Here is a 113,745-nt window from a genome sequence, read left to right on the forward strand (position 1 = left end):
GCCGTTCTCGTCGTACGACCCGCAGGCCATCACCAGCGGCGGCTACGGGCCCGGCGAGCTGAACGGCGGCGACTTCTCCATCACGCCGGAGGACGGCGGCTGGGCCTCGCACGCCACCCCGTCCCACCAGGCGGCACGTCCGGGCACGATCCGGTACTGAACGGCCTTTCCCCGGAAGGGAGTCGCGCGAGCGCGTGCACGTGACGCGCGAGCGTGAAAAGGGGCCCGGCCGGGCGCGCACGACGTCGCGCCCGGCCGGGCCCCGCTCACGCCCACCTCACGCGGCGACCGCGGCCGCCTCCTCTTCCTGCTCTTCCTGCCCTTGAGGCGCCCGCTGCCGGGGGACCAGCGCGACGCCGCGCCGGTCGACCCGTACCCGCATGTCGCCCGCGCGCATCAGGATCGCGGCGATCGCCAGGCCCGACAGCGCGGAGACCAGGCCGCCGAGCGAGAAGCCGACGCGCGGCCCGTAGCGGTCGGTGATCCAGCCGACCAGCGGACCGCCCAGCGGGGTGCCGCCCACGAACACCATCATGAACAAGCTCATCACCCGCCCGCGCATCGCGGGATCGGTGGCCAGCTGCACCGAGGAGTTGGCGGTGGTGTTGATGGTGATGCCGAACACCCCGACGACCACCAGCAGTCCGGCGAACAGCCACACCGACGGCGACCAGGCCGCCGCCATCTCCAGCGCGCCGAACACCACCGCGGCGGCCAGCAGCATCCGCATCCGGGTGGTCGCCCTGCGGGCCGCCAGCAGCGCGCCGCCCAGCGAGCCGAGCGCCATCGCGGTGTTGAACATGCCGTACGTGCTGGCCCCGGCGTGGAACGTGGTGTGCGCGAACGCCGACAGCCAGATGGGGAAGTTGAAGCCGAAGGTGCCGATGAAGCCGACCAGCACGATCGGCCAGATCAGGTCCGGCCGCCCGGCGACGTAGCGCAGGCCCTCGCGCAACTGGCCCTTGCCGCGCGGCGGGCGCTGCACCTCGTGCAGCTCGCTCTCGCGCATCAGCATCAGCCCGATCAGCGGCCCGGCGAACGACAGCCCGTTGATCAGGAACGCCCAGCCGCTGCCGACCGCGGAGATCAGCACACCGGCGACGGCCGGGCCGACCAGACGGGCGGTCTGGAAGTTGGCGGAGTTGAGGCTGACCGCGTTGCGCACGTCCTTCGGGCCGACCATCTCGACCACGAACGACTGCCGGGTGGGGTTGTCGACGACCGTGACCACGCCCAGCAGGAAGGCGATCAGGTAGACGTGCCACACCTGGACGTGACCGCTCAGCGTGAGCACCGCGAGGGCCAGGCCCAGCAGGGCCATGGTGGCCTGAGTGAGCATCAGCAGCTGACGCTTGGGGTAGCGGTCGGCGATGACGCCGCCGTACAGCCCGAACAGCAGCATCGGCAGGAACTGCAGGGCGGTGGTGATGCCGACCGCCGTCGAGGACCCGGTCAGGCTGAGCACCAGCCAGTCCTGGGCGATGCGCGACATCCAGGTGCCGGTGTTGGACACCACGGCACCGGTGGCGAAGAGCCGGTAGTTGCGGACCTTGAGCGAGCTGAACGTCTGGCGCCTGGACGGCTCGGCCGCCTCGGCGGCGGCGTCCCGCACCGGGGGCTGCTCCACCGCGGCCCGCGGGGTCTCCGCGGCGGCCGGGGGGTGCGGTGCGTTCGTGGGGGTGGTCGGGTTCGATCCGGGTGCGGCGTCTGCTCCGGGGGCCGAACTCAAGGGTGTCTCTCCTCACCTGGGCGATCCGGATGCTCCGGACTCTCTCGGACGATCGTGCGTGCTCGCGCTGTCCCCCGCCGCCCGCCGCCTGCCGTCCGGCCGCCTGACGGCGGCTCACGGCGGCTCAGAGGTGGGCCAGTTTCTCCAGCACCGGCGCCGCCTCACGCAGCAGCGCCCATTCCTCGTCGGTCAGGCCTTCGGCGAGCTCCGCCAGCCAGACGTTCCGCTTGCGGCGGCTCTCGGCGAGCATCGCGTCGGCCTGCTCGGTCCTGCTGACGACGACCTGGCGCCGGTCCTCGGGATGGGGGTCCCGGCGGACCAGGCCCTTCGCCTCCAGCATGGCGACGATGCGGGTCATCGACGGCGGCTGCACGTGCTCCTTGCGCGCGAGCTCCCCAGGGGTGGCGGAGCCGCAGCGGGCCAGGGTGCCCAGGACGGACATCTCGGTCGGGCTGAGGGTCTCGTCCACCCGCTGATGGCGAAGGCGCCGGGACAGCCGCATGACGGCCGACCTCAGCGAACTCACCGCGGCGAGATCGGCCTCGGACAGTGTGGTCACGACTGTTAGATTATCTCATTACTTACGCTAAAGAAAAGTCCGCAGCCGCACTCAAACGCCCGTGTGCGCGAGATCACCCTTACGAGTGATGCGGGTCCGAGAACGGCGGCATCACCCGGGCCCTCCGTGGACCGTATGACTATGGGACCGGACGGATCGCCAGCGCACGGATCGAAGGTGCTCAGCCTGCGGATCGACGCGGACCTGCTCGACCGCGTCGCCGGGCACGCCGCCAGACACGGCATGAGCGTGCAGGACTACGTCGTCCGGATGCTGGTCCGCGACGACTTCGACGAGCGGTTCAAGAGCGCGGTGGACGCGACGGAACGCTTCTACGCGGGCTGACCGGGCTGCTCGGGCTGTCCGAGCCGGGCCGACTGGTCGGGCCGTGCCGCCTGACCGGAGGCCAGGCAGTGGTCGAGCAGCCGCCCGACCGCCTCCCGCTGCGCCGAGTACGGCACCTCGGCGGCCACCAGCCGTCGCGCGTGCTGCCGTACGAGGTCGTGCAGGCCGTACCGCGGCGTCCCGTCCTCACCGCGCGCCGTGAACAGCAGGTGGTCGGCGCGCAGCCGCTGGAGCGTCCACGCGGCCTCCGGCACCGGACAGGCGGCGACGGCGGCCGCCGCGGCCGGGGTGATCGCACCTCCCGGATGCAGCCCCAGCAGCCGGAACATCCGGCGCGCCGGATCGTCCAGCCGCCGGTACGAGACGTCCAGCGCGGCGCGCAGCGGCAGGCTGCCCGGGGCGCTCTCCAGCCGGTGGACGTGGTCGGCGAGCGACCAGCCGGACCGCCGGAAGATCTGCGACGCGGCCGTGGTCAGTTCCAGCGGCAGCCCCCCGCACAGTGCCGCGAGCCGTTCGGCGGCCCGGGGTTCGGCGCGCAGCCGCTCCTCGCCGACCACGCCCGCCAGCACCGCCAGTGCGTCGTGCGTGGCCAGCGGGCGCAGCGTCAGCACCCCGGCGTCGAGGCCGGGCAGGGCGCGCCGCGAGGTGATCAGCGTGCGGCCGGAAGCCGGCAGCAGGTCGCGCACCTGGCCGGGCCCTGCCGCGTCGTCCAGTACGACCAGCGGCGCCCGGCGCGCCGTCAGCCGCCGGTAGAGCGCGACCCTCTCGTCCCGGCCCAGCCGCCGCACCTGCTCCCTGGGCACCTCCAGCCCGCGCAGCAGCGCGCCGAGCACCGCGTACGGATCGGCCGGGGGCCCCGCGGGGTCGAACCCGCGCAGGTCGACGTGGAGGTGCCCGCCGCAGCCCCCGCGATCGAGCACCCGGCGGGCCGCGCACAGCGCCAGCCGGGTCTTGCCGACCCCGGGCATCCCGGCGACGACGGTCACGCCGCGGGTCAGGCACGCCAGCCGGTCCAGCTCCCGGTCCCGCCCCCGGCAGTCCACCTCCGCGGCGTCCGGAACGCCCTTGACCGGCACGGCCGGTGACGCGGTCGCGGGCGCGCCGTCCAGCGTGCAGCGCAGTGCGGCGCGCCAGGGCGCGGGGTCGGCACCGAGGGCGCGGACGACGTCCGCCAGGAGTTCGGCGTCCATCCTGCGGCGGCCGGTGCGGAAGCAGTCGTAGACGGTGATGCGGCCGGGGACGCGTTCGGCGCCGGGCAGGCCGCGCCGGGCCCTGATGTCGGCGATCCGCCGGACGATCTCCGAGTACGAGGGGTCGCCCGCGTCGGAGCGCAGCAGCCGCAGCCGTTCGACCAGTTCGTCCAGCGTGCGTGCCGGTCCGGGTGCGCGCGCCGGTCCGGCCGCCGGTGTCCCGAGCCCGGTCACCGGCTCCCCGAGTGATGTCGCCAAGGCCGTCCTCCCCCTCAGCCGCCCCGCCCCGCGCCGGCTGGTCCCGCCGACGGGCCGACGGCTCAGCCAGGATCGCCCGTGGGCCCTACCGGGTCAACTGATGTGAATGCCAAGGGGAGTTACTAGGCTGAAATGTATCGCTGGACGGCGGCCGGGACAGGGCGCGGGGCTCGTGCGCGCGGGGGCGCGAGGACGGCGTCCGACGGTGGACGCGGGCGGTGTTCGGGCTCGTTCGGCGCCGCATTCGGGTTCGTTCGGAAGCCGCGACACCTGTCCGCGGCGCGGCCACCGTGGTGGCCGGAACGCGACCCCGCGTTCCGCGACCCGCATCCGGATCCACCACGGAAGGACCCTCCATGGCTCTGCGCACCCGCGTCGCCGCAGGCGTCGCCACGCTCGCGCTGTCCCTGACCGGCCTGGCCGCCGTCGCCGCCCCGGCCGACGCCGCCACCCCGCAGGCCGCCGCGGGCCACGCCCACGCCGTCACGCCGGACGTGTTCCGGATGAACTACTTCTACGGCACCGGGCCGACGATCCCGCTGGCGACGCAGACGGCACTGCTGGAGGCGCAGATGGCCGGCTTCAGGCCGTACCAGTGCAGCACCGTGCAGACCACCGGCCAGCAGGGCGGCTACTACGTGACGATCCTGTGCGAGTCGATGAGCTGACCCGCCGAGGCGGTCGGCGTCACCGGCCCGGATCCCCCCGAGGGGCCGGGCCCGGCCCGTCTCACGTCAGCCGCAGCGCCGGCATCAGGTAGTAGAAGGCGAACACGGCCGAGACCACGTAGAGCGGCACCGGCACCTCGCGCCAGCGGCCGGTGACGATCCGCAGCACGCAGAAGGTCAGGAAGCCGATGCCGATGCCGTTGGTGATCGAGTAGGTGAACGGCATCATCAGCATCGTCAGGAACGCCGGGACGGCGATGGTGAAGTCGCTCCAGTCGATGTCCCGGACGCTGTTGGACAGGATCAGGAAGCCCACCGCGACCAGTGCCGGGGTGGCGGCCTGCGCCGGGACCATGGTGGCCAGCGGCGTCAGGAAGAGCGAGATCACGAAGAGCAGGCCGGTCACCACGGCCGACAGCCCGGTGCGGGCGCCCTCGCCGACGCCCGCGGTGGACTCCACGAAGCAGGTGTTGGCGCTGCTGGAGGTGGCGCCGCCGAGCGCGGTCGCGACACCGTCGACGAACAGCACGCGGTTCATGCCCGGCAGGTCGCCCTTGGGGTCGAGCAGGTGCGCCTCGTCGCAGACGCCGAGGATGGTGCCCATCGCGTCGAAGAAGCCGGACAGCAGCACGGTGAAGACGAACAGGACGCCGGTCACGATGCCGACCTGGTGGAAGCCGCCGAACAGGCTCACCTTGCCCACCAGCCCGAAGTCGGGTGTGGCGAACGGGTCGCCGGGCCACTTGGGCACCGTCAGGCCCCAGGAGGCGGCCGGGACCTTGGCGACCGCGTCGATGATCAGCGCCAGCACGGTCATGGCGACGATGCTGATGAGGATCGCGCCGGGCACCTTGCGCACGATCAGCGCCAGCGTCAGCAGCGCGCCCACGATGAAGACCAGCACCGGCCAGCCCAGCAGGTGCCCGTTGCCGCCCAGCTGGAGCGGGACGGTGGTCTGCTCGGAGTCCGGGACGCGGGAGACGAAGCCGGAGTCGACCAGGCCGATCAGGAAGATGAACAGGCCGATGCCGATGGCGATCGCCTTGCGCAGGCTCAGCGGCACCGCGGCCATCACCCGCTCGCGCAGGCCGGTGGCGACCAGCACCATGATCGCCAGACCGGCGAGCACCACCATGCCCATCGCGTCCGGCCAGCTCATCCTGGGCGCGAGCTGGAGGGCGACGACGCTGTTGATGCCCAGGCCCGCGGCGAGCGCGATGGGCACGTTGCCGATGACGCCCATCAGCAGCGTGGTCAGGGCGGCGGTCAGCACGGTGGCGGTGACCAGCTGGCCGTGGTCGAGGTGGTGGCCGTACTTGTCGACGCCGCTGCCGAGGATGATCGGGTTCAGCACGATGATGTACGCCATCGCGAAGAAGGTCGCCAGGCCACCGCGGATCTCCCGGTAGACGCTGGAGCCGCGCTCGGAGATGCGGAAGTAGCGGTCGAAGGCGTTGCCGGGCAGCGGGGCCTGCGGCGAAGCGGAGCCGACCGGGGAGGTGGCCGAGCTGGGCATGGGGGTCCTCGGAATCCTCGCGATGACGGGACAGGGGAGTGCACTGGCCTGGTCCAAGTCTGATCACTTTCAGACGTTCTTACGAAACAAACCGGCCAGTCAGAGGTCGTTTCAGTATGAACAGATACCCCCTCCGACTTCCATCTCCGCGCGTAGACATCAGGTACGGGCCACCTCCCGGAGCGGCGGCGGCCCCGCCGGAGGTGCCCCGTAGGCTGTGCGGCATGAAGTCGAAGTGGACGCCGCTGCACGAGACGCCGGAACCGCTGGAGGCGAACGACGTCGCGATCGTCACCGGCGGCACGATCGTCTGGCTGGTCCTCTTCCTCGGTCAGCTCCCCTTCTACGGCTGGTACGCGGACCACGGCCACGCCTGGTGGATCTGGTGCTGCGCGGCCGGCGCGGCGCTGGGCTGCGTCGGCATCCTCTACGTCCGCAGGCGCAGGGACGCGATCCGCCGGGCGGCGGCGTCCCGCGAAGCGCACGACGGCGTGGCCTGAGGGCAGGCCCCCCGCGAGCCGGGGGGCAAAGGCGGGCAGACCGGTACGAATGCCACGTACTCTCGATCCATGACGGACCGTGTCGCCACCTCGCCCGCCCGCGCCCAGGGCCTGACCTCCGCCGAGGTCGCCGACCGCACCGCACGCGGCGAGGTCAACGACATCCCCGTGCGCAGCTCCCGTTCGGCCGCCGACATCGTCCGGGGCAACGTCTTCACCCGCTTCAACGCCATCCTCGGCGTCCTCTTCCTGATCATCGTGGCCGTCGGCCCGATCCAGGACGGACTGTTCGGCTTCGTGATCGTCGCCAACACCGCGATCGGCATCGTCCAGGAGCTGCGCGCCAAGAAGACGCTGGACAGCCTCGCGGTGGTCGGCGAGGCGAGGCCGACCGTGCGCCGCGACGGACGGGCGACCGAGGTGGTGACCTCCGCGATCGTGCTGGGCGACCTGATCGAGCTGGGCCCGGGCGACAAGGTCGTGGTGGACGGCGAGGTCGCCGAGGCCGACGGCCTGGAGATCGACGAGTCGCTGCTGACCGGTGAGGCCGACCCGGTGCTCAAGAAGCCGGGCGACGAGGTGATGTCGGGCAGCTTCGTCGTCGCGGGCGGCGGCGCCTTCACCGCGACCAAGGTCGGGCGCGGCGCCTACGCGGCCCAACTGGCGGAGGAGGCCAGCCGCTTCACCCTGGTCCACTCCGAACTGCGCGGCGGCGTCAGCCAGATCCTCAAGTACGTGACGTGGATGATGATCCCGGTCGCGGTCGGCCTGATCGCCAGCCAGCTGTACGTGGAGGGCAACGACTGGCGCGAGGCGGTGCGCCGGATGGTCGGCGGGATCGTGCCCATGGTGCCCGAGGGCCTGGTGCTGCTGATGTCGGTGGCGTTCGCGATCGGGGTGGTGCGGCTGGGCCGCAAGCAGTGCCTGGTGCAGGAACTGCCCGCGATCGAGGGGCTGGCCCGGGTGGACACCGTCTGCCTGGACAAGACCGGCACGCTGACCGAGGGCGGCATGGACGTCACCGAACTGCGGGTGCTGGACGGCGCGGACGAGACCCACGTGCGCGGAGTACTGGCCGCCCTCGGCGCCGCCGACCCGCGTCCCAACGCCAGCCTCCAGGCCGTCATCGACGCCTACCCGGCGGAAGCGGCGGACGACGGCGCGGCGGGCCCGCGGTGCGTCGACGTGCTGCCGTTCTCCTCAGCCCGCAAGTACAGCGGGGCCGCGCTCTCGTACGACGGCGACGGACGCGGCGAGCACTGGCTGCTGGGCGCGCCCGACGTGCTGCTGCCGCCGGGCCACCCGGAGCTGGCCGAGGTGGACGAACGCGGGGCGCGGGGCCTGCGCGTGCTGCTGCTGGCCCGTACCGAACGGGCGCTGGACGACCCGGAGGTGGCCGCGTCCGTGGAGCCCGCGGCGCTGGTCGTGCTGGAGCAGCGGCTGCGCGAGGACGCCGGGGAGACGCTGCGCTACTTCGCCCAGCAGGACGTCGCCGCCAAGGTGATCTCCGGTGACAACGCGGTCTCGGTCGGCGCGGTCGCCGCCAAGCTGTCGCTGCCCGGGTCCGAACGGCCGGTGGACGCGCGGGAGTTGCCGCGCGAGCCGGAGCGGATGGGGCAGATGCTGGAGGACGGCAGCGTCTTCGGCCGGGTCACGCCGCAGCAGAAGCGGGACATGGTCGGCGCGTTGCAGTCGCGCGGCCACAACGTGGCGATGACCGGCGACGGCGTCAACGACGTGCTGGCTCTCAAGGACGCCGACATCGGGGTGTCGATGGGATCCGGCAGCGAGGCCACCCGCGCGGTCGCGCAGATCGTGCTGCTGGACAACAGCTTCGCCACGCTGCCCTCGGTGGTCGCCGAGGGCCGCCGGGTGATCGGCAACATCACCCGGGTCTCCACCCTCTTCCTCACCAAGACCGTCTACTCGGTGCTGCTCGCGCTGCTGGTGGTGATCTGGCGGGTGCCGTACCCGTTCCTGCCCCGGCACCTGACACTGCTGTCGACGCTGACCATCGGCGTGCCGTCGTTCTTCCTCGCGCTGGCACCCAACACCGAACGCGCGCAGCCGCACTTCGTGCGCCGGGTGATGCGGTTCGCGGTGCCGATGGGGATCATCGCGGGCGCGGCCACGTTCGTCACGTACATCGTGGCCCGCCACCACTACGGCGGCGCGGGGGCCCGCGAGGCGGAGACCAGCGCGGCGACGCTGACGCTGTTCCTGATCTCGATGTGGGTGCTGGCCGTCGTCGCCCGCCCCTACACCTGGTGGCGGATCGCGCTGGTGCTGGCGATGGGGGCGGCGTTCCTCGTGGTGCTGGTGACGCCGTCGCTCCAGTCGTTCTTCGCGCTGCGGCTGGTGGGCACCGAGGGGCCGTGGACGGCGGTCGGCATCGCGGTGATCGGCTCGCTGGTGGTCGAGGGCGCCTGGCAGGTCATCAAGCGCAGGCCGGTGTGAGCCGGGCCGGGGGCGGTCCTTTACGTCCTTTACGGGGAACTGATCGGGGCTTTAGTATCCCGGCTCATGTCCCTCGACCTCGTCGCCCGGTCCCACAGCGGCTCGCACCACTCGATCGTCCACCACACGGTGACCCACCACTACGTCACCCACCACACGTACACCACGACCACCTACGGCCACGGGTACGGGCACGGCACGGGCAGCGGGTGGGCGCTGCTGTGGGTGCTGGTCGGCGTCGTGGCGATCTTCGCCGTGGTCTACGGGGTGCGGCGGGCGCTCAGCAACAACTGACCCGCCGCGCCCCGCCGTTCACCGGAGCCCTGGCGTCGACCGGGGCCCGCCTCACTCGAACCAGCGCGCCGTCGCCAACTCACCGGTGCGCGACGGGTCCTCCAGCAGCGCGGCGACCTCGAAGCGGCGCCGCCACTCCCCCGCCGCCCAGGCCAGCCCGGCCGCCACGCCCTCCAGCGTCGCGGCGTGCAGCACGCCGTCCGCCCAGCGCCAGTCGAGCGCCCTGCCACCATCGGCCGCCTCGACCAGCAGCTCCTCGTGCTCCACGTACGAGGCGGGGGCGCCGGGCAGCAGATCGCGCACCGCGTCGGCCACCTCGTGCGGCTCGCCGTGACTGACCACCGGGGCCGCGAACTCCTCGCTCAGGCGGCGCACCTGGAACAGCTCGGCGAGCGCCTCGGCGTGCCGCGGACCGGCCGGCAGCAGCGCCCGGCCGGAGGCCAGTGGCAGCAGGTCGGGCGCGTCGGCGACCAGCGCGTCGGCCGCGTCCACCACCGCCGTGCGGCCGTCCACCACCGCGCACACCTCGTCCGGCAACGTCACCTCGTGCGCGTCCAGCATCGCCAACTCCGCGTAGAGCGCCTTGAGCTGGCTGCTCGTCACCTCTGACTCCGGGTCGGCCAGGCGGGACAGCAGCTCCGCCGCGCCGCCGGGCTCGTCCAGCAGCGCCGACGCCGAGGTGCGCACCCCCAGCGCCCGCAACACCTGGTCGTCGACCGCCGCCGTGTCCGCCTCGTCGTAGAGCCCGGCCAGCAGCGGATCGCCACCGGAGGCGCGCAGCCCCACCGGGCGGCGGCCGTCGAGCACCGGGTGGTCGCGCAGCCACCACGCGGTGTACGGGCGCACGCCGCGCGTCGTGCCGTCCGGCAGCAGGACCCGCACCGGCGCGGTGATCGCGTCCCGCAGCGGCGGCAGGGACAGCAGCCGCAGCGCCCGCTGCCAGGCGTTGTCGTCCACCAGGTCGAGGTCGCGCACGCCCACGAGTTCGGTGGCGACCGGGGGCACGTCGGTCTCCGGCAACTGGTCGAGCACGTCCTCGCACCACACGTCGACCGCATCCAGCAGGCCGGCGTCGTCCGGCTCGGCCCAGTCGGCGTCGCGCGGCTCCAGGTCGTCCGGGTCGAGCACCACGTCGGCGGCGCGCACCAGGGCGAAGGTGGCGAGCACCCCGACCGCGGTCAGGGGCTGCTCGCCCCAGCGGTCGGCCAGTTCGTGGTCGCACGCCGCGAGTTCGCCGGGACGGATGACCTGCTCGAACTCGCTTCCCGGGTAGACCAGTTCACCGGCAGGGGCCAACTCGCCCTCGTCGTCGGGCAGGGCGAGGGCGCCGAGCCACGGTTCGTCGCCGGGCGCCAGCCCCGCGTCCCGCACCAACGCCAGGACCAGGTCGGCCAGTTCCTCCGCGTCGAGCCCCGGCGCGTCCTCGTCCCAGATCTCCTCGGCGTCCAGCGAGCCCGCGACCGCCGCCCGCACCTGAGGCGTCGTCAGCACCGCGCGCGAGGTGGCCGGGGTCGCGCCCAGCTTCTCCAGCAGCGGGTGGGCCGCCTCGGGGTCGGCCACCTTCAGCCCGAGCCGCACCAGCCCTTCCGGCAGCGGCGCCTCGGGCGACGGCAGAAGGACCTGACGCGGTCCCACGACCGTACGGCCGTCGGTCAGCGGCACCGGCAGTCCGCTGAGGCGGTCCGGGTCGGTCCCGGCGAGCGCGTCGTACAGCCTGCGCCACCAGGTCGCGGGGCGCTCGGTCCCGGCGAGCCGGTCGATGGCGTCGCCGAGCGGCAACCGGGCGACGCCCAGCGCGCGCAGCTCGGCCCGGCGCTCCAGACCCGCGGGCAGCAAAGCGGGGAAGACCTCGCAGAGCACCGCGACGGCCTGCGCGGTGCCGCCCTCCAGCAGTTCGGCGCGGTCCGGGCGCAGCGCGTGGTCGCCCTCCTCCCGCGAGGCCGCAGCGGCGGGCAGGAACGCGGTGGCGGGCAGCGCGGCCAGCACCTTCCCCCGCAGGGCGCCGTCGAGTTCACCGTGGCCGAGCGGTCCGGGCACCAGGTCGATCACCCCGGCGCCCACCGGCCGCCATCCGGCGAGCAGCCGCACGTAGGCGTCGGCGGCGCGCTCCAGCAGGTGGTCGGTCAGCGGGCCGGGCGCGACGTGCCGCCGGGTGGGGTCGAGCGGGAAGGAGGCGATGAGCAGCGCGGGCAGGCCCAGGGGCTCGTCGGTGGGGGTGGGCGCGTGCACCACGGAGGCGGTGCGCGGCCGGGCGGGCGCCCCGGCGTCGTCCACCGGCACCGCCCATGTCACCGACCAGGCGGGGCGCAGGCGTTCCTCGACGGGCCGGTCGGCGAGCAGGGCGGCGTCCAGCTCACCGGCGTCCGAGGCGACCCGCCACCGCGTCGCCCCCGAACGGGAGTCGTCCACGACGACTTCACCGTCGACATCCTGACGCTGTGTCAGGAGGCGTCGTTCGTCCGGGGTTTCGATCACGACCTCGGTCAGGGCGGGCAGTGCGAGCAGCAACGCGTCGTCCACGCCGTCCAGCAGCCGGGCCGCGAGGTCCTCGGCGGCGCCGTCCCGCAGCGGCAGCACCACGACCGTGTCGTAGCCCTCGGGCGCGCTGCCCTCGGCGGGCAGCGGCAGCCGCAGCAGCGGTACGTGGCCGTCCCTGCGGCGCAGTTCGTCGGCGAGACCGGGGCTGCGCCCGGCCGCCTCCCGCGCCAGTTCCCGTGCCTCCGCCAGCGACCAGCGCACGCCGCCGCCGTGCGAGACGACCGCGGGCTCGTCGCTGACCGCGAGCACGGCGGAGAAGCCGACACCGAAGCGTCCGACGCCCTCCTGCCCGCGCTTGGCGGAGGCGCGCAGCGTGGACAGCGACTCGGCGCCCGCCTCGTCCAGCGGCGCGCCGGTGTTGGCGGCGGCCAGGACGCCGTCGCGCAGGGTCAGCAGGAGGCGGCCGGGAACGCCCGCGCGCACGGCGGCGTCCGCGGCGTTCTGCGCGAGTTCGACGACGAGCCGGTCGCGGTAGCCGCCGAGGGCGAGGTCCTCCTCGGCGTTGGCGTCCTCCCGGAAGCGCGCGGGCGAGGCGGCCCAGGCGTCCAGCACGGCCTGCCGCAGGCGCGCCACCGAGAAGGTGTCGGCTCCACCGGCGGGCACCGGATTCACCACTGCGCTCACGGGAGTCTCCTTCGGGGCTGGGGACGGCGGGACGGATCGGCCTGCGGCCGGTCGGCCCGACGGATCGGCCGGGCCGGTCGCGCCGGGCCGATCATGCCGGGTAGGGGGACGTTACCGGTTCCGCGCGACCGCCCGCCGTGGCGCCTGCGCGCACCGGGCCCTGCCGGGGGAAGCCTTCAGTACGGGGCCCTGCCGGGGAAGGCCTTCAGCTCCGGGCCCTGCCGGGGAAAGCCTTCAGCTCCGGACCCTGCCAGAGAAAGCCCTCAGCTCCGGACCCGTCACAGAAAGCCCTCAGGAGTGCCCCAGTTCCTCCGAGTCCGGGGTCGTGGCGTCCACCGAGCCGCCGGTGCGCTCCGGGTGCAGCGGCATCGGCTCGGTGCGCAGCTCGTCCAGGACCGGGGGCGCCGGGCGCGGGGTCTTCGGCATGACGGCGGCCTCCGAGTGGCCGCCGCAGCCGTACGCCAGCGACACCACGCGGCCGTCGGCGGGCGAGAACTCGTTGGCGCAGATGCCGAAGGCCTGCCGCAGCGAACCGCTGAGCGGCACCAGGAACCCGCAGCTCACGCAGTGCGCGGGCGCCGCCTGCGCCATCGGCGTCTTGGGGCCGAACGTCTCGTCCCAGCGGTCGGCGGCGGTGTGCAGCCCGTAGCGGGACAGGACGCGGTCGCGGCGCAGCCCGAGTTCCTCCGCGAGGGAGACCGGTCCCGCGCGGTCCACCGGAGGCGCCGCCTCGACGTCCTCGGACTCCACGATCTCGGCCAGCCCGTCCGGCGCGGGCTCGACCGGCTCAGGGCCCTCCAGCCAGCCGGGTTCGAGGCGCAGGTCCTCCGCCTCGGTGGGCAGCAGGTCGCCGGGGCCCATGTCGCCGGGACGCAGCCGGTCGCTCCACGGCACCCACTCGGGCGCGAGCACGGCGTCGGCGTCCGGCAGCAGGACCGTCTCGTCGACGGTGACCAGCTTCGCGCGGGAGGCGCGGGCCACGGTGACCGCCCAGCGCCAGCCGCGGTAGGCGGGGTCCTTGCAGACGAAGGAGTGCGTGACGACGCGGTCCCCGTCCCAGGTGGCGCCGAGGTGCTCACCGACCACGTCCGCGCCGGCGGTCTCCTCGGCCGCCGTCCGGGCGAGGTCGACCGCCTCGGCGCACAGGCGGTCCGGTGTCCGGCTTCGCATCGCAGCACTCACAAGAATCGATTCTCTCCTACGCCGTCTCACGAGCGCGCCAACCGAGGGCGGGGACGGTACGGAGCGGACCTGGGGACCGCGTCGACGTATCGCCCGGCAGCTCTCGGGCGCACCTGGTCTCGTCCCATTCTGAGGGATCCACCGGGAGCGCGCGGCGAGGAACGTGCCGTCGACGGCGCGTGACGCACGCTACCCGTCCACGCCCCCGGCGGGAAGTCGGGGGTCCACGCGCCCGCCCCGACCGCGTGTCGGACGGGTCCTCCCGAGACCTCCCGTGCCCTTACGGGCGTCCGGCCGGACACCCGTACGAGCGCCTGCGGGGCCGGTGTCCGGACGGGACGCCCGGGTGGGTGAATCGCGGTACTCGCGCGAAGCGCTGCCGAAAACCGCCATGCGCGACCGCGATTGGGGGAGGATGCACCTCGTGGGAACCGTCCGGATGTCCGGAGCCGGCCCGATGCGTCGGGCCGGGCGGTCCGTCGCGCACTCCGCCGCGCGGGCCGGGCGCGGCGCGGGATCGCTCGTCAGACGGATGACCCACGCGCAGGGCGCGGGCGAGACCGGGCTCGCCAAACTGCTGGAACTCCAGGCGGTCAGCTCGGCCGGCGACATGATGATCACCATCGCGCTGGCCAGCACGGTGTTCTTCTCGGTCCCCACCGGCCAGGCCCGCGACCGGGTGGCGCTCTACCTGCTGGTGACGATGGCGCCGTTCACCCTGCTCGCGCCGGTGATCGGCCCGCTGCTGGACCGGGTGCCGCACGGCCGCAGGGCGGCGATGGCCGCGTCGATGATGGCCCGCGCGGTACTGGCCTGGTCGATGGCGTCCTCGGTGGGCGGCGGCCTCGCGCTCTACCCGGAGGCGCTGGGCGTGCTGGTCGCCTCCAAGGCCAACGGCGTGGTGCGCAGCGCGGTCGTGCCCCGGCTGCTCCCGCAGCGGATCTCGCTGGTCAAGGCGAACTCCCGGATGACGCTGGCGGGCCTGCTGTCGACGGCCGCCGCCGCGCCGATCGGCGGGCTGCTGCACGTGATCGGCCCGGGCTGGCCGCTGTACGGCGCGTTCGTGATCTACGCGCTCGGCTCGCTGCTGTGCTTCTCGCTGCCGCACACCGTGGACTCGGCGAAGGGCGAGCGCCGCGCGGTGCTGCACGCGGACGACGAGTCGGCCCCGCCGGTGGAGAAGACGATCCGGCGGCCGGGCCTGCGCACGGTCGGCGCCTCCGTGCTCTACGCGCTCCAGGCGAACTGCGCGCTGCGCGGGCTGTCGGGGCTGCTCACCTTCTTCCTCGCCTTCACCCTGCGCGAGCACCCGGTCGGCGGGCTGACCCCGGCCCTCTCCCTCGGCCTGGTCGCGGTCGCCGCGGGCGGCGGCAACGCGCTGGGCAACGTGCTCGGCTCCTGGCTGCGCAGCCGCGCCCCCGAAGTGATCATCACCACGGTGCAGCTGATCGCCCTCGGCTCGCTGATCTTCGGCGCGGTCGTCTACGGCGTGGTCGGCGTCGTGCTGGCCGCCGGGCTGACCGGGCTCACCCAGGCGATGGGCAAGTTGTCGCTGGACGCCCTGATCCAGCGCGACGTGCCGGAGGCGGTGCGCACCTCCGCGTTCGCCCGCTCCGAGACCGTGCTGCAACTGGCCTGGGTGATCGGCGGCGGCCTGGGCATCGTGCTGCCGCTCAACGGGCTGGTCGGCCTCGGGGCCGGCGCCGCCATCGTGGCGGCCGGCGCCGCGCTGACCGGGCGGGGACTGCTGGCCGCCGCCCGGCACGGCACGCCGCACCCGCGTGCGGCGTGAGGGGGACCGCCCGGTAGCCTCAGCGTCATGACCATTCGCCGCAGTGCCGCCGCCGTGGGTGCGGTCGCCCTCGGGCTGTTCGCCCTGTCCGCCTGCACCAAGCCGACCCCGCTGGCAACCGTGACGGTCGGCAAGACCTCCGTGCACACGGAGGCGGCGTGCTACAACAACGGCCAGCCGCTGAAGCAGGCCGACTTCACCAAGTGCCTCAACAGCACGCCGTCCGAGACCGTCAATGTCTCCTCCGGCGACACGGTGCACGTCGGCGTGGACCCGGCGATCGCCGACAAGGGCTGGGTCGTGGTGGTGGACCAGCAGGGCGCCTCCGGCAGGCTGACCAGCACGTACCACACCTTCAGCCCGGACCTGGTGAACCAGTTCTTCACCGACTCCAGCACCGGCCAGCAGAAGACGAAGGTCACGCTGACCATCGTCGAGAACTCCAGCGCCCAGTCCTACCAGGGCGTGTGGCACTTCGCGCTCCAGCTGAAGGGCTGACCCGCACCCCCATGCTGCTCGTGGTGACCGCGGTGGCGGCGGAGCGCGACTCCGCCGCCCGCGGGCTGACCGCGCCCGGCGGCGGTGACGGGGACACAGGCGCGGGCGTCCAGCACCCGCTGCCCGGCGACCGCACCGCGCTGCGGCTGACCGGCGGCCCGCTGGGCACCGTCGACCTGCTCGCCGCGGGCGTCGGCCCGGCGGCGGTGGCGGCGGGCACCGCGGCGGCGCTGGCCGCCGCCGAGGCGGCCGGGACCCCGTACGACCTGGTGATCAGCGCGGGCATCGGCGGCGGGTTCGCGCCCGCGGCGCCGGTGGGTTCCGTGGTGGTCGCCGACGCGATCGTCGCCGCCGACCTGGGCGCCGAGACTCCCGAGGGGTTCGTTCCCGTCACCGAGCTGGGCTTCGGCACGACCCGCCACCTGCCCCCGCCCGGGCTGTCCCGGGCCGCCGCGCGAGCCGCCGGGGCCGGCCACGGCACCGTGCTGACCGTCTCCACGGTCACCGGCGGCGCCGACCGCGCCCGCGAACTGGCCGACCGTCACCCGACGGCGCTGGCCGAGGCGATGGAGGGCTTCGGCGTCGCCGAGGCCGCCGCCGCGCACCGGGTGCCGGTCCTGGAGGTCCGCGCGGTCTCCAACCCCGTAGGCCCCAGGGACCGGGCCGCCTGGCGGATCGGCGACGCGCTGGCCGCGCTCGGCGACGCCTTCCGCGCCATGGTCCCGGTACTCCAGGAAGCGAAGGACCATGGCTGAGCCCCTGCGGATCGCGTACTCGCCCTGCCCCAACGACACCTTCGTCTTCCACGCCTGGGCGCACGGCCTGGTGCCCGGCGCGCCCGCGCTGGACGTCACGTTCGCCGACATCGACGTCACCAACGGCATGGCCGAGCGCGGCGAACTGGACGTGCTGAAGGTGTCGTACGCGGTGCTGCCGTGGGTGCTCCGGGACTACGCGCTGCTGCCCTGCGGAGGCGCGCTGGGGCACGGCTGCGGGCCGCTGGTGCTCACCCGTGAACCGGGCGCCGACCTGTCGGGGCGCACGGTCGCGGTGCCGAGCGAACGGTCCACCGCCTACCTGCTGTTCCGGCTGTGGGCGGCCACCGAGGTGCCCGGCGGCGTCGGCCGCGTCGAGGTGCTGCCGTTCCACGAGATCATGCCCGCGGTGCGCGACGGCCGGGTCGACGCCGGACTCGTCATCCACGAGGCCCGCTTCACCTACGCCGACTACGGACTGCACAAGCTGGCCGACATGGGCGAGCACTGGGAGCGCACCACCGGCCTGCCCATCCCGCTCGGCGCGATCGTCGCCCGGCGCTCGCTGGGCGAGGAGCGGCTGCGGGAGCTGGCCGACGCCGCCCGCGCCTCGGTCCGCGCCGCCTGGGACGACCCGGCCGCCTCCCGCGACTACGTGCTGGCGCACGCGCAGGAGATGGACGCGCGGGTGGCCGACCAGCACATCGGGCTGTACGTCAACGAGTTCACCGAGGACCTCGGCGAGAAGGGCTACGCGGCGGTGCGCGGGCTGCTCACCCGGGCCGCGGCCGAGGGCCTGGTACCGCCGCTGGCACCGGACGCGCTGCGTTTCCCCTGACCGGGGGCCTGATCGGAGGGCCTGATCGGGGGGCCTGATCGGGGGTTTTCGCCGCCTGGCCGGGGGCGGCTCCGCGCGCGGACTGTCGGGCCGCGCGCGGTTCCACGGGCGTACGGGGATCGGGCGTCCGGTCGGACGCCCGGCGGCGCTCAGACGTCCAGTTCTCTCAGACGTCCAGCTGGTCGGCGACCGCGCGCAGCACGCCCGCGATCTTGCGGCCGTGGGTCTTCTCCGGGTAGCGGCCGCGCTGGAGCGAGCGGGCAACGTCCTCCAGCAGGCTGGTGAGGTCCTGGACGATCGGCAGCAGTTCGTCGGGCTTGCGGCGTTGCGCGGCGGCGACGGAGGGCGCCGGGTCGAGCACGGTCACCGACAGCGCCTGGTCGCCGCGTTGCCCCGCGACCACGCCGAACTCCACGCGCTGGCCGGGCTTGAGCGACTCCACTCCGGCGGGGAGCACGGACGAGTGCACGAAGACGTCGCCGCCGTCGTCGCGGGAGAGGAAGCCGAAGCCCTTCTCGCTGTTGAACCACTTGACCTTGCCGGTTGGCACGTCCGACCTCGTCCTCGTCACTCGGGAAACACCTGACACCGCACGGACCGGGAGTCCGGTTCTTTTTCCCGGGCCGGACCCCGGCCGGGGCCGGACAGCAGTGGAGCGGGCCCCGTGGCCCGCCTCCCACCAGGCTAGTGGTCCCGGCGCGGGTGACAAGACGCTCCCGGGCCCCGTCCCCCGGCGCTCTGGACGCGACCTACCCTATTGAGGTGACCAACGAAACCCACAGGCCCGGTGACGCGCTCGTACGGATCGGCGCGATCGTGTTCATCATTGGCGCGGTAGCGACCCTCGCGACCATGACCCCGCTGTTCATCGGCGCGAAGCCGCTGCCCACCCCGGCGTACTTCGTGTGCATGCTGATGGGCGTCGGCTTCGCCCTCGCCCTCGGCGGTCTGCTGCGGGCCGCGCGCGCCCAGCGGCGCCAGATCCGCGAGGCGTCGGCGGCGTAGGCGGGGCCTCCCGGGTCCCGGTCCTAGGCGGCATCCTCGACAGCGTCTTCGGGCTCGGAAGCGGCGGCGCCCTCGGTGAGCCAGCCCTCCAGCCAGCGCGGGAAGCGCGTGAGGTCGTCCAGCACGACGTCGGCGCCTTCCGCGCGCAGTTGTGCGCCGTCGCACGGACCGGTGGCGACCGCCACCGAGAACGCTCCGGCGGTACGCGCCCCGCGTACGTCGCCGACGTGGTCGCCCACGTACACCGACGCGCCGTGCTCGCGCAGCGCCTCGGCTTTCGCCTCCGCCCACAGCCGGCCGATGAGCGCGTCGGGGCGGATGCCCAGGTGGTCCAGGTGCAGCTGGGCGCTGGGCTGGTGCTTGGCGGTCACCACGATGGCCCGGCCGCCTGCCGCCCGTACCGCCGCGATCGCCTCGACGGCGCCGGGCATGGCAGGGGTGGGCACGATGGCGTGGTCCACGTACATCTCGCGGTAACGGTGGACGGCGGCGGGGATGTCGGCCGCCGGGAACCAGTACGCCAGTTCCTGTTCCAGCGGCGGCCCGAGGCGGGTGATGGCGAGCTCGGAGTCGATGTACGTCCCGGTCTCTTCGGACAGCCGGTCGTAGACGGCCTTGATGCCGGGCCGGGAGTCGATCAGCGTCATGTCGAGATCGAACCCGACCGTCAGAGGATGCGTGGCCATGCCACCCATTCTTACGCGAGCGGGATGTCGCGAGGGTGACGGGCGGGGAATCGGTGGCGTAAGGCGGCGGGGCGACGGGGGACGACGCGGCGATGGCGTAAGGCGGCGGGCGGCGCGAGGCGGAATGGTGACGTGGGGCGGGCAGGCGGCGTGAGGCGGGAACGGTGACGTGAGGCGGGCGGGCCTGCTTTCGTGCTCTACGCGCTCTACGCGCCCGCGCCCGCCCGCTACTGCCTGCGCGTCGCCGAGGCGCGCCACAGCAGAGCCAGCGCCGAGGCGACCGCGGCGACCCGCAGCAGCGTCGGGAAGTCGGACGAGATGACCGCGCCCAGCTGCCCGTTGGCGATCGGCGCACCCCAGCGTCCCTCGGTGCGCCCCCACAGCCACAGCACCGCGCCCAGCGCGACCAGCCCGGGCGCCCCCAGCGCGGCGAACTTCGCGTCGCGGCGGCTCATGCCCCGGCTGGTGTACGCCAGCACCCAGCCCGCCCCGAGCGCTATCCCGTTGCCCAGCACGGCCCCGGCCAGCAGCGCGAGCGCGCCCAGCAGTTCCAGCGGCCCCACCGGCAGCCCGCGGCGTCCCGCCACCTCCTGCGCGACCGGGTCGGGCACGGCGGCCGTCCCCCTGCGGCGCAGCCGCAGCCGGGGGAACGGGCGGCGCGTCCCGGCACCCGCCACCGCTTCCACGGCCTCGTCGTCCTCGTCCTCGACGACTTCGTCCCGCTCCTCGTCGGGGTCGTCGAACTCCGACAGGAAGATCCCGCCGGTCCAGCCGCCGCCCAGGATGTCGTTGGTCCGCGTGGCGCTGCGCGGCGCCGGGACCCGCCACCACTCGGGCCCGTCCCCGGCCGGCACCTCGGGCCCGGACTCCGTACCGCCCGCTCCGGAAGCCGGGCGCCCGCCGTCCTCGCCGCGCTTGCCGAACGACACCGGGCCCGGCGCCTCGGCACGCGGCGCGGACGCGGGCGCCTGCGGCCCCGGTGCCTCGGGTCGCGGGGGGCGCTTGGACGGCTTGGGGCGCGGCGCGGGGGCCTGCGGCGGCTGCGGCGCCTCGGCCTCACGGGGCGTGGTCGCCGCCGCGGCCACCACGTCGTCGGGCGTACCGAACCTGCCCAGGATCCGCCGCACCGCCGCCGGGCTGTCGGCGGCGCTGCCGTCACGGGCGCGGTCGATGTCGTTGCGCAGCTGCGCGACGAGCCGCATGCGCTCGGCCGCGGGCAGCGTGATCTGCGCCAGGTCCCCGACCCGGCTCAGGTAGTCGAAGACCAGCTTGTCGCTCTCGATGCCCATCGGTTCACCGCCCCGTGCCCGTGGCCCCGGCCAATGCCCTTACCGCGGCGCCCCGTTGACCGTACCGCCGCCGCCCCTCGCGTCACAGCAGCGAACCGCGAAGCGTCGCCCCCCGTCGCCTTGTCGGCGTCAGGCCCTAATGTTGAACGGATGGCCGCACCTGAAGTGGGGAGGGGGCACGTGATCGCCGACACGGGTTCCGAGAACGCCGCCGCGCGACCCGGGCCGCGCACTCTCGCCGAGGATCTGCGCGCCCGGGGCGACGAGGCGGTGGCCGCGCTGCTGCGCGCCCGCCCCGACCTCGTCAGCCCGGTACCCAACGACCTGACGCAGCTCGCCACCCGCGCCGGCACCCGGGCGTCGGTGCTGCGCGCGCTGGAGCGCCTCGACCGCTTCGTGCTCCAGGCCGCCGAGGCGCTGGCGGTCGCGCCCGGCCCGTGCCCGTACGAGACGCTGCTCGCGCTGATGACGGGCGACGAGGAACCCGAGGCGGGCGACCCCCGTGGTCCCCGGGCAGGCGGTCCGGGACCCGGTTCCGTAGCCGCCGCGCTGCCCGGTGCGGTGGACGTGCTGCGGGACAACGCGCTCGTGTGGGGCGCCGACGACCGCCTCACGCTGGTGCGCACCGCCCGCGACCTGCTGGCGCCCTCCGCCGCCGCGCCCTCGCCGACCGGCCTCGGGCCCACGGTCGCGGAGGCCACCGCGGGCATGTCGCCGGGCAGGCTCCAGGAGATCCTGGCCGACGCCGGGCTGCCCGCCACCCACGACCCGGTCAGCGCCGTCGCCGCGCTCGCGGGGCTGCTGGGCGAGCGGGCGGGCGTGCGGGAGCTGCTGGACCTCGCCCCGGACGGCGCGACGGCGGTGCTGGACAAGCTGGTGTGGGGGCCGCCGTACGGCGAGGTGACGGGCGCCTCCGAGCCGGTGCGCGCCGCGACCGCCACGACCCCGGTGCAGTGGCTGCTGGCGCGCGGCGTGCTGCTTCCGGCCGGCCCGCGCAACGTCGTGCTGCCCCGCGAGGCCGCCCTGAGCCTGCGCGGCGGTCGGGCGCACCGCGAGCCGCTGCCCGTGCCGCCCCCGCTGGAGGTGGCCGCCGCGCACGGCCCGGCGATGGCCGACGCGACGGCGGCCGGGCAGGCGTTCGGCGCCGCGCGGACCGTCGAGGAACTGCTGAAGTCGTGGCAGACCGGCGGGCCCGCGGTGCTGCGCGCGGGTGGCCTGAGCGTGCGCGACCTGAAGCGGACGGCCGTCGAGCTGGAGGTGCCCGAGCCGGTCGCCGCGTTCTGGCTGGAACTGGCGTACGGCGCCGGGCTGCTCGCCTCCGACGGCGAGGTCGACGAGGTCTACGCGCCCACCCCCGCGTACGACGAGTGGCTGCTCCTGGCCCCGCAGGAGCGCTGGGCGCGGCTGGTCGCGGGCTGGCTCCCGGCCACCCGCACGCCCGGCGCGGTCGGCGCCCGCGACGCGAAGGGGCGCGCGCTGGCGGCGCTCGGCCCGGGCCTGGACCGCTCGCTCGCGCCGGAGGTGCGCCGGCGCGTCCTCGCACTGCTGGCGTCGCTGCCGGAGGGCGCGGCGGCCACGGCGGACAGCGTGCTGGCGCGGCTGCGGTGGGAGTGGCCGCGGCGCGGCGCGGGGCCGGACGACACGTTGTCCCGGCTGACCCGCTGGACGCTGGAGGAGAGCGAGCTGCTGGGCGTGACCGGGCGCGGCGCGCTGGCCTCGTTCGGCCGCGACGTGCTGGACGGCTCCGCCGAGCGCGCCGCCGCACGGCTGCGTCCGCTGCTGCCCGAACCGCTGGACCACGTGCTGCTCCAGGCCGACCTGACGGCGGTCGCGCCGGGGCCGCTGATGGCACCGCTGGCGGAGTTCATGGACACCGCCGCCGACGTGGAGTCCAAGGGCGGCGCGACCGTCTACCGCTTCACCCCCGGCTCGGTGCGGCGGGCCCTGGACGCCGGGCGCACCGCCGACGACCTGCACGCCTTCCTGTCCGCGCACTCCCGCACGCCGGTGCCGCAGCCGCTGACGTATCTCATCGACGACGTGGCCCGCCGGCACGGCAGGCTCCGGGTGGGCGCCGCCTCGGCCTATCTGCGGTGCGACGACGACGCGCTGCTCGCCGAGATCCTCGCCGACCGGCGCGCCGCCGGGCTGGGACTGCGCCGCCTGGCGCCCACCGTGCTGGCCTCGCGCACCGAGCCCACGGCGCTGCTGGAACGGCTGCGCGGCATGGGCTTCGCACCGGCCGCCGAGTCCGCCGAGGGCGACGTGCTGATCACCCGCGCCGACGCCCACCGCACCCCGCCGCGCGCCGCGCCGGTGCCGGTGCCGGACGGCCCGGCGGTCCCGGACGAGCGGCTGCTGTCGGCGGCGGTGAAGGCGATCCGCGCGGGCGACCGCGCCGCCACCGCCGTACGCGGCCCGTCCGGGGAGCGCCGCGCCGTCCCGCGCACGTCGTCCGCCGAGACGCTGGCCACGGTCCAGGCCGCGGTGCTGACCGGTGACCCGCTGTGGATCGGCTACGTCAACGCCGAGGGCGCCGCCAGCCAGCGCGTCATCGAACCGGTCAAGGTCGAGGGCGGTTACGTCACGGCCTACGACCACACCACTGAAGAGGTCCGCACCTTCTCCCTGCACCGCATCACGGGGACGGCGGAACTGACGAACGGGACGCCCTGAGACCGGCGCGCTCGCGCATCCTGGCGACGCGGTAGCTCTGCCACCAGTGCCGCCGCCGGGGGTGCAGCGCCCGGCCGATGAGGCGGCCGACCAGCAGGTAACCCAGCAGCGCGCCCGTGGTGTTGAGGATGACGTCGTCGATGTCGAAGGCCCGGCCCTCGACGAGCGTGCCCTGCGCGGTCTCCACGCACAGCATGACGAACGCGGTCACCACGACGACCCGCACCAGGCCCCGGGTACGAGGGAAGAGCACCGGCAGCAGCATGCCGAACGGCACGCCCAGCACCACGTTCCCGCCGATCTGCTTGACGGAGTCACGCCAGTCGGGCTGGTCGAGGTAGGCGCGGATCGACGCCAGGGGGTGGAAGTTGGCGTGCACCAGCGACCGCGACGCGGGCGACGGCACGAGCGTCACCCTGGCCAGCAGCACCGCGAAGGCCACCATGCACACGAACGCGACCAGCATCACGCCCGCCCGCACCAGCCGCCCGGCCCGGGGCCTGCGCCGCTCGGCCCAGTCCCGCTCCCAGGCGACCTCCCGCTTGCGTTCCTCCCGCCCGGCCGCGACCCGCTCCTCCCGCCGCCGCTCGCGCCCCTCGGCGACCCGCGTCCGCCACCGCTCGCGCTCCGCGGCGGCTCGCGCCCACCACGGCCCGGTCACCACCCGCTTCCGCCGCGCCGCGGTGCGTCCGTGCCACCGCTTCCGCCCGGCCACGACCCGCTCACGCCATCGTGCGACACCGTCCACGAAGACCCCTCCCGGCCCCACGCCCGCGTCCAGTCGGCCACTGGCGAAGCGCCTACCCAGGCACCGGCCCACCACTCGGCCGCGTCGTTGAACTCGCTCCAGTGGTAGTCGGGTTGGTGTCCGTGCAGACACACCGAGCGCACTCGCAAGGTGGGTACGCGCATGGCCTCGCCAGGATGTCCAAGGGCTCGGCCGAGCACACAACCCGCGTCGGCCCCCAAGTGCGTCCGCTGTCACGGCTGATCCGAAGGGTCATACGAGGCTGCTCGCCGGTGTCCATGCCGGGAGCATCGCGCCCGTCGTCAGGACGTGGGAACCTCCCGCAAAGCCCACTTGGGGACGTCCCGACAGAGGTAGAACGTCCCTACCAACGTCCCGCCAGGTGGGTGGAGACTGAATGTCCAACGAGAGATTACGAGTAGCCATGGCAGCGGGTGGATGGACCAACGCCGGTCTGGCCGCGAAGGCCGAAGTGGACCCCAAGTCCGTTGAGCGGTGGGTGAACCTCGGTCGCACTCCACGCCGCGAGGCCGCCGTTCGTGCCGCCGAGGCTTTAGGGGAGGACGTGTTCGCATTGTGGCCGGGGCTTCGGCAGGCGCGAGCGGCGCGTGCCGTGAGTCCCGAACTGGTCGCGCTCTACGAGCAACGCGCCGACCTTCCCGTGTCGACCTTCGTCGAACTCATGACCCAGGCCCGGGAACGCATCGACGTACTCGTCTACGCGGCGATCTTCCTCCACGAGGCTTACCCTCGTCTCAATGATCTCCTGCGGGAACGCGCAGCCGAAGGCTGCACTGTCCGCATCGCGCTCGGCGACGCGGACAGCCCGAACGTTCAACAGCGCGGCAAGGAAGAGAAGTTCGGGCACGGGATCGAGACCCGGTGTCGCCTCGCTCTCATGCACTACCGTCCGCTCGCCGGAGTGCCGGGCATCGAACTGCGTACGCATGGGGGCACACCCTCTACAACAGCTTGTACCGCGCCGACGACCAGATACTGGTGAACGCGCACGTGTGGGGCGTCAACGCCTACGGCGCGCCCGTCTGGCATCTTCGGCGCCACCGTGAAGGCGGCGTCTTCGACACCTACGCGGGCAGCTTCGACGCTGTCTGGGCATCGGCCGTGCCCGTGACGGAGGGCTGAGCGATGGCACGGACCGAGTACTACGACGACCCCGCCGCCCCGGAGCCGAACAGCATGGTGGTCGCCGCTTCGGCCGTCGTCACCGACGAGGCCGGACGCATCCTGTTGCAACGTCGCCAGGACAGCGGTCTGTGGGCGCTCCCCGGCGGCGGCATGGAGATGGGCGACTCCCTTCCGGGTGCTGCCGTGCGCGAGGTGAAGGAGGAGACAGGTCTCGACGTCGAGATCACGGGTCTCGTCGGCACGTACACCGACCCCCGCCACGTGATCGCCTACAGCGACGGCGAGGTCCGCAGGCAGTTCAATATCTGCTTCACCGCACGCGTCATCGGTGGTGCGCTCGCCATCTCGGACGAGTCCACGGAACTGCGGTTCATCGCGCCGGACGCGCTGGCGACGCTGCCCATGCACCACACACAGCGGCTACGGCTGCGGCACTACCAGGAAGCCCGCGACCAGCCGTACCTCGGCTGAAAACCGGTGCCGGGCCGCGTTTCATCCCCGCTTACGCAAAGCTGTCGACCCGGCACGTTCCGGGACGCCACCCACACGTCCGCCCGCACCTCAGGCGGGACGGGGCCGCCCCGCGACGCCATGAGGCACACTGGAGGATTAGCCCAACGCGATCGGAGAGGCGGAGAGCGCGTGAACGGACCCCTCATCGTCCAGAGCGACAAGACGCTGCTGCTGGAGGTGGACCACCCGCAGGCGGACGACTGCCGACGGGCCATCGCGCCGTTCGCCGAGCTGGAGCGGGCTCCCGAGCACATCCACACCTACCGGGTCACCCCGCTCGGGCTGTGGAACGCGCGGGCCGCGGGGCACGACGCCGAGCAGGTCGTGGACGCGCTCGTGCAGTACTCGCGCTACCCGGTGCCGCACGCGCTGCTGATCGACGTCGCCGAGACGATGGCCCGCTACGGGCGGCTGCGGCTGCTCAAGCACCCGACGCACGGGCTCGTGCTGGAGACCACCGACCGCCCGGTGCTGCACGAGGTGCTGCGGTCGAAGAAGGTCCAGCCGCTGGTGGGCAAGCGGATCGACGAGGACAGCGTCATCGTCCACCCCTCCGAACGCGGGCAGATCAAGCAGGTGCTGCTCAAGCTGGGCTGGCCCGCCGAGGACCTGGCCGGCTACGTGGACGGCGAGGCGCACCCGATCGAGCTGGAGCAGGACGGCTGGGAGCTGCGCCCGTACCAGCAGCACGCCGTCGACGGCTTCTGGCACGGCGGCTCCGGCGTGGTCGTGCTGCCGTGCGGCGCGGGCAAGACGCTGGTGGGCGCGGGCGCCATGGCGCGGGCCAAGGCGACCACGCTGATCCTGGTGACCAACACCGTCTCCGCCCGGCAGTGGAAGCACGAACTGGTGCGCCGCACCTCGCTGACCGAGGACGAGATCGGCGAGTACAGCGGCACCCGCAAGGAGATCCGGCCGGTCACCATCGCCACGTACCAGGTGCTGACGACCAAGCGGAAGGGCGTCTACCCGCACCTGGAGCTGTTCGACTCCCGCGACTGGGGTCTGATCGTCTACGACGAGGTGCACCTGCTGCCCGCGCCGGTCTTCAAGTTCACCGCCGACCTCCAGGCGCGCCGCAGGCTCGGGCTGACCGCGACCCTGGTGCGTGAGGACGGCCGTGAGTCGGACGTCTTCTCGCTGATCGGCCCCAAGCGCTTCGACGCTCCGTGGAAGGAGATCGAGGCGCAGGGTTACATCGCGCCGGCCGACTGCGTCGAGGTGCGGGTCAACCTCACCGACGCCGAACGCCTCGCGTACGCGACCGCCGAGACCGAGGAGAAGTACCGCTACTGCGCCACGACCGCGACCAAGCGGCGGGTGACCGAAGCCCTGGTGGCCCGGCACCAGGGGCAGCAGACGCTGGTCATCGGCCAGTACATCGACCAGCTGGACGAGCTGGGCGAGCACCTGGACGCCCCGGTGATCAAGGGCGAGACCACCAACGCGCAGCGCGAGAAGCTCTTCGACGCCTTCCGGCGCGGGGAGATCAGCGTGCTCGTGGTCTCCAAGGTCGCCAACTTCTCCGTAGACCTGCCCGAGGCGACCGTCGCCATCCAGGTCTCCGGCACCTTCGGCTCACGCCAGGAGGAGGCGCAGCGGCTCGGCCGGGTGCTGCGGCCCAAGGCGGACGGCCACGAGGCCCGTTTCTACTCGGTCGTCGCGCGGGACACCGTCGACCAGGACTTCGCCGCGCACCGGCAGCGCTTCCTCGCCGAGCAGGGCTACGCGTACCGCATCGTCGACTCGGACGACGTGCTGGCGGGCGTCGACCTCGCCACGGACGGCCCCGCCGGGGACGAACTGACCGGCGACGACCTGACCGGCGACGGGGTGTAGCGGCGTATTCGCCAGACGGCGAAGGCCAGGAAAGCCAGGCCCAGCACCGGGTACGGCGACGCCAGCGGCTGCTGCCACCACGGCAGCCGCAGGACGTAGGAGCCGGGGCGGTGCACCAGCCACATGGTGCGCGCGGTGAACGCGATCAGCACCAGGCCGAGCGCCGTCCAGCGCCAGGGGACCCGGCGTGCCTCGGCGGCCAGCACGATCAGCAGCGGCACGCACCACACCCAGTGGTGCGTCCAGCTGATCGGCGAGACCAGCAGCGCGGTGACCGCCGCGCACAGCACCCCCCACGTCTCCAGCCCGCGCCGCGCCGCCCACGCCGCGACGGCGAGCCCGGCCACCGCGACCAGCGCGGCGGGCACCTGCCACCACAGGCCCGGCGCGGTGGTGTGCAGCAGCCGGGCGATCAGCCCTTGGAGCGACTGGTCGTCCACCGTCCAGACCTTGCCGACGCGCGAGGTGTCGAACATCTCGCGCGTCCAGTAGTCCACGCTGGCGGCGGGCAGCACCAGCCACCCCAGCAGCGCCGTGCCCGCGAACGCGGCGGCCGAGGTGGCGGCCGCCCTGCGCCGCCCGGACAGCAGCAGGTAGACGATGAACAGCGCGGGCGTCAGCTTGATCCCGGCGGCCACCCCGGTGGCGACGCCCTTGCCGCGCGCGCCGTCGGGCCGGGAGAGGTCCCACAGGACCAGGCAGTCCAGCGCCAGGTTCACCTGACCGCACACCAGTGTCTGGAAGACCGGCTCGATCCACACCCCCAGCGCGACGACGACCAGCAGCGCCACCGGCCGCAGCCCCACCCGGCGCGGCCACCCGGCGAACCGCATCGACAGGTGGGCGAGGACGGCGAGCAGCACGACGTTGGCCTCGGTGACCACCAGGCGCAGCACGTGCAGCGGGAGCCAGGAGGTCGGGACGAACAGGATCGCGGCGAACGGCGGGTACGTCGCGGGCAGCTGCCAGCGGGTCACCCTCAGGTCGTACAGCCCGTGGCCGGTGGCGGCGGCGAGGCCCTCGGCGCGGTAGACGACGACGTCGGCCATCTCGAAGCGCATCGCCACGCACAGGCCCCCGTAGGCGAGCAGCGACACGGCGAGCAGGGCGGTGGCGAACAGCAGGGGGCGCCGTGGGGCCGCGGCGAGCGCGGATCTGAGAGTGGCGGTGCCGGGAACGACCGAGGGGGCGGGTGCCCCCGACGGATTCCGTTCAGCGTCGCCTCGGTCGCCTCGTATCGCCGTCGTGGTCGCACTCACCTGGGCTGGCCTTCCGGTCACCGTGGTCGGTCGGCACCGGCGGTGAGCCGACACCCCCGGCGACCCTACCCATCGACCGGCGGGCCACGCCGGGCATCGGGTCAGGCGAGGCCGCTTCGCGCGCCTTGGCGGGGTATGCGCGACAGGTCGGGCTGCTTGGTGCCGTCGGTGCCGAGTACGACGACGCGGAAGGCGGTGTCGACGAAGACACCGACGGCGCGCAGGGCGCTGCCGAGGACGTGGCGCGGATGGTCACCGCGGTCGGCGGACGGGGTGGCGGGGGCGGACGGGCCGCCTTCGGCGCGGGCGGCGGCGGACAGGGCCGAGATGGCGGTGCTGCCGCGGATCGGGTTCAGCGTGTTGGTAGCCATGTCTCCACGGTAGGTTTTCACCCGATTGGCGCGCATCGGCCCGCGGGATGATCGTCCCGGCGCGTCCGCTACGACTCCAGGCTGACCCGTCACTCAGGGGAGTGAGGGTGGCCCCCGGGCCTGGAACTCGGGCGCCGACCCGGGCGCCGACCCGGGCGCCGGGCACGTACGCCGGGCCCCGCCGCCGTGCGGGCTCCGGAGCCCGAGGCCGGACCGCCCGCCCCGGCTTCCCACTCGCCCCGGCTCCCCGCCCGCGCCAGCGGCACGCACGCTCCCAGCGGCACGCCCGCTCGCAGCGGCGCGCCCACGCCCCGCCACCCCGCCCCGAAATCCATTCGCGTCACCGCCCGCCGCGGCGTAACATCTCGCGTCTTGCTGTCTCCGCGCACCGGCTCGTACGCCGGGTCGGGAGCGCCGACCGGACGGAAACCGGTCGGCAGCCGAGTCGTACTACCACTCGCGTACACACAGCGGCCGCGCGTCGGCCGGGCCCTTCGTGGTGCCCGCCCGCCCGGCGGCTGTGGCGCGCCCGCGTACTTCCGGAGGCATCGCACCGTGTCCGCGCCCCTGCCCGCGCCCGAACCCGCCGGCCCACCCACCGCACCGGCCGACCCCGCCGACCCGACCGCCGCACCCGCGGAATCCGCCGCGGACCCCACCGCCGATCCGACCGATCCCGCCGACCCGACCGATCCCCTCGTGACGGCCGAGACCGCCGCGCCCCCCGACCACGACGACCCCCTCGCGCGGGAACGTGCCCACCTCGCCGCCTCCCGCAGCGCGCTGCGGGACATGCGGGCGGAGGCCGAGGCGCTCGACATCCGGGACGTGACCGCGAACTGGGTCAACGCCGAGGTGCTGCAACGTCAGATCGACGACCGCATCGCCGCGCTCGCCGACCTCGCGCACACCCCGTTGTTCTTCGGCCGCCTCGACTACCTGCACGCACCCGCCGCGGACCAGGCGGAAGGCACCGAGGGCGAACAGTTCTACATCGGGCGGCGGCACGTGCACGACGCCGAGGGCGAGCCGATGGTGATCGACTGGCGCGCGCCCGTCTCGCAGCCGTTCTACCGGGCCTCCCGCAAGGAGCCGATGGACGTCGGGCTGCGCCGCCGCTTCGGCTACACCGGCGGTGGCCTGACCGCGTACGAGGACGAGCACCTCACGGACCCGGCCGAGGCCGAGACCAGCAGCAAGCTGCTCCAGAGCGAGATCGAGCGGCCGCGCGTCGGCCCGATGCGCGACATCGTGGCCACCATCCAGCCGGAGCAGGACGAGATCGTGCGGTCCGGCATCGGCGGCACGGTCTGCGTGCAGGGCGCGCCCGGCACCGGGAAGACGGCGGTCGGCCTGCACCGGGTCGCCTTCCTGCTGTACGCGCACCGCGAACGGCTGGCGCGCACCGGCACGTTGGTGGTCGGGCCGAACCGTTCCTTCCTGCAGTACATCGAGCAAGTGCTGCCCGCGCTGGGCGAGTTGCACGTGAAACAGGCCACCGTGGACGACCTGGTGGCGCACGTCGAGGTGCGCGGCACCGACTCACCGCTCGCCGCCCGGATCAAGGGCGACGCGCGGATGGCCGAGGTCGTGCGCCGCGCGGTGCGTTCCGGGATCACGATGCCGTCCGAAGGCGTCGTCGTGGTACGCGGTTCGCGGCGCTGGCGCGTTCCGTCGTACGAACTCCAGGAGATCGCACAGGAGTTGGCGGAACGCGACATCCGTTACGGCGCCGCCGCCGAGGCGTTGCCGCAGCGGATCGCGCACGCGGTGCTGGTACGGATGGAGGCGGCGGGCGAGGCGCCCGACGACCGGGTGCAGGACGCGGTGGCCCGCTCGCAGCCGGTGAAGGCGGCGGCGAAGGCGATCTGGCCGCCGGCCGACCCGGCGAAGACCGTGCTGCGGCTGCTGTCCGACGCGGACTTCCTCGCGGAGTGCGCCGAGGGGCTGCTGACGCCCGAGGAGCAGGCCGCGATCCGATGGGAGAAGCCCGCACGGGGCGTGAAGTCGGCGCGCTGGTCGGCGGCGGACGCCGTGCTGGTGGACGAGGCGGCGGACCAGGTGCACCGCACGCCCTCGCTCGGTCACGTGGTGCTGGACGAGGCGCAGGACCTCTCCCCCATGCAGTACCGCGCGGTCGGGCGGCGGTGCACGACCGGTTCCGCGACCGTGCTGGGCGACATCGCGCAGGGCACCACGCCCTGGGCGACCGGCAGTTGGCAGGAGGCGCTGGCGCACCTGGGCAAACCCGACGGGCGGATCGAGGAGTTGACGCGCGGGTTCCGCGTGCCGCGCGAGGTCATCGCGTACGCCTCGCGGCTGCTGCCGAGGATCGCGCCCCGGCTGGCCCCGGCGACGTCGGTGCGTGAGTCGGCGGGCGATCTGGTCGTACGGGCGGTCGGCGAGGGCGAGTTGACGGACGCGGTGCTGGCGGCGTGCCGTGCGTCGCTGCGGCGCGAGGGGTCGATCGGGCTGATCGCGGCGGACGCGCGGATCCCCGGACTGCGGCAGGCGCTGGAGGCGGCCGGGCTGGCGTGCCTCGAACCGGGCGAGGAGACGTCGGAGGAGTCCCGGCTGACGCTGGTGCCCGCGTCGCTGGCGAAGGGCCTGGAGTACGACTACGTGGTGGTCGACGAACCGGCCGCGGTGGTGGCGGGCGAACCGGACGCCCGCACCGGCCTGCGCAGGCTCTACGTCGCGCTGACCCGGGCGGTCTCCGGCCTCACGGTCGTCCACGCGTCCCCGCTGCCGGAGGAACTGGCGGGGTAGGCCGGAGGGCGGAGGCGGGCCCACCGGGCGCGAACGATGACGTGGGTGCCCGGCGAAACATGGGCTCCCGCCTCCGGCCCCGCGCACGTGGGTGCCCGCGAAAACCGGGCCCCACCTCCACCCCCGCGTACGCGGGCGCCCGGCGAAAGCCCGGCCCCCGCCTCCGCCCCCGCACCCCGTCCCCGGCCCCCCGCCTCCGCCGCGCCTCAGCCCACCGGCTGGCTCAGTGGCTGGTCCAGCGTCTCGCGCCAGGAGCGCACCGTCGCCGTCTCCACGGGCGACGCCCAGCCGCCCGTGCCGCGCACCGCGCCGCCGACGTGGAAGGCGTCCGCGCCCGCCGCCCGCAGCACCGGGAGGTGCTCGGCGCGCAGGCCGCCGCCGATCAGCAGGCGCGGGGCGTGCTCCGGGTCGCCCGAGCCGTTGCGGGCAGCCTCGGCCAGCAGCGTCGGCAGGCCGTCGTCCACCCCGGCCGCGCTGCCCGCGGTCAGGTACGTGTCGAGCCCGGGCATGCCGGACAGCGCGCGGCGCACCGCGTCCCGGTCGGCCGCGTGGTCGATGGCGCGGTGGAAGGTCCAGCGGCAGCCCGCGATCGTGGCGGCGAGCGCCCGTACCGCGGCGAGGTCGACCGCCCCGGCCTCGTCGAGGAAGCCGAGTACGAACTCGTCGGCGCCCTCGGCCCGCAGGTCCCGCGCGAGACGGCACAGCGCGTCCACGTCGCCCGCCCGGAAACCGGCGCCGGTGCGCAGCATCACGCGGATCGGGATGCCGACCGCTGCCCTGACGGCGGCGAACGTCTCTCGGGTCGGGGTGAGGCCGTCCGCCGCCATGTCGCTGACCAGTTCGAGGCGGTCCGCCCCTCCGGCCTGCGCGGCGACGGCGTCGGCGGCGTCCAGGGCGATCACTTCGAATATTGGTCTAGACATGTACGACAGAGTGCCACATCGCCCGCGGCGACTGCCAGACGGCCCCGCCCGGCTCCCTCACAATGGGCGTATGTCAGCCAACGGGCACCTGCCTCCGGCATCCGCCGCGCCGGGCCGCCGCCACGCCGCGCACGACGACCTGCTCGACCGCTGGACGCGGACGCTGCGCCGCGCCGGCGCCACCGCCGACCCGGTCCCGTACGGCGAGAACCTGCTCGCCCGTTGGGGTGAACCGCACCGCAGGTACCACACCACCGACCACCTGCTGGCCGTGCTGGACCGCGTGGACGAACTGGCCGGACACGCCACGAACCCGGACACCGTGCGGCTGGCCGCGTGGTTCCACGACGCCGTCTACCGTCCGGATCGCAGCGAGAACGAGGAGCGCAGCGCCCACCTCGCGGAACGCGCGCTGCCGGAGGCGGGCGTCGGCGACGCGGTCACCGCCGAGGTGGCCCGGCTGGTGCGGGTGACGGCCGTCCACGACCCCGCGGACGACGACGCGGACGGCCAGGTGCTGTGCGACGCGGACCTGGCCGTGCTGGCCGGCTCCCCCGGCGCGTACGCCGCCTACGCGGCCGCGGTGCGCGAGGAGTACGGCTTCGTGCCCGACGCGGACTTCCGCTCGGGCCGGGCCGAGGTGCTGCGTCAACTCCTCGGCCTGCCACGGCTGTTCCGCACGCCGTACGGCGTCGAGCACTGGGAGCGCGCGGCCCGGCACAACGTGGGCACCGAGCTGGAACTGCTGACGGCGGGGTGAGGCCCCGGGCCGTCGGCACCGGGCATCAGCTCCAAGCGCGCAGCCCCAGGCGTGCGGCCCCATGCCGTCAGCCGTCCGCGCCGCTCCGCTTGCGGCGGCGCAGGCCCGCTTGCGTCAGGAGGGCGACCAGTTCGCGGCTGCGCGCCTCGACCGCGCCCAGCCGGACGGCGTCGGCGTACCGGGCGGCGGGCACGTCGTAGTGGTCGCGTTCGAAGGCCCGCTCCGGCACCCCCAACCTCCGGGCGAACGCGTGCAGTTCGTCGTACGAATCGTCGCTGACCAGGTGCGACCACATCCGCCCGTGGCCGGGCCAGGTGGGCGGGTCGATGTAGACGGTCACGGGCGCAGGCTTCCGACGGCGGCCACCACCGTGCCAGAGCGGCCGCAGACCCAGTGCGGGTCGGGGCCGAGCTCCGGTTCGACGTCCAGCGCGTGCGGATCGGCGCACGTCGGGCACAGCGGCCAGCGGCCCCGCCGCTCCAGCAGCGCGTCCTGGACGTCCTGGGCGACCAGGCCGGCGACGAAACCGGCGCCTTCCGGCCACTGCTCGCACCACCACCTGCGGTGCGTCACCGCGTCCTCCACCAGGGACACGACGTCGGCGTCGGCCACCCCGGCGGCCTGGAGATCGGCGAGCACGAGGGCCCGGGCGGCATGCAGCGCGGCTTCGAGGTCCATGCACCGATTGTCCCGTACGGGGGCTTGACCCGGTCCACCACTGAAAATACCTTTCAGGAATGAGGCCGATGACGAAGGAAACTTTCGGCGGTGCGGCGGATCGGGACCGCGACGCCCCCGTGGGACCGGCCGCCGTCCCCGGACCAGCCACCGCCCCCGGCGCGGGCGGCACCGCGCTCGCCGCCAAGGTCCGCACCCTCGCGCCCTCGATGACCCGTTCCATGCAGCGGGTCGCCGAGACCGTCGCGGGTGACCCGGCCGCCTGCTCCCGGCTCACCGTCACCGCGCTCGCCCAGCGCACCGGTACCAGCGAGGCCACCGTGGTGCGCACCGCCCGGCTGCTGGGCTACCCCGGCTACCGCGACCTGCGGCTGGCGCTGGCCGGATTCGCCGCGCAGCTGGAGGCGGGCGCCCCGGCCTCGGTCACCGCCGACATCGCGGTCGACGACCCGCTGGCGGACGTGGTCGCCAAGCTCGCGCACGACGAACGCCAGACGCTGGCCGACACCGCCGCCGCCCTCGACCTGTCCCAACTGGAGCTCGCCGTGGGCGCGTTGGCCACCGCCCGCCGCGTCGACGTCTACGGTGTCGGCGCCTCCGCCCTCGTCGGCCAGGACCTCACCCAGAAGCTGCTGCGCATCGGCCTGGTCGCGCACGCCCACAGCGACCCGCACCTGGCGGTCACCAACGCGGTGCAGCTGCGCCAGGGCGACGTGGCGCTCGCCATCACCCACTCCGGCAACACGGTCGACGTCATAGAACCGCTGCGGGTCGCCTTCGACGCGGGCGCCACCACCATCGCGGTCACCGGCCGTCCGGACGGCGCGGTCGCGCAGTACGCCGACCACGTGCTGACCACGTCCACCGCCCGCGAGAGCGAGCTGCGCCCGGCCGCGATGTCCAGCAGAACCGGTCAACTGCTCGTCGTGGACTGCCTGTTCGTCGGCGTCGCGCAGCGCACCTACGAGCGGGCCGCCCCGGCGCTGTCCGCGTCCTACGAAGCACTGGCCCACCGGCACACCGCCCGCACCACCCGGCTCTAGGGGTCCGGCGCCGGGCGCGGGACCGCCCGGCGCCGGACACCGAGCGGCGGACACGTGAGGAACGAAGAGTCGCCCATGCCCCACCACGAAGCACCCCGCCACGAAACACCCCGCCACGAAACACCCCGCGATGAAACGCCCCGCGACGAAGCGCGGCACGATGAAGCGCGGCACCCCGAACCGCCCGCCCACGAGGGCACACGCGGCGGAACCCCCCGCGGCCTGCGGCGCGAGCTGGACACCCTGACCACCGAGGCCTACCGGCCCGAACTGGCCGGGATCGACCAGTTGTCGACGCCCGACCTCGCCCGGCTGATGAACGACGAGGACGCGGGCGTTCCCACCGCCGTCGCCGCCCAACTGCCCAGCATCTGCGCCGCCATCGACGCCACCGCCGACCGGATGGCCAAGGGCGGCCGCCTGGTCTACGCGGGCGCGGGCACCGCGGGCCGCCTCGGCGTGCTGGACGCCAGCGAGTGCCCGCCGACCTTCAACACCGCCGCGGGCCAGGTCGTCGGCCTGATCGCGGGCGGTCCCGCGGCGATGACCGAGGCGGTCGAGGGCGCCGAGGACCGCGGCGAACTGGCCGTCGCCGACCTCGACGCGCTGGCGGTCGGCCCGGCCGACACCGTGGTGGGCGTCTCCGCCTCCGGCCGCACCCCGTACGCCGTCACCGCCGTCGAACACGCCCGCGCGCAGGGCGCGTTGACCGTCGGACTGTCCTGCAACGCGGACTCGCCGCTGGCCGCCGCCGCGGAACACGGCATCGAGGTGGTGGTCGGCCCCGAGCTGCTCACCGGATCGACCCGGCTCAAGGCGGGCACCGCGCAGAAGCTGGTGCTCAACATGATCTCGACCCTCACGATGATCCGGCTCGGCAAGACCTACGGGAACCTGATGGTCGACGTGCGCGCCTCCAACGACAAGCTGCGCGCCCGTTCGCACCGCATCGTCGCGCTGGCCACCGGCGCCGCGGACGAGGAGATCGCGGCGGCGCTGACCGCGACCGGCGGCGAGACCAAGAACGCGATCCTGGTGCTGCTGGGCGGGGTGGACGCGGCCACGGCGGCGGCGCTGCTGGAGTCGACGGGCGGCCGCCTGCGCCCGGCCCTGACCCGCAAGGCCGCCGGGGGCTGAACGCGGCGGCGGGCACGGGCCCGTGAATGCCGACAGGCCGCACGCCGAACGCCCCCGACAACGCCCGAGGGCGGCACCCCTCGCGGGGTGCCGCCCTCGGTTCGGTTCGCAGCCGTGCGTGGCCGGATTCCGATCCTCGCGAGTGCGAAGGATCAGAAGTCCATGCCGCCGCCCATGCCACCGGTCGGGTCGCCCGCGGGGGCGGCCTTCTCCGGCTTGTCGGCGATGACGGCCTCGGTGGTGAGGAAGAGCGCCGCGATGGAGGCGGCGTTCTGCAGCGCGGACCGGGTGACCTTGGCCGGGTCGATGATGCCGGAGGCGACCAGGTCGACGTACTCGCCGGTCGCGGCGTTCAGGCCGTGGCCGGTGGGGAGGTTGCGCACCTTCTCCACCACGACGCCGCCCTCGAGGCCGCCGTTGACGGCGATCTGCTTGAGCGGGGCCTCCAGGGCCAGCTTGACGATCGCGGCACCGGTGGCCTCGTCGCCGGTCAGGTCCGCCTCGAGCTTCTCGAAGACCGAGGAGGCCTGGATGAGGGCCACGCCACCGCCGGCGACGATGCCCTCCTCGACGGCCGCCTTCGCGTTGCGAACGGCGTCCTCGATGCGGTGCTTGCGCTCCTTGAGCTCCACCTCGGTGGCCGCGCCGGCCTTGATGACGGCCACGCCGCCGGCCAGCTTGGCGAGGCGCTCCTGGAGCTTCTCGCGGTCGTAGTCCGAGTCGGAGTTCTCGATCTCGGCGCGGATCTGGTTCACGCGACCCGCGACCTGCTCGCTGTCACCGGCACCGTCGACGATGGTGGTCTCGTCCTTGGTGATGACGACCTTGCGGGCACGGCCCAGCAGGTCGAGACCGGCGTTCTCCAGCTTGAGGCCGACCTCCTCGGAGATGACCTGGCCGCCGGTGAGGATGGCGATGTCGCCCAGCATGGCCTTGCGGCGGTCGCCGAAGCCCGGGGCCTTGACGGCGACGGACTTGAAGGTGCCGCGGATCTTGTTGACCACCAGGGTCGACAGGGCCTCGCCCTCGACGTCCTCGGCGATGATCAGCAGCGGCTTGCCGGACTGCATGACCTTCTCCAGCAGCGGGAGCAGGTCCTTCACCGCGGAGATCTTGGAGTTGACGATGAGGATGTAGGGGTCGTCGAGCGACGCCTCCATCCGCTCCATGTCGGTCGCGAAGTACGCGGAGATGTAGCCCTTGTCGAAGCGCATGCCCTCGGTGAGCTCGAGCTCGAGCCCGAAGGTCTGCGACTCCTCGACGGTGATGACGCCTTCCTTGCCGACCTTGTCCATGGCCTCGGCGATGAGCTCGCCGATCTGGGTGTCGGCGGCGGAGATGGAGGCGGTGGAAGCGATCTGCTCCTTGGTCTCCACGTCCTTGGCCTGCTCGAGCAGCTGGCCGGAGACGGCCTCGACGGCCTTCTCGATGCCGCGCTTGAGGGCCATCGGGTTGGCACCCGCGGCGACGTTGCGCAGGCCCTCGCGGACCAGCGCCTGGGCCAGGACGGTCGCGGTCGTCGTGCCGTCACCGGCGACGTCGTCCGTCTTCTTCGCGACCTCCTTGACCAGCTCGGCGCCGATCTTCTCGTACGGGTCTTCGAGCTCGATCTCCTTGGCGATGGACACACCATCGTTGGTGATCGTGGGGGCGCCCCACTTCTTCTCGAGGACGACGTTGCGGCCCTTGGGGCCGAGGGTCACCTTGACGGCGTCGGCGAGCTGGTTCATCCCGCGCTCGAGGCCGCGCCGCGCCTCCTCGTCGAACGCGATGATCTTGGCCATGTGAAGTGGTCCTCCCGGACGGGGTGGGCTCCGGACCGCGTGGCGCCCGCGACGGACGGCCACCCCGGCAGCGGTTCCTTCCCGCTGCCCGAGACGACCTCACCGACTCGGTCCTTCTGTCACTCTCAACGTCAGAGTGCTAAGCCCAATGATTAGCACTCTGACTGCGCGAGTGCAAGAAGGAGGCGCGAAGCGCCCCCTGTCCCCCCACCCCCTCCGGGCATGCACAAGGCCCGCACCTGTGCGGGGTGCGGGCCTTGCGTGCGCGCGTGCGCGCGCGAGCTTCGTGGTCGTACGCGGTCGGGTCAGCCGGCGGCGGCGAGCCGGACCATGTCCGCCTGCGGCCCCTTCTGGCCCTGCGAGATCTCGAACTCGACCCGCTGACCTTCTTCGAGGGTGCGGTAGCCGTCCATCTGGATCGCGCTGTAGTGCACGAAGACGTCCGCACCACCGTCGACCGCGATGAAGCCGTAGCCCTTCTCCGCGTTGAACCACTTGACGGTGCCCTGAGCCATCCCTAACTCCCCTATTACTGGCCCTTGCACGGACCCGCACTCCGCGGACCCGGGTCAGACCTCACCCCCGTGCAACTTGGTCAGGGGGCGTGCGCCGGAACGCGTCGACCGCGGCTGAATGTATCTGCACGACCGCCCTCTGCAACAGGTCAATCGGACGAGAATTCTGGGCACGGCCGATCGGTAATTTGCCGTTAAAGGACGGGAATTCAGGGCAACTCGGGCCGGGCACAGCGGGACCAACGCGACAATTCACGCCCCGATTTCGCGCACAACTTGTCGCGTTCCTCGCGCGCCCACGGCACACGCGCCACAGCCGGACGTGTGGCCGGACCTTGCCCTGGACGGGAGTTGCGTCGAGCGTAGTGCGACGGGACGGAAAAACCGGCCGATTGGCCGGAATGAAGAGTTCGGGCAGTACAGCGCCATGGTTTCGAAACGCCGACCACCACCGTCCCGCTTACTGTACCGCGCCGGGAGACGTGCGCATGCCCCGTTCACCGCAATGGCAAACGGGGCATGCACGGGAAATTGGAACGCGTTACGAGCCGTTCCGCGGCGGGCGCGGGTCAGCCGCCCGCGACCGCGGGAATGATCGAGACGCCGGCGCCTTCCGGGGTCGCCGTGCCCAGGCCGTCCGCGAAACGCACGTCGTCGTCGTTGACGTAGACGTTGACGAAGCGGCGCAGCTTGCCCTGGTCGTCCAGGACGCGCGCGGCGATGCCCGGGTGGTTCTTCTCCAGCGACTCGATGACCTCCGACAGCGTGCCGCCCTCGGCGGCCACCTCGGCCTGGCCGCCGGTGTAGGTGCGAAGGATCGTGGGGATGCGGACGTTGACGCTCATGCTTGTCTCCTCGCTCGGCTCGCTCACGCGAGTCCGGCCTCGCGGAACGCGTCCAGGGACGGACGGATGACGGCGGTCGGGCCGGTGGTGGGGGCGACGGCGTCCAGGGTCTTGAGGCCGTCGCCGGTGTTGATGGCCACGGTCTCCTCGGACGGGTCGAGCAGGCCGGTCTCGATCAGCTTCTTCAGCACGCCGATGGTGACCCCGCCCGCGGTCTCGGCGAAGATCCCCTCGGTGCGGGCCAGCAGCTTGATGCCCGCCACGACCTGCTCGTCGTTCACGTCCTCCACCGCGCCGCCGGTGCGCCGGGCGATGTCCAGCACGTAGGGGCCGTCCGCCGGGTTGCCGATCGCCAGCGACTTGGCGATGGTGTCCGGCTTGACCGGTCGCACCACGTCGTGGCCGGCCTTGAACGCGGCGGAGACCGGCGAGCAGCCCTCGGCCTGCGCGCCGTAGATCCTGTAGGGCTTCTCCTCGACCAGGCCGAGCTTGATCAGCTCCTGGAGCCCCTTGTCGATCTTGGTGAGCTGGGAGCCGGAGGCGATCGGGACGATGATGTTGTCGGGCAGCCGCCAGCCGAGTTGTTCGCAGATCTCGTACGCGAGCGTCTTGGAGCCCTCGCCGTAGTACGGGCGCAGGTTGACGTTGGTGAAGCCCCAGCCCTCGCCGATCGGGTCGCCGATCAGCTCGCTGCAGAAGCGGTTGACGTCGTCGTAGGTGCCCTCGATGCCGACCAGGTCGCCGCCGTAGACCGCGGCCATGACGACCTTGCCGGCCTCCAGGTCGTGCGGGATGAAGACGCAGGAGCGGAAGCCCGCGCGGACCGCGGCGGCGCCGACCGCGCCCGCGAGGTTGCCGGTGGAGGAGCACGACAGCGTGGTCAGGCCGAAGTTGCGGGCGGCCTCGACGGCGATGGCGACCACGCGGTCCTTGAAGGAGTGCGTGGGGTTGCCGGAGTCGTCCTTGACGAACAGCCCTCCGGTGACGCCGAGTTCGGCGGCGAGGCGGTCGGCCTTGACCAGCTTGGTGAAGCCCGGGTTGAGGTTGGGCTTGTCGGTGACGTCGATGGGTACGGGCAGCAGCGGCGCGTACCGCCAGATGTTGTCCGGGCCCGCCTCGATCCGCTTGCGCAGGCCCTCCGGGTCACCGGTGGGGAACTCGTAGGCGACCTCCAGCGGGCCGAAACACGAGGCGCAGGCGAAGACCGGGCCGAGCGGGGTGCGCTCACCGCACTCGCGGCACGAGAGCGCGACGGCGGGCCCGAAGTCCGGGGCGGCGGTGGATGCGGGGGTGGCGGTGTCGGCGGTCTGCACAGCCATGATGGCGAGGCCCTTTCTCCTCATCTTCCTCGCGGCGTACTTCGTCGCGAGACGGAATTGGCACCTTCCCCACCGTGACCTCGCGGTCGGCGGGAGGGTTGCCGGGGCTTCAACGGGCCGTTCCCTCTGCCCCTCTGGATGAGCGGTATGGCGCCGGGCGGGGCCCGGGCGTTTGTGGTCACGCGCGGACCCGGCATGCGGGCGTCATACGCGTTGTTCAAGACTGTAACCGAAGCATCGGACACTTGAGAGAGTCGTCCGCACCGCGAGACGCATCACGGACACCCAGGGTTTCACCCGGTCACAGCGAGGAGACGCGTACGTGCTGGAAGAGGTGGAGCGCTGGCTGCGGACGCGGTCGTGGTCCGCGGCGGACCGGCCGCTCGACCGGCTGCTGGACGCCAAGCGGGCGGCCGGGCCGGACGGCACGGTGAGCGTGGTGCTTCCGGCGCTCGACGAGGAGGCCACGGTCGGCGCGATCGTCGGCGAGATCCGCCGGGAGCTGATGGACGGGCCGGTGCCGCTGGTGGACGAGCTGGTGGTGATGGACTCCGGCTCCACCGACCGCACCGCGGAGGTGGCCGAGCGGGCCGGGGCGCGGGTGGTGCACCGCGACGAGGTGCTGCCCCGCATCCCGGCGGTGCCGGGCAAGGGCGAGGTGCTGTGGCGGTCGCTGCTGGCGACCTCCGGCGAGATCGTCTGCTTCGTCGACGCCGACCTGCGGGACTTCGACGCCTCCTTCGTGCACGGCATCGTCGGCCCGCTGCTGACCGATCCGGGGGTGCGGCTGGTCAAGGCGATGTACGACCGGCCGCTGGAGACCGGCGGCGCGGTGGTGCCCGCGGGCGGCGGCCGGGTCACCGAGCTGGTCGCCCGCCCGCTGCTGAACCTGCACTGGCCGAAACTGGCCGGCTTCGTGCAGCCGCTGGGCGGCGAGTACGCGGCCCGTCGCTCGCTGCTGGAGCGGCTGCCGTTCCCGGTCGGCTACGGGGTGGAGCTGGGCATGCTGGTGGACGCGCTGGCCGAGGTCGGGCTGGACGCGCTGGCACAGGTGGACGTGGGCGTGCGGCACCACCGCCACCAGGACGGCCAGGCGCTGGGCCGGATGGCGGCGACCATCTACCGCACGGCGCAGGCGCGGCTGGCGCGGGCGCAGTTGACGCGGCCGGTGCTCACCCAGTTCGACCGCGCCCCGGACGGCGGTTTCCGGCCGCGGGTGCACGACGTCGCGGCGGAGGAACGCCCGCCGATGATCACGGTCCCGGAGTACGCGCGCTCGCGGGCGGCGTGAGCGCGGCCCGGCCCGGCCCGGCGGCGTGGTCGGGCAGCGTGATCCGGACACCGGACGGCGGCGACGCGGCGGGCACGGCCGGGACCCGTTTGCGGCGCGAGGCGCGCGGCTAGGCTTGGACACATGGTCGAACCGCGCACCGCTGGTCACACCGCCCGCATCCTGGTCGCGTCCAACCGCGGACCGGTCTCCTACTCCCGCGCCGACGACGGCACGCTGACCGCGAAACGCGGCGGCGGCGGCCTGGTGTCGGGGCTCAGCGCGATCGGCCCGGACGCCGGTGCCGTGTGGGTCTGCTCGGCGCTGTCCGACGACGACCGCGCGGCGGCCAGGGCGGCGGACGGCAGGCTCGACCCGGCCGACACCGGTGATCAGCGCGTGCGCATGCTGGACATCGACGCGGCGACGTTCACCGACGCGTACAACGGCATCGCCAACTCCGTGCTGTGGTTCATCCACCACCTCCTCTACCAGACCCCGCTGGAGCCGGCCTTCGGCCCCGACTTCCGCACCCAGTGGGCGAGTTACGTCCGCTACAACACCGCCTTCGCGGACGCGCTGGCCAGGGACGCCGAGCAGGGTGCGGCCGTCCTGGTACAGGACTACCACCTGACACTGACACCGGGGCTGCTGCGCGAGCGCCGCCCCGACCTGCGCATCGGCCATTTCTCGCACACCCCCTGGGCGCCGCCGGACTACTTCCGCCTGCTGCCCGACGACGTCGCCGCGGACGTGCTGCGCGGCATCCTCGGCGGTGACCGCGCCGCGTTCCTGACACACCGCTGGGCGCGGGCCTTCGCGGACTGCGCGGCGGACGTGCTGGGCGCCGAGGTCACCGACGTCGCAGGGACGAACGGCGAACTGGCGGTCACCCACGAGGGCCGCACCACCCGCGTCGGGGTGCACGGGCTCGGCGCCGACCCGGACTTCCTGCGCGAGCGCGCCCACCGCGCGGACGTCGACGCGTGGCTGCCCAGGCTGCGCGAGCAGATCGGCGAGGGGCGCAAGGCCATCGTCCGGGTGGACCGCACCGAGCTGTCGAAGAACATCGTGCGCGGGCTCCAGGCATACGACCGGCTGCTGACGGAGCACCCCGAGTGGCGCGGGCGCGTGGTGCACGTCGCGTTCGCCTACCCCTCCCGCTACGACCTGGCCGTCTACCGCGACTACACCGCGAAGGTCGAGCAGGTCGCCGAGGAGATCAACTCCCGCTGGGGGACGGACGACTGGCAGCCGGTGCTGCTGCGGGTCGACGACGACTTCGCGCGCTCGCTGGCGGCCTACCGGCTGGCGGACGTCGCGCTGGTCAACCCGATCCGCGACGGGATGAACCTGGTCGCCAAGGAGGTCCCGGTCGTCTCGGACGCCGGGTGCGCGCTGGTGCTCTCCCGTGAGGCGGGCGCGTACGCGGAGCTGGGGCAGGACGCGTTCGTGGTCAACCCCTACGACGTCGAGGCGACCGCGGCGGCGCTGCACGAGGCGCTGAACCTGCCGGCGGCGGAGCGGGCCGACCGCTCCAAGCGGCTGGCCGCCGCGGCCACGGCCCTGCCGCCGCAGCGGTGGTTCCTCGACCAGCTCGACGCGCTCGGCGGCTGACCGCTCCCCGGCCGGAGCCGGACCCCGACCGGAGCACGGGCACCGCTACAGCGCGTCCGCCAGCGCCGTCAGCAGGGCCACCACGCCCTCGGGCCCGTCCACCTCGACGTCCGAGCGGGCGGCCAGCGCCTCGACCTCCGCGCTGCCGCTGCACACCTTCAGGCCCGGCACGCCCTCGCCGCGCAGCCGCTCCACCGCGTCGAAGGCGGCCAGGTCGCCGAGGTCGTCGCCCGCGTAGAGGACCGACCCGGCGCCGACCTCCCGCGCGTAGGCCTGGAGGGCGGCGCCCTTGTCGACGCCCGGCGGGCGCAGTTCCAGCACCATGCGGCCGGGCTCGACGATCAGGTCGTGCCGCTCGGCCAGGTCGGTGAGCGGGCCGCGCAGCGCGTCCAGCGCGGCCTGCGGGTCGCTGGTGCGGCGGGTGTGGACGGCGACCGCGCGGCCGCCCTTGTCCTCGATCCACGTACCGCTCCAGGACCCGTTGCGGTCCAGGAAGCCGGGGAGTTCGGCGCGCACGGCGGTCACGCCGGGGTGTTCGCCGGGGCTGCGCACCTCGCCGGTGACCGCGTCCCAGCGCTCCGCGCCGTAGTGGCCGAGGACGACGAGGCGGTCCAGGCCCGCGACGCCCGCGAAGCCGCCGTGGCGCACCGCGACGCCCGCGGGCCGGCCGGTGACCACGGCCACCGAGCCCAGCAGCGGCGCCAGGCGGGCCAGCGCGGGGACCGCGCCGGGGTGGGCGCGGGCCTGGTCGGGGTCGGCGACGATCGGGGCCAGCGTGCCGTCGAAGTCCAGCGCGACGACCGCCCGCTTCGGTTCGGCCAGCAACGCGTCGAGACCCGCGCGGCCTTCCGGGGTGCCCGGTTCGGGGAGGGGTTGGCTGCCCATACGACGACCCTACCGGGGAGCGCCCCGCCGCCGGAGGGCGCACGGACGTACTCGCCGCCGTACGCCTCCCGCGCGGGATCCGGCGCGGCCCGCGCTACCCCTGCCGTTCGCGGCGCGCCTGCCGGGTCCGGCGCAGGCGGTTGACCAGCGCGGGGGCGTGGCGCTGGGCGCGGGGGTCGTCCAGGAGAGCGTTGAGCAGCTGGTAGTAGCGCGTCGAGGAGAGCCCCAGGCGCTCGCGGATCGCGCGCTCCTTGGCCCCCTGGCCGCGCCACTGACGGCCTTCGAGGTCCAGCAGCGCCACGTCCCGCGCCGACAGGCCCGCGTCGTCGGCCCCTGCTTCGACCTCGGCGGCCGCTGCGTCGCCCTCGACGGCCTCGGCACCCGCCGCTTCGGGCTCGGCGTCGGTCCCGGCGGCCGCCGCTTCGAGCCCGGCGGCTTGCGGGTCGTCCTCGGTGGGCGGGGGGCCGGACTCAGCGTTCTCCACGCCTCGACGCTACTTCGCCGTGGTGCTGGTGCTGTCGTCGGCCTCGGCGGTGCGCTGGAGGCTGGTCAGGACGCCGGACGGGTCCTGGGTGACGGCCTTGCCGATGACCTGCTTGAGCGCCGCGTTGACCGGGCCCCAGGAGGTCTTGTCGTCCGGGTAGAACTGCGCGTTGGGCAGCTCGTCGAGGAACGGCCAGATCTTCTTCTGCGAGGGGTCGGTCCGCATCGCGCTGGACGCGGAGACGGTGACCGGCTGGAGTTCGTACTCCTTGAGGAAGGTCAGCGTGTTCTGCGCGCTGTACATGAACTCCAGGAACTTGCCCGCGGCGGAGGCGTTCCCGTTCTGCTTGAAGGCCATCACCCAGTCGGCGACACCGAGGGTGGAGGTGAGCAGGCCGTTCTTGCCGGGGATCTTGGCTATGCCGTAGTCGATGTGCCCCTTGTCGGCCTCCTGGATCAGGGTGGGGTGGCCGTTGAGGAAGCCGCACTGGCCGCGGCTGAACGCGTCGAAGACGTCCTGGCGGTTGGTCTTCGCCGGGTCGGTGCCGGTCAGTTGGGTATCGACCAGGTTGGCCTTGATCCACTGGAAGGTCTCGATGTTCTGCGGCGAGTCGATGGTGTAGCTGCCGACGTCGTCGGTGTAGCCGCCGCCGTTGCCCAGCATCCAGATCATCGTCTCGGCGGCCGGTTCCTCGGGCCCGAAGGGCAGCCCGAACGGCACCTTGACGCCCGCCGCCTTCAGCTTCGTCGCGGCGGACTTCAGCTCGTCCCAGGTCTTCGGCGGCGCGGCCTGGCCCTGGGCGTCGACGATCCCGGCCTGCTTGAAGAGGGTCTTGTTGTAGAAGAGCATGCGCGCGCTGGAGACGAACGGCATGCCGTACTGGGTGTGGTTGACGCTGCCCGCGTCGGCCATCGAGCTGATGAAGTCCGCCTCGACGGAGACCGACAGCAACTGGTCGGCGCTGTAGAGGGCGTTGCGCGCCGCGTAGTCGGCGTACGCGCCGCACTGCGCGATGTCGGGCGCCTTGCCCGCGGCGACGAGCTGGGCGACCTTCTTGTCGACCTCGGTCCAGTCGTAGACCTGGATGTCGATGCTGATGCCGCTGTACTTCTTCTGGAAGGCACTGGCGACGTTGTTCCAGTAGGCCTGCGAGTCGTTGGCGGACGTGTCGCCGTAGTTCGCCGCGATCATGGTGAGCTTGGTGCCACCCACCCCGTCACCGCTGCACGCCGTGAGCGACATGGCCGCCGGGACCGACACCGCCGCCAGTCCCAGAAAACGCCGCCGATCCACTTGTCCTACCGCCTTCTCGCCGACCCGTTGAGCCCTTCGGAACGGCACAGTCTGCTAGCGGCCGCCCCCTAAGGTCTACACCACTCTCCGTATCGACTCGGCAACGGGTTCCCCTTCCGTTCACCTGCGCGACGGACAGCTCGCCCATTCCGCGACATACGCGGCGCCCTCCGGGTGACCGCCGGTGTCCGGTGCCGTGACGGTGACGGTCGGTGACGTGCCACCGGCGAGTGGTCGTCCGCACGACGCCGCGCCCACCTCCTGGCCGACCGGTGGACTAGACCTCTTGGCCGGTGCCGGGTCAGACTGGACCCCGTGAGACACGTCATCGCCCTCGATGTGGGCGGCACCGGCATGAAAGGCGCGCTCATCGCGCCCAGCGGCGACCGGCTCTACGAGACGCGTCGCCCGACCGAGCGGGCGCGCGGACCGGAGGCGGTCGTCGCGTCCGTGCTGGACTTCGCCGACGAGCTGCGCGAGCACGGCATCGCCGCGTTCGGGGAGCCCGCCGCGGCGGCCGGGGTCGCGGTGCCCGGCGTGGTGGACGACGCGGCCGGGATCGCCGTCTACTCGTCGAACATCGGCTGGCGTGACGTGCCGATGCGGGCCCTGCTCACCGACCGGCTGCACGGCGTGCCGGTCGCCCTCGGCCACGACCTGCGCTGCGGCGGCCTCGCCGAGGGCAGGCTGGGCGCCGGTCGGGGCCGCGAGCGCTTCCTCTTCCTGGCCCTCGGCACCGGTATCGCCGCCGCCATCGGCATCGACGGCCGCATCGAGGCCGGGGCCCACGGCTACGCGGGCGAGATCGGCCACATCGTGGTGCGCCCCGGCGGACGGCTGTGCCCCTGCGGGCAGACCGGCTGCCTGGAGACCGAGGCGTCGGCGTCCTCGGTGGCCCGCGCCTGGGCCGAGGCGGGCGGCGGCGAGGACGCCACGGCGGCGGAGTGCGCCACCGCCGTGGAGAAGGGCGACCCGCGGGCCCTGGCGGTGTGGCGGGACGCGGTCGCCGCGCTGGCGGACGGCCTGGTCACCGGGCTCACCCTGCTCGACCCGGGCACGCTGATCGTCGGCGGCGGACTGGCCGAGGCCGGCGAGACCCTCTTCGCTCCGCTGCGCGCCGCCGTGGAGCGGCGCATCACCTTCCAGAAGCTCCCCCTGATCGTTCCGGCGGCGCTCGGCGACGCCGCGGGCTGCCTGGGCGCGGGACTGCTCGCCTGGGACCGACTCTCCGTGGAGGTATCCGCCTGATGGCCGCACACACCAACTCCCGCCGCGCCGTGCTGACCGGGGCGCGCGTGGTCCTTCCGTCGGGCGTCGTGCGGGACGACCTGACGATCGAGGGCGACCGGATCGCCGCCGCCCGCGCCGAGGGGCGGGCCGGGGCCGAGGTGGTCGACCTGGCCGGCCACTGGGTGGTCCCGGGCTTCGTCGACATGCACGTGCACGGCGGCGGTGGCGCCTCGTTCTCCGCGGGGACGGTGGAGGAGGCGATGACGGCCATCACCACGCACCGCGCGCACGGCACCACCACGATGCTCGCCTCGACCGTCACCGGTGACCTGGACGAGCTGGCCCGGCAGGCCGCCGTGCTCTCGGAGCTGGCCGAGCAGGGCGACCTGGCGGGCGTGCACTTCGAGGGCCCGTTCATCTCGCCGCACCGCTGCGGCGCCCACCAGCCGTCGCTGCTGCGCGACCCGGACCCGGCGGACGTGCGCAAGCTGGTGGACGCCGCCCGCGGCACCGCGCGGATGATGACGCTGGCGCCCGAACTGCCGGGCGGTCTCGATTCGGTGCGGCTGCTGGCCGAGCAGGGCGTGATCGCGGCGGTGGGCCACACCGACGGCGACTACACGGCCACCCTCGCCGCGCTCGACGCGGGCGCCACGGTCGCCACCCACCTGTTCAACGCGATGCCGCCGCTGGGCCACCGCGACCCGGGCCCGGTGGCGGCGCTGCTGGAGGACGAGCGGGTCACCGTCGAGCTGATCAACGACGGCACCCACCTGCACCCGTCGGTGCTGGAGCTGGCCCACCGCGCCGCGGGCGCCGGGCGGGTCGCGTTCATCACCGACGCCATGGGCGCGGCCGGGATGAGCGACGGGCGCTACCCGCTCGGGCCGATGGAGGTCGAGGTGCGCGACGGCGTGGCGCGACTGGTCGAGGGCGGTTCCATCGCGGGCTCCACGCTGACCCTGGACACCGCGTTCCGGCGGGCCGTGACCGTGGACCGGCTGCCGGTGGAGCAGGTCGTGGCCGCCATCTCCGCCAACCCGGCGCGCCTGCTGGGCCGCTACGACCGGATCGGCTCGCTGGAGGCCGGCAAGGACGCGGACCTGGTCGTGCTGGACGAGGACTTCCGGCTGACCGGCGTCATGCGCAAGGGCGAGTGGCTCGTCGGTCCGGTCTAGGCGCCCGGGTCCGGGCGGACACCCGGGCCGGTATTACGACAATCAGGTACGGCGGTCGGCCCGGCTCTGGGCCGACCGCCGTTGTTTTGGCATGATCGCTCGCGCGACGCGACCACGCGGAACGCCAACCACACAGGAGGGGTGCCTCGCGGTGATTGTCACGGTCACGCTCAACGCCGCCCTCGACGTGACGTACCACGTGCCCCGGCTGACGGCGCACGCCACGCACCGGGTCTCCGACGTCACCGCGCGGCCCGGCGGCAAGGGGCTCAACGTCTCCCGCGTGCTGGCCGCGCTCGGCCACGAGACCGTCGCGACCGGCCTGGCCGGCGGCCGGACCGGCGAGGCGCTGCGCGAGGGGATGGCCGCGGCCGCGCCGGGGGTGACCGACGCGCTGATGACGGTGCGCGGCGAGACCCGGCGCACGGTCGCGGTGGTGGACGCGGCGAGCGGCGACACCACGATGTTCAACGAGCCCGGCCCGCTCGTCGGTGCCGAGGAGTGGGCGGCCTTCCTGCGCCGCTACGCCGAACTCCTGGACGGGGCGCGGGCGGTGGCGCTGTGCGGCAGCCTGCCGCCGGGCCTTCCGGTCGGCGCCTACGCGGAACTGGTCCGCGCCGCCCGCACCGCCGGGGTGTACGTGCTGCTGGACACCAGCGGTGAGGCGCTGCGCCGCGGCATCGCCGCCCGCCCCGACGCCATCAAGCCCAACGCGGACGAGCTCGCCCAGCTCACCGGCCTGACCGAGCCGCTGCGCGCGTCCGGCGAGGCCCGCAGGCGCGGCGCCCGCGCGGTCGTCGCCTCCGCCGGGCCCGCCGGGCTGCTGGCGGTGGCCGAGGAGGGCGTGTGGCAGGCGCCGGTGCCGGAACGGCTGGAGGGCAACCCGACCGGCGCGGGCGACTCGGCGGTCGCGGGGTTGCTGTCGGGGCTGGCGGAGGACCTGCCGTGGCCGGACCGGCTGGCCCGCGCGGTGGCGCTGTCGGCGGCGACCGTGCTGGCCCCGGCGGCGGGTGAGTTCGACCACAAGGCGTACGAACGCCTGCTGCCGCTCACCGAGGTGACGGAAGGCCACAAGGCGGCCTGACGCGGGCGGCGTGACGTGACGTCGCGGGCGCCGCACGGCCGCACGCCGTGCGGCGGGCCGCTACGACCAGCCCTTGGGCTTCACGCTCGGGTCGGTGGTGACCCCGATCCGGTCCAGGTTGTAGTGGCACACGTCGCCCGAACCGCAGGTCAGCGCGATGGTGTTGGCGCCCTGGTCGAGGGTGACGGAGACGTAGGAGGAGTACCACTCGTCCCAGTCGCCGTTGGTGCCGTAGTTCTTGAGGTTGATCTTCCAGTCCAGCGGCTTGCCGTTGACGACCACGGTGGTCTTGGCGGCGTCCGGCTGGGCGTTGGCGTAGCGCACCCACAGCGTGTACTGGCCCGCCTTGGGCACCTGGGCGCTCCAGGTGGCGGTGGCGCCCGGGGTGCTCATGCCGTCCACGAAGGTGCCGTTGGGGCCCTGCGCGTTCTTGTGGTTGTCGTCGGTCTTCGCGCCGCCCGACAGCGCCAGCGCCGCCGCGAACTGCTGGGGCAGGTTCGCGTTGGGGTCGGTGCTCGCCGAGGTGGACGCCGAGGGCTGCGTCTGGCCGGCGGTCGGGGACGGGGTGCCGCCGCCCGCCTTGTTCCCGCTGTCGTCGTTGCCGGTGACCAGCGCGACGCCGATGCCCGCGGCGACCACCACGACGACCGCGATCGCCGCGATCATCAGACCGCGGCGGCTCGACCCGCCGGAACCGCCGCCGTGGCTCGCGCGGTGCGGCGGCTCGGCGCCGGGCGGCTGCTGCTGGGACGGGCGGCCGTACGGCGGCTGCCCCTGCTGGCCGTAGCCGGACTGCTGGCCGTGCGGGGCCTGCTGCTGGCCGTAGGGCGTCTGCTGCTGGCCGTACGCGGGCTGCTGGGGCGGGTAGCCGTAGCCGCCCTGTCCGGGCTGCTGCGGCGCCGGGCGGCGCTCGCCGACCCGGGAGACCTGGTGGTAGGAGGTGCGCGGCACCCCCGGGCGGTCCGGTGGCGGCGCGGCCTCGTCACCCTCGCCGCGGTACAGGTACGCGAACGGGTCGTCGTTCCCCGACTCCGGCGTGCCGTTGTTACCGGCCGTCATCCGCTGCTCACTCCCCTTGCGTCCGGCTCTGCGCGGACCGGACATGACTGGACCCGCGCGAGCCTACCCCGATCGTCTGTCCGAACGCGTCCCGCGCCCGGATCGCGGGCACCGCGCCGGGCGCCGGGTCAGCCCGCCCTGCGGTGCGCCTTGGAGCGGGTGCGCTTCTCCATGTACATCCGTTGGTCGGCGGAGTGCAGGACCTCCTCGACGGTCATCCCGCAGCCCGCCCAGCCGATGCCGAAGCTGGCGCCGACCCGCACCGCCCGGCCGTCCACCCGGATCGGCGGGATGATCGCGTTGCGCAGCCGGACGGCCAGCTCCTGGGCGCCCTCGCGGTCCAGGCCGTCGGCGAGGACCACGAACTCGTCGCCGCCGAGCCGGGCCACCGTGTCGCCGTCGCGCACCACGCTGGACAGCCGCCGGGCGACCTCGATCAGGACCGCGTCACCGGTGTGATGTCCGAAGCGGTCGTTGATGGTCTTGAAGCCGTCCAGGTCGCAGAAGAGCACCGCGAGCCCCTTGGCGCCGTCCGCCCCGCCCGCGTCCTCGTCGGGCTCGACGGCGTGCACGTGGTGGTCGTAGGGCAGCGCGGGCGCGGCGGGGAAGTCGTAGCCGAAGTCGTCCGGCCCGCCCGGCAGGCCGTCGCCGGTCATCGGGCGGCCGCACAGCCGGGAGCTGAGGCGGGCGCGCAGCTCGGCGCTGTTGGGCAGGCCGGTGAGCGAGTCGTGGCTCGCGCGGTGGGCGAGGGCCAGCTCCCGGCGCTTGCGCTCCTCGATGTCCTCGACGTGGGTGAGCAGGAAGCGCGGCCCGTCGGTGGTGTCGGCGACCACCGAGTTGCGCAGCGACACCCACAGGTAGCTGCCGTCCCGGCGGGCGAGCCGCAGTTCGGCGCGGCCGCCCTCGGCGGAGGTGCGCAGCAGGGTGTTGATGTCGTCGGGGTGGACCAGGTCGGAGAAGGCGTAGCGGCGCATCACCGACGCCGGGCGGCCCAGCAGCCTGCACAGCGCGTCGTTGGCCCGCAGCAGCTTGCCGTGCTGCTCGCCGCCCATCTCGGCGATCGCCATGCCGCTGGGCGCGTACTCGAAGGCCTGCCGGAACGACTCCTCGCTGGCCCGCAGCGCCTGCTGCTCGCGCTCCAGCCGGACCAGGGCGCGCTGCATGTTGGCACGCAGCCTGGCGTTGCTGATGGCGATGCCCGCCTGGAACGAGTACGTCTGCAGCGCCTCGCGGGACCACGCGCCGGGGCGGCGCCCGCCGCGCGGCCGGTCGACCGTGATCACGCCGATCAGCTCACCGCCGCCGGCCGGGGTCGCGTACATCGGGGCCAGCAGCCGGTCGCCGGGGTGCCACTCGTCGGGGAAGCGCGGGGCGGGGCCCTCCGAGTGCCACTGCGGCACCTCGTCGTCGTCCAGCACCCAGCCCTCGTCGTGCGGGATGAAGCGCAGCGATCCCCAGTGGTGGCCCATCGCCAGCCAGCGGTCCCAGGCGGAGCGCGGGGCGACCCGGCCGGCCATCAGGGCCTCGGCGCTGGCGTCCCCCGCGACGGCGGCGACGATCAGGTCGCCGTCGGGACGGACCAGGCTGACCGCGGCCAGCTCGAAGCCCAGGCCGGCCACGGCTCCGTCCGCCACGGCCTGCAACGTGTCGGCCAGGCTGCGGGCGGTGTTGAGGTCGGCCACCACCTGGTGCAGCTGGCGCAGGGTGGCGAGGCGGACGTAGGGCTCCGACTCGGTGTCCATGTCACTCCCCCGACGAGCCTTCGCGGATCGACTCCTGAGAATCCCTGATGTCGTATGGTCCGATTGACACGGCCACTGAATCACAGCGAGCAGCCCGCCCGGTACACAGGGTCAACAATTACCTCTGCTTGTGACTGAGGTCACATCGTCGAACCTGAAGTCGAATACGCTTCGTGGTTTCGTACGGAAAGCTTCTGCGCGGTCGGAATCCGGCCGAGGTGGGAGAGTACGACATACGACTGTGGACCTGGGCAAGTCCTAGGACGGCTTCCGGCCGCACTCGGCCCTCGGCCCGATGCGCGACGGCACGGCGCGCGCTTACGTTCGACACGTGTCTTCCGCAGAACGAACCCAGTCCGTCGAACGAACCCGGCCCGTCGAGCGGTCCGGGCCCGGCCTCCCGCATCCTGGAGGGGTGCCGGACGAACCCCTGGCGAGCGAGGGCGAGTTCCGCGCCGCGATGTCACGGCTGACGGCGGGCGTGGTGCTCGTCTCGGCGCACGACCCCGAGGAGGGCGTGCGCGGCGAGGACGTCGGCATGACCGCGACCGCGTTCATGTCGGTCTCGCTGGACCCGCCACTGGTGCTGGTCAGCCTTCGCGAGGACTCCCGGATGGACGAGCTGCTGGCCCGGCACCCGCACTGGGCGGCCTCCGTGCTCAGCGAGAGCCAGCGGCACGTCGCCGGGCGCTTCGCGATGCGCGGCCGGATCAGCGACCGGCTGCTGTTCGACGACGTCCCCTACCGGCGCGGGGAGGCCACCGGCGCGCCCCTGATCAGCGGCGCGCTGGCGGTCGTGGAGTGCCGGACGGTGCAACGGGTCGCGGCGGGCGACCACACGCTCGTCGTCGGCCAGGTGCTGACCGCGTCCACCCCGAGCCCGTCCGGCCGCCCGCTGACGTACTTCCGGGGCCGCTACCACGGGCTGAACTGAGCCGGGGCCCCGCGCGGAGGCGCGCGCCGTTCACCCGGGTGGCGCAACGAGCGCGGGCGGGCGGGCGCCGACGGGCGGCCCGCATCGGCCGGTCCGCCGCCGGGGCAGCCCGTCGCCCGGCAGCCCGTCGCCAGGCGGTCCGCCCTCGCTCAGTCCCAGTCGCGGTTGCCGCGCGAGCGCTTCGTATCCGAGCGCTGCTTCTTCACCCGCAGCCGCCGTTCGTTGATCCCGCGCGGTATCCGCGTCGGGCGGCGCGGCGCGGGCGGCGGCGCGGTGGCGGACGCCAGCAGGGAGGCCAGCCGGGCGGCGGCCGTCTCGCGGTTGCGCCACTGCGAGCGGTGCTCGCTGGCCCGTACCACCAGCACGCCGTCCACCAGCCGCGGCGCGAGCCGCTCCAGCGCGCGGCGGCGCCACGCGTCGGGCAGCGCGGTGGTGCGCGCGAGGTCGAAGCGCAACTCGGCCTGGCTGTCGGAGGTGTTGACGTGCTGGCCGCCGGGGCCCGAGGAGCGCGAGAAGCGCCACATCAGCTCGGACTCCGGCACGGAGACCGAACCGCGGATGAGAAGTGGTCCGGACATATGTCCATGATCCCGCGAATCCGCCCTCCCGTCACCGGGGTTTCCCGGAACCAAGCACCCCCCGCCCCGCGTTGTGAGGGATGAAGCCAGGCGGCGACCGACCGCCGCACGAGGGACCGGAGGGGACTTCCATGCCAGTGAGCCTGTCCAAGGGCGGCAACGTGTCGCTCACCAAGGAGGCGCCCGGCCTGAGCGCCGTCACCGTGGGCCTGGGCTGGGACGTGCGGACCACCACCGGCACCGACTTCGACCTGGACGCCAGCGCGATCGCGGTGAACGGCACCGGCAAGGTGCACTCGGACGCGCATTTCGTGTTCTTCAACAACAAGTCCACCCCGGACGGCACCATCGTGCACACCGGTGACAACACCACCGGCGCGGGCGAGGGCGACGACGAGCAGATCAACGTCAACCTCGCCGGGCTGCCCGCCGACATCGACAAGATCGTCTTCCCGGTCTCCATCTACGACGCCGAGACCCGCAGCCAGAACTTCGGCCAGGTGCGCAACGCGTACATCCGCATCGTCAACCAGGCCGGCGGCGCCGAGATCGCGCGGTACGACCTGAGCGAGGACGCGGCGACGGAGACCGCGATGGTCTTCGGCGAGCTGTACCGCAACGGCGCGGAGTGGAAGTTCCGCGCGGTAGGCCAGGGTTACGCCTCCGGCCTGGTCGGCATCGCCCAGGACTTCGGTGTGAACGTCTGACGCTCCGCGACCTCGGTGTGAGCGCCTGACGTTCCGCGACCCCGGTGAACGTCTGACGTTCCGCGTTCCGTTACCGGTGAGGGGACTTGGTCCGGTCCAGCCCCTCACCGGTCCGTCACCTGTGCCACACTCCGCCTACCGGAAACCGGCCCAGAAGTCGGCTTGTATGTAGCCCCCGTGAGCGGGGCGACGCACGCTCCCGCCCCTCGCGCGGCACGCCGGTGGCGAGCCCCGACGCCTCCGCGGACTGCGGCACCGCCGGCAGCACGGCGCACCGTCCGGACGCCCGCGGACACCGGCCGCGATCCGAGGGCCGCCCGCGGTGTGCCTACCATTCCTGGGTGATCGACCTCGGCTACTCGCTCTCCCGCCGCTTCCCCGACCCTCCGCAGACCGACTACCGCACGGCGGACGTGCGGTCCCTGCGGCACGACCTGTTCTGCGGGGACGTCTATCTCGCCGAGGGCGAGCGGGAGTTGTCCACAGCCTGGGGATGGGTCCCGGTGCTGGACTTCGCCTGGGCGCTGTGCGACATCGTCGAGCAGCTCGACCGCGACCCGATGGGCAGCCGTGCCGCCCGGCCGCAACGCGCCGAGCTGGACTTCACCCAGTCCACCGAACGACTGCGTTTCGTGCGCAGGTTCGGCTGGGTGGACGTCACCGCCGACTGGGTCGAGGACGAACCGCCCCTCTCCCTCAACCACGGTGATCTGCGGCGGGAAGCCAGGGACTTCCTGCACGACGTAGTGGCCGACCTGGTAGACATGCACGACGGTCTGGCGGACAACCCGGCCGTCTGGAACCTCCACCTCCGTTTTCCCCGTGTATAGAAGGGGGAGCGGGGGCGAGGACCACACGTCACGACGCGAACACAGGACGTACATGGAGACAGAGACCGGACGCTCCGGCAGGAAGGGCCGCGGCTGTCTGGTGAGCCTGGTTCTGCTGGTGGCGGTCGTCGCGGGCGCCGCCATCGGTGTCGCCTGGTGGCTCACCCGGCCCCCCGCGCTGCCCTCGATCCCGGACGAGTACCTGTCGACGGTGGAGCTGGCCGCCACCACCTGCCCGCAGCTGAACGTGCCGCTGCTGGCGGCGCAGATCGACGCGGAGAGCAAGTGGAACCCCGACGCCGACTCCGGCCAGGCCCAGGGCATAGCGCAGTTCTATCCGTCGACCTGGAAGGAGTGGGGCAAGTCCTACTCCGGTGACGGCGCGCCCGACGTGTGGAACCCCAAGGACGCCATCCCCTCCCAGGCGGCCTACATGTGCGAGCTGTTCAAGGAGGTCAAGGGCGTCCCCGGCGACCCCACGCAGCTGGCGCTCGCCGCGTACAACGCCGGGCCCAGCGCGGTGCTGAACGCCCAGGGCATTCCGCAGATCAGCGAGACGCAGGACTACGTGAGCAAGATCGAGTCGCTGATGCCCAAGTACCTGCTGACGTACGACAAGCAGATCGGCATCACGCCGAGCCCGTCGTCGTCGGCCTCGACCGCGACCGGCTCGGGGACCGGCTGAGGGACGGCCGTCCCGCGCACGACGAGGGGCCCGCACCGTGACGGTGCGGGCCCCTCGGTTCGAGCCGGCGCGAGCCGGTTCGAAAGGCTCAGGAACGGGGTCCGTTCAGCGAGCCGAACGGGTCACAGCGGGCGGATGTTCTCCGCCTGCGGGCCCTTCTGGCCCTGCGTGACGTCGAACTCGACCTTCTGGCCCTCGTGCAGCTCACGGAAGCCCTGGGACTGGATGTTCGAGTAGTGGGCGAAGACGTCGGCGCCGCCGCCGTCCTGCTCGATGAAGCCGAAGCCCTTTTCCGCGTTGAACCACTTGACGACGCCGGTAGCCATGTCTGTCTCCTTCGGGGCAGTACCGAAACCCACACCTCGCGGGCTCCGTGTCGCCGTGATGATTGCCCCGCCCGGGCAAGCCCGGAAAAACAAGAAATGCGCCGTGCTGTTCATCAGCAGGCGCACACATCAGTTACATGGGAACCACAACTGCAACGCCTTCACCGTAACACACCGCCGCGCCCTCCCGGAAGGGACGACACGGCGGTGTGCTACGCGGGAGCGGACGCCCCGGCGGTACGGGTCAGGTGCTCGGGCCCTGCATCTGCTCGCTGATCCACTGGATCGTGCCCTCGTCCATGCCCCGGGTGTAGCTGGCGGCGTTGTGCTCGCCCGCGCCGATCACCTGGAGCCTGGTGTGCACCGGGCCCTTGCCGTACTGCTTGATGAACTTCTTCACCTGAGCCATGTCGCTGACCTCGGTGGTACCGACCTGGAAGCCCAGGTAGACGTCCGGGCCGCCCTTCTTGATCAGCCGCGAGGCCAGGTACTCCGGGTTGTTGGCGCGCATCGCGGCCACGTCGCCGTGCCACAGCGGGGAGTCCGGAACGATGTCGGGACCGGAGGGGATCGCCGCCTTGAAGCGGTCCGGGTACTGCAGGACGCTCTTGAGCGAGCAGAATCCGCCGGAGGACGAACCCATGTAACCCCAGCCGTCCCGCGTCTTCAGCGTCCGGAAATTCTCCCGCACGAGGTTCGGCACGTCCTCGGTGAGCCAGGTGCCCATCTTCTCGGAACCCGGAATGTCACTGCAGTCGTGGTACTGCTTGTCCGGATTGAGCACCGGCATGACGACAATGAAGGGCAGCGCCTTGCCCTCCTGCGTCCACTTGTAGAAGTCCTCCTGGAGCTTCAGGTCGGCGCCGAACCAGTAGTTGTTCGGATACCCGAGACCGCCCGGCAGGGCGATCATGACGGGGAAGCCCTTGTTCGCGTTCTCCTTCTGGAAGTACGCGGGCGGCGCCCACACCCACACCTTGCCGGTGAAGCCGGACTTGGGGCCGTGGTACGTGGTGACGGCGATCTTGGTGTTGTCGGCCGCCTCCACGGTGCGCTGCACCTTCCACGTGGCCTGCGGCCCGGTGGCCATCTGGGCGAGCGAGGCGCCACCGGCCGGCGGGGTGTCCGCCGATCCGCCGGGTGCGCCGCTCGCCGACGAACTCGGGGCGCCGAACGAGACGGGGTCCCCCTGATCGCTGCACCCAGCGATCAGCCCCAACGACAACAGGGCGACGAACACCGTCAGCCAGCGCTTCTTCACGGATCGCTCCACCGGATCTTGCTTCCTCACATCAACGCACACGGGTCCGATTTCTTCATGTGAGATGCGAAAAGCCGCCGGGCGGATGCCCATCGGGCCCATGAATTACGTCATAGGTTGGTAACAGGGCGCGCGAAGGTCACACACAGGAAGGGGACAGGAACACAACGCGACGGAAATCACCATCCGTCATGCGGCGGGTCCCGCGAGTTCCGCGAGTTCCGGAAGATCCGCGAGTTCACCGCGGGCCGCCACACCGAGTTTCGGATACGCCTTGTAGAGGTGGTAGCCGACCGTGCGGGGGCTGAGGAACAACTGCGCGGCGATGTCCCGGTTCGACAGCCCGCGTGCCGCCAGCCGCACGATCTGCGACTCCTGCGGCGTCAGCCCGGCCGGCCCGGCCGCACCGCCGCGCGGGACCGACTCGCCCGTGGCGTCCAGCTCGGCCCTGGCCCGCTCGGCCCACGGCGTGGCGCCCAGGCGCTCGAAGACCTCGATGGCCTCGCGCAGCGGCACCCTGGCCCGCGTCCTGCGGCGGCCCCGGCGCAGCCACTCGCCGTGCAGCAGCGCGGTGCGGGCCCGCTCGAAGGGCCGCTCGCCCCCGGTGTCGCCCCCGTAGAGCGCCAGCGCCCGTTCGTACGACGTCTGCGCCTCGTCGTCGGCCTCCGCGACCAGCGCCCGGCAGCGCAGGGCCAGCGCCTCGGCCCACGGTTGGCCGGTCAGTTCCGCCCAGCGCCGGAAGTACGCCAGCGGACCGGCGGCGCGCTCCGGGCAGCCCAGCCGTACCGCCGCCTCCACCAGGTCCGGGATCGCCCGGGTCGCGGAGACGTGGTGGCGCATCGGCCCGTTCGCCAGGGCCTCCAGCCGGTCCAGCGCCTCCCGCGCCCGGCCCGCGCCCAGGTCGAGCAGGCCCAGCGCCCACTGGGCCCAGGGCGTGCCGGGGGCGATCGCCGCCGCGGCGCCCTGGCCGGTGACGGCGAGCGCCTCGTCGGCGAGGCGGCGGCAGGCGTCCGCGTCGCCCTCGACGGCGGCGAGGTGGGCGAGGAAGGCGGTCAGCTGGCTGGTCCACTGCCGCTGCCCGGTGTCGCGGGCGATGCGCAGCGCCTCGGTGGCACCGGCCAGGGCGTCGCGGGGGCGGCCGTGGAACAGCTCCGCCTCGGCGAGGAAGAACAGGATGGTCGGCAGCTGGCCGAAGCCACCGCGGGCGCGGGCGTCGGCGGCGAGGGCGGCGGCCAGCCGGTAGGTCTCGGCGTCCCGCCCGAGGATCAGCGAGGCGCCGCAGACCTGCACCACGTCCCACGGCACCATGGCGCCGTTGCGTCGTGCCGTCTCCACCGTCTCGTCCACCCCGGGCAGCGGGCCGGACGGCTCGCCCAGCACCGGGCGGACGGCGGCGACCACGTAGCGGGCGAGCGGGCCGACGGCGTCCTGCTCCGGCAGGTCGAGCGCGGCGAGCGCGCCGGTGACCTCGCGCAGCGGCTCCTCACCGAGGTACCAGGCGGCGTGGAAGGCCTGGAGCAGCATCCGGGCGGCCTGCTGGGGATCGGCGGGGGCGGTGGTCTCCGCGTTCCGTACGAGCAGGCGGCAGGCGGACGGGAAGTCGCCCTGGAGGAAGCGGGCGGTCGCCTGGACGTGGCGCAGGGTGCGCAGCAGGGCGGCCGCGGAGCCGTCCGCGGCCAGTCCGGTGCCGGGGCCGCCGGGGTCCGCGCCTTGTTCCGGGTCTCCGGGGCCGTTCGCCGTGATCCTGGCTTCCGCGCGGGCGGCGAGGGTGTGGGCGTGCGCGAGGTCGCCGGACTCCAGGGCGGCTTCGGCGGCGAGCGTCCAGCGGCGGGCGGCGGTGGCCGGGTCGGGGGTGAGGCGGGCGGCGCGTTCGATGGCGGCGGCGGCCTCGGCGTGGCCGCCGCGTTCGTGCGCCCGGAACGCGGCCCGCTCCAGCGCCCGCGCGATCTCCTCGTCGGGGCCCGGCGCGGCGATCGCCAGGTGCCAGGCGCGGCGGTCGGCGTTCTCGGTGTCGCCGCCGCCCGGGCCCGCAGTGTCGAGGGCGTCGGCCAGCGCGCGATGGGCGGCGATGCGCTGGGCGAGCGGGGCGCGCTGGTAGACGGCGGCGCGCAGCAGCGGATGGCGGAACGCGACCCGCCCGACCAGCCGTACCAGCCCGGCGTCCTCGGCCGGGCCCAGGTCGTCGATGGCCAGGCCCAGGTGACCGGCGGCGCGGCGCAGCACCTCCGGGTCGCCGTTCTCCTCGGCCGCCGCGAGCAGCAGCAGCGTCTGGGTGGCCGCGGGCAGCCTGCTGACCTGGCCGTGGAACGCGATCTGGAGCCGGGTGGTCAGCGGCACCGCGCCCGCGGGGCCGAGCGACGTGGCCGGGCCGGACGGTTCGGGTGCGGTGGCGCCGGTCTCGGCGGCGCGTGTCCCGGCGGCGCGTGTCTCGGCGGCGAGGGCGAGCGGGAGTTCGGTGAGCGCGAGCGGATTGCCGTGGGCCTCGGCGAGCAGCCGGGCGCGCACGGCGGGCGTCGGTGCGGCACAGGCCGCCGAGCGCGCGTCGAGCAGCCGCCCGGACGCCTCGGCCGTCAGTCCTTCGAGCCGCAGCTCGGGCAGTCCTCGCGCGGGGAAGGCGCCCTCCCCCTCGCGTGCGGCGAACAGCAGCGCCACCGGCTCGGCCTGAAGGCGGCGCGCGGCCAGCAGCAGTGCCTCGGTGGAGGCGTGGTCCAGCCACTGCGCGTCGTCCACCACGCACAACAGGGGCTGCTCCTCGGCGAGTTCGGCGAGGAGGGTGAGGACGGCGAGACCGGTGAGCAGCCGGTCGGAGGAGCGCGGAGCGCCGCTCGCGGCGGTGAGCCCGAACGCGCCTTCCAGGGCGCGGCGTTGGGGCTCCGGCAGGGCGGCGGCCAGTCGTCCGAAGTCGGCGCCGAGCAGCAAGTGCAGTGCGGCGAAGGGGAGTTCGGCCTCGTACTCGACGCCGGTGGCGCGGATCAGCCGCATGCCGTGGCCGGTCGCGGCGTCGGCGGCGTGGTCGAGCAGCGCGGTCTTGCCGATGCCCGGCTCGCCGCGCAGCACCAGCACGCCGCTGGTCCCCCGGCGCGCGTCGGCCAGCAGCCCGTCGACGACCGCCTGTTCGTACTCTCTCCCGTACAGCGTGACCGGCATGTCCGCAGCCTACGGGCACCGCACGAAGGCGGTCGAAGCCATTAGCAGGGCGGCGGATACCTAAGCGATCAGCCGGGCGACGCAGCGACGTACCTGTGCGCGCGCCGCGATTGCCTAAGCGTGACGGATTCCGCGTCCCGCCGTCCTCCGTACCGTCTTGACCTGCGAGAACGCCTCGCGGACAAGAACCGGAAGGACCGTCCCATGAGCACTGCGGACAACGCCCGCGCCCTGATCGAGCGCTACATCGACACCTGGAACGAGGCCGACCCGACCGCCCGGCGCGCGATGGTCGAGGCGCTGTGGACGGAGGACGGCAGCTACGTGGACCCGCTCGCGGTGGCCGAGGGCCCCGAGGCGATCGACGCCACGATCGCCGCGGTGCGGGCGCAGTTCCCCGACCTGGTCTTCCGGCTCGCGGGCCCGGTCGACGCGCACCACCATCTGGCCCGTTTCACCTGGGAGTTGGGGCCGAAGGACGGCGAGGCGCTGGTCGTCGGCTTCGACGTGGCCGTGCTGGACGGCGCCGAGGGCGGCCCGGACGCGCTGCGGCTGACCGCGGTCCACGGCTTCCTGGACAAGGTCCCGGCGATGTGAGGCGCCGCGGGCGACGCGCCGGCCCACCCCGCCGACCGCGTCGCCCGCGCCCCGCAAGCCCCCGGAGGCCGCCGCCCGGCCCCCGCCACCGCGCCACCTGCCCCGCCCGCCCCGTCCCGTTCGCCCACCAGGAGCCAAGGAGCCCCGCCGTGTCCACTGCCCTCAGACCCCTCGCCGGAACGCGCCGTCGCGCGCCCCGCGAGGAACGCGCGACGGCGGGACGGCCGTCCGCCCTCACCCTCGTCGTGCTGCTCGCCGCGACCTTCATGACCGCGCTCGACTTCTTCATCGTCAACGTCGCGCTGCCCGACGTGCAGCGCGACCTGCACGCGGGGACGGCCGCCGTGCAGTGGGTGGTGGCCGGGTTCGGGCTGGCGCTGGCCGCCGGGCTGATCACCTCCGGCCGGATCGGCGACGTCGCGGGCCGAAGAAGGGTCTTCGCGATCGGCCTGGCGCTGTTCACCGCCGCCTCCGTGGCCTGCGGTGTCGCGCCGAGCGCCGGGACCCTGATCGCCGCCCGCCTGGCGCAGGGCGTGGCCGCGGCCCTCACCGGCCCGCAGGTGCTGGCGATCCTGGGCACCGCGTGGACCGGCAGGGCGCGGGCCAGGGCGTTCAGCGCGTACGGCCTGACGATGGGCCTCGGCGCCGTCTTCGGCCAGCTCATCGGCGGCCTGCTCATCAGGGCCGACCTGTTCGGTCTCGACTGGCGGGCGTGCTTCCTGATCAACCTCCCCGTGGGCCTGGTCACCCTGCCGCTGGTGGGGCGCGCGCTGCCGGAGTCCCGCGCGCCGCGGCGACCCCGGCTCGACCCGCTGGGCGTCGCGCTGTGCACCGGCGCGCTGGTGGCGCTCGTGCTGCCGCTGATCCAGGGGCGGGCGCAGGGCTGGCCCGCGTGGACGTGGGCGTGCCTGGCCGGGTCGGCCGTGCTCTTCGCGGTCTTCGGCGCGTACCAGCACCGGCTCAGCCGCCGCGACGGCGACCCGCTGGTCGACACCGCGCTGCTGCGCGACCGCCCGCTGGCGCTCGGCCTGCTGACGCAGCTTCTGTTCTGGTGCGGCCAGGCGTCGTTCTTCCTGGTGCTGGCGCTCTACCTCCAGCAGGGGCGGGGGCTGGACGCGCTGCGCTCGGGACTGGTCTTCGTCACCATCGGCGGCGGCTACCTGCTCACCTCGACCACCGCGCACCTGATCGCCGCCCGGCTCGGCCGCCGCACCCTGCCCGCCGGGATGCTGCTGATGGCGGCGGGGCTGGCGCTGACCGGGCTCGCGGCGCACGACGCCGGGACGAGCGGCAGCGTGTGGTGGCTGGGCCCGGGGATGTTCGTGGACGGCGTCGGCATGGGCGTGGTCATCGCGCCGATGACCTCGGCGGTGATGGAACGCGTGGCGCCCCGGCTGGTCGGCACCGCCTCCGGCGTCGTCGCCACCGTCCAGCAGGTCGGCAACGCGCTGGGCGTGGCGCTCATCGGCATCGTCTTCTACGACGCCCTGGGCACCGGCCGCCCGGACGCCTACCCGCACGCGTTCGGCCTGGCGATCGCCGCGCTGACCGGCCTGGAGGCGCTCCTCGCGGTGGCGTACGCGGTGATGGCCGCCGGGCGCGAGCGGACACCGGCGGAGTGACGGCACCGGGGCGGATTCGCGGCAGGGCCGGGCGGCACCGGTGCGGGGGCAGGGCGGGCGGACGGCGGGGGCGGGCGGGGGCCACCGGGGAGGCGCGGGAGGTTCCTGACGTCGGCCCGGCCGCCGCCCGCCCCCGCGTGCGCTCACCCAACCGGCGCATTTTCCGGCGGATTTCCCCGGGCGGCGGATTACGCAACGCCCGCCCCATGGAACATGGCTGACATATCGTCCGAAAATTCGGCCGAACGACACCCCGGGCGGAAGGCCACCGGACGGCAGCCACCGAACGGCGGCCGCCCGACGGCACCCCGGCGGGGCACCCGGGCAGGATGGACCGACCAAGGGCAGGTTCGACAGACCATGACCGCCAGCCTCGACCAGTTGCGCCGCTGCTCCGTAGCCGTGGATCTCGGAGCCGCCAGGACCAGGGTCTACCTCAAGAACACCGGCCTCGTCGTGGACGAGCCCAGCGTCGCCGCCGTGGACTGCCACACCGGATCGCTGGTCGCGGTCGGCGAGACCGCAGAGCGGATGATCGGCCGTACCCCCGACCACATCCGCGTGGTCCGCCCGATCGCCAGCGGCATCGTGGTCGACGTCGAGATGGCGCAGCGCATGCTGCGGCACCTGATCGGCGACAAGCTCAGCAAGGCGTGGCGGCGCAAGCCGATCATGCGCGCGGCCGTCTGCGTGCCGCACGGCAGCGAGCCGATGGCCCAGCGCGCGGCCGTCGAGACCCTCACCGGTCTCGGCGCCCGCCGGGTCGAGCTGGTGGACACGCTGATCGCGGCGGCGGTCGGCTGCGGCCTGCCGGTGGAGTACCCGGAGGCCACGATGATCGTGGTGTGCGGAGCGGCCACCACCCAGATCGCGGTGCTGTCGCTGGGCGCGATCGTGGCGGCCGAGACCATCCCGGTCGGCGGCGAGGTCATCGACCGCGCCGTCATCCAGCACCTGCGCAACCAGCACGCCCTGATGCTCCCCAGCCAGGCGGTCCGCCCGCTGCACCGGATGCTGGAGACCACGGCGACCGGCCAGGGCCCGTCCAGCATCGAGGTGCACGGCATGGACGCGGCGAGCGCGCTGGCGCGTTCGGTGCGGGTGGACACCGAGAGCGTCCGGCTGGCGATCCGCACCCCGCTCAACTCCGTGCTCGACGGCATCCGCGCGGTGCTGCGCCGCTGCCCGCCCGACCTGGTCGCCGACCTCGCCGACCGGGGCATCACGCTCGCCGGCGGGAGCGCGCTGCTGCCCGGTCTCGACACCATGCTGCGGACGACCACGGGCATGCCGCTGGTCGTCGCCGACAGCCCCGGCAACTGTGCGGTGCGCGGGCTCGGCGCGATGGTGGAGGGCAAGGCGCGGCCGATGGCCCTGGAGTCGGTGCAGTCGATCGGCTGAGGCGGCCGACGCCGTGCCGGACAGCACACCGGGCGACGACGCCGGGGCGCAGCGGCCACCACGGGACGCGGACGGGCCCGACGATGCCGCCTCGGCCTCCGAGGGCCCGGGGCCCGGCGGTTCCGACAGCCCGGGCTCCGGCGGCTCCGACCTGGGCGGTCCGGCCTTCACGCAGCCCATCCTCGCGAACGTCCTGCTCAAGGAGCGCCTCAAGGAACGCGTCTACGCGACGATCACCATGCTCGCGGTCGTGGTGTCCCTGGCGGTCGGGGGCACCGCGGACCACGGCGACGCGGTGTGGTCGATCCTCGGCACCTCGATCGGCGTGTGGCTGGCCACCTTCGTCGCCGACCAGCAGGCGCACCGGGCGGTGGCCCACCGCTACGCCCGCAGCGAGGAGTTCCGGCAGATGCTGTACACCAGCAGCCCGCTGCTGCTCAGCGCGGTCGGCCCGCTGGTGTTCACCGGCGTCTCCGCGCTGGGCCTGATGAGCCTGCCGGTCGCGATGTACATCGCCTGCGGGCTGGACCTGGCCGAGTTGTTCGTGTGGAGCACGGTGACCGGCCTGCGGATGGGCGAGGGACGCCTCGCGGCGCTGCTCGCGGGTGCGGCGGACATGGTGATCGGCTTCGGCATCGTCATGGTGAAGGTCATCGGCGGCCACTGACGGGCCGTCCGGCGCGGGGGCGGCCACCGGGGGATAACCCGAACCCCGTTCTGCGGACCGCCGGATGGCCTCCGCACCACGCCCGCCGGGACCCTGGAAGCCGTCCGGGCACATCACACGTGCACCACCGCCATCACGCGCAGCCGAACGGGGAACCCATGTCCACCGCCGACCAACAGCCCGTCAATCCGCCTTTCGCACAAGCGGGTTCAGGCACGACCAGGCGCCGCATGGCAAACCTGTGCGCCGCCGCGCTCACCGTCACCGCGCTCACGGCCACCGCCCTCACCGCCTCCCCGGCCACCGCCGCCCCGCGGACCGGAGCGGCCTCCGCCACCGCCGCGCAGGCCCACCTCACCCTGCCCCGGCCAACCGGCCCCGACCAGGTCGGCACCGTGGACCTGCACCTGGTGGACCGCTCCCGCAAGGACCCCTGGGTGCCCTCGGTGCCGTACCGGGAGCTGATGGTGAGCGTGCGGTACCCGGCGCTCGACGCCGACCGTTGTCCCCGCGCACCGCAGATGCTGCCGGGCGCGGCGGCCGGGTTCGACGCGCTCAACAACTTCGGCGGGAAGATCCCGCGGGGGACGGTGGACTGGGCGGGCACGTTGTCGTACGCGCACGAGGGCGCTCCGGTGGCACGCGGGCGCGGGCGGCTGCCGGTGGTGCTCTACTCCCCCGGCGTCGGCGACCCGCGCACCCTCGGCACGACACTGAGCGACGAGCTGGCCAGCCACGGCTACGTCGTCGTCACCATCGACCACACCTACGACGCCTCGGCGGTGGAGTTCCCCGGCGGGCGGGTCGAGAAGTCCGTGCTCCCGGCGGCGCTCGCGGCGACCGGGGGCGACCCGGCGAAGGTGACCGCGTTGCTGCGCGAGGTCCTGGACGCGCGGGTCGCCGACACCCGGTCCGTGCTGGACGCGGTGGACGCGCTCGCCGCCGGCCACGACCCGGACGCGGACGGACGGAAGCTGCCCCGCGGCCTCGCCGGGGCCCTGGACCCGCACCGGATCGGCATGTTCGGCCAGTCGGCGGGCGGCATGGCGGCGCTGGAGACGATGCACGAGGACCCGCGCCTGTCGGCGGGCGTCGACATGGACGGCGTCCTGGCGTACGAGCAGGGCGACCACACGCCGGGCAACCCGTTCCCGGTCGCGCGCTCCGGGCTGGACAAGCCGTTCATGCTGATGGGCGAGGAGGGCGACGACCACACGACCGTGCCGTCCTGGGGGCTGCTGTGGGAGCGCAGTGGCGGCTGGCGGCGCGACCTGACGCTGCTGGGCGGTCAGCACGCGTCGTTCACCGACGCGGAGTCGATGGTCCCGCAGGCCGCCCGGCAGCTGGGGCTGCCGCGTTCCACGGTCACCGGGCTGGTCGGCACGGCCGATCCGGCGCGGGCGGTGGCCGCGCAGGAGGCGTACCTCGGCGCGTTCTTCGACCGCTGGCTGCGCGGCCGTCCCGGCACGCTGCTCGACGGGCCGTCCCCCCGCTACCCGCAGTTCCGCTTCGCGGGCGCCGCCGACGGGGCCGGGTCGTCCGGGCCGTCCGGTGGGACAGGCGGCGGACGGTGAGCGCTCGGTGGTGACGCCGTAGCGCACAGCGATGCAAACCAGGACAATGAGAGATATTGTCCATTTATGGGAGACAAGCCGGAGGCGGACGCCCCCCTGATGATCCTCATGCGCGACGCGGACGGCCGCGTCGTCTACGAGGTGTGGCACACCACGCCCGCCCCGGGGAAGTCCACCTCCGATCCCCATGTGGAAGCCGCGTTGCGCAGCAAGGCCCAGGCCCGGCAGATCGCTCGGGAGGCCGGTTTCTACCTGGTGGAGGAAGGCGAGATCTGGGACCACCTCCCGGACGAGTAGACGAGCGACAGCCCGGCGACGCCTGGCGCCGCGCCGGATACAGTGCGGGCCATGGCTGATGGCGAGAGGCTGCCGGACCGGCGCGAAGCCGATGGCGGGATGGTGCCGGACCGGCGCGAACTGCGGGCCTCGCACGACGACCGCGACCGCGTGGTGGAACGACTGCGGGTCGCGGCGGGCGACGGTCGGCTCACGGCGGAGGAGCTGGACGAGCGCCTGGAGACCGCGCTGACCGCCCGCACCTACGGTGAGCTGGAGGTCCTGCTGCGCGACCTGCCCGCCGAGTCCGCCCCGGGCAGCCTCGCGCCCGTCACGGTCACCGCCGTCCCGGCCAAGGACCTGGTCCGTCTCCAGGCCACCAGCGGCAATCTGGAGCGCGGCGGCCCGTGGGCGGTCCCGCGCAGGCTGGAGGTGGAGACCACCAGCGGCAACGTGACGATCGACCTGACCGCCGCCGCCATCGCCCACCCCGAGCTGGACCTGGCGATCTCGGTGCGCAGCGGCAACGTGCGGCTGGTCGTGCCGCCCGACGTGATGGTCGACGTCGACGCCGTGACCGTCCGCAGCGGCAGCATCCGCCACCGCGTCCACCCCGACCCCGCCCTGCCGCGCAGGCTGACGGTCACCATGAGCGGCAGCATCCGCAGCGGCAACGTCGTCGTCCGCGGCCCGCGCCGGGGCTTCTGGGCCTGGCTCCTGCGCCGCCAGCCCAAGTCCAAGTAGGCGACCCGGGGCCTGCCCGAGATGGGCCGGCGCGTTCACACCAGCCGTACGAGCAGCAGTGCCAGCATCACCAGGAGGATCACGCCGACCGCGAGGGCCCGTGCCGTCACCATCGCGCCCAGCAGGCCGGCCATGCCCCGCTCGCGTTGCCGCTTCGGTCCGGCGTTCATATCTCGCAGGCTACCGCGCGCCCGGCCCGGATGACGTGGCGGACGGAGCGGGTGCGAGGATCGGGCCGGGCGGGTACAGGACGCGCCCAAGGCACATGCTTCAAGGGGGAGTTGCTGTGAGCGACGACGGCACGGTGGTCGTGGAATCGGTGGCGCACGTGGTCGGCGGCCGGGCGGAGGTCTTCGACGACGCGTGGCAGGACGTGGAGGCGGTGATCCGCCTGGACGCCTCGCGTTTCACGCCGGAGGCGCTGTACGGCCTGGACGCCTTCTCGCACATCGAGGTGGTCTTCCACTTCGACCGCGTACCGCCGGAGAAGATCGAGACCGGCGCCCGGCGGCCCCGGGGCAACCCCGACTGGCCGCTGGTCGGCATCTTCGCGCAGCGCGGCAAGAACCGCCCCAACCGCCTGGGCCTGTCCCGCTGCCGCCTGCACCGGGTGGACGGCCTGGACCTGCACGTCAGCGGCCTCGACGCGGTCGCGGGTACCCCGGTCCTCGACATCAAGCCGTACATGGCGGAGTTCGCCCCGAGGCAGGAGGTGACCCAGCCGGAGTGGTCGCGAGAGCTGATGCGCGGCTACTACTGACGCCTGCGGCCCGCGTCGTGTGACCGGATCGGCGCCGAGCCCCTGGCTCTGGCGCCGTCCGCGATCAACTCGCCTTGCTGGCCCGCCACTCCAGCGCCTGCGGCTCCTCGGTGAACTCGACCAGGTGCTGACCGGCGTACCGCTGGAGTGCGTCGCGCACCTCCGCCGGGGTGACGCGGAAGAACTCCTTGCGGGCGTTGACCCGGTTGACTCGGTGATCCGCGAACTCCCGGTGCAACTGGGTCTCCAGGCCGACGGCGTCCTTGCTGAAGATCAACGCGTGGACGTCGAAGCGGAACGGCACCGACGCGCCGCTCAGCTCGTAGATGCGCTCCAGAGGCTCCAGGCGCCGCGTCAGCCCGATCTTGACCATGCGGTCGCCGAACGCGCCGACGTTGGAGATGACGTACACGTACCCGGCCCGGACGTTGGCGGCGCGTGCCTCGACGGAGCTGAGGGCCTCCTCGATCTCGGCGAGCTTGGCCTCCATCTCCGCCACCGCGTCGTCCTCCCCGCGCAGGCGGAGTCGTTCCAGGGCGGACTGGTAGTGGCCCATCTCCTTGTTCAGCTTCTCCCGCTCGCGCTCCAACTCCCGCTGCGCCGCCGCCTCTTCCCGTTCGCGTGCCCTGATCTCCCGCTGCGCCTCCTTCTCCTCCTCCTTCTTCTGCAGGAAGTCCGCGGTCAGTTGCAGCTCCCGCACGCGGGCGTCGTGGTAGGCGTCGGAGATGCGGATGTTCATGGTCGCGCCGAGCCTGGCGATGGTCTCCCGGCTCTTGTAGAGCCGGTCGACGAGTGAGTCCAGACGGTGCGGGCGCATCGTGCGGACCGCGTAGTCCGCCTCCGCGTTGTACGCCCTGAGCATCAGCTTCGAGAAGTCGCGCACCATCTTGCGCCCGGCGCTCGCGGAACCGTTGACCGTCCAGTGCTGCGCCGACAGCACCGCGTTGCCCTCCCGCGCGAGGGTCTTGATCCTGGCCTGGAGCGACTCGAGACGGCTGCGGTAGGCGAGGGCGTCCTGCAACTGGTGCCGGTACGCGTAGATGCCGACCTCCTGGAGCAACGCCACCTCGTCGGTGGTCACCACCTGCGCCCGGAGTTCGGCGAGCCGTTCCCTGGCCTGGTGGGTGTCCTTGCGGAGCGCTTCCGCTTCTTTCCTGGCCCGGCCGACGTCCCTGACCGCCTTCTTGGACTCCTCCCGCGCCTGGGCCTCGGCCTCCTTCCTCTCCCGCCGCGCCGCTTCCCGTTCCCGGGCCACCTCGTCCCTGGCCTCCGCGAGCAGGCGTTCCGCCTCGGCTGAGGCGGCTTCGCGCAACGCCTCGGCTTCCTCGCGCGCCAGTTGGAGCGCGTCCAGGACCTGGAGGGCGTCCATGCCCTGAGTGCTCGCTACCCAGGCCCGCAGCCGTTCGGCCTCCGGGTTCTCGTCCCGGCGGCGCCTGCCGAACAGGCCGCCACGGCGGGCCTGCGGAAGCGGCACGACCGACGGAGTCACGTACTCGACACCGAGCCCGGCCTCGACGGGGCTTCCCCCACCGGTGCTTCCCCCACCGGTGCCGTCGGGCACCCACAGCTGCCAGCCCGAGGGCGGCGGAGGCCACGCCGGATCCGGCTGCCAGCCCGGAGGCGGCGCCCATCCCGGCGGAGGCGCAGGCCAGCACGGAGGCGGATTGAACCGGTACAGCATCGAACCCCCCAACACCCGGCCCGTCCCCACAGGCCGATGGCATGCCACCGTTCACACCGCCGACGTCCGGCATGCCGACTCTTCGTACCGCCGACGTCGCGGACGGTCAGTGAATCGACGTTACTGCCACCTGCCCGAAAGCGCGCCCTTCTTGGGCCGGTCAGGGCCAGGCGCCGACGAGCTCGCCGACGAGCCGACAGCGTGATCAGCGCCCCCGAGTGAACGCCGCGGTGGCCACCGGAATCCAGCCGGTTGCTCGGGTCGTCCACTGATCCCAGCCGTGATCCACTGGCAGTCGGCATGATGCGGCCAGGAAAACATGATGCGGCCAGAAAAAGGTGCCGCAGGCGGGCGATGTCTCGCCGTAGGCTCGGGTCCTGATCACCGGGGAGGGGCCCACGATGTCGATCACGCCGGAGCTGCTGCACGGAGGATGGTCGCCCTCGGCGCCGGCCGTCTCCCCCGATGGGCGCTGGGTGGCCTGGGTGACCGGGCCGGTGGTGCCGCGGGGAGCACCGCACGCCGCGTTGTGGGTGGCTCCCGCCGACGGGTCCGCCTCCGCCCGGCGCCTGACCGACGGGGCCCGCCGGGTGTCGCTGCCACGCTGGACCGCTGACTCCGGCGCGCTGATCCACCTGGCCGACGGCGCACTCGTGCGTGTCGGGCTCGACGGGGAGCAGGTCGCGTTGACCGAGTGGGAAGGCTGGGTCGGCGAAATGATCGCGCTGGACGGCGGCCCGCTCGTGCTGCTCGGCGAGCCGGACGACCAGGAGCCGGAGAACGGCATCACGGTCTGGACCGGCGACGAGACCCCCGCCGGTGACCGGTTGATGCTGCTCGCCCCCGGCGACATCGCGCCCCGGCGGCTCACCGCGCCGGGCGACCGGCACGTGACGGCGGTCGCCGCACGGCCGGACGGCGCAGCGCTCGCCGTCATCAGCTGGGACGAGCCCGCCGAGGAACCCGGCGCCTTCACCGCCCGTCTGCATGTCGTCGACCCGCACCGCGACACCGCACGCGACATGGGACCGTTGCCGCTGAACGCGTCCTGCCCCGCATGGTGGCACGACGGGACCGCGTGGCACGTCGCGCTGCTCGGCGTCACCCCTCCCGGGCCCGTCGGCGGCCTGACCGTGCTGGACGTCACGGTCCCGCCGCCGGGCCTGACGCCGGGACCCCCGCGCGACTTGACGCCGGACGGCACCATCTGCCCGGTCGAACTCGTCCAGTCCTGCGCGGGGCCCCTCGCCCTGTTCGCCGACGGGCTCGACACCTCGGTACGCCGATTGCGCCCCGCCACAGGGGACTTCGAGGAGATCGCCCGGATACGCGGGCTGGCGTCCTCGCTCGCCACCGACCGGGACGGCGGTGTGACGGCGCTGCGGATCAGCGGCCCGCAGACCCCGAACGACGTGTTCGTCCTGCGCTCCGACGGCCGACCGCGTCAACTCAGCGACACTCGGCCGCAGTTCCGCGACGTCGACTGGGGGACGCAGGAGCGTCTGACGTGGACCGCGCCGGACGGCCTGCCCCTCGACGGCCTGCTCGTGCTGCCCCCCGGCCGTTCCCGGGCGGACGGACCGCTGCCCCTGGTCGCCCTCGTGCACGGCGGCCCGTACGCACGGTACGCGGACGCGTTGCAGTTCAACGCCTACGTGTCCGCGCAGCACGTGGCGGCCGGAGGCTACGCCGTCCTGCTGCCCAACCCGCGCGGCAGCCAGGGCCACGGCCCGGCCTTCGCGGCCCGGGTCGTCGGCGACCTCGGGGGCGCCGAACTCGGCGACGTCCTGGCCGGCATCGACCAGCTGACCGCCGACGGCGTCGCCGACCCCGCCCGGCTGGCGATCGCCGGCTGGAGCCACGGCGGCTACCTCGCGGCCTGGGCCGCCGCCCGCACCGACCGCTTCCGCGCCGCGGTCGTCGGCGCGGGCATCGCCGACTGGGGCATGCAGACCGCGTTCGGCGAACTCGGCCGCGAGGAGGCCGGATACAGCGGCTCCCACGGCTGGGAGAGCCCCGGCCCGCACCCGCACGACGCGGTCAGCCCGATCGGCCACGCCGCGGACATCACTGCGCCCGTGCTCATCCTGCACGGCGAACAGGACACCAACGTGCCCGTGGCCCAGGCGGTGTACCTGCACCGGGCGCTGCGCCACTTCGGAGTGCCGCACGAGTTCGTCCGCTACGCCGGGGAGGGCCACATCTTCTCCGACCCCACGCACCAGGCGGACGTCATGCACCGCATACGGGCGTTCCTGGACCGCCATCTGTGACCCCGCCCGGACCCTCGCCCAGCTCGCCGTCTAAGGCCAGCTCTTCCCCGACCGCCGGGACCTCGACGTCACACCGGTCGGGGGCGGGGCCCCGACGCACGTCTTTCAGGAAGGCATCCATCGCCTCGGCCGCACCTGCCCCGCCAGATTCCACAGCGCCTGCCGCGGCTCGCGCTTCGAGGGAAGGCCCGCCCCCCGGAGCCAGGGACGAAGGCCCTTGCCCCGGGAAGCGTGCGTGCTCGTCGGCTGGTCAGCCGCCTATCGTGTTCGCCCTATAGGCCGCGCTCACCTCACGCCGGCACGATGAGGAGCCGGGACCGGACCACCGTGACCGGGAGCCGGGACCGGGCCACCGTGACCGGGAGCCGGAGCCGGGACCGGACCACCATGACCGGGAGCCGGGACCGGACCACCATGGCCCGGAGCCGGAGCCGGAGCCGGGACCGGACCACCATGACCGGGAGCCGGAACCGGACCACCATGACCCGGAGCCGGGACCGGACCACCGTGAGCGGGAACCGGGCCACCGTGAGAAGCCGGGACCGGGGCAGCGTGGGCCGGAGCCGGGGCAGCGTGGGCCGGAGCCGGAGCAGCATGGGCCGGAGCCGGAGCAGCATGGGCCGGAGCCGGAGCAGCATGGGCCGGAGCCGGAGCAGCATGGGCCGGAGCCGGAGCAGCATGAGAAGCCTGGACCGGACCGGCGTGAGAAGCCGGAATCGGACCAGCACCCTGAGAAGCCGGGGCCGCGCAGGCGACGCCGGCGGTGCCTGCGGCGGCCAGGATGGTTCCGGCGGCGATGCTGTACATCCGGCGCTGGTTCGATGTGATCTTGCGGTGCTTCGACAACGATCTTCCTCTGTCCGGGATCACGGGCTGCAGCTCGTGGCACTGGAGCCCTCGTGTGAGAGGAGTACGGAAAGGGGCGCGGGCAGGTTGCACGCGGACCGGAAAAAACTTTCCCGCCACGCCATGCAACCTCCGAAGGGCCGCTCCACGTATGTGTGACAGGGGAGCGGTGCGCAAACGGAGGGTCGGCAAGAGTGAGGGAAGCGGTCCGGAAGCGGGAGTTTCGGGAATTCGCCGAGACGCGGCAAGCGCAACTCCGGCGCAGCGCCTACCTGCTGTGCGGGGACTGGCATCGGGCACAGGACTTGACCCAGACCGCCCTGATGAAGCTCTACGCGGCCTGGGACCGGGTCAACCGGGACGGCAACGTGGACGCCTACGCACGCACCGTGCTCACCCGCACCTTTATCGACCAGCTACGTAAGGGAGACTGGCGGGAGGAGCCGGTGAGCGAGCCACCCGATCCGCCCCCTATGGTGTCGGCCGCACCGGAGTTGCGGTTGATGATGCAAGAGGCCCTGATGGAACTGCCGCCCCGCTACCGAGCCGTGTTGGTCCTGCGGTTCTGGGAGGACTGGACCGTCGAGCAGACCGCGCACGCACTGCGAGTGTCTCCGGGAACGGTCAAAAGCCAAAGCGCCCGTGGGCTCGCCCGGTTGCGCGAGATCGTCGGGGACCTGACCCGTGAACGGACCGACAGGTGAAGGCAGGTATGGACGAGCACGACAACGACGCTCTGCACGCCGCCTTCCAAGCGGTTCTCGAAGCGCGTCCGGAGCCTCCGCTGCCCAGCGTCACCGAAGCGGCCATCGCCGGCGGGCGTCGTATCCGACGCAGGCGGGCGGCGTTCGTCACAGCGGGCGTATTCGCCGTCGTGGCTTCCACGGCCACCGTGGCCATCGGCCTGTCCAGTGCGGGCGGCACGGGCGGCGAACGCGCGCCGCTGCCCCTCGCTCCGGTCAGCACCACCCGCCCGACGCCCCACCCGACCACTCCCGCACCGGAGACCTCCGGGACATCGACCACCCACCACACCGAAGTGGCCCCATCCGCCTCACGCCTCCCCGCCTCCGCCTCTGGGGCAATGACGGCTTCAGGAAGCGCGCACGTGGCCGACGGGCCTCTGCCAGGATCGGCACATCCCCATCAAGGCAGGGGCCCCGAAGGACCTGTCCCGCAGAAATGACCCTTCCCGGAAGCACGTCCGAACCGGCCCTCCGAGGGGATCTTGGCCACCTGATCCGTTCTCGGTGAGGACGCGCGACAGCTGGGCCCAGCCTCTGTACGACCATGGACCTGCGCTCGCGCCCACAATCCGCTGTCTCCGGGCTGGAGTCACCCCCGCCGACCACCCCAATCCCGCCGCCTGCGTAAGGCTGTATTCGCCGAGGTCACCGAACTCGCCGCACCGGACCGCCCGTCTCCTCCTCATCTGGCACGGATCTGGCACGGCCGAGTACCGTCGATCGCATGACCTCGGACGCGGGTGGGACGCAGGACGCGGCTAGGGAGTTCACGGAGGAGACGGCCGGGACGATACTCCGCGAGGCGTGCGTGGACGCTGGACTCGACGCCGTCGAAGCCGAGTTGGTTCGACTGGGCTCCAACGCCGTGTACCGCCTGGCGTCCGCCCCCGTCATCGTCCGCATCGCCCGCGACCCGTCCGCGGCGGACGAGATGGAGCGCGCGGTCCGCATGGCTCGTTGGCTGGAGGCGGAGGACTTCCTCGCCGTGCGAGCCCTGAGCGATCTGCGCCAGCCCGTGAGCGTCGGCGGCCGGGTGGTGACGTTCTGGGAGAGCGTCCAGGCGCGTGAGGAGTACGCGACCGTCGCCGAGCTGGCCGACCTGCTGCGCCGCCTGCACTGGCTGGAGGAGCCCAAGTCCCTGGGGCTGGAGTACTTCGACCCGTTCGCGAAGGTGGACGCCGGCCTGGCCGCGTTGGACGGCGTCAGCGTCCAGGACCGGGAGTTCCTGGCGGAACGGGCGGACAAGCTGAGCAAGGAGTACGACCGGCTGGACTTCGTCCTGCCCTTCGGGCTGATCCATGGCGACGCCAATATCGGCAATGTCCTGCGCCACCGTGACGGCCGGGCCGTGCTCATAGACCTCGACGGCGTGACACTGGCGCCGCGTGAGTGGGACCTGATCCTGACCGCGATGTACTACGAGCGGTACGGCTGGCACACCCGCACCGAGTACGAGGCGTTCGTCCACCATTACGGCTTCGACGTCATGAACTGGCCTGGGTACGCAGTCCTGGCCGATGTACGCGAGTTGATGATGGTCTTGTGGATGGGCGGCCAGGTCTCGTCCAGCGGCAGGTCGGCGGAGGAGTTCGCACGGCGGGTGCACACGTTGCGGATGGGCGGCAGCCGACGTGATTGGCAAGCCTTTTAGGAATTGCGCTAGTACATGCCTGCCCCTGCACGGCAGCACGTCCATTCATTTCCTGGGTGGCAACATGATTGGCAACTGGTCAAGTCATCACAGACCGGGTAGCCGGTTCGTTAAGTGCGTCCGTTGCCACATAGGCTTTCGGTCAAGCGGCGTTTCGCGTTCCACTTTCGAGAGGTACGCGCTCAACGCCCGATTTAATGCGCGTTTTGAGTACCCCTCACGAAGAATCGACCGGGGCGCGAGCCGACCCTCAGCAGTGTGATCCATTTCTCATTTACCACAATGCGAATTTCTGGAATTTTCAGTTCCGTCCGTTTTACGGAGAGATGCCCCCCGCGCGGGTAACTCTCTGAGGCCGCTTCCGCAGCACGAGTTGGGCTGGCCGAATATGTGTAGAAGCTGTGTACGAGACTCCGCCAAGATCGACTCTCGAACGGGGGCCGCTCACTGGCACCCGACCAACTGGAGGATTCCATGCACTTAGCTCCTCGTGTCGCTACTGCCGCTGTGGCGGTTGCCTCTCTGGTCTCCATGGCCGGCCCGGCTCAGGCCGCGACGCCGCACACCGCCCATCACGCGGCCAAGCCCGCGTTCCAGGGCGGCAACTGCGACTACTACGTCTCGTGCACCAGCCTGTCGAACGGCACTCTCTACGTGTCAGTCTTCGACGCGGGATCCCGGCCCAGCGAGATCCAGGACCAGTACGTCAAGACTGGCGGCGGCACGATCACGGCGCGGTTCGAGTACAACGACGGATCGAGCATCCACTACGACAACGGGGCCTTCAGCCAGGGCTCGGGCCAGACCAAGACGTTCGAGTGGAAGAACCAGTACCCGGCGTCGTGCGCGCCCATCGTGGGGATCCTGTCGGTCTCCGGCCAGGGGACGTTCCAGACCCCTCCGGTAGACGACTGCTGAGGTACTGACACCGCAAGAGTGGCACCGGAAGGCCTGCACCCGCGTCACACAAAGTGCAGGCCTTCCCCTCTTCCCACCGAAGGACGTTTCATGCTCCGCGCGATCTTGGGCGCCAACCCGGACTTGGTGCCCGCCTTCTTCGTTCTTGCCGCGCTGTTCGGCATCGCCGCATGGCGTCTGTCCCGAGGACGCACACCAACGTGGACCACAGTCCTGTTCGGGGTCTCCTTAGCCGCGGAGCTGACCGCGACGCTGTACCCGACCGGCAAGCACGCTGCTGCTTCCTACGTTTGCTTCTACAGCTACGACTTCGCCGCCGCGTTCGGCGATCAGCAAGGCCTGATGAACGTGGCCATGTACGTGCCACTGGGGCTCTTCGGTGTCTTGGCCCTCCGCAAGCCCTTGGCCGTATTGGCCGGATGCCTCATGCTGTCCGCGACAACGGAGACCCTGCAAGCCCTGATTCCTCACATTGGGCGCGCCTGCGACTCCCAGGACTTCGTCACGAATTCTGCTGGGGCGATAGCTGGGGTAGGCGCCGCCTGCCTCTGGATCTCGACACGACAGCGCTTTCTCATACCGACCCGTCGTGAGGCTGTATGGGCGGTGGCCCCCTTGGCGGCCGGCGCCGTCGCGCTCGCTATTGTGCAGCGAGGGGTGATTCAACCGCAGTGGGAAGACACCCCCCTGACGGACTCGCACTCTTCAACCCAGGAAGCACTGGCGAACCGCGATGCGGAAGCCCTCTTGGGCGCTCACACGAAGGTCGTCAGAGTGCAGGACCAAGCGGCTCTCGCTCAAGTCCCGGAACTCCTCCTTGTCACCACCGATACTGGGTCCTTCAGCATCGAATGGCCGTCCGGCCAGCTCAACCAAGGCACCCTAGGATTCCAGCCACTGCCCTCGACCGGCGGATCAGACAAGGAAGCCCGGGCAGCCGCCGACGCTTTCGCTCGACGCTGGTTCCCGCGCGACGCCGCAGGGGCCACGTCGAAGGTCTTCAGGATCGATCCCACCAAGGCCCGGAGGATCGTGGAGTACCGGCGCTACCGTGCCTCTGACGGCCTACTGGAGCCGATGCGACTCGACATCGAGGTCGATCCGGGCGGGCACGTAGTCCAGTTCACGTCGCGGAACGTGCCCGACCCAGCCGTTCCCGCAGTCAAGATCTCAAGGACTCAGGCACTCGCCGTAGCTGCCAAACAGAATCCTGGCTCTGTTCAGACAGCCTTCCTTCTCGCCCAACAGGAGGACGGTCGTTGGCGGCCTTGCTGGGCAGTGACCGTGGGAGCAGCGGGTTCGCCAGGCACACCTGTCGTCATTGACGCAGTCACTGGACAGGTTTTTCCACCCTCGACGTGATCGTGCGCACAGTGCCCCGGGGAGCCTCACGATGTCTATCGTGACTGCGTAATGACGGTCGCCGTTGCGGCCCACAGGCGGTGCTCCCGCGCTCGCTCGTGGAACTCGCGGACGGTCGGTGACGTCTGGAACTCGCCCAGGTGGCGTCGGAACTCTGCGAGGTAGGCCACGCAGCGCGCGGACTTGAGTTGTTCGCCGAGGTCCAGCGCGTCGAGGGCGACCCGGCACGCCTCTTCGGGGTCGTCGGCGTGGAGGTGGGCGTCGGCCAGGACCATCGTCGCGAAGAAGTCGCTGCGGACGTGGCTGCCGCTCATGGCGTTCTCGGCGTGGGCGACGGCCTGGCGGGCGCTGCGGACGTCACGGAAGCAGTGGGCAGCCTCGGCGGCAAGCTCGGCCTCGTCGAAGTAGGTGATCCACTCGGGCTCGTCGTCGTTGTTGCGGCTCTCCAGCGCCCGTGCGGCCTCGGTGAGCGCGGCCTCGCAGGCCCGCCGGTCCCCCGTGCGGGCGAGCGCGCGGGCCTTCATCGCGTGGAACTGCGCGCGCAGCGTGGGAGTGGCGACGCCGGAGATGCCCATCAGGGCGGCTCTCGCGAGGGTGGCAGCGCGGGTGAACTGGCCCAGGAAGGTTGCTTGGTGGCTCATCGCGGACAGGATGCTGCCCGCTAAGCGGCGGTCGTTGCCGTCCTGAGCGAGCCGCAGGGCTTGGAGGAAGTAGCGCTGCGCGAGCCCGTGACGGCACGCGTCGTACGACATCCACCCGGCGAGAAGGGTGGACTCGGCGACGGTCGAGAAGAGCGCGCGGCCGACCGGCTCGGTGTACGTCCCGCTGAGCAGCGGTGCCACGTCGCGGCTGAGGTACTGGATGACGGACTGCCGGGCGTGATCTCCGCCGAAACGGTCGTCCAACTGCGCGAACAGGTCGCTGGTCGACTTGATCACGCTCACGTCGGCCAAGCCCCCGCGCACGGTGGCGTCGGCGGCGCGCTGCGACGGGAAGGACGGTTCCGGGGCGACCAGCCAGCGCAGGGAGGCTTCGTTCCAGGCGTGTTCGGACGGCTCCGCCTGGAGAAGCGGCTCGTAGCCGTTGAGGTCGGCGCGCCACAGGCGGTCCACGGTGGCGATCGCGTCGTCGGGGCTCGCCGGGTACGCGGCATGGAGGAGTGTCGTGTCCTGGTCGGTGCGGTGGTTCAGCCCGAGTTCCGCCGCGGTGACATTCAGGGCCTCGCACAGCAGCGGGCCGTAGAAGTCGTCGGGCGTGCTGTGCCCGTTCTCCCAGCTCGCGATCCGACGCTTCACGCTGGCGTCGGCGGGGAGCGCGTGACCGTGGCGACCGGCGAGGCGGCGCAACTCGCTCACCAAGCGCGGTTGGCTCCACCCTCGCGTCCTTCGTGCATCACGCAGCAAAACGCTCGTGGAGCGGTTCGACTCCATGGTGTTCACCTCCTCGCGGCGACGGGCGGCGCGACCACGCGGGAGCTGATCCACAGGATGGGGCACTCGACCGTCCGCGCGGCCATGGTCTACCAGCACCTCGTCGGCGGACGCGACCAGGAGATCGCCGACCACGTCGACCGCCTGATCAAGAAGTCCCAGAAGAGCACGAAAGGCGGAAGGAAGAACACGAAGGGGAAGGGCGGCAAGATCAACTGATCTGGCACGACCGCCGACGCGGCATGATCCGCGGCCCGACATGATCAAGGCCCAGGCCACCGGCTCACCACCGGTCGACCTGGGCCTTCGTCGTACTGCCTGCGGCTGGGAAGCCGAGAGCCCCCTGTCGGGTTCGAACCGACGACCCCCGCTTTACAAGAGCGGTGCTCTGGCCAGCTGAGCTAAGGAGGCTTGGCCCCGGGCGGCTGTGCCGTGCGGGGCCATCTGAAGGGTACCAAGCATGCGCGGCGGTGGCTGGACGGAAGCCCGGCCTGCTGGGATGCCTCGGACCGGGACGCGGTGGAATTCGGGTCGCCCCGCGGAATCCCCCGCTCGCGGCTACTGACAACGGCCCCCGCGACCGGTAGCGTCACGCGCAGTTCACTGCTCTCAGTGGACTAGACCTCCTTTACTCGGATCGTCCGGCACGTTCCTGCCGGTGAAGGGACCTCTCACCATGGCCACTGTCACGTTCGACAAGGCGACCCGCGTCTACCCCGGTTCCGACCGGCCCGCGGTCGACCAGCTGGAGATCGACATCGCGGACGGGGAGTTCCTCGTCCTGGTCGGGCCCTCCGGCTGCGGCAAGTCGACCAGCCTGCGGATGCTCGCCGGGCTCGAGGACGTCAACGACGGAGCGATCCGCATCGGCGACCGCGACGTCACCCACCTGCCGCCCAAGGACCGGGACATCGCCATGGTGTTCCAGAACTACGCGCTCTACCCGCACATGACCGTCGCCGACAACATGGGCTTCGCCCTGAAGATCGCCGGCGTCAACAAGGCCGAGATCCGCACCCGCGTCGAGGAGGCCGCCAAGATCCTCGACCTCACCGAGTTCCTCGGCCGCAAGCCCAAGGCGCTCTCGGGCGGTCAGCGCCAGCGCGTCGCCATGGGACGCGCCATCGTGCGCGAGCCGCAGGTCTTCCTCATGGACGAGCCGCTGTCCAACCTCGACGCCAAGCTCCGCGTGCAGACCCGCACCCAGATCGCGGGCCTGCAGCGCCGCCTCGGCACCACCACCGTCTACGTCACCCACGACCAGGTCGAGGCGATGACCATGGGCGACCGGGTGGCCGTGCTCAAGGACGGCCTGCTCCAGCAGGTCGACTCGCCGCGCAACATGTACGACCGGCCCGCCAACCTCTTCGTCGCCGGCTTCATCGGCTCCCCTGCGATGAACCTCGTCGAGGTCCCGGTCACCGACGGCGGCGTGAAGTTCGGCAACAGCATCGTCCCGGTCAACCGCGAGGCGGTCGCCGCCGCGGTCGAGAAGGGCGACCGCACCGTGACGGTCGGCGTACGGCCCGAGCACTTCGACATCGCGGACGGCGAGGCCAAGTCGCTGTCCAAGGACGAGCCCGCGGGCATCGCCGTCACCGTCAACGTGGTCGAGGAACTCGGCGCCGACGGCTACGTCTACGGCACCGCCGAGGTCAGCGGCGAGCAGAAGGACATCGTCGTACGGGTCGGCGGGCGCTCGGTGCCGCTCAAGGGCGACGTCCTGCACGTCGTTCCCCGCGCGGGCGAGACCCACGTCTTCTCCACCTCCACCGGCGAGCGCCTCAGCGACTGAGCCCCGCCCAGGGGTCCCGGGCGCTACGGATACCCCGGGCGCTACGGATACCCCAGGCACCCCGGATACCCCGGGCACGCCGGCGAGCGGTGACGGCCACCTGCCTTCCAACGGCGGGTGGTCGTCGCCGTTTGTCGACAATTAGGCTGCGATCGCGGGGAGTTCGTCCGCCCCACGTCAAGAAAAGACCCCCGATTCAGCGACTTCATTCCCTCTTGAGAGTGACTAAATGTCGCCAAATCATTACCCCTCGCTACCATCACGGACGTGAACCAGGCAGCCCGCCGTATCGGCAAGACTCTCGCACTCGTGCTCCCGGTCGTCCTCGTTCTGTCCGGGACCCTCGCCGTCACCCGCGTCCCGTGGGCCGTGTCGCCCTCCCAGGCGCAGGTGCTGACGGCCTCCACCAAGCGCGGCACGGAGCCCTCCAACGCCCCGCAGGACGTCCTGCGCCGGCAGCTCCTGTCCGACCTCCAGCGGAAGAATCCCGGGGTCGCGCTGACCGACCTCCAGGTGCAGATGGCCAAGCGGCCCACCCTGGCCCGCTACTGCTCCGCCATCGCCCGCGCCCTCGGCCAGGCCGCCGTCGCCAGGTACGGGCGGCAGCGCGCGCAGTCGTGGTCGCGGCCGGTGTGCGACACCTCGTTCGCGGTCGGCGTCGCCTCCGGCACGAACGGCAGCGACGGCACCAACGGCACGGACTACGGCACCGGTTACGGCGCGGACAGCGCCTCCACCGGCTGACCCGGCCACGGAGGCCGACGCTCCGGACGGTGCCCACAGGCGTCCCGTCCACGTCGGCCTCCGGGCGGGCTCGCACCCGCGACCGCCCGGCGCGCGCCACTCCGGCGCGACCGGGACCACCGCGCCCGCCCCGCCCGCCGTCTCGCCCCGCCCGCCGTCTCACCCGCCCGCCGTCCCGCGTCACCTTCCGTTCACCGTGGGTACGCCGGTTGACCCCGGAAGTTGACGTCGTTCTCGTCGCGTACGACTCCTTGCCGGGGCCCGCACCCCGTATCGTCACAGCATGACGACAGGTGTCCACTCCCCCGTCCCGGTCACCCAAGCCGTCGTCCTGGCCGGTGGCCAGGGCTCGCGGCTGCGGCCCTACACAGACGACCGGCCCAAGCCCATGGTCGAGATTCCCGGTACCGGGACCCCGATCATCGGCCACCAACTCGCCTGGCTGGCCGCGGAGGGCGTGACCGACGCCGTCATCTCCTGCGGCCATCTGGCCGAGGTGCTCCAGGACTGGCTGGCGAGCGCCGACCTCCCGCTCAACGCCACCACCGTCGTCGAACCCGAACCGCTCGGCCGCGGCGGCGGGTTGAAGTACGCGGCGAAGTCGCTGCCCCGGCCCGACAAGCCCTGGTACGCCACCAACGGCGACATCTGGACGCACTTCTCGCTCCGCTCGATGGCCGCCTTCCACGCCGAACGCGGTGCCACCGCGACCCTCGCGCTCGCCCGGCCCAACATCCCCTGGGGCGCGGTGGAGACCGACGAGTTCGGCCACGTACTGGACTTCATCGAGTCGCCGCCGTCGCCGTACCTGATCAACGCGGGCGTCTACGTCTTCGGCGCCGACTTCGCCCCGCTGCTGCCGGAACGCGGTGACCACGAGCGGACCACGTTCCCCCAACTCGCGCGTGAGCGCCGCCTCGCCGGGTTCCGGCTGCCGCAGGGCTCGTACTGGCGGGCCATCGACACCGCCAAGGACCTCACCGAGGCCGCCAAGGAACTCGCCCGCGGAACGGCGGACACGGCGACCACCGCCGCCACCCCTTCCGACGACGGCGCCGGCGCCCCCGCCCAGGCCTGACCGCCCGCACGACGCCCTTTCCGCGCAAAGCGACGGCCGCGTACCCCCCGCTCGCGCGGAACGGTACGCGGCCGTCGCCGTCGTACGTGGCCGTCGTCCTGACCGGCATCCGTGACAGGCCTAGGCCATGCTGCCGCCCGAGGGCGGACGCGCTCCCTGGTCGCCTGGCATGCCCAGCAGCCAGCCGTTGCTGGGCTTGATGCCGAGCAGGCCGCCGAGCGAGCCGCCACCGCCGCTGCCGCCCGACGAACCGCCGCTCGACGGCGCCGGGTTGGGGGCGACCGGTGCGGTGCGCTGGGGCGGAGTGACGTGCCGGGTGGGGGCCTGAACGGTCTGTTCCTGGCTGGGCAGGCCGTCTCCGGTCCCCGCGCCGGACGTCCTGCCGGGGCCGGTCGTGGCCCCCTCGGCACCCGGACGGGCGCTCGAAGTCACCTTGGGCGAGGCGGACTTGGCGTTACGGGACGCGCCCGGCAGCACCGTGCGGTGCCGGGTCGGCACGCTGCTGCCGGGGGTCTGCGGGAGGGGTGAGCCGGGCAGGCTGTTCGTGGGCAGGTCGGTCGGGGCGGCGGGGGCGGCCGGGTGCGACTGCGAGGCCCGCACCGCGCCCCCGAACAGCGCGCCGAGGATCAACGTGCCGCCCGCCACGAACGTCGCCAGCACCACGCCGCGCCGCAGCACGTAACGCCGCAGGTCCCAGATGGGCGCGCGCGGTCCGAGCTTGCGCCACGCCTCGCCTGCCAGCTTGGCGTCCACCGAGTAGACCGGGGCGCCCGCGATGACCAGCGGGCTCCAGGCGGCGAGGTAGATGATGTTCGGCGCGTCGTACACCGGGACGGAACGCCAGCTGACCGTGACCAGCAGGGCCACCGACAGCATCGCGCCCACGCAGGCGGCGACCCGCTGCCACAGGCCCATGACGGTGAGCACGCCGACGACGACCTGGAGGAACGCCACCGTCAGCCCCGCGCCCACCGGGTGGCCGAGCGCCGCCGCGCGCAGCGGTTCCGCGACCGACCACGGGTGCAGCGAGGACAGCCAGTGCACCATCGAGCCGCGCTGCCCGCCGTCGAAGTACACCGGGTCGCACAGCTTGCCCAGGCCCGCGTAGACGCAGATGAAGCCGAGGAAGACGCGCATCGGCAGCAGCACGACGCCGAGGTTCATCCGGCGGCCGGGGTACCAGGCGTGCCGGACCGGGTCGTTGCGGCGACGCTCGCGGGCGCGGTCCCGGGCGTCCCGCTCGTCGTAGTCGTCCGCGTCGCGGTCGTCACCGTCGTCGTAGCGCGAGGCGTGAGAGATGTCGTAGGCGTCGTCGTCCGCGTCGTGGTCGAACGCGCCGCGCACCGGGCGGACGCCGCCGAGCAGGTTGACGCCGGGCAGCGACCCGCCCTGGAGCGGGGAGCGGGGGGCGATCACCGCGGGACGGACCGGCGGCAGGGTCTCGTCCAGCTCCTCCGCGAGCAGCTCCTCGGCCGCCACCCTGGGCAGCACCTGCGTCGCGCCCGCGCCCACGCCGCGCACCGCCGCCTGGAGCAGCTGGGTGGCCTCGGCGTCGCCCGCCTCGGCCCGCCCCGACCACACGACGGGCGCGGCGCGGCGCCTGCGGGTACGGGCCTCGGCGGCGGAGCGCACGGAGGTCGGGATGACCGGCATGGGCGCGGTGTCGCCCGCGACCGCGCCGAACCGCGGCGGTGGCGCGCTCGCGCCTAGCCTCACCCGGAAACTCGCGTGGTTGACGATCACCTGGGCTGGGTCGCTCGGGACGCGCACCGTGTTGAGCACGTCCTCGTCGAACCCTGGCGACCGTCCCCCCGAAGGGGAGCGGGGTGTTCTGGTGTCCACACTCATCTAACCGAGTGACGCCCGGATAGGACACTGCCTGACGCGCGCCGGAATGTCCGAGACCCGTCAAGATCACCGAACGCGGGTCCGAAGGTCACCGGAACGAGTGAGGGGCGAGGAGTTTGGGACGAACGGTGCCCAGAGCGAAGGGTGACGTGCGGGGCGTCCGGTACGCGCTACGCGCGCCCCCGGGCGCGCTCCCCGTGCTTCCAGCGCCGCCGCGCACGCCAGAGGGCGCCCTCCGCTCCACGCAACGCGCCCAGGCCCGACCGCCTGACACCTCCGACCGCCAGAACCCTCAGGCTCGGCCGCGCTGTGTCCTCCTGCGGGCCGCCTCGTACAGGACGACGCCCGCCGCCACGCCCGCGTTCAGGGACTCCGCCGCGCCGCCGGGCATCGGGATGCGCACGCGCAGGTCGCACGTCTCGCCGACCAGCCGCGACAGGCCCTTGCCCTCGCTGCCGACCACGATCACGACCGGACCGTCCAGCACCTCCAGGTCGGTCAGCTCGACGTCGCCGTCCGCGGCCAGGCCGACGACCGTCAGGCCCGCCTTCTGGTAGCCCTCCAGCGTCCGCGTCAGGTTGGTCGCCCGGGACACCGGGATGCGGGCCGCTGTGCCCGCGGAGGTCTTCCACGCGCCGGCCGTCATGCCCGCCGCGCGGCGCTCCGGCACGACCACGCCGTGGCCGCCGAACGCCGCCACCGAACGGACGACCGCGCCGAGGTTGCGCGGGTCGGTCACGCCGTCCAGCGCGACGATCAGCGGGTCCTCGCCCTGGTCGGCGGCCTGAGCCGTCAGGTCCTCGGGGTGCGCGTACTCGTACGGCGGGATCTGGAGCGCCAGGCCCTGGTGGTTGATCCCGTTGGTCATCCGGTCCAGCTCGGGGCGCGGCGCCTCCATCAGCGGGATGCCGCGCTCGGTGGCGAGCTTGATCGCCTCGCGCACCCGCTCGTCGTTGTCGACGAACTGCTGCACGTACAGCGCCGTGCTGGGGATGTCCGCGCGCAGCGCCTCGACGACCGGGTTGCGGCCGACGACCAGCTCGGAGGAGGACTTGCCGCCGCGACCGCCCGCCGCCCGGCGCTGGGAGACCGCCGAGCGCTTCGCCTTGGCCTGCGCGGCGCGCTGCTTGGCGTGCCCCTTGCGCATCTCGGCGGGCGGGGTCGGGCCCTTGCCCTCCAGCGCGCGACGACGCTGGCCACCGCTGCCGACCGTGGGGCCCTTCTTGGACGTGGTACGGCGGTTACGCCGCTGGCTGTTCCCGGCCATCAGGGCACCTTCACTTCTTCTTCGGGCTCGACGGCCGCCGTGCGCGTCAAGCGTACGGACGACCGTGCAGACATACAGACGTACATGAGTATGAGCCGTACGGAAGCATCCTCGCTTCCGCACGGTCCCCCCTGACCGTCCCGGCGGGCCGGGGACGGTCCGCTCAGCGGGTGCCGAGCGACCAGCGCGGTCCGCTGGGCGTGTCCTCGATCTCCAGGCCGGAGTGCTGCAACTGGTCACGGATGGCGTCGGCGGTCGCGTAGTCCTTGCGGGTACGGGCCGCCTCCCGCTGCTCCAGCACCAGCCGGACCAGCGAGTCGACCACGCCGTGCAGGTCGTCGCCGCGCTCGGCCGAGGCCCACTGCGGGTCCAGCGGATCGAGGCCCAGCACTCCGAGCATCGCACGGACCTCGGCCAGCCGGGCCACCGCCGACTCCTTGTCGTCCGCGGTCAGCGCCGAGTTGCCCTGGCGCACGGTCGTGTGGACGATCGCCAGCGCCTGCGGGACACCGAGATCCTCGTCCATCGCCTCGGCGAACGCGGGCGGCACCTGGGCGGCCGGTTCGACCACGCCGCACTTCTCCACGACGCGCTGCACGAAGCCCTCGATGCGGGCGAACGCCGACTCGGCCTCGCGCAGTGCCTCCTCGCTGTACTCGATCGTCGAGCGGTAGTGCGGGGAGCCCAGGTAGTAGCGCAGCACGATGGGGCGCCAGCGCTTGACCATCTCGGCGACGAGCACCGAGTTGCCGAGCGACTTGCTCATCTTCTCGCCGCTCATGGTCACCCAGGCGTTGTGCACCCAGTAGCGGGCGAACTCGTCGCCGAAGCCCCTGGCCTGGGCGATCTCGTTCTCGTGGTGCGGGAAGATCAGGTCGATGCCGCCGCCGTGGATGTCGAAGGCGGAACCCAGGTACTTGTGGGCCATCGCCGAGCACTCCAGGTGCCAGCCGGGGCGGCCGCGTCCCCACGGCGTCTCCCAGCTGGGCTCGCCGGGCCGGGCCGCCTTCCACAGCGCGAAGTCGCGCGGGTCGCGCTTGCCGGTCTCGCCCTCGCCCTCGGGCTGCCGCAGGTTGTCCAGCTCCTGGTTGGACAGCGCGAGGTAGCCGGGCTGCGAGCGCACGTCGAAGTAGACGTTGCCGTCCGACGCGTAGGCGTGACCGCGCTCGATCAGGACGCGCATCATCTCGATCATCTCGGGCACGTGGCCGGTGGCGCGCGGCTCGTAGGTGGGGCGCAGGCAGCCGAGCGCGTCGTAACCCTCGTTGAAGGCCCGCTCGTTCTCGTAGCCGATCGCCCACCAGGGACGGCCCTGTTCTGCGGCCTTGGCGATGATCTTGTCGTCGATGTCGGTGACGTTGCGGATGAACGTCACCTGGTGGCCGCGGTAGGTGAACCACCGCTGCATGATGTCGAAGTTGAGGTACGAGCGGATGTGCCCGATGTGCGGAGCCGCCTGCACGGTGGCGCCACACAGGTAGATCGAGACGCTGCCCGGCACGAGCGGGGTGAAGTCGCGGACCTGACGTGCGCTGGTGTCGTACAGGCGAATAGTCACGCCCACCAGGGTAGTGGGCGCGGCGGTGTGCCCAGGGCCCGAAGCGGGGACTGGACACACAAATGTGACGGTAACCGAAGTGATTTTCGGCGTACGGGGTGCCCGCGTGATCCGAACGGGCCGCCGGGGTGCGGCCGGGCGGGCTCGCCGCCCGGGCCGCGGACCCCGGGGCGCCGGAGCGTCAGACCCTGCCGACCACCTTGCGCGCGGTCACCCGCACGACCACCCGCTCCGCGTCCTGCCCGGACGCCGGGTTGAAGTCCGCGTAGTCCTTTCCGGTGTACTTGCGCGACAGCTCGTTGATCAGCTCCTGGCCGCCCTCGGTGGTGAGCGTCGCCTCGCCGCGGATCTCGGCGTACGTGTACGGCGCGTCGAAGGGCTGCACGAGCACGGTGACGCGCGGGTCGCGGCGGAGGTTCTTCTCCTTGCGGCGGCCGACCGTGGTCGAGATCAGCACGTCGTCGCCGTCCCGCTTCGCCCAGACCGGGGACAGCTGCGGGCTGCCGTCGGGCTGGATGGTGGCGATGGTGACGAAGACCGGGGTGTCGAGGAGCTTCTTCAGGTCGTCGGAGAGTGCGGCGGTCATGGCATGCCCTTCGGGACGCTCAGAGAACGGTTCCTGGGATCCGTACCCAACGTCCCGTCAGGAACCCTTGTTCCCCAGGGGAATCACCAGTGCGGTGGCAATCGCCGCGAGACCTTCCGCCCGGCCGGTGAAGCCGAGGCCGTCGGTGGTCGCGCCGGAGACCGACACCCGGGCGCCGACCGCCTCCGACAGCACCTTCTGCGCCTCGTCGCGGCGCCTGCCGATCCGCGGCCGTACGCCGACCACCTGGACGGCGACGTTCCCGATCGCGAAGCCCGCCTCGCGCACGATGCGCGCGGCCTCGGTCAGCAGCGTCACCCCGGAGGCACCGGCCCACTCCGGGCGCCCGGTGCCGAAGTGCGCGCCGAGGTCGCCGAGTCCGGCGGCGGAGAACAGCGCGTTGCAGGCGGCGTGCGCCACCACGTCGGCGTCGGAGTGCCCGGCGAGGCCGACCTCCTCGTCCTCCCAGAGCAGCCCGCCCACCCACATCGGCCGGCCCGCCTCGAAGGCGTGGATGTCGGTCCCGATCCCGACCTGCGGAAGCGGGAACGGGAACGGCACGGCGGAGGCGGGGACGGAGGAGCCGGAGGCGGTCGGGCCCCCGGAGGCGGTCGGGCCCCCGGAGGCGGTCGGGTCAGAAGACATCGGCGGCCCTCCGGCGGCGAGCACGGCCTCGGCGAGCACGAGGTCCAGCGGGCGGGTGACCTTGAACGCCTCCTCGTGGCCGGGGACCACGACGACCGGGACGCCGATCCGCTCGGCCATCCCCGCGCAGTCGGTCACCGCGTCGGTGACCTTCTCGTGCGCCTCGGTCAGCACGTCGCGGCGGAAGCCCTGCGGCGTCTGCACCGCGCGCAGCCGGGCGCGTTCCGGCGTGCCGACGACCGGTTCGGGCGCGTCGGGGCCCGGCGCCGGGTCGACCTCCTTGACGGTGTCCGCGAGCGGCACCGCGGGGACGACCGCGGGGGCGCCGCCGCGTACGGCGGCGACGACCGCCTCGACGGTCTCGACCGGGACCAGCGGGCGGGCCGCGTCGTGCACGAGGACGATCCCGGTGTCGTCGGGGAGGGCGGCCAGGCCCAGGCGGACCGACTCCTGGCGGGTGTCGCCGCCCGCGACGACCTTGATCTCCTTGGACTCCGGGAGGCCGTTGCCGTCCAGCAGCGCGCGGACCTCGGCGACCCCGTCGGCCGGGGCGACCACCACGACCAGGGCGACCGCGCGGGCCCGCAGCATCGCCCGGACCGCGTGCACCAGGATCGGCACCCCGCCCAGCGCGCGCAGCGCCTTGGGAGCGCCGGGGCCGAGCCGGACGCCGCGGCCGGCGGCCGGGATGACGGCGGCGACGGTTCCGCGCGAGGCGGCGTTCTCGTAGGGGGGCGGAGTACTCAGGTTTGTGTCCTTGGCCGGAATGGGTATCGCCTCAACGTGGCCGGTGCGCCCCTTCGCAGGCCCCTTCCGTGAAGCCGGTTCGGGGACGCGCCAGACACGTCACGTGGGGAATACCGTGCCATACAAACATGCCGCAGCACCCGGACCGTACCGGGCACCGCGGCGATGTTGTGTCAGGACCGGCGTCATGGCGCCTGACGTCGGTGAGAAGACCTCAGCGCCCTGCGACGCCTGCGTCGGCGGGACACCACGAGGCGCGTCGTGAAGGGGCATGCGCCCGCGTCACCCCGCGACCACGTTCGTCCATCCTGGAACTCAAGGACGCGAGCGCGACCGTGAGCACCCGGCTCAGGACGCGAGCACCTCGTCGAGGAGCGCCTCGGCCTTGTCCTCGTTGGTGTTCTCGGCGAGTGCGAGTTCGCTGACCAGGATCTGCCGGGCCTTGGCGAGCATCCGCTTCTCACCGGCCGACAGCCCGCGCTCCCGCTCACGACGCCACAGGTCACGCACGACCTCGGCGACCTTGATGACGTCACCGGAGGCCAGCTTCTCCAGATTCGCCTTGTAGCGACGGGACCAGTTCGTCGGCTCCTCGGTGTACGGCGCGCGCAGCACCTCGAAGACCCGGTCCAGCCCGTCCTGACCGACCACGTCGCGTACGCCTACGAACTCCGCATTGTCCGCGGGTACGCGCACCGTCAAGTCGCCCTGAGCGACCTTGAGCACCAAGTAGGTCTTGTCCACGCCTTTGATCTGGCGAGTTTCGATGGCCTCGATCAGCGCGGCCCCGTGATGGGGATAGACCACGGTGTCGCCAACCTTGAACGTCATGTGACAGGTACCCCTTCCGTGGCTATCCAGGGTAACACGGGAACGGCGTCATCTGAATGGCGTTTTCGCAGGTCAGGGCATATCTCGGGGCTTGACAAGAGCGGCTGGATCGTGCTGGAGGCGCCGCCCGGGAGGAGGTATCCGCAGGTCGGAGCGGCTGTGCGGGCGCAGCGAAACGCGCACGTTACACGACCGACGGGTCGGAGAGAAGGGTGTTTCATCCTGATTTGTCGACCCCCTCGGAGTGGGCTTCCGCTACTCCGTTCGGAGATCTGACGGCTGGTCACGGGTGAGATCGGGCCGTTCCGCCGCGACTTCGCCTCCGGGCGGCGCGGAGCGCGCACGAAAACCCGAATTCCCACCCGTGAGCGTGATCATCATTTGGACAGTTTCCGATTATCCGCACGGAGCCCATGGGACATCCCCAGGACATCCACGTGGACCGGGAAATCGATCTTCGGAAGCACGGCATATTCACGGCACGTTTGATCGGTGCCGGGAACGAATGAGCGCGGGGGTGGTGGCCCGGGGCGGGTGACAGTAGCGGCTCACGCGGGGGCGGACGCGGGGCGGGACTCGCGCGGGCGCCGGCTGCCTGCGAGGGGTACGGCTCGCGCGGGCGCGGGCCGCGGGCGCGCGGCGCACGGAGGACGGACCCGGCACGTGACGCGCGACCGTACAAGAGGGGGCGCGACGCGCGAAGGGGTGGCCGGGTGCGGTGCGCGTTCGGCGGCTCGGTAACCTAAGCGCGCTGGAAGATCCCTTAGTGCGGCTTTACATCAGCCGCACCACGTCCAAGTCGTCCAAGGAGATGCCGCCGCCGTGAGCCTCCCCCTTCCTTCGGCCGGGGGCACCCGCGCCCTTCGACGCGCCACCCTCGCCGCCGTTCTCGTCGCCTCGGTCGCCCCGTTCGCCGCCGCCTGCGGTGCGGGCAGCACCGCGCAGACGCAGGAGGTCAAGCCGGACTCCGTCGCCACCACCGTCGGCGACATCGAGATCCAGAACGCCTACATCCTGACCGAGCCGCAGGGCTCGGGGGCGGCCGCGGTCAGCGCCCGCGTCTTCAACAACAGCACCCAGGCGCAGCAGCTGACGTCCATCACGGTCGAGGGCGCCGCCCAGCCGGTGAAGCTGGCCGGCCCGAACGGTTCGTCCGGCCCAGTCACCGTCCCGGCCGGCGGTTCGATCACCCTCGGCGGTCAGGGCAACCCGTCCGCGATGCTGGCCTCCGACACCGGCGTGGTCGACGGCAACTTCCAGACCACGGTCTTCAGCTTCAGCCGCTCCGGCCAGGTCACCGTCACCCCCGGTGTGGTCCCCGCGGACCACTACTTCAGCGGTTACGGCCCGACCGCCCCGGCGAGCGCACCGGCGGCGAGCGGCCGTCCCTCCGCGCACCCGTCCGGCTCGGCGGGCGCCCCGGCGTCCGGCGCCCCGCACACCTCCACCTCGCCCTCCGGCAAGCCGAGCACGTCGACCAAGCCGTAAGGCGTGAGGCCGTAAGGCGTGAGGCCGTAAGGCTCGGCTGCGGGCCCTGAGAGCCCGCGCACGCGAAGGGGCGCCCGGATCGATCCGGGCGCCCCTCACGCGTTCCTGCGGCCGTGTGCGGCCGTGTGCGGCCTCGCCTGCCCGCGCGGCGCGGGCCAGCGGCCGTGTGCGGCCTCGTACGGCCGACCGGGTACGGCTTACGGCTCGAACTTGTAGCCGAGACCGCGCACCGTCACCAGGTAGCGCGGCGCGCCCGGGTCCGGCTCGATCTTGGCGCGCAGCCGCTTGACGTGCACGTCCAGCGTCTTGGTGTCGCCGACGTAGTCCGCACCCCACACACGGTCGATCAGCTGCATGCGGGTCAGCACGCGGCCCGCGTTGCGCAGCAGCATCTCCAGCAGGTCGAACTCCTTGAGCGGCAGGTCGACCTTGCCGCCGGAGACCGTCACCAGGTGGCGGTCCACGTCCATGCGGACCGGCCCGGCCTCCAGCGCGGACGGCACTGTCTCCTCCGGCTCGCCCCTGCGGCGCAGCACGGCGCGGATGCGGGCCACCAGCTCACGCGAGGAGAACGGCTTCGTCACGTAGTCGTCGGCCCCTATCTCCAGGCCGACGACCTTGTCGATCTCGCTGTCCTTGGCGGTCACCATGATCACCGGGACGTTGGACTTGTTGCGCAGCTGCCGGCAGACCTCGGTGCCGGGCAGGCCCGGCAGCATCAGGTCGAGGAGGATCAGGTCGGCGCCGTTGCGCTCGAACTCCTCCAGCCCGTCGGGCCCGGTGGCCGCCACGGCGACCTCGAAGCCCTCCTTGCGGAGCATGTACGACAGTGCGTCGCTGAAAGATTCCTCGTCCTCGACAACGAGCACTCGGGTCACGGAAGGACCTCCGGGGCGGGAAGGGTTCTGGTTGCGGTTCTGGTCAGGGTGGTGGCGGCGCCGGCCGGCGTACGGGCGGGCCCGCGCCGGGCGACGCCGTCGTCACGTACGACGTCCTGGTCAGGTACGGAGTGGTCGTCACGTACGGCGTCCTCGTCGAGCACGTCGTCGTCACGGTCGAGCACGTCGTCGTCACGGATGTCGTCGCGTACGGCGTCAGTGATGCCGTCCACGTCGTCGTGGTCGTCGCGGATGTCGCCGCGTACGTCGTCCTCCGGGTCGTCCGGGTCGTCCTGCGGCGGCGTGGCCGAGGGGTCGGGGACGGACGGCAGGCGCAGGGTGAACGTCGAGCCCTGGCCCTCGGAGCTCCACACGGTGACCTCGCCGCCGTGCGAGGCGGCGACGTGCTTGACGATGGACAGACCCAGGCCGGTGCCTCCGGTGGCCCGGGAGCGGGCCGGGTCGACCCGGTAGAAGCGTTCGAAGATCCGCTCCCGGTCGGCCTGGGAGATGCCGACCCCCTGGTCGGTGACCGAGATCTCGACGAACTCGCCGCCGGGGACCGACACCGTGCGGGCGGCGATGCCCACCCGGGTGCGGACGGGGCTGTAGTTGACGGCGTTCTCGACCAGGTTGCCCAGCGCCGCCGCGAGCTGGCCGCGGTGGCCCTGGACGAACAGGCCCGAGGTGTCGCCGGTGGCCATGGTGATGTGCTTGGCGTTGGCCGGGTGGCGGCAGCGGTCGACCGCCTCGGCGACCAGTTCCTCGACGGCGATCGCCTCGGGGTCGTCGAGCGGGTCGTCGTTCTGCACCCGGGACAGGTCGATGATCTCTTGGACCAGGCTGGTCAGCCGGGTCGCCTCGATCTGCATCCGGCCCGCGAAGCGGTTGACCGCCTCGGGGTCGTCGGCCGCGTCCATCACGGCTTCCGACAGCAGCGACAGCGCTCCGACCGGCGTCTTCAGCTCGTGGCTGACGTTGGCGACGAAGTCGCGGCGGACCGCCTCGATGCGCCGGGCCTCGGTCAGGTCCTCGACCAGCAGCAGCACCAGCCGGGAGCCCAGCGGTGCCACCCGGGCGGAGACCGCCAGCGGCTCGCCGCGCCCTCCGCGCCGGGCCAGGTCCAGTTCGACCTGCCGTATCTCGCCGTCCCGCCGGGTCTCACGGGCCATCTGCAGCATCCGGTCCACGGCCAGCCGCCCGCCCCGCACCAGTCCCAGGGCGTACGCGGCGGAGCTGGCCTTGACGACGGTGTCGCCCTCGTCCAGGACGACGGCCGACGAGCGCAGCACCGACAGCACGGTGTCCACGCCGGGCGGCAGGACCGCCTCGGTGTGCAGGGAGGAGCGGGTCGGACGCGCCTGCTCGCGCTCGCTCCAGCGGAACGCGAGCACGGCGAAGGCGCCGGTGCACACACCGCCGATCGCGCTGGCTGCGGCAACCGCCGCGTTCACGTCCATGTCTGCAAGGCTAAGCGGGGACGAGGCGTGATCCACAGCCATCCAGGTGGCCTCTCGAACACTCGTTGCCAAGAGTTCACCGTGGTGTCGGGGCTGATTCACCTCGGATGCCCGGCCGGGACGCGTGTACGCCGCACGGTGGAGACCGGCGCGGACACCCGGTCCTACGCTCCCAGGGCCCCGCGGTTCGCGCCGGGCTCGCAGGCACGTGCAAGGAGAGGAACACGATGCGGGACGCTTACCACGAGGAGCTGGACTCGATCGGCGACGGCCTGGTCGAGATGGCCCGGCTCGTCGGCTCCGCGATCGGGCGGGCGACCACCGCGCTGCTCGACGCCGACCTGAAGATCGCCGAGAGCGTGATCGCGGCGGACGAGAAGGTGGACGACCTCCAGCGGGGCCTGGAGAACCGGGCCATCGACCTGCTCGCCCGGCAGCAGCCGGTCGCCACCGACCTGCGCATCGTCGTCACCTCACTGCGCATGAGCGCCGACCTGGAGCGCTCCGGCGACCTGGCCCGGCACGTCGCCAAGCTGGCCCGGCTGCGCTTCCCGGTCTCGGCCGTGCCGCGCGACCTGCACAGCACGCTGCTGGAGATGGGCCAGCTGGCGCAGCGCCTGATGGCGAAGGCGGCCGAGGTGATCATCTCCAAGGACGTGGACGCCGCGCTCCAGCTGGAGGCGGACGACGACCGCATGGACGAGCTGCACCGCACGCTCTTCCAGCACCTGCTGGACGACCGCTGGCAGCACGGCATCGAGACGGCCGTCGACGTGACGCTGGTCGGCCGCTACTACGAGCGCTTCGCGGACCACGCGGTCTCGGTCGCCAAGCGCGTCGTCTACCTCGTCACCGGTGAGCACGCGGACGAGCTGACCCCGGCGACAGCCATCGGCGACGACACGGCGGTGTGACGACAACGGCGATGTGACGGCACGGCGATGTGACGGCACGGCGGTGCGACGGCACGGCGGTCCGAGGCGGGCCCCCTGGGGGGCGCGCGGTTGCCGAGGGGCGCGCGGGGCGCGGGAGTTCTCGCGCCCCGCGCGCCCTTGATGCCCCGTGGGCCCGGTAGTTCACTGGTGGCGACCGCGTCGCGCGGCCGTACCGCGCACGCCGAGGCCGAGGCCAAGGAGGACACCGATGCCGGACTCCCCCAGCACGCCGACCACCCGCCCCCAGCCGTCACTCGATCCCGCGCCGCACCCGTTGCGTTCTCCGCTGCCGTTGCTCGGCGCGTGCGGGTGCGGTTCCGGCTGCGGGTGCGGATGCCAGTCCGGCGGCCCCTGCCAGTGCGGCGGCTGCTGCGGCTGACCTGACCGTACGAGGCGGGGGCGGCCGTCCGCCGGACGCCTTCAGCGGGCCGCGATCCGCTGGCGGCGCGCCTCGTACAGCACCGCGGTGGCCGCGTTCGCCGCGTTGAGCGAGCTGGCGGCGCCGGTCATCGGGATGCGCACGGTGTGGTCGCACCGCTCGCGCCAGGCGTTGCTGAGCCCGGTCGTCTCGTTGCCGACGAGCAGCAGCACGGGCCGGGTGAGGTCGAAGTCGAACAGCTCGGTCTCACCGTGCTCGTCGGTGCCGACCAGCAGGGCCCGTCCGCCCAGCCACTCCGTCACCTCACGCGGCGAGGGCACGCGGACGGCGGGCAGCGCGAAGAGCGAACCGGTGCTGGCGCGCACCGACTTGGGGTCGTAGGGGTCGGCGGCGTGGCCCGCGACGACCAGTCCGTTCGCCCCGAAGGCGTCGGCGGAACGGATGACGCTGCCGACGTTGCCGGGCTGGCTCGGCCGGTCGAAGAGCACGCCGAGGAAGTCGTCCTTGACCGCGATCCGTCCCAGGTCGTCGTCCGGCATGCCGACGACGGCGACGAGTTCGGGCGTCGCCTCGCCCTTCTCCCCCAGCTCCGCGAGCAACTCCGGTGCCATGGCGCAGACTTCGGCGCCGCGAGTGGTCCGCAGGACGCCCTCGGCCCAGCGCGACAGCGGACGGTCGGCGTCGTACAGGAGGGCGCGGATCTCCCAACCGTGCTCCACGGCGAGCGAGATGGGCCGTACGCCCTGGACGACGAACTCCCGTGCGCGCTGCCGCTTGGTGCGGTTGGCGAGCAGGGCCTGCCACTGCTGGAAGCGGGCGTTGCGGGATCCGATGCGCTGAACTGCCGCCATCCGGGCAGGGTATCCACGTCGCGGCTCCGAACGCCTCCGTATTGCGCGTTCCGCCGCCCGGCGAAGGTGACCAGCCGTCCCGCCGATCCGTCGTCCGGAACGGCGTACCCGCAGGTCAGCGTCGGTTCCGGTCCAGGATTCCGGCAACGGTCGTGGTGCGGGACCGACGACCCACGCCGACACCGGCGTTCAGTCGCGCAGCGCCGGCGCCTCGGCCAGCAGGACGCCCAGCGCCACGTAGTCCGTACCGGGCCGCAGGCGCAACGTGAAGGCGTCGAGGAACTCGCCTTCGGTGCTGTAGCCCGCCCTGGTGTGGCGCGGGGCCAGCGCGGCGGCGCCGACGTACTGAGGCAGGTCCGAGACCCGCAGCCGCACGCCGACGGCCGGGCCCGACTCGATGAGCCGGATGCGGGACCAGGCGACGGGCCGGGTGAACGGGTCGATGGTCATGCCGTCGCCGGTGAACCCCAAGGGACCGAGCCGCACTTCGCCGCCGGAGCGCAGCCGCGCGAGCTGCTCGGCCGCCACGGCGCGGCCCACCTGCTGGGCGGCCGCCCGCAAGAAGCTCTCGGCCGAGCCCCGCGCGGCGCCGCCGAAGTAGACCCGCCGCAGGCCCGCGCCCGGTTCGCTCGCGAAGAAGTCCAGCGCGTTCACCCGTATCCGGGCGCCTTCGCGCGGGGTGATGACCGTCCTGAGGAAGTCGTGCGAGTGGGAGAAGTTGACGCGGACCTCCACCCGTTCCGTCGCGACCGAGGCGATCTGCGGCCAGCCGTACTCCAGGGTCCGCCGCCCCGGGCGGGACAGGCGGAAGCCGCCCTCGTGCAGGTCGATCCGTGCCCGGGTGTGCCGCACGATCAGCCCCGCGCAGACCGCCAGCACGACCACGTCGCAGACACACATGATCAGCAACGAGGGGTCCGAGGCGTCCCGGGAGATCATCGTGCACAGCACCACGAACGCCATCAGCGCGGGCACCAGCCCCTGCAACGGGCGGCGCGGCAGCACCCCCCGGTAGACCTTCACCCGCTCGCCCAGCCGGTCCGCCCGGCCGTGCCCCTGCGACATCTCCACCTCACGAGGTCGTCCCGGCGCGCGTCCCGCCGCGTCACCCGAGTCTCCGGGGCCGGACCTGTGGGCCGACAGGGGAGAAACACCCAAACTCGGCGGCGCCGCAACTAGATTGGTGCGCATGGGAACGGGGGCACCCACGACGGCGCCAGGCGGGCCGGAAGCGGAACTGACCACGCTGGTCGGCAGGCGCGCCGACGCGGCCCGCGTCCGCGAACTGCTGTCGGCGGCACGGCTGGTGACCCTCACCGGGGTCGGCGGCGTGGGCAAGACCCGGCTCGCGCTGCGGGTCGCCGGTGACGTGGCCCGTGCCTTCCCCGACGGCGTGCACCTCGCCGAACTGGCGAGCCTGCGGGAGGGTGACCTGCTCGCGCAGAGCGTGGGCGCCGCGCTGGGGCTGGCCAACCCGGGGCGCGAGGGGGCCGACGCGACCGAGGCGCTCGTGGCCCATCTGCGCGACAGACGAGCCCTGTTGGTCCTCGACAACTGCGAGCACCTCGTCGACGACTGCGCCCGCCTGACCGGCACCCTGCTGCGCGCCGCGCCCGGCCTGCGCGTCCTGGCCACCAGCCGGCAGACGCTGGCCATCACCGCCGAGCAGGTCTTCCCCGTCGCGCCGCTGCCCGTACCCGACCCCCAACATCCGTGCGCGCCGCGGGACATACGGGCCTGCCCGTCCGTCGTGCTCTTCACCGAACGGGCCGCTGCCGTGCTGCCCGGCTTCACCGTCACCGAGACGAACGCGGCGGCCGTCGCCCGGCTCGTGCACCGGCTGGACGGCCTGCCCTTCGCCATCGAGCTGGCCGCCGCCCGCATGCGCACCCTCACCCCGGCGGAGATGCTCGATCTGCTCGCCGACCGCTTCGCGCTCCTGAACGGCGGCAGCCGGGTGGCCGAGCCCCGGCAGCGCACCCTGCGCAAGCTGATCGACTGGAGCCACGCGCTGTGCACTCCCGCCGAACGCACCTTGTGGGCAAGGGTGTCGGTGTTCCGTGACGGCTTCGACCTGGAGGCGCTGCGGCAGGTCTGCGCCGACGACGGCCTTCCCCCGGCCGCGTTGGTCGACGTGCTGGGCGGCCTGGTGGAGAAGTCGGTCGTCGTGCACCGCCAGCAGGACGGCCGTTCGCGCTACGGACTGCTGGAGACCGTGCGGGAGTACGGCTACGAGCGGCTGGCCGCCTCCGGTGAGCTCGCCGCGTCGCGTCGCCGCCACCGCGACCACTACGCGGACCTGACCGCGCGGGCGCAGCGGGAGTGGTTCGGGCCGCGGCAGGCCGAGTGGTTCGCCCGGCTGCGGCGCGACCACGCCAACCTGCGGGCGGCGCTGGAGTACTGCGCGGAGCGACCCGGTGAGACGGAGGCGGGCCTCGCGCTCGCGGTCGCGCCGCGGCACTACTGGATCACGGCGGGGTCGCTGGCGGAGGGGAGGCGGTGGCTGGGACGGCTGTTGGGAGGCGACGGGGACGAGGCCGGTGAACGAATCGGTGAACGGATTGACACCGCACGGCCGTTGGCCCTCGCGACCCACGCGTACCTGGGTGTCCTGCTGGGCGGCACCGCGGACACCCTCCGGGAGCTGGACGCTGCCGCCGCCGTCGCGGAGGCGTGCGGTGACGTGCCGGCGGCGGCGTGGACCCGGCACCACCGCGCCGTCCTCGCCACCTGGCAGGGCGACGCCGACACCGCGGGGCGGCTCCTCGCGGAGGCGCTGACCGCGTTCCGCGCGACCGGGCGGCTCGACGGGGCCGTGGAGTGCATGGTGAAGCTCGCGATCGTGCACGCCTACGCGGGCGACGCCGAACGCGCCGCCGCGCTGTGCCGGGAGGTCGAGGAGACGAGCGCGGCGCACGGGGAGTCGTGGCTGCGCGGGATCGCGCGGTTCGCCCGGGCGGTACTGGACGCGCGCGAGGGCGACCCGAAGGCGGCGATCGCGGCGGCGCGGGAGGCGATCGGGCTGATGCGTCCGTTCGACGACTGGTGGGACATCGCGATGTGCGTGGAGGTCATCGCCTGGAGCACGGTGGACGATCCGGCGCGGGCGGCCCGGCTGCTGGGGGTGCTCCGGCTGCTGTGGGGAGCGGTCGGGGGGAACCTGGAGACGGCCCCGTTCATGCGCGAGCGGCACCGCGCCTTCGAGGAGACGGTACGGGCGGCGCTCCCGGCGGCACGTTTCGAGCGGGCGTTACGGAGCGGGGCGGAGTCGACGGTGGCTCAGGCGCTGGCGTTCGTCCTGGACGAGCCGCCCGCGGTGCCGCGGGCCCGCGTGGACGGGCGGACCGGGGGTCCGCTCACCCGGCGGGAGTCGCAGGTGGCCGAGCTGGTGGCGGAGGGCCTGACGAACCAGCAGATCGCGACGCGGCTGGTCATCGCCCGCAGCACGGCCGAGAACCACGTGGAACGCATCCTCACGAAGCTCGGCTTCACGTCCCGATCGCAGTTGGCAGTGTGGACGCATGACCGGCGTATGCGGGAGGGGCGGCCGGCGGACGGGGGCTAGGTCGTCGGGTCGTCGGGTCGTCGGGTCGTCGGGGGACGCGCTGATCGGTGGGCCTGGACTTGGGGGCGCGGCCTCAGGTGGCCGTCAGAGGTGGCCGCCAGCTCTCCGCTCGGGTGAGGCCGTCCATCAGCAGGTCGAGCAGCCGTTCCGCCTGCTCGCGTTGGGGCCGGGTCCCGGCGGCCAGGGTGACGCCGGCCAGCGACATGAGGATGTCCGCGGCGGGAACGCCTTCCCGGATCACTCCCTGGGCGACTCCGGCACTGCGGAACTCCTCCACCGCGGCGGTCAGTTGCTCGCGGGTGGACGAGCCGAGGCGGGCGTCGTCCCGTAGCAGCGCTCCCAGGGTCTCGGCCATGCCGTGCTTGGTGGCGAGGTAGTCCAGCACGTTCGACATCCACGTGCGCAGGGCCCGGTCGGCGGGCAACTCGCCCAGCAGGGTGGGCGCTTGGGCGGCGAGCCGGGCGGTCTCGTAGCGGTAGGTGGCGTCGACGAGTTGTTCGCGGGTGGGAAAGCGCCGGTAGAGGGTGCCGATCCCGACGCCCGCGTCCTTCGCGATCTGCTTGAGGGTCGCGGCGGAGCCGTCCCGGGCGAAGGCGGCGGCCGCCGCGGCGAGGAGCTTGTCCTCGTTGGCCCGGGCGTCGGCCCGGACCGGGCGGGCGGAGAGATCGGGCACGGGTGGCCTCCTTCGGGGGGGCGTCATGGGCACTGCCATCGGGATCGCCGGTGGGTTGCCATGCGGAGTCGGCTCCGCTTATCGTCTGGACCGGCGGTAAGCGGAGCCGAATCCGCTTACCGTGGGAGACGGTAGCAGGCGCCCGAGGGGCGAGGCCGTCCGCCCTGCCGCACAAGCGAACGGAAAGGGCACCGGAGTCATGAGATACCGCACGCTGGGCAGCACAGGGGTCCGGGTCAGCTCGCTCTGTCTGGGCGCGATGATGTTCGGGCGGTGGGGGAACGCGGACCACGACGACGCGATCGGCATCATCCGCACGGCGCTCGACGCGGGCGTCAACATCATCGACACGGCCGACGTGTATTCGGGCGGCGAGTCCGAGGTGATCGTGGGAAAGGCGATCGCGGGGCGGCGCGACGACGTGGTCCTGGCCACGAAGGTGTCAAGTCCGATGGGATCCGGCCCCAACGAGCTTGGTGCGTCGCGGCGTTGGATCACGCGGGCCTGCGAGGACAGCCTGCGGCGCCTGGGCACGGATCACATCGACCTGTACCAGGTGCACCGGCCCGACCCCGACACCGACGTGGACGAGACGCTGGGCGCGCTCTCCGATCTCGTCCGCGCGGGCAAGATCCGTTACGCGGGTTCGTCGACGTTCTCGCCCTCCGCGATCGTGGAGGCGCAGTGGACGGCGGAACGGCGGTCCCGCGAGCGCTTCGTGTGCGAGCAGCCGCCGTACTCGTTGCTGGTCAGGGGCGTGGAGGCGGACGTGCTTCCCACGTGCGAGGCGTACCGCACGGGGGTGCTGGCGTGGAGCCCGCTGGCCGGGGGCTGGCTGTCCGGCCGTTGGCATCGCGGCGCGGAGGAGTTGTCCAGCCGGCGCACCCGCACGATGCCGTTCCGTACGACCGCCGCGCACTACGACATGGACGTCCCCGGCAACCAGGCCAAACTGGACGCCGCGACCGAACTGGCCGGTCTCGCCGCGGAGTCGGGCCTGACGCTGATCCAACTGGCCCTGGCCTTCGTCACCACGCACCCCGCGGTGACAGCGGCCATCATCGGCCCGCGCACGGCGGAGCACCTGGCGTCCCAACTCGCTTCGGCGGACGTCGACTTGGACGATGCCGTCCTCGACCGCATCGACCGGATCGTGCCGCCCGGCACGGACGTGAACCCGGAAGACGCGGGGTATGCAGCGGCCGTCCTGACGGACCCGACGAGGAGGCGCCGCCGCCGCACGACCGGGTAGGCCTGGCCGCGTTACGCCACAATGGCCGTCGTGAACGACACGGTCGCGGTTGCGCTGATCACGTCCTTGTCGACGCTGGCGGCCGCCGGGATGGCGGGGACGGCCTCGGCGTTGACGACCGGTAGGCAGTTACGGCACCAGGCCGCGTTGGCGCGGGAGGAACGCGCGGAGCAACGGGCCTCCGCACAGCGGGAGTTGCGGCGTGAGGTGTACGAGCGGTTCCTGACGCGGGCCGACGCTGCCTACCGGGTGCTCGACGAGGAATGGCTGGCGCGGGGCGCCGAGGACCCGCAACGCGCGGAGGCCGGATTCGCCGCGCGCAGAGCGCTGGACGAGGCGTACGTGCGGGTCCGCCTGGTGGGCCCGGAGGGGGTCGCGGTACGGGGGGCGGGAGTGGTGGAGGCGATAGGCGGCGAGTTCCGCCGGCAGGCACGGGCCCCGGAGGCGGAGGTTGACCCGTCAGCGCGGGCGGCGGCGTTGCGCGCGCGGGTGGCGGTGGGCGAGGAGTTCGTGGCGGAGGCGCGATGGGCTCTGGGAGTGCCGGGATAGGACGGCGGGCGGCTCAGTCGCCGGGCGGCGGAGTCAGGACGGGCGGCTCGCCGGTGGTCCAGACGGGATGCACGGCGATCCGCCGGAACCGCCACCCTTCCGGTGTCCGGACGGCATCCCCTTCCCAGTACCCACCGACGACGAACGGCTGCGCGGCCCCGCGCGAGGCGGGGTGGACGTGCGTCATGACCGCGTTCCACCGCACGGCGGCGTGATCACCGTCGATGTCGACGACGTGGTTGGCCCCGACGTGCTGAGTGCGATCGAACCGCCCCAGCGCCACGCGCGTCCCCTCCACCAGGTCCGCCAGCCCGTCGTGATCCCCGAGGGGCGTCTCGGACCGGGCGTCCCCCGTGAAGAAGAAGCGTGCCCGCTCCTCACCCACGTCCCGCAGGTCGAGGCAGAGAAACCACCGGTCGATGAGCTCGACGATCTCAGCCCGGTCCAGGAGCCTCTGAAGCCGCTCGTCGTGCGCGCGTTGTCCGTCCATACCCCCAGCATGAAACCTCAAGTGAACTTGAAGTCAAGCAAGCGGCGAGTGATCGTGTGTGTCGGGGTCGGGCAGCAGTCGCCCGGTGCCGGACGGGCGACTGCGGCCCTCCCCTTCAACTCCAAGACCCGACCCGCCCCTTGAGGCCGTAACGCTGCCCCTGTGCCTCTTGTCCGTGGGCAACCGGCGAGAATAGACAGGGAGAACGACCCCTAGTCTGTGAGAGAGCCCCAGCCATGCGTGCACGAGTCCCGGACAAGGCCCCTGGCGCGGACAGGCCGCGGGTCTCGACGCCCCGCCCGGCCGTCCGGACTTCCCCCGCCGGTCAGGGTGCCCTCTCCCGCGAGGGGCTCCTCGCGTTGCAGCGCAGCGTGGGCAATGCCGCTGCGACGCGCATGGTCGAGGAGGCCAGGCACCAGCACACCGAAGGCTGCGGCCACCGGCAAGAGGCCACGCCGGTGCAACGCGCCGCCGCCGTCCAACGCGCCAACGGCACGCAGACGGCTGCTCCCCGGGTGGACGGCAACCGCCTCCTGGACATCATCGTCGGCCAGAACCGCACGCTCGGCGGTTTCCAGTTCGGTCCCGAATGCCGCAACAACGGCGGTGACAACCTCATCTCCCGGCCCATGGAAGTCGAGGTGAAGGACGGCACGAAGACGGCCCGGCTGGCCATCCACCTCAACGTGATGCTCAGGACCGGGGGCGAGGTCGCCGGCCAGAACGGCAACTCCTCCTCGGTACACATCCGCGGCTCGCTCTTCCACCTGACGGCCCGTCGGCTCGGCAGCCAGAACCTGATCCACCAGGCCGGTGCGTCCATCCTCACCGCGAGCGAGTCGGTGCACGTCGGACGCAGCAACGCGGCAGCCGGCTGGAACAACCGCCCCGACAACACCCAGCGCCTGGCCGACGCGGCAGGCGTGCCCGCGGAGCAGATCATCACGGCGCTCCAGAGCAGACTCCCGCCCAGCGAGATGAACGACGTGATCCAGCGCTTCAAGCACGACGTAGGACGCGTCGTCATCCACGCCCTGCGCCCCGAGGTAGTCAACGTGACGTGGGACGGCGACGCGTCGTTCGGCTGACGGCGGGCCCATGTCCGACTGCGGGACGGTGGCGCGAGTCCGGCCCGGCCTGGCCTGGCCTTGCCTGACCTTGCGTTGCCTGACGTGCCACGACCTTGCCCGGGTCCCGGTGAGTCGGGTCCCGCCTGAGCATCGCCTCTGATTCGTGGGTTCGCGGATTGTTTGATGCGTATTATTCCGATATGGAGTCCACCGCTTCACCCCGCGTCCTCGTCATCGGACTTGATCCGCGCCGGGTGCCCGGGCCGTGGGATCCCGAGCCGGTGGCCGAGGCGATCGAGGCAGGACTGGCCAAGTTCGCCGAGCACGGCGTGGGCGTCGAGACCTGCCTGTTCGGCCTTGACGGACGCGATGACGTGGAAGCGATCGTGGGGAACGCGCTGCGGGCTCATCCGTGGGAGTGCGTCACCGTCGGCGGCGGCCTGCGGCACTCGGACGATCAAGTCGAGCTCCTGGAACGAGTGATCAACCTCATCCGGCGACACGCACCCGATGCGGCCATCGCGTTCAACAGCAATGCGGCCACCACGTACGAGGCCGCTTCGCGTTGGATCGAGTGACGACGCCGGGCCAACGCGGGCCGCTGTCCCAGTACTTCGCCGGAACGGCGATCGTGCCCCTCCGGCCCCCACACCCTGCCCCCACGGCTCTGGCGGCGTGCCGAATCTGCGCGTAAGGGTGGCAGGGCAGGTTCGCACGTGGATGGTGGAGGCACGCGGATGGGTTCGACACGGGACGACCAGAACAAGGCTGAGCCCGGGCGCCCACCTGTCCGTACGCGGACGGGTTCCGCCTCCGAGGCAGGCGCCGGGGCCGTTCAGCGGATGCGTGGCATGCAGGGTTCCGTGGGGAACGCGGCCGTGGTGCAGATGTTGCGTCAGGCCGGGCACGCGTGGGCGCGGGACGCGCACCAGCACGGTCCCGGCTGCGGCCACTCGGCGCAGGCTTCGCAGCCGCAAGGCTCTCCGGCCTCGCCCGTGCAGCGTGCCGTGGAAGAGCCCGCGCAGCGCGCCGTGGAAGAGGACGAGCACGCCCACGGCCACGTTCCGGACACCAGCCCGGAGGGGCAGAGCGCGCTGCTGGCCGCCGCGAGGCAGTCCCCCAGCGAGCCCCTGCCCTCGTCGGTCGTGGCGAAGGCCGAGCCGTTCTTCCAGAACGACCGGCTCTCCTCCACCCGCGTCCACCGCGACGCCGTCGCCCAGCGCGCCACCGCCGCCCTGGGCGCCCAGGCCATGACCGTCGGCAACCACATCTTCCTGTCCGCCGCGGCCGTCGGCGACGAACGGATCCTGGGCCACGAGCTGAGCCACGTCGACAAGAACACCAGGAACATCCGCGAGACCGGCAACGACAACGGCGCCGGCGTCACCGTCACCGACCCCGGGCAGGGTTCGGAACGTGCCGCCGAGGCCGACGGCCACGCCTACGCGACGGGGATGGCGACCGCCCCCTCCGTCGGCGTCCAGCGCACGGTGGCCACCGGCGCGGACGCGAACGTGCAGCGCGCGGTGGAACCGCACGGGGGAGTCGCGGTCGCATCGCACGCGGCAGTCGCGAACGAGCTCGCGCACGGCGACCAGGCGGTGCAACGGGCCGGTGGTCACGGAGCGGCCCGGTCGTCCACCCGGAGGCGGCGCATCCACGTCAGTTCGCTGCCGCACGCGGTGTACATCGATCCGCCGTCTTACGGCCCCACGTTCGGCCGGGGCGGGGGGACGCAGGGGCACGTGATCCTGGGCCCCCACGGATACTCGGACCGCCGGAGCGACGCCGACCCGCGGCTCCCTCCGGCCATCGACAGCGCCCGGGCCGAGTACCCGTACGAGAGGTTCAAGGCCGGGCACCTGATCAACGCGTCCTTCGGCGGCGACGGCACGAGGTCGGCGAACCTGACCATCCTGACCACCGGCGCCAACAACGAGATGCGGGGCTTCGACGAACCGGTCAAGAAGGCCATGTCCTACGTGGAAGCCGTATACGAACGGCTGTCGCACATGTACGAGGACATCACCCGTCTGACCTTCGGCGTCGAGGTCACGGTGACTCCGGGGGGACCGGGGCACACGTGGGATGTCGAAGGCCCCGGAAAGTACATATCGAGCTACGTTCACTGCAAGGCACGGGTCGTCGGTGCCGACCGGCTCGATCGGTGGATCGACCGGGGACTGGACGACGATCCCCGGGACCCGGACTGGCTGGCCGTCAGGTCCGAGCTGGCGATGGTCGACCACTACGTCGAACGGGCGAACCGCACAGACCTGATCGACAACGAGCCGTCGTAGCCGTCCGTCCCTCACCGGAGGCGGGGCGCCCGCCTTGAGCCGGTCCGCCGATCACGCCTCCGGCGGCCGGAACGCGACCTGCCTGCGGGCCGCCTCGTCGGTCTCCTCGACGGTCAGGAGCGGGGTGGCCCTGGTGTGCAACGCGCCACTGGCCTTGACCATCAAGGACACCGCGGCCATCGAGATCGTGTCAGGGAAGTCGACGATGATCACCAGATCGTCGTCGCCGTAGGCGTAGTACATCGCCTCGACGGACCCGCCCACGCTGGCCACCGCCTCGTCCACGGCCCTCCGGCGCCCGGTGCCGCCCTCCTTCAGCAGCCCCTTCGCGCCCTCGGCGGTGTAGCCGGCCTGAATGAGGTATTTGGCCATCGGATGACGCTCCTTCCCGCAACATCCCACCCCTACCAACCAGCCTCGCCCCTCACCTTCCACCCGACCACCGGCCGACCGCCGAACGAGTACGCACCTCGCTCGGCGCGCTGCCATTCGCCTCAGGACAGCATCAAGCCCTCCGCCAGCGGACAGCCAACCGGTAGAGAGCTTGATCAGTACCGCCTGCTTCTTCTTGCCCTGGTCTTGCCGGGGATCTCGATGACCTGCCTCTTCACTGGTCAGGAGGGGTCACTGACGCTTCGGAGTGGGTGTCACCGGTCGTCGTTGACCACCGTCGAGCGGCCTCGGACGGCCCAGGAACGGCCCGAGACTAACGGGCATCCCGCAAGGGTTCAGTCGCTGAGTAACAGGCGCTCAGCCACTGTGCCTCCGCTCGATCGAGGATGATTCCCCCGCATACAGGGGTGTCCAGCAGACCACCATCGATGCTGACGTTGCTCAGAGCCTTCTTCTGTGCCGCCGTCGCGGTATGGGCCGTTGTCGTTGGAGGCCCCTTGACCGTCTGCGGCTCCCAAGCCAGATCCGAGTGCAGCAGTACGGCGGCCCCCTCGCCCCACTTCTGCACGTAGATCATTCGCTCTCCGCTGTCGTTGACGAAGTAGGACACATAGTCCCTGTCGCCGATTGAGAAGCCGCTCATCTGGGAGAGCAGTCGTCTGAGCTCGATGCCAGGATCAGTTGCCATGCCCGGGAAGCTACCAATGAGTGCGTTGCAGCGTATCTAAGTTCTCGGAACTGACCGCATGGCGGGACTACGCGCACGCCGAGGCACCCCGCGGCGTCAGGCTGAAGGCCGATCCGACAATGGGGGCCGTGGCCAAGTATCCGAAATTCGATGTGAGTTAGCGCGCACCGGCCCCACACTGGGCGCATGGACGGACTCTACGTGGTGAGGCATGAGCCGACCTGGCGGGAGGAGCCGGAGCCGGACTGTTACGACAACGGCACAGACGAGAAGACTGCCTACGCCCTCTTTGGCCTGGCCGTATACCGGGCCAACTGCCTCGAACACTCGCTCGTCAACATCCTGGCCGCGGCGAAGCTCATCACGGCGCGAGAGCAAGGGGAACAGCTCATCCGTGACCCTTGGACGCAGGGCTTCAAGAACATGATGGGCAAGCTCATCAAGCGCGCCGAGGTCCACACCGGCGCCCACCCCGAAGTCGTCGCAGACCTGGCACGTAGCCTTGAAAGGCGGAACTTCCTCGTTCACCACTTCTGGCGTGAGCGGATTCAGGACATGGCGACCGAAGCCGGCCGGGTGAGGATGTGCGCCGACCTGAAGGCAGACTGTCGGCTCCTCACACAGGCCGACGAACAGCTCAGCGAAAAAATTGTGACCCCCATCCTGGAACGGCTCGGGGTCACGGCCGCGGCCATCCAAGCCCAGTACGCAGAGGAGAGGCGCAAGGCCATGGAGCGCAATTGAGGGAAGCCTCAGGGACTCCAACGGCGCAGGTGGGCCACCGAGGCAGCAAGAGTGGGCGCTGAGTACGTAGCGGGTGGCGTCGTCGTGGATGGTGAAGCGGTAGGGGCGCCCGGTTGCGAGGAGCCGTAAGGCTCGTTCGTGGTCGGATTGGTCTGTCAGCCAGTACCGAGGCGGTCGGGCGTAGGCCGGGTCCAACTGATCTGCGATGTCTGCGGCTCGGCGGCGGAGCCAACGCATGGCCAAGCGCGGGGTGAGCGCGTAGTCGCCGCCAAGGGAGTGTTCCTGTCCGTCGGTTCGTTCGCGGGCGACCGCTCGGCATCGGTAGACGACCGCCGCCCGGGTGGGGGTGCTGGTGGGCGTCAGCATGTGGTGCTCGCTACCGTCTGGCGCTGGAGCAGCCGGGCGATGACCGTGTGGCCTGCCTCATCTCCTCGTACCTCTAGGTGATCCGCGAGAGCGGTGACGATGGCGAGTCCGCGGCCGTGCGGGTCGTCCGTCGTCGGGCGGTCGATGTGCGGGGTGGTTTTGGCGGTTCCGGAGTCCGTGACGGAGATCGTGAGGGCCCTGGCCGTCAGGTCGAGGGCGACGTGGAAGGTGCCGCCCTGGTCGCCGCTGGCGGTGTGGCGGGTCGCGTTGCCGGCCAACTCCGTGACGATCAGGGCCGCGTCGTCGGCCCGGAGGTCGTTGGCGAGGAGGCGGAGCGCCCAGTGGCGGGCGTCGCGGACGTTTGCTGGGCGTCCGGGGAAGGTGCGTCGGTGGGTGCACATGGCGTCCTCCAGGGCGTGACCTGCTGCTTATCGGTCATGCCGCCCCGTTCGGCCGACACAGAAGCAGTGAGACGTACAATTAGTACCAGCACCGTACCGAGTGTGCGGGTACTTTGAGTGCGGGATCGCACTTTTCGTACGGGTCGCGAGCCGCATAGCGTTCACGCTGTGGTGTGGTGCTGAGCTGGACTTCCGACGAGAGGGGAAACCGTATGTTCGGCCTGATGGTGCGCTTCACGTGCAAGGACGAGGACGCGGCGGCCGGATTCGACGCGCTCGTCGCGCGCACCGGCGCGCAGATCCGCGCGAACGAACCCGGAACGCTGATCTACACGGTGCACCGTGTTGACGGCCGCCCCCTGGAACGGATCTTCTACGAGCTCTACCGCGACCACGACGCCTTCGACACCCACGAGACGCAGCCGTACGTCCGGGCCTTCCTCGACGACCGGAACGCCTACCTGGCCTCCACCGAGGTGGACCGCCTGGACTTCGTGTCCGGCAAGGGCGTCGACGTTGAGCACTGACTACGAGAAGGCACTCGGCCGCAAGATCGCCCTCAACCGCAAGCGCCGCGGTCTGTCGCAGAAGGAGCTCGCCGGCCTCCTCGACCGGTCCGAAGCCTGGGTCTCCCAAGTCGAGCGGGGTGTACGACGCATCGACCGGATGACGGTCCTGGAGAAAGTCGCCGACGTCCTCGACATCCCCATCGCCGAACTGGCCGCCGAAGCACCCATCATCGCCGCGACAACCGAACCCGATGCCCCCGGCGCTGCCCGCCTGCGCCTGCTACTGAGCGCCGCCCACTCCCTCAACGCGATCCTCGGCGCGCACGAGCCGCCGGATGTGGCCGCGTTGCGCGCCGACGTCGACCGCGCCTGGGAGCTGACCCACGCCAGCCACTACACCGACCTCGCCGACCTCCTCGAACAACTCGTACCCCGACTGGAGAACGCCGCACGCTCCGCCCCGGAGCACCAACACCCCGAACTCTTCAGGCTGCTGGCCGCGACGTATCACACGTGCAGCGCCGCCCTGGCCACCATGGGCGAGCCCGAAGCGGCCTGGATCGCAGCCGACCGGGCCGTGGTCGCGGCCGAGCGGGCCAACGACCCCCTGCTGATGGCCGCCGGAGCATTCCGCCTGTCCATCGTCTTCCTCGGCGCCCGCCACTACGACCAAGCCACCCAGGCGTCCGGCAGTGCGGCCGAAGCGCTGCGGCCCCTTACTGAATCCGGCCGTCCCGAGGCGGTCGCCCTGCGGGGAGCTCTCACCCTGCAACGTGCCGTCGCAGCCGCCCGCACCAACCAAGCCGACGACGCCTACCGCTTCCTGCGCGAGGCCGGTGAGATGGCCCAGCAGGTCGGCGAGGGGCGCAACGACTACAACACCGAGTTCGGCCCCACCAACGTCGGCCTGCACGAAGTCTCCGTGGCAGTCGAACTCGGCGACGCCGGAATCGCCCTGCGCGCCGCCGACACCATCGACCCCTCCGCACTGTCTTCTGAACGCCAGACCCGCTTCCACCTCGACGTCGCCCGCGCACACGCCCAGCGCCGCCAGACGGACGAGGCCCTCAACGCACTCCTGAAGGCACACCAGCTCTCGCCCGAGATGATCCGCGCGATGCCGATGGTCCAACAACTGGTGGCCGACCTGATCACGATGAGCGAGCCACCGTCCGAGCAACTCCGCTCTTTCGGCCAACAATTGGGAGTCGATATGTCTCGCTTTGATCCCTGATCAGGTGAGTTCACCGGCCTCGCCGTTGCTGACTCCCCTTCCAGAGCGGAGACCCTGAACGTGACTGATGACCTTCCCACCGCCGAAGGCCTGCGCAGTCGGCTCGTTCAATCGCTCGTCGCGGACGGCACGCTGCGTTCCGACGCGTTGAAGCACGCCGTCGGCGTCGTGCCTCGGGAGGCGTTTCTGTCGCGCGGATGGTTCGAGTACGAGGACGACGGCTGGTTCCGGCCTGCGGCTTCGGGTGGGGACTCGCTGGCTCGGGTCTACGAGGACGACACGCTTGTCACTCAGGTCGCGGGCGGCGTCTTCGCGGATCAGGTTGAGGGGCGCATCGCCGCAGCTCCGACCTCCTCCTCGACGTTGCCGAGTCTGGTCGTGCGCATGCTGGAGGAGCTACGCGTACGTCCCGGCTCGCGCGTGCTGGAGATCGGTACGGGAACCGGCTACTCCACCGCGCTGCTGTGCCACCTCGTCGGCGACGACCGCGTCACGACGGTCGAGGTGGACGCCGAGGTCTCCGCCCGCGCCGCCATCGCGCTCGCGGGACTCGGCTTGCGTCCTCAACTCGTGAACGGTGACGGTCTCGGCGGTCACGCGGGCGGGGCTCCGTACGACCGCGTCATCGCCACGTGCGGCGTGCGCGACGTCCCGTTGGCGTGGATCGAGCAGACGCGGCCGGGCGGGGAGATCCTGGCCCCGGTCGGGGGCTGGATGCACGCCTCCGAACTCGTCCGCCTCACCGTCCACGACGACGGCACCGCGAGCGGTCCGGTCCTCGACGGGCACGTCTCCTTCATGCCGGCCCGGCCGCAATCGCCTCCGCCTCTTGGGGTGTTGCCCGATCTGACCGGCGCGGACGAGGAGCCCTGCGCCCTGGGCGCCGACACGTTGGACGACTGGACCACGCGCTACGTCGCGCAGTCGGCGGTCCCGACGGTCCAACGGCTCACGTTGCCGCATGAGGACGGCCGCACGCTGCACGTTCTGCTCGACGTCACCGCACAAGCGTGGGCCTGCCTCACGCAGGACGACGCGGGCCACTGGTCCGTACGCCAGACAGAACCCGAACGCCTGTGGGACGCGATCACGGAACGCGTGACGGCGTGGCGCGCGGCGGGGGGACCGGAGGCCGGGCGACTGCGATGGCATGTCGGACCCGACGGGCAACGGCTCACGTGGGAATGAGCCCTCCCGAACCGCCTGCGGCACACCGAGGCCCCGTTCGCCCCACGCAGAGATGCGTGCGGGGGGCGGGCGGGGCCTCGATCGAGCGGAGCTACTTCTTCTTGCCCTGGGTCTTGCCGGGGACCTTGGTGAGCTGGGTTTTTGCTGGTCGGGGGCGGTGGGTACGGCTGCCTGGTGGTCGTCGTTGGTTGTCCTTGGCCCCTATTGAGCGTCCTCGGGCGGCCCAGAGACGGCCCAGCTTCTGTGCGCCCGGTTGACGGCTGGCACCTTCGATGTCCGGTCTGCACGTCAGCCGACGGCAGTCAGCCACGATGGTGGGGGCATCGACCGACCAGGCGCGCGTGTCTCGCTGCACGTCCACCGGCCTTCACCACGCTGCGAGTGCCGTCGACCAGAGGCAAGAGGCGGCGGCCAGCACGCGAGGAGGAAGCCCTGAGCCCTCAGCTTGGGAAGCTGCGAGCATATGACACTGAGTCAGGGGCTTGCCTGGGGAAACTGCCTGAATGCGGCTGCTCGATTGGTGCTGTGTTCACCGTGGTTCCCGATGTTCCCTGTTCGATCTGGTGCGCCTGCGGTGCGGAGGGACCGCCACGTCAACTCCCCTGAGGCGCCGCCCCGTAGCCAGAGTCACCGCACCGAACCTGCCCCTCGCCCCAAACCGGTAGACCCTTAGTTTTGTCCGTGATATTTTCACGCCCATGCTTAAGGATGAGCTTGAGCGGGTCCGCAATGCCTTGGCGGATCTTTGCGAACCCCTCCACGACGTCTTTGCTTGGGCTGGTCAACGCAGGTCCGAGGCGCTTCCGGAGCTGGTGCGGCCCGAGTACAACTGGCATGGCACGCACACCGTCAGGGCCCTCGCGCACCACCGGCTCCGTAGGACGAATCTGGGCGTGTGGACTCTTTCGGGCAACCATGCCCGGAACGGTGAACTCTGGCTGACAGACAGCGACTACTCGCTGCGAGTTCTGCATGCGCTGAACGAGAGAGACGTGCCCCCTCCGGGGCCAAACCTGGCCCGGCGCGCATACTACCACAACCCGCCCCTGCCGCTTCAGGAGAAGCTCGATGGGCCGGCCAATGACAAGCTCATCGCCCTGTGGCGCCTGGACCCGAGCGGAGCTCCCTCTTTCAGGGTGGTTCGACCGATCGGGAAGTGGCGCTTCGGGGGCACTGCGAAGACGGATCTAGACTTCCCCCTGCCGGAGACGGCTGTAGACATGAGAAGCCTCCACTTCGAGCCCGCTGACGAGGGCCTTGAAGACGTGAGGCTCCCAGAGGAGGAGGAAGGCAAATGACCACGGTGCTTGGGCCTTCACCTGGTGAG

The 113,745-nt window shown here is 72.6% G+C and carries 104 protein-coding genes, 1 tRNA gene, 3 pseudogenes and 1 riboswitch (2 of these 109 cut by a window edge); of the genes and pseudogenes, 60 read left to right on the forward strand and 48 right to left on the reverse strand.

The features are described from left to right. Positions 1-160, forward strand: partial view of a G1 family glutamic endopeptidase gene (locus K7472_RS08595; RefSeq protein ID WP_222975761.1) — the 3' end only. Its footprint begins 641 nt before the window's first position; only the last 160 of its 801 coding nucleotides appear in the window; its start codon lies beyond the left edge, outside the window; it ends in the stop codon at positions 158-160. A 117-nt stretch (positions 161-277) separates the two neighbouring features. Here the strand turns inward: K7472_RS08595 and K7472_RS08600 are convergent, their stop codons facing one another. Both K7472_RS08600 and K7472_RS08605 read right to left on the reverse strand, forming a co-directional pair. Further along, positions 278-1,729: an MFS transporter gene (locus K7472_RS08600; RefSeq protein ID WP_222975763.1), complete on the reverse strand. Its 1,452-nt coding sequence runs from the start codon at positions 1,727-1,729 to the stop codon at positions 278-280. A 124-nt stretch (positions 1,730-1,853) separates the two neighbouring features. After that, positions 1,854-2,231: a MarR family winged helix-turn-helix transcriptional regulator gene (locus K7472_RS08605; protein WP_222976122.1), complete on the reverse strand. Its 378-nt coding sequence runs from the start codon at positions 2,229-2,231 to the stop codon at positions 1,854-1,856. Between the two features lie 198 nt (positions 2,232-2,429). Here K7472_RS08605 and K7472_RS08610 point away from each other — a divergent pair, with 198 nt between their 5' ends. Then, the gene (locus K7472_RS08610) at positions 2,430-2,633 is read left to right on the forward strand and encodes a BrnA antitoxin family protein (protein WP_222975765.1); all 204 of its coding nucleotides are present in this window, start codon (positions 2,430-2,432) and stop codon (positions 2,631-2,633) included. Here the strand turns inward: K7472_RS08610 and K7472_RS08615 are convergent. Beyond that, positions 2,621-4,081: a Cdc6/Cdc18 family protein gene (locus tag K7472_RS08615; RefSeq protein ID WP_222975767.1), complete on the reverse strand. Its 1,461-nt coding sequence runs from the start codon at positions 4,079-4,081 to the stop codon at positions 2,621-2,623. The two genes, K7472_RS08610 and K7472_RS08615, sit on opposite strands and share 13 nt — an antisense overlap. A gap of 356 nt (positions 4,082-4,437) precedes the next feature. Here K7472_RS08615 and K7472_RS08620 point away from each other — a divergent pair, with 356 nt between their 5' ends. After that, on the forward strand, positions 4,438-4,749 hold the full coding sequence (locus K7472_RS08620) for a hypothetical protein (protein WP_222975769.1): 312 nt from the start codon (positions 4,438-4,440) through the stop codon (positions 4,747-4,749). Between the two features lie 61 nt (positions 4,750-4,810). Here K7472_RS08620 and K7472_RS08625 read toward each other — a convergent pair whose 3' ends face one another. After that, positions 4,811-6,265, reverse strand: coding sequence for an NCS2 family permease (locus K7472_RS08625; protein WP_222975771.1), 1,455 nt, complete (start codon positions 6,263-6,265; stop codon positions 4,811-4,813). Positions 6,266-6,489: 224 nt separating this feature from the next. On the opposite strand from K7472_RS08625, the gene K7472_RS08630 reads away from it, so the two are divergent. From K7472_RS08630 to K7472_RS08640, 3 genes are all read left to right on the forward strand, one after another. Continuing rightward, positions 6,490-6,765, forward strand: coding sequence for a DUF2530 domain-containing protein (locus K7472_RS08630; protein ID WP_222975772.1), 276 nt, complete (start codon positions 6,490-6,492; stop codon positions 6,763-6,765). 69 nt (positions 6,766-6,834) lie between these two features. Further along, positions 6,835-9,222: an HAD-IC family P-type ATPase gene (locus K7472_RS08635; protein WP_222975774.1), complete on the forward strand. Its 2,388-nt coding sequence runs from the start codon at positions 6,835-6,837 to the stop codon at positions 9,220-9,222. A 66-nt stretch (positions 9,223-9,288) separates the two neighbouring features. Further along, positions 9,289-9,516, forward strand: coding sequence for a hypothetical protein (locus K7472_RS08640; protein WP_222975776.1), 228 nt, complete (start codon positions 9,289-9,291; stop codon positions 9,514-9,516). A 51-nt stretch (positions 9,517-9,567) separates the two neighbouring features. Here the strand turns inward: K7472_RS08640 and K7472_RS08645 are convergent, their stop codons facing one another. Next, on the reverse strand, positions 9,568-12,678 hold the full coding sequence (locus tag K7472_RS08645; RefSeq protein WP_222975778.1) for a sacsin N-terminal ATP-binding-like domain-containing protein: 3,111 nt from the start codon (positions 12,676-12,678) through the stop codon (positions 9,568-9,570). Between the two features lie 291 nt (positions 12,679-12,969). Further along, entirely contained in the window at positions 12,970-13,848 is an 879-nt protein-coding gene (locus K7472_RS08650; protein WP_222975780.1) for a DUF3027 domain-containing protein, read from the reverse strand. 427 nt (positions 13,849-14,275) lie between these two features. Here K7472_RS08650 and K7472_RS08655 point away from each other — a divergent pair, with 427 nt between their 5' ends. From K7472_RS08655 to K7472_RS08670, 4 genes are read left to right on the forward strand one after another with little or no spacing between them, the layout of a single operon-like run. After that, a complete protein-coding gene (locus K7472_RS08655) occupies positions 14,276-15,652 on the forward strand; it encodes an MFS transporter (protein WP_222975782.1) in 1,377 nt (458 codons plus the stop codon). Between the two features lie 27 nt (positions 15,653-15,679). Further along, positions 15,680-16,150 carry a hypothetical protein gene (locus K7472_RS08660; protein WP_222975784.1) on the forward strand — a complete coding sequence of 157 codons (471 nt, stop codon included), beginning with the start codon at positions 15,680-15,682 and terminating at the stop codon, positions 16,148-16,150. 11 nt (positions 16,151-16,161) lie between these two features. Further along, positions 16,162-16,905 (forward strand): futalosine hydrolase, encoded by a 744-nt coding sequence (locus K7472_RS08665; protein ID WP_222975786.1) that lies wholly within the window; start codon positions 16,162-16,164, stop codon positions 16,903-16,905. After that, positions 16,898-17,743: a 1,4-dihydroxy-6-naphtoate synthase gene (locus K7472_RS08670; protein WP_222975788.1), complete on the forward strand. Its 846-nt coding sequence runs from the start codon at positions 16,898-16,900 to the stop codon at positions 17,741-17,743. The genes K7472_RS08665 and K7472_RS08670 overlap by 8 nt, the downstream gene beginning before the upstream one ends. Positions 17,744-17,909: 166 nt before the next feature. Here the strand turns inward: K7472_RS08670 and K7472_RS33195 are convergent, their stop codons facing one another. Further along, on the reverse strand, positions 17,910-18,293 hold the full coding sequence (locus tag K7472_RS33195) for a cold-shock protein (RefSeq protein ID WP_222975790.1): 384 nt from the start codon (positions 18,291-18,293) through the stop codon (positions 17,910-17,912). A 212-nt stretch (positions 18,294-18,505) separates the two neighbouring features. On the opposite strand from K7472_RS33195, the gene K7472_RS08680 reads away from it, so the two are divergent. Beyond that, positions 18,506-18,748: a hypothetical protein gene (locus K7472_RS08680; protein WP_222975792.1), complete on the forward strand. Its 243-nt coding sequence runs from the start codon at positions 18,506-18,508 to the stop codon at positions 18,746-18,748. Between the two features lie 23 nt (positions 18,749-18,771). Here the strand turns inward: K7472_RS08680 and K7472_RS08685 are convergent, their stop codons facing one another. Next, positions 18,772-19,443 carry an HAD family hydrolase gene (locus K7472_RS08685; protein WP_372457941.1) on the reverse strand — a complete coding sequence of 224 codons (672 nt, stop codon included), beginning with the start codon at positions 19,441-19,443 and terminating at the stop codon, positions 18,772-18,774. Between the two features lie 218 nt (positions 19,444-19,661). After that, a complete protein-coding gene (locus tag K7472_RS08690; RefSeq protein ID WP_222975796.1) occupies positions 19,662-20,723 on the reverse strand; it encodes a hypothetical protein in 1,062 nt (353 codons plus the stop codon). Positions 20,724-20,873: 150 nt separating this feature from the next. Here K7472_RS08690 and K7472_RS08695 point away from each other — a divergent pair, with 150 nt between their 5' ends. Further along, entirely contained in the window at positions 20,874-23,399 is a 2,526-nt protein-coding gene (locus K7472_RS08695) for a helicase-associated domain-containing protein (protein WP_222975798.1), read from the forward strand. Here K7472_RS08695 and K7472_RS33370 read toward each other — a convergent pair. Further along, a complete protein-coding gene (locus tag K7472_RS33370; protein ID WP_308013815.1) occupies positions 23,362-24,147 on the reverse strand; it encodes a VanZ family protein in 786 nt (261 codons plus the stop codon). The two genes, K7472_RS08695 and K7472_RS33370, sit on opposite strands and share 38 nt — an antisense overlap. 397 nt (positions 24,148-24,544) lie before the next feature. Here K7472_RS33370 and K7472_RS08705 point away from each other — a divergent pair. The 3 genes and pseudogenes from K7472_RS08705 to K7472_RS08715 all read left to right on the forward strand — a co-directional run bounded on the left by K7472_RS08705 (position 24,545) and on the right by K7472_RS08715 (position 27,645). Continuing rightward, positions 24,545-25,290 (forward strand): annotated as a pseudogene (locus K7472_RS08705) (XRE family transcriptional regulator). Positions 25,291-25,293: 3 nt separating this feature from the next. Next, positions 25,294-25,764 (forward strand): NUDIX domain-containing protein, encoded by a 471-nt coding sequence (locus K7472_RS08710; protein ID WP_222975800.1) that lies wholly within the window; start codon positions 25,294-25,296, stop codon positions 25,762-25,764. A gap of 171 nt (positions 25,765-25,935) precedes the next feature. Continuing rightward, the gene (locus K7472_RS08715) at positions 25,936-27,645 is read left to right on the forward strand and encodes a DNA repair helicase XPB (RefSeq protein ID WP_308013816.1); all 1,710 of its coding nucleotides are present in this window, start codon (positions 25,936-25,938) and stop codon (positions 27,643-27,645) included. Here K7472_RS08715 and K7472_RS08720 read toward each other — a convergent pair. Together K7472_RS08720 and K7472_RS08725 are read right to left on the reverse strand one after the other, a co-directional pair. Next, complete coding sequence (locus tag K7472_RS08720) at positions 27,531-28,769, reverse strand: glycosyltransferase 87 family protein (RefSeq protein ID WP_372457947.1); 1,239 nt, start codon at positions 28,767-28,769, stop codon at positions 27,531-27,533. The two genes, K7472_RS08715 and K7472_RS08720, sit on opposite strands and share 115 nt — an antisense overlap. Positions 28,770-29,005: 236 nt before the next feature. Continuing rightward, positions 29,006-29,275: a hypothetical protein gene (locus K7472_RS08725; RefSeq protein WP_222976157.1), complete on the reverse strand. Its 270-nt coding sequence runs from the start codon at positions 29,273-29,275 to the stop codon at positions 29,006-29,008. A gap of 699 nt (positions 29,276-29,974) precedes the next feature. On the opposite strand from K7472_RS08725, the gene K7472_RS08730 reads away from it, so the two are divergent. Next, positions 29,975-32,044 (forward strand): HelD family protein, encoded by a 2,070-nt coding sequence (locus tag K7472_RS08730; protein ID WP_308013830.1) that lies wholly within the window; start codon positions 29,975-29,977, stop codon positions 32,042-32,044. A gap of 206 nt (positions 32,045-32,250) precedes the next feature. Here the strand turns inward: K7472_RS08730 and K7472_RS08735 are convergent, their stop codons facing one another. After that, the gene (locus K7472_RS08735) at positions 32,251-32,967 is read right to left on the reverse strand and encodes a copper homeostasis protein CutC (RefSeq protein WP_222975802.1); all 717 of its coding nucleotides are present in this window, start codon (positions 32,965-32,967) and stop codon (positions 32,251-32,253) included. A 70-nt stretch (positions 32,968-33,037) separates the two neighbouring features. On the opposite strand from K7472_RS08735, the gene K7472_RS08740 reads away from it, so the two are divergent. Continuing rightward, positions 33,038-33,727 carry an HD domain-containing protein gene (locus K7472_RS08740; protein ID WP_252395278.1) on the forward strand — a complete coding sequence of 230 codons (690 nt, stop codon included), beginning with the start codon at positions 33,038-33,040 and terminating at the stop codon, positions 33,725-33,727. Between the two features lie 67 nt (positions 33,728-33,794). On the opposite strand, the gene K7472_RS08745 is transcribed toward K7472_RS08740, so the two are convergent. Both K7472_RS08745 and K7472_RS08750 read right to left on the reverse strand, forming a co-directional pair. Continuing rightward, positions 33,795-34,067: a DUF4031 domain-containing protein gene (locus K7472_RS08745; protein ID WP_222975804.1), complete on the reverse strand. Its 273-nt coding sequence runs from the start codon at positions 34,065-34,067 to the stop codon at positions 33,795-33,797. Further along, positions 34,064-34,405 carry a DUF8819 family protein gene (locus K7472_RS08750; protein WP_222975805.1) on the reverse strand — a complete coding sequence of 114 codons (342 nt, stop codon included), beginning with the start codon at positions 34,403-34,405 and terminating at the stop codon, positions 34,064-34,066. The genes K7472_RS08745 and K7472_RS08750 overlap by 4 nt, the downstream gene beginning before the upstream one ends. 68 nt (positions 34,406-34,473) lie before the next feature. Between K7472_RS08750 and K7472_RS08755 the strand changes: the two genes are divergently transcribed. Continuing rightward, positions 34,474-35,448: a MurR/RpiR family transcriptional regulator gene (locus K7472_RS08755; RefSeq protein WP_222975807.1), complete on the forward strand. Its 975-nt coding sequence runs from the start codon at positions 34,474-34,476 to the stop codon at positions 35,446-35,448. Positions 35,449-35,523: 75 nt separating this feature from the next. Then, positions 35,524-36,585 (forward strand): N-acetylmuramic acid 6-phosphate etherase, encoded by a 1,062-nt coding sequence (gene murQ / locus K7472_RS08760; protein WP_222975809.1) that lies wholly within the window; start codon positions 35,524-35,526, stop codon positions 36,583-36,585. Between the two features lie 152 nt (positions 36,586-36,737). Here murQ and groL read toward each other — a convergent pair whose 3' ends face one another. The 4 genes from groL to thrC all read right to left on the reverse strand — a co-directional run bounded on the left by groL (position 36,738) and on the right by thrC (position 41,048). Then, positions 36,738-38,369: a chaperonin GroEL gene (groL, locus tag K7472_RS08765; protein WP_109445994.1), complete on the reverse strand. Its 1,632-nt coding sequence runs from the start codon at positions 38,367-38,369 to the stop codon at positions 36,738-36,740. A gap of 305 nt (positions 38,370-38,674) precedes the next feature. After that, a complete protein-coding gene (locus tag K7472_RS08770) occupies positions 38,675-38,884 on the reverse strand; it encodes a cold-shock protein (RefSeq protein ID WP_109445992.1) in 210 nt (69 codons plus the stop codon). A 569-nt stretch (positions 38,885-39,453) separates the two neighbouring features. After that, the gene (locus tag K7472_RS08775) at positions 39,454-39,729 is read right to left on the reverse strand and encodes a MoaD/ThiS family protein (RefSeq protein ID WP_222975811.1); all 276 of its coding nucleotides are present in this window, start codon (positions 39,727-39,729) and stop codon (positions 39,454-39,456) included. Between the two features lie 23 nt (positions 39,730-39,752). Next, on the reverse strand, positions 39,753-41,048 hold the full coding sequence (gene thrC, locus K7472_RS08780) for a threonine synthase (protein ID WP_222975813.1): 1,296 nt from the start codon (positions 41,046-41,048) through the stop codon (positions 39,753-39,755). Between the two features lie 17 nt (positions 41,049-41,065). After that, positions 41,066-41,193, reverse strand: a riboswitch (SAM riboswitch). Positions 41,194-41,370: 177 nt separating this feature from the next. Between thrC and K7472_RS08785 the strand changes: the two genes are divergently transcribed. Together K7472_RS08785 and K7472_RS08790 are read left to right on the forward strand one after the other, a co-directional pair. After that, entirely contained in the window at positions 41,371-42,339 is a 969-nt protein-coding gene (locus tag K7472_RS08785) for a glucosyl-3-phosphoglycerate synthase (RefSeq protein WP_222975815.1), read from the forward strand. 123 nt (positions 42,340-42,462) lie between these two features. Next, the gene (locus tag K7472_RS08790) at positions 42,463-43,935 is read left to right on the forward strand and encodes an alpha,alpha-trehalose-phosphate synthase (UDP-forming) (RefSeq protein WP_222975817.1); all 1,473 of its coding nucleotides are present in this window, start codon (positions 42,463-42,465) and stop codon (positions 43,933-43,935) included. A 45-nt stretch (positions 43,936-43,980) separates the two neighbouring features. Here the strand turns inward: K7472_RS08790 and otsB are convergent, their stop codons facing one another. From otsB to K7472_RS08805, 3 genes are all read right to left on the reverse strand, one after another. Further along, positions 43,981-44,820 (reverse strand): trehalose-phosphatase, encoded by an 840-nt coding sequence (otsB, locus tag K7472_RS08795; RefSeq protein ID WP_222975819.1) that lies wholly within the window; start codon positions 44,818-44,820, stop codon positions 43,981-43,983. Positions 44,821-44,914: 94 nt separating this feature from the next. Further along, positions 44,915-45,304, reverse strand: a complete 390-nt coding sequence (locus tag K7472_RS33375) for a DUF3263 domain-containing protein (RefSeq protein ID WP_222975821.1) — start codon at positions 45,302-45,304, stop codon at positions 44,915-44,917. A 9-nt stretch (positions 45,305-45,313) separates the two neighbouring features. Then, positions 45,314-46,516, reverse strand: coding sequence for an ABC transporter substrate-binding protein (locus K7472_RS08805; RefSeq protein WP_308013817.1), 1,203 nt, complete (start codon positions 46,514-46,516; stop codon positions 45,314-45,316). A 396-nt stretch (positions 46,517-46,912) separates the two neighbouring features. Here K7472_RS08805 and K7472_RS08810 point away from each other — a divergent pair, with 396 nt between their 5' ends. The 3 genes from K7472_RS08810 (at position 46,913) to K7472_RS08820 (ending at position 50,089) form a co-directional block, all read left to right on the forward strand. Further along, positions 46,913-47,845, forward strand: coding sequence for an ROK family protein (locus K7472_RS08810; protein ID WP_222975825.1), 933 nt, complete (start codon positions 46,913-46,915; stop codon positions 47,843-47,845). After that, positions 47,845-49,005, forward strand: coding sequence for an N-acetylglucosamine-6-phosphate deacetylase (nagA, locus tag K7472_RS08815; RefSeq protein ID WP_222975827.1), 1,161 nt, complete (start codon positions 47,845-47,847; stop codon positions 49,003-49,005). Before K7472_RS08810 ends, nagA begins: the two co-directional genes overlap by 1 nt. Positions 49,006-49,156: 151 nt before the next feature. Next, positions 49,157-50,089 (forward strand): 1-phosphofructokinase family hexose kinase, encoded by a 933-nt coding sequence (locus tag K7472_RS08820; protein WP_222975829.1) that lies wholly within the window; start codon positions 49,157-49,159, stop codon positions 50,087-50,089. Positions 50,090-50,149: 60 nt separating this feature from the next. Here the strand turns inward: K7472_RS08820 and K7472_RS08825 are convergent, their stop codons facing one another. Both K7472_RS08825 and cdgB read right to left on the reverse strand, forming a co-directional pair. Then, positions 50,150-51,148 (reverse strand): carbohydrate-binding protein, encoded by a 999-nt coding sequence (locus K7472_RS08825; protein ID WP_222975831.1) that lies wholly within the window; start codon positions 51,146-51,148, stop codon positions 50,150-50,152. A 128-nt stretch (positions 51,149-51,276) separates the two neighbouring features. Beyond that, positions 51,277-52,890 carry a diguanylate cyclase CdgB gene (gene cdgB / locus K7472_RS08830; RefSeq protein WP_222975833.1) on the reverse strand — a complete coding sequence of 538 codons (1,614 nt, stop codon included), beginning with the start codon at positions 52,888-52,890 and terminating at the stop codon, positions 51,277-51,279. A 460-nt stretch (positions 52,891-53,350) separates the two neighbouring features. Between cdgB and K7472_RS08835 the strand changes: the two genes are divergently transcribed. Continuing rightward, complete coding sequence (locus K7472_RS08835; RefSeq protein ID WP_252395344.1) at positions 53,351-53,824, forward strand: flavin reductase family protein; 474 nt, start codon at positions 53,351-53,353, stop codon at positions 53,822-53,824. A gap of 149 nt (positions 53,825-53,973) precedes the next feature. Here K7472_RS08835 and arfB read toward each other — a convergent pair whose 3' ends face one another. Next, positions 53,974-54,402, reverse strand: coding sequence for an alternative ribosome rescue aminoacyl-tRNA hydrolase ArfB (arfB, locus tag K7472_RS08840; protein ID WP_222975837.1), 429 nt, complete (start codon positions 54,400-54,402; stop codon positions 53,974-53,976). Positions 54,403-54,533: 131 nt separating this feature from the next. Here arfB and K7472_RS08845 point away from each other — a divergent pair, with 131 nt between their 5' ends. The 3 genes from K7472_RS08845 to K7472_RS08855 all read left to right on the forward strand — a co-directional run bounded on the left by K7472_RS08845 (position 54,534) and on the right by K7472_RS08855 (position 56,624). After that, positions 54,534-55,109, forward strand: a complete 576-nt coding sequence (locus K7472_RS08845; RefSeq protein ID WP_109445960.1) for a TerD family protein — start codon at positions 54,534-54,536, stop codon at positions 55,107-55,109. A 341-nt stretch (positions 55,110-55,450) separates the two neighbouring features. After that, on the forward strand, positions 55,451-55,939 hold the full coding sequence (locus K7472_RS08850) for a hypothetical protein (protein ID WP_222975839.1): 489 nt from the start codon (positions 55,451-55,453) through the stop codon (positions 55,937-55,939). A 52-nt stretch (positions 55,940-55,991) separates the two neighbouring features. Beyond that, positions 55,992-56,624 (forward strand): lytic transglycosylase domain-containing protein, encoded by a 633-nt coding sequence (locus K7472_RS08855; protein ID WP_222975841.1) that lies wholly within the window; start codon positions 55,992-55,994, stop codon positions 56,622-56,624. Positions 56,625-56,746: 122 nt separating this feature from the next. Here K7472_RS08855 and K7472_RS08860 read toward each other — a convergent pair whose 3' ends face one another. The 3 genes from K7472_RS08860 to K7472_RS08870 form a co-directional block, all read right to left on the reverse strand. Continuing rightward, positions 56,747-56,950 (reverse strand): cold-shock protein, encoded by a 204-nt coding sequence (locus K7472_RS08860; RefSeq protein WP_222975843.1) that lies wholly within the window; start codon positions 56,948-56,950, stop codon positions 56,747-56,749. 244 nt (positions 56,951-57,194) lie between these two features. Continuing rightward, a complete protein-coding gene (locus K7472_RS08865) occupies positions 57,195-58,223 on the reverse strand; it encodes an alpha/beta hydrolase (RefSeq protein ID WP_308013818.1) in 1,029 nt (342 codons plus the stop codon). Positions 58,224-58,400: 177 nt separating this feature from the next. Further along, complete coding sequence (locus tag K7472_RS08870) at positions 58,401-61,358, reverse strand: helix-turn-helix transcriptional regulator (protein WP_222975845.1); 2,958 nt, start codon at positions 61,356-61,358, stop codon at positions 58,401-58,403. A gap of 204 nt (positions 61,359-61,562) precedes the next feature. Between K7472_RS08870 and K7472_RS08875 the strand changes: the two genes are divergently transcribed. The 7 genes from K7472_RS08875 to K7472_RS08905 all read left to right on the forward strand — a co-directional run bounded on the left by K7472_RS08875 (position 61,563) and on the right by K7472_RS08905 (position 68,239). Further along, entirely contained in the window at positions 61,563-61,955 is a 393-nt protein-coding gene (locus K7472_RS08875; RefSeq protein WP_222975847.1) for a nuclear transport factor 2 family protein, read from the forward strand. 149 nt (positions 61,956-62,104) lie between these two features. Beyond that, on the forward strand, positions 62,105-63,577 hold the full coding sequence (locus tag K7472_RS08880; RefSeq protein ID WP_308013819.1) for an MFS transporter: 1,473 nt from the start codon (positions 62,105-62,107) through the stop codon (positions 63,575-63,577). 360 nt (positions 63,578-63,937) lie between these two features. After that, a complete protein-coding gene (locus tag K7472_RS08885; RefSeq protein WP_222975849.1) occupies positions 63,938-64,978 on the forward strand; it encodes a rod shape-determining protein in 1,041 nt (346 codons plus the stop codon). Positions 64,979-64,991: 13 nt separating this feature from the next. Beyond that, positions 64,992-65,645 carry a hypothetical protein gene (locus tag K7472_RS08890; protein WP_308013820.1) on the forward strand — a complete coding sequence of 218 codons (654 nt, stop codon included), beginning with the start codon at positions 64,992-64,994 and terminating at the stop codon, positions 65,643-65,645. Positions 65,646-65,875: 230 nt separating this feature from the next. After that, positions 65,876-67,219, forward strand: a complete 1,344-nt coding sequence (locus tag K7472_RS08895) for an alpha/beta hydrolase family protein (RefSeq protein WP_222975851.1) — start codon at positions 65,876-65,878, stop codon at positions 67,217-67,219. A gap of 66 nt (positions 67,220-67,285) precedes the next feature. Continuing rightward, positions 67,286-67,516 (forward strand): hypothetical protein, encoded by a 231-nt coding sequence (locus K7472_RS08900; RefSeq protein ID WP_222975853.1) that lies wholly within the window; start codon positions 67,286-67,288, stop codon positions 67,514-67,516. Positions 67,517-67,567: 51 nt separating this feature from the next. Then, positions 67,568-68,239 (forward strand): DUF1707 SHOCT-like domain-containing protein, encoded by a 672-nt coding sequence (locus K7472_RS08905; RefSeq protein WP_252395280.1) that lies wholly within the window; start codon positions 67,568-67,570, stop codon positions 68,237-68,239. A 35-nt stretch (positions 68,240-68,274) separates the two neighbouring features. Here the strand turns inward: K7472_RS08905 and K7472_RS33200 are convergent, their stop codons facing one another. After that, positions 68,275-68,409 carry a hypothetical protein gene (locus K7472_RS33200; protein WP_289678952.1) on the reverse strand — a complete coding sequence of 45 codons (135 nt, stop codon included), beginning with the start codon at positions 68,407-68,409 and terminating at the stop codon, positions 68,275-68,277. 116 nt (positions 68,410-68,525) lie between these two features. Between K7472_RS33200 and K7472_RS08910 the strand changes: the two genes are divergently transcribed. Next, positions 68,526-68,999 (forward strand): SAM-dependent methyltransferase, encoded by a 474-nt coding sequence (locus tag K7472_RS08910; protein ID WP_308013821.1) that lies wholly within the window; start codon positions 68,526-68,528, stop codon positions 68,997-68,999. A 64-nt stretch (positions 69,000-69,063) separates the two neighbouring features. On the opposite strand, the gene K7472_RS08915 is transcribed toward K7472_RS08910, so the two are convergent. Continuing rightward, positions 69,064-70,560 carry an SNIPE associated domain-containing protein gene (locus K7472_RS08915; RefSeq protein WP_308013822.1) on the reverse strand — a complete coding sequence of 499 codons (1,497 nt, stop codon included), beginning with the start codon at positions 70,558-70,560 and terminating at the stop codon, positions 69,064-69,066. A 521-nt stretch (positions 70,561-71,081) separates the two neighbouring features. On the opposite strand from K7472_RS08915, the gene K7472_RS08920 reads away from it, so the two are divergent. The 5 genes from K7472_RS08920 to K7472_RS08940 all read left to right on the forward strand — a co-directional run bounded on the left by K7472_RS08920 (position 71,082) and on the right by K7472_RS08940 (position 78,476). Next, positions 71,082-72,953 carry a S9 family peptidase gene (locus K7472_RS08920; protein ID WP_222975857.1) on the forward strand — a complete coding sequence of 624 codons (1,872 nt, stop codon included), beginning with the start codon at positions 71,082-71,084 and terminating at the stop codon, positions 72,951-72,953. A gap of 1,040 nt (positions 72,954-73,993) precedes the next feature. Then, entirely contained in the window at positions 73,994-74,503 is a 510-nt protein-coding gene (locus K7472_RS08925; RefSeq protein ID WP_222975859.1) for a SigE family RNA polymerase sigma factor, read from the forward strand. 766 nt (positions 74,504-75,269) lie between these two features. After that, a complete protein-coding gene (locus tag K7472_RS08930; RefSeq protein ID WP_222975861.1) occupies positions 75,270-76,196 on the forward strand; it encodes an aminoglycoside phosphotransferase family protein in 927 nt (308 codons plus the stop codon). A gap of 507 nt (positions 76,197-76,703) precedes the next feature. Beyond that, positions 76,704-77,114: a hypothetical protein gene (locus K7472_RS08935; RefSeq protein ID WP_222975863.1), complete on the forward strand. Its 411-nt coding sequence runs from the start codon at positions 76,704-76,706 to the stop codon at positions 77,112-77,114. Between the two features lie 90 nt (positions 77,115-77,204). Further along, a complete protein-coding gene (locus tag K7472_RS08940; protein WP_222975865.1) occupies positions 77,205-78,476 on the forward strand; it encodes a VanZ family protein in 1,272 nt (423 codons plus the stop codon). Between the two features lie 35 nt (positions 78,477-78,511). Here the strand turns inward: K7472_RS08940 and K7472_RS08945 are convergent, their stop codons facing one another. Next, on the reverse strand, positions 78,512-79,831 hold the full coding sequence (locus K7472_RS08945) for an NsdA family TPR-like regulatory protein (protein ID WP_504740131.1): 1,320 nt from the start codon (positions 79,829-79,831) through the stop codon (positions 78,512-78,514). Between the two features lie 132 nt (positions 79,832-79,963). Here K7472_RS08945 and K7472_RS08950 point away from each other — a divergent pair, with 132 nt between their 5' ends. Continuing rightward, positions 79,964-80,125: an integrase gene (locus tag K7472_RS08950; protein ID WP_252395283.1), complete on the forward strand. Its 162-nt coding sequence runs from the start codon at positions 79,964-79,966 to the stop codon at positions 80,123-80,125. Between the two features lie 118 nt (positions 80,126-80,243). Here K7472_RS08950 and K7472_RS08955 read toward each other — a convergent pair. Continuing rightward, positions 80,244-80,317 (reverse strand) — tRNA-Thr (locus tag K7472_RS08955). Between the two features lie 265 nt (positions 80,318-80,582). Between K7472_RS08955 and K7472_RS08960 the strand changes: the two genes are divergently transcribed. The 3 genes and pseudogenes from K7472_RS08960 (at position 80,583) to K7472_RS08970 (ending at position 83,523) form a co-directional block, all read left to right on the forward strand. Beyond that, complete coding sequence (locus K7472_RS08960; RefSeq protein ID WP_222975869.1) at positions 80,583-81,701, forward strand: ABC transporter ATP-binding protein; 1,119 nt, start codon at positions 80,583-80,585, stop codon at positions 81,699-81,701. 267 nt (positions 81,702-81,968) lie between these two features. After that, positions 81,969-82,367 (forward strand): annotated as a pseudogene (locus tag K7472_RS08965) (hypothetical protein); the annotation flags it as partial. A gap of 361 nt (positions 82,368-82,728) precedes the next feature. Then, positions 82,729-83,523, forward strand: coding sequence for a nucleotidyltransferase family protein (locus tag K7472_RS08970; RefSeq protein ID WP_222975870.1), 795 nt, complete (start codon positions 82,729-82,731; stop codon positions 83,521-83,523). Between the two features lie 120 nt (positions 83,524-83,643). Here the strand turns inward: K7472_RS08970 and K7472_RS08975 are convergent, their stop codons facing one another. From K7472_RS08975 to K7472_RS09005, 7 genes and pseudogenes are all read right to left on the reverse strand, one after another. Further along, complete coding sequence (locus K7472_RS08975) at positions 83,644-85,371, reverse strand: DoxX family protein (protein ID WP_222975872.1); 1,728 nt, start codon at positions 85,369-85,371, stop codon at positions 83,644-83,646. A gap of 292 nt (positions 85,372-85,663) precedes the next feature. After that, entirely contained in the window at positions 85,664-86,638 is a 975-nt protein-coding gene (gene rlmB, locus K7472_RS08980; protein WP_222975874.1) for a 23S rRNA (guanosine(2251)-2'-O)-methyltransferase RlmB, read from the reverse strand. A 163-nt stretch (positions 86,639-86,801) separates the two neighbouring features. Further along, entirely contained in the window at positions 86,802-88,196 is a 1,395-nt protein-coding gene (gene cysS, locus K7472_RS08985; RefSeq protein ID WP_222975876.1) for a cysteine--tRNA ligase, read from the reverse strand. A 181-nt stretch (positions 88,197-88,377) separates the two neighbouring features. After that, complete coding sequence (locus K7472_RS08990; protein ID WP_222975878.1) at positions 88,378-88,782, reverse strand: PPOX class F420-dependent oxidoreductase; 405 nt, start codon at positions 88,780-88,782, stop codon at positions 88,378-88,380. Between the two features lie 57 nt (positions 88,783-88,839). Further along, positions 88,840-89,427, reverse strand: coding sequence for a 2-C-methyl-D-erythritol 2,4-cyclodiphosphate synthase (gene ispF / locus K7472_RS08995; RefSeq protein ID WP_222976142.1), 588 nt, complete (start codon positions 89,425-89,427; stop codon positions 88,840-88,842). 15 nt (positions 89,428-89,442) lie between these two features. Next, a pseudogene (gene ispD, locus K7472_RS09000) lies at positions 89,443-90,174 on the reverse strand (2-C-methyl-D-erythritol 4-phosphate cytidylyltransferase); the annotation flags it as partial. Positions 90,175-90,522: 348 nt separating this feature from the next. Beyond that, entirely contained in the window at positions 90,523-91,005 is a 483-nt protein-coding gene (locus K7472_RS09005; protein ID WP_222975880.1) for a CarD family transcriptional regulator, read from the reverse strand. 822 nt (positions 91,006-91,827) lie between these two features. Between K7472_RS09005 and K7472_RS09010 the strand changes: the two genes are divergently transcribed. Continuing rightward, on the forward strand, positions 91,828-92,493 hold the full coding sequence (locus K7472_RS09010; RefSeq protein ID WP_222975882.1) for a copper chaperone PCu(A)C domain-containing protein: 666 nt from the start codon (positions 91,828-91,830) through the stop codon (positions 92,491-92,493). Positions 92,494-92,690: 197 nt separating this feature from the next. On the opposite strand, the gene phoP is transcribed toward K7472_RS09010, so the two are convergent. Continuing rightward, positions 92,691-93,371, reverse strand: coding sequence for a two-component system response regulator PhoP (gene phoP / locus K7472_RS09015; RefSeq protein WP_222975884.1), 681 nt, complete (start codon positions 93,369-93,371; stop codon positions 92,691-92,693). Next, positions 93,368-94,831 carry a sensor histidine kinase gene (locus K7472_RS09020; protein WP_252395285.1) on the reverse strand — a complete coding sequence of 488 codons (1,464 nt, stop codon included), beginning with the start codon at positions 94,829-94,831 and terminating at the stop codon, positions 93,368-93,370. The genes phoP and K7472_RS09020 overlap by 4 nt, the downstream gene beginning before the upstream one ends. A gap of 227 nt (positions 94,832-95,058) precedes the next feature. Here K7472_RS09020 and phoU point away from each other — a divergent pair, with 227 nt between their 5' ends. Together phoU and K7472_RS09030 are read left to right on the forward strand one after the other, a co-directional pair. Beyond that, entirely contained in the window at positions 95,059-95,745 is a 687-nt protein-coding gene (gene phoU / locus K7472_RS09025; protein WP_222975885.1) for a phosphate signaling complex protein PhoU, read from the forward strand. 168 nt (positions 95,746-95,913) lie between these two features. Next, the gene (locus K7472_RS09030; RefSeq protein WP_222975887.1) at positions 95,914-96,150 is read left to right on the forward strand and encodes a hypothetical protein; all 237 of its coding nucleotides are present in this window, start codon (positions 95,914-95,916) and stop codon (positions 96,148-96,150) included. Between the two features lie 36 nt (positions 96,151-96,186). On the opposite strand, the gene K7472_RS09035 is transcribed toward K7472_RS09030, so the two are convergent. Together K7472_RS09035 and K7472_RS09040 are read right to left on the reverse strand one after the other, a co-directional pair. Then, positions 96,187-96,996: a TrmH family RNA methyltransferase gene (locus tag K7472_RS09035; RefSeq protein WP_222975889.1), complete on the reverse strand. Its 810-nt coding sequence runs from the start codon at positions 96,994-96,996 to the stop codon at positions 96,187-96,189. Positions 96,997-97,185: 189 nt separating this feature from the next. After that, positions 97,186-98,061 (reverse strand): hypothetical protein, encoded by an 876-nt coding sequence (locus tag K7472_RS09040; RefSeq protein ID WP_222975891.1) that lies wholly within the window; start codon positions 98,059-98,061, stop codon positions 97,186-97,188. Between the two features lie 124 nt (positions 98,062-98,185). Between K7472_RS09040 and K7472_RS09045 the strand changes: the two genes are divergently transcribed. Further along, positions 98,186-100,561: an ATP-binding protein gene (locus K7472_RS09045; protein ID WP_222975893.1), complete on the forward strand. Its 2,376-nt coding sequence runs from the start codon at positions 98,186-98,188 to the stop codon at positions 100,559-100,561. A 73-nt stretch (positions 100,562-100,634) separates the two neighbouring features. Here the strand turns inward: K7472_RS09045 and K7472_RS09050 are convergent, their stop codons facing one another. Then, positions 100,635-101,234 carry a TetR/AcrR family transcriptional regulator gene (locus tag K7472_RS09050; RefSeq protein ID WP_222975895.1) on the reverse strand — a complete coding sequence of 200 codons (600 nt, stop codon included), beginning with the start codon at positions 101,232-101,234 and terminating at the stop codon, positions 100,635-100,637. Positions 101,235-101,433: 199 nt separating this feature from the next. On the opposite strand from K7472_RS09050, the gene K7472_RS09055 reads away from it, so the two are divergent. Continuing rightward, positions 101,434-102,486: an aldo/keto reductase gene (locus K7472_RS09055; protein ID WP_222975897.1), complete on the forward strand. Its 1,053-nt coding sequence runs from the start codon at positions 101,434-101,436 to the stop codon at positions 102,484-102,486. Between the two features lie 30 nt (positions 102,487-102,516). Continuing rightward, complete coding sequence (locus tag K7472_RS09060; RefSeq protein WP_222975900.1) at positions 102,517-103,035, forward strand: hypothetical protein; 519 nt, start codon at positions 102,517-102,519, stop codon at positions 103,033-103,035. 13 nt (positions 103,036-103,048) lie between these two features. On the opposite strand, the gene K7472_RS09065 is transcribed toward K7472_RS09060, so the two are convergent. After that, on the reverse strand, positions 103,049-103,525 hold the full coding sequence (locus tag K7472_RS09065) for a nuclear transport factor 2 family protein (RefSeq protein WP_222975902.1): 477 nt from the start codon (positions 103,523-103,525) through the stop codon (positions 103,049-103,051). A 371-nt stretch (positions 103,526-103,896) separates the two neighbouring features. Between K7472_RS09065 and K7472_RS09070 the strand changes: the two genes are divergently transcribed. From K7472_RS09070 to K7472_RS09080, 3 genes are all read left to right on the forward strand, one after another. Next, positions 103,897-104,613, forward strand: a complete 717-nt coding sequence (locus K7472_RS09070) for a hypothetical protein (RefSeq protein ID WP_222975904.1) — start codon at positions 103,897-103,899, stop codon at positions 104,611-104,613. A 182-nt stretch (positions 104,614-104,795) separates the two neighbouring features. Beyond that, positions 104,796-105,173 carry a hypothetical protein gene (locus K7472_RS09075; RefSeq protein ID WP_222975906.1) on the forward strand — a complete coding sequence of 126 codons (378 nt, stop codon included), beginning with the start codon at positions 104,796-104,798 and terminating at the stop codon, positions 105,171-105,173. A gap of 273 nt (positions 105,174-105,446) precedes the next feature. After that, positions 105,447-106,895, forward strand: a complete 1,449-nt coding sequence (locus K7472_RS09080) for an eCIS core domain-containing protein (protein WP_252395288.1) — start codon at positions 105,447-105,449, stop codon at positions 106,893-106,895. Between the two features lie 51 nt (positions 106,896-106,946). Here the strand turns inward: K7472_RS09080 and K7472_RS09085 are convergent, their stop codons facing one another. Together K7472_RS09085 and K7472_RS09090 are read right to left on the reverse strand one after the other, a co-directional pair. Next, complete coding sequence (locus tag K7472_RS09085; RefSeq protein WP_222975910.1) at positions 106,947-107,267, reverse strand: GYD domain-containing protein; 321 nt, start codon at positions 107,265-107,267, stop codon at positions 106,947-106,949. A 334-nt stretch (positions 107,268-107,601) separates the two neighbouring features. Further along, the gene (locus tag K7472_RS09090) at positions 107,602-107,976 is read right to left on the reverse strand and encodes a hypothetical protein (protein WP_222975912.1); all 375 of its coding nucleotides are present in this window, start codon (positions 107,974-107,976) and stop codon (positions 107,602-107,604) included. 186 nt (positions 107,977-108,162) lie between these two features. On the opposite strand from K7472_RS09090, the gene K7472_RS09095 reads away from it, so the two are divergent. Further along, on the forward strand, positions 108,163-108,720 hold the full coding sequence (locus K7472_RS09095; protein ID WP_222975914.1) for a hypothetical protein: 558 nt from the start codon (positions 108,163-108,165) through the stop codon (positions 108,718-108,720). 359 nt (positions 108,721-109,079) lie between these two features. Here K7472_RS09095 and K7472_RS09100 read toward each other — a convergent pair whose 3' ends face one another. Further along, positions 109,080-109,487 (reverse strand): ATP-binding protein, encoded by a 408-nt coding sequence (locus K7472_RS09100; RefSeq protein ID WP_222975916.1) that lies wholly within the window; start codon positions 109,485-109,487, stop codon positions 109,080-109,082. 224 nt (positions 109,488-109,711) lie between these two features. On the opposite strand from K7472_RS09100, the gene K7472_RS09105 reads away from it, so the two are divergent. The 5 genes from K7472_RS09105 to K7472_RS09125 all read left to right on the forward strand — a co-directional run. Beyond that, complete coding sequence (locus tag K7472_RS09105) at positions 109,712-110,014, forward strand: putative quinol monooxygenase (RefSeq protein WP_372457942.1); 303 nt, start codon at positions 109,712-109,714, stop codon at positions 110,012-110,014. Then, positions 110,004-111,230 (forward strand): helix-turn-helix domain-containing protein, encoded by a 1,227-nt coding sequence (locus K7472_RS09110; protein ID WP_222975920.1) that lies wholly within the window; start codon positions 110,004-110,006, stop codon positions 111,228-111,230. The genes K7472_RS09105 and K7472_RS09110 overlap by 11 nt, the downstream gene beginning before the upstream one ends. 60 nt (positions 111,231-111,290) lie before the next feature. Next, entirely contained in the window at positions 111,291-112,418 is a 1,128-nt protein-coding gene (tgmC, locus tag K7472_RS09115) for an ATP-grasp peptide maturase system methyltransferase (RefSeq protein ID WP_222975922.1), read from the forward strand. Between the two features lie 698 nt (positions 112,419-113,116). Next, the gene (locus K7472_RS09120) at positions 113,117-113,716 is read left to right on the forward strand and encodes a hypothetical protein (RefSeq protein WP_222975924.1); all 600 of its coding nucleotides are present in this window, start codon (positions 113,117-113,119) and stop codon (positions 113,714-113,716) included. Further along, positions 113,713-113,745 carry the beginning of a helix-turn-helix domain-containing protein gene (locus K7472_RS09125; protein WP_252395289.1) on the forward strand. Its footprint extends 1,149 nt past the window's final position, so the window shows 33 of its 1,182 coding nt (coding positions 1-33); it begins with the start codon at positions 113,713-113,715; its stop codon lies off the right edge, out of view. Before K7472_RS09120 ends, K7472_RS09125 begins: the two co-directional genes overlap by 4 nt.

It is taken from the genome of Streptantibioticus parmotrematis (assembly GCF_019890615.1).
Taxonomy (GTDB): Bacteria; Actinomycetota; Actinomycetes; order Streptomycetales; family Streptomycetaceae; genus Streptantibioticus_D; species Streptantibioticus_D parmotrematis.

Coding starts and splice junctions, on each gene's coding strand:
- K7472_RS08605 (WP_222976122.1), bottom strand. CDS start 2,231: ATGCGGCTGTCCCGGCGCCTTCGCCATCAGCGGGTGGACGAGACCCTC.
- K7472_RS08610 (WP_222975765.1), top strand. CDS start 2,430: ATGGGACCGGACGGATCGCCAGCGCACGGATCGAAGGTGCTCAGCCTG.
- K7472_RS08620 (WP_222975769.1), top strand. CDS start 4,438: ATGGCTCTGCGCACCCGCGTCGCCGCAGGCGTCGCCACGCTCGCGCTG.
- K7472_RS08625 (WP_222975771.1), bottom strand. CDS start 6,265: ATGCCCAGCTCGGCCACCTCCCCGGTCGGCTCCGCTTCGCCGCAGGCC.
- K7472_RS08630 (WP_222975772.1), top strand. CDS start 6,490: ATGAAGTCGAAGTGGACGCCGCTGCACGAGACGCCGGAACCGCTGGAG.
- K7472_RS08635 (WP_222975774.1), top strand. CDS start 6,835: ATGACGGACCGTGTCGCCACCTCGCCCGCCCGCGCCCAGGGCCTGACC.
- K7472_RS08640 (WP_222975776.1), top strand. CDS start 9,289: ATGTCCCTCGACCTCGTCGCCCGGTCCCACAGCGGCTCGCACCACTCG.
- K7472_RS08650 (WP_222975780.1), bottom strand. CDS start 13,848: ATGCGAAGCCGGACACCGGACCGCCTGTGCGCCGAGGCGGTCGACCTC.
- K7472_RS08655 (WP_222975782.1), top strand. CDS start 14,276: ATGCACCTCGTGGGAACCGTCCGGATGTCCGGAGCCGGCCCGATGCGT.
- K7472_RS08660 (WP_222975784.1), top strand. CDS start 15,680: ATGACCATTCGCCGCAGTGCCGCCGCCGTGGGTGCGGTCGCCCTCGGG.
- K7472_RS08665 (WP_222975786.1), top strand. CDS start 16,162: ATGCTGCTCGTGGTGACCGCGGTGGCGGCGGAGCGCGACTCCGCCGCC.
- K7472_RS08670 (WP_222975788.1), top strand. CDS start 16,898: ATGGCTGAGCCCCTGCGGATCGCGTACTCGCCCTGCCCCAACGACACC.
- K7472_RS08685 (WP_372457941.1), bottom strand. CDS start 19,443: ATGGGTGGCATGGCCACGCATCCTCTGACGGTCGGGTTCGATCTCGAC.
- K7472_RS08690 (WP_222975796.1), bottom strand. CDS start 20,723: ATGGGCATCGAGAGCGACAAGCTGGTCTTCGACTACCTGAGCCGGGTC.
- K7472_RS08695 (WP_222975798.1), top strand. CDS start 20,874: ATGGCCGCACCTGAAGTGGGGAGGGGGCACGTGATCGCCGACACGGGT.
- K7472_RS08710 (WP_222975800.1), top strand. CDS start 25,294: ATGGCACGGACCGAGTACTACGACGACCCCGCCGCCCCGGAGCCGAAC.
- K7472_RS08725 (WP_222976157.1), bottom strand. CDS start 29,275: ATGGCTACCAACACGCTGAACCCGATCCGCGGCAGCACCGCCATCTCG.
- K7472_RS08735 (WP_222975802.1), bottom strand. CDS start 32,967: ATGTCTAGACCAATATTCGAAGTGATCGCCCTGGACGCCGCCGACGCC.
- K7472_RS08740 (WP_252395278.1), top strand. CDS start 33,038: ATGTCAGCCAACGGGCACCTGCCTCCGGCATCCGCCGCGCCGGGCCGC.
- K7472_RS08750 (WP_222975805.1), bottom strand. CDS start 34,405: ATGGACCTCGAAGCCGCGCTGCATGCCGCCCGGGCCCTCGTGCTCGCC.
- K7472_RS08755 (WP_222975807.1), top strand. CDS start 34,474: ATGACGAAGGAAACTTTCGGCGGTGCGGCGGATCGGGACCGCGACGCC.
- murQ (WP_222975809.1), top strand. CDS start 35,524: ATGCCCCACCACGAAGCACCCCGCCACGAAACACCCCGCCACGAAACA.
- groL (WP_109445994.1), bottom strand. CDS start 38,369: ATGGCCAAGATCATCGCGTTCGACGAGGAGGCGCGGCGCGGCCTCGAG.
- K7472_RS08770 (WP_109445992.1), bottom strand. CDS start 38,884: ATGGCTCAGGGCACCGTCAAGTGGTTCAACGCGGAGAAGGGCTACGGC.
- K7472_RS08775 (WP_222975811.1), bottom strand. CDS start 39,729: ATGAGCGTCAACGTCCGCATCCCCACGATCCTTCGCACCTACACCGGC.
- thrC (WP_222975813.1), bottom strand. CDS start 41,048: ATGGCTGTGCAGACCGCCGACACCGCCACCCCCGCATCCACCGCCGCC.
- K7472_RS08790 (WP_222975817.1), top strand. CDS start 42,463: ATGGTCGAACCGCGCACCGCTGGTCACACCGCCCGCATCCTGGTCGCG.
- otsB (WP_222975819.1), bottom strand. CDS start 44,820: ATGGGCAGCCAACCCCTCCCCGAACCGGGCACCCCGGAAGGCCGCGCG.
- nagA (WP_222975827.1), top strand. CDS start 47,845: ATGGCCGCACACACCAACTCCCGCCGCGCCGTGCTGACCGGGGCGCGC.
- K7472_RS08825 (WP_222975831.1), bottom strand. CDS start 51,148: ATGACGGCCGGTAACAACGGCACGCCGGAGTCGGGGAACGACGACCCG.
- cdgB (WP_222975833.1), bottom strand. CDS start 52,890: ATGGACACCGAGTCGGAGCCCTACGTCCGCCTCGCCACCCTGCGCCAG.
- K7472_RS08835 (WP_252395344.1), top strand. CDS start 53,351: ATGTCACGGCTGACGGCGGGCGTGGTGCTCGTCTCGGCGCACGACCCC.
- arfB (WP_222975837.1), bottom strand. CDS start 54,402: ATGTCCGGACCACTTCTCATCCGCGGTTCGGTCTCCGTGCCGGAGTCC.
- K7472_RS08845 (WP_109445960.1), top strand. CDS start 54,534: ATGCCAGTGAGCCTGTCCAAGGGCGGCAACGTGTCGCTCACCAAGGAG.
- K7472_RS08855 (WP_222975841.1), top strand. CDS start 55,992: ATGGAGACAGAGACCGGACGCTCCGGCAGGAAGGGCCGCGGCTGTCTG.
- K7472_RS08860 (WP_222975843.1), bottom strand. CDS start 56,950: ATGGCTACCGGCGTCGTCAAGTGGTTCAACGCGGAAAAGGGCTTCGGC.
- K7472_RS08870 (WP_222975845.1), bottom strand. CDS start 61,358: ATGCCGGTCACGCTGTACGGGAGAGAGTACGAACAGGCGGTCGTCGAC.
- K7472_RS08875 (WP_222975847.1), top strand. CDS start 61,563: ATGAGCACTGCGGACAACGCCCGCGCCCTGATCGAGCGCTACATCGAC.
- K7472_RS08885 (WP_222975849.1), top strand. CDS start 63,938: ATGACCGCCAGCCTCGACCAGTTGCGCCGCTGCTCCGTAGCCGTGGAT.
- K7472_RS08895 (WP_222975851.1), top strand. CDS start 65,876: ATGGCAAACCTGTGCGCCGCCGCGCTCACCGTCACCGCGCTCACGGCC.
- K7472_RS08900 (WP_222975853.1), top strand. CDS start 67,286: ATGGGAGACAAGCCGGAGGCGGACGCCCCCCTGATGATCCTCATGCGC.
- K7472_RS08905 (WP_252395280.1), top strand. CDS start 67,568: ATGGCTGATGGCGAGAGGCTGCCGGACCGGCGCGAAGCCGATGGCGGG.
- K7472_RS33200 (WP_289678952.1), bottom strand. CDS start 68,409: ATGAACGCCGGACCGAAGCGGCAACGCGAGCGGGGCATGGCCGGCCTG.
- K7472_RS08920 (WP_222975857.1), top strand. CDS start 71,082: ATGTCGATCACGCCGGAGCTGCTGCACGGAGGATGGTCGCCCTCGGCG.
- K7472_RS08930 (WP_222975861.1), top strand. CDS start 75,270: ATGACCTCGGACGCGGGTGGGACGCAGGACGCGGCTAGGGAGTTCACG.
- K7472_RS08940 (WP_222975865.1), top strand. CDS start 77,205: ATGCTCCGCGCGATCTTGGGCGCCAACCCGGACTTGGTGCCCGCCTTC.
- K7472_RS08950 (WP_252395283.1), top strand. CDS start 79,964: ATGGGGCACTCGACCGTCCGCGCGGCCATGGTCTACCAGCACCTCGTC.
- K7472_RS08960 (WP_222975869.1), top strand. CDS start 80,583: ATGGCCACTGTCACGTTCGACAAGGCGACCCGCGTCTACCCCGGTTCC.
- K7472_RS08970 (WP_222975870.1), top strand. CDS start 82,729: ATGACGACAGGTGTCCACTCCCCCGTCCCGGTCACCCAAGCCGTCGTC.
- K7472_RS08975 (WP_222975872.1), bottom strand. CDS start 85,371: ATGAGTGTGGACACCAGAACACCCCGCTCCCCTTCGGGGGGACGGTCG.
- rlmB (WP_222975874.1), bottom strand. CDS start 86,638: ATGGCCGGGAACAGCCAGCGGCGTAACCGCCGTACCACGTCCAAGAAG.
- K7472_RS08990 (WP_222975878.1), bottom strand. CDS start 88,782: ATGACCGCCGCACTCTCCGACGACCTGAAGAAGCTCCTCGACACCCCG.
- ispF (WP_222976142.1), bottom strand. CDS start 89,427: ATGTCTTCTGACCCGACCGCCTCCGGGGGCCCGACCGCCTCCGGGGGC.
- K7472_RS09005 (WP_222975880.1), bottom strand. CDS start 91,005: ATGACGTTCAAGGTTGGCGACACCGTGGTCTATCCCCATCACGGGGCC.
- K7472_RS09020 (WP_252395285.1), bottom strand. CDS start 94,831: ATGGACGTGAACGCGGCGGTTGCCGCAGCCAGCGCGATCGGCGGTGTG.
- phoU (WP_222975885.1), top strand. CDS start 95,059: ATGCGGGACGCTTACCACGAGGAGCTGGACTCGATCGGCGACGGCCTG.
- K7472_RS09035 (WP_222975889.1), bottom strand. CDS start 96,996: ATGGCGGCAGTTCAGCGCATCGGATCCCGCAACGCCCGCTTCCAGCAG.
- K7472_RS09040 (WP_222975891.1), bottom strand. CDS start 98,061: ATGTCGCAGGGGCACGGCCGGGCGGACCGGCTGGGCGAGCGGGTGAAG.
- K7472_RS09045 (WP_222975893.1), top strand. CDS start 98,186: ATGGGAACGGGGGCACCCACGACGGCGCCAGGCGGGCCGGAAGCGGAA.
- K7472_RS09055 (WP_222975897.1), top strand. CDS start 101,434: ATGAGATACCGCACGCTGGGCAGCACAGGGGTCCGGGTCAGCTCGCTC.
- K7472_RS09065 (WP_222975902.1), bottom strand. CDS start 103,525: ATGGACGGACAACGCGCGCACGACGAGCGGCTTCAGAGGCTCCTGGAC.
- K7472_RS09075 (WP_222975906.1), top strand. CDS start 104,796: ATGGAGTCCACCGCTTCACCCCGCGTCCTCGTCATCGGACTTGATCCG.
- K7472_RS09080 (WP_252395288.1), top strand. CDS start 105,447: ATGCAGGGTTCCGTGGGGAACGCGGCCGTGGTGCAGATGTTGCGTCAG.
- K7472_RS09085 (WP_222975910.1), bottom strand. CDS start 107,267: ATGGCCAAATACCTCATTCAGGCCGGCTACACCGCCGAGGGCGCGAAG.
- K7472_RS09090 (WP_222975912.1), bottom strand. CDS start 107,976: ATGGCAACTGATCCTGGCATCGAGCTCAGACGACTGCTCTCCCAGATG.
- K7472_RS09095 (WP_222975914.1), top strand. CDS start 108,163: ATGGACGGACTCTACGTGGTGAGGCATGAGCCGACCTGGCGGGAGGAG.
- K7472_RS09100 (WP_222975916.1), bottom strand. CDS start 109,487: ATGTGCACCCACCGACGCACCTTCCCCGGACGCCCAGCAAACGTCCGC.
- K7472_RS09105 (WP_372457942.1), top strand. CDS start 109,712: ATGGTGCGCTTCACGTGCAAGGACGAGGACGCGGCGGCCGGATTCGAC.
- K7472_RS09120 (WP_222975924.1), top strand. CDS start 113,117: ATGCTTAAGGATGAGCTTGAGCGGGTCCGCAATGCCTTGGCGGATCTT.